A 114,312-nucleotide genomic window follows, 5' to 3' on the forward strand; every position below is an offset into this window, starting at 1 on the left:
GTCCTGAGCCAGGATCAAACTCTCCAATAAAGTTTGTTACTGGTCCAAAGCTGGCAAATCATTTCATGATAGACTCATTAACGCTTTCGCTGTTCAGTTTTCAAAGAGCATTTTTGTTTCGTCGCCCAGAGGCGACTTTCTTAATTTATCACATAACCACTTGTGAAATCAAGTGTTTTTTTAAATCTTTTTTCGGCCACTCTGCGTTAGCGTAGCAGCGACGTTTGTTAATATAGCATGGATCACAAATAGAAGTCAACACTAATTGAAAAAATTTTATCCCATTAAAATAAAACCTGTTTCTCTGTCGGCATTTTCCCCTTCTTTGCATACGATCTCTTGGATCAACAAGCGCTGAAGCATCTTATCTATCACGAGAGGAACCTCAATCTCTGCCTCTTGAATCATCGGATGATTCATCAACTCTTCCAAACGCCAAGGCCCTGATTTCGTCTCCATGAGCTCAATCAGATATCGAACAGATTCCTTTGTCCTAGATGCGATCCAAAATTCAATTGCCAGCACAAGCAGTTCAATTCGCTTCTCCAATGCTTCTGCATTAAAAGACAGCTCCTCATACAACTTATATATAGAAGGATCTATCTGTTTGACTTGTGTCCATAAAGCTGGCTGAGGATGATCTCCCGCTTCATATACAATGAGACGAGCCAAATAGTGAATCGTTTGAATGGCAGAGTGATGCGCATCCAGCATCATACCTTGCTGCAAAAACTCTTTTGTCTCGTGAAAAAAACGAAGAATTTGGGAATACTCCTTACAGATATGTTTTTTCTGGAGAGAAGATGACAAACTAGCCAGGCGCAGCTTCATTTGTTTCATATAATGCTCTTTGTCCCAAACGATTTCTGCCCTTCGAAGCATCTCGGCAAGTCGTTCGTCCAAACCGCATATGGCCCCCTTCTCCAGTTGCCACGTGCTGATTTGCTGCTCGATGATCACTTGTTCCTGAAATAGCATGCGACGGATTTTTCCATCAGCTTGGGGCTCATTTACTACGACGAAATAAAAGATTCCCTCGCGAAAGGGGACTAGCATATCCGAATCATTTAAAACAAGCACCGCTTGCACATCCAAACGCTGCTGGAGATTTTTCAGATACGTTTGCCTTAAAGTCATGCCTTGTTCCTCCCTGCCCCCTGGGTTGAACTTATGGATTCTACAAGTCTTGTCCGTTTCCTGCTTGTCAACAGACAAATCCTTTGTATGCTATACTATAGGGTAGGAGGAATGATCATGAAAAATACAGAACGCCTGAGCAAGATCAAACGCATGCGCACATGGGGCAACTGGAGCATGGTAATCGGCATTTTGCTGATGTATACAGGGTACGCATTTTTTGCAGGTTATTTGGACTTTATTCCTTTACTTGGAAGCCTCTTGAAAGGCTCTTACATTTTTATGACGCTGCTTTTGATCATCGGGTTCATTCTGACAATGGGCAGTACAGTCTTGTTTATGATTTCTGGGATGGTCTCCACGTCAGCTCCACAGGTGCAATGCCCTTCATGCCAAAAAGTCACGAAGATGTTGGGTAAAGAAGACGCCTGTATGTTTTGTGGACAACCTTTACGCCTAGAAGATGGACATCCTCAGCAAAACCAGACATAATATGATTCCTTTTCATCTATATGCAAAAAGCCACCTGCTAATTCCCGAGCATTCGGGGTGCAGGTGGCTTTCTTTCGTAAAAGCTGTGTGTCTTTTATTTCAAAGTCTCATCAATTGCTTGCCAAATCTCCGGCACCTCAAAACCACGGCGCCAAGAAGCTGCACCCGCCAAGTCGTACTTATTGACGATTTCCATACGCTTTTTCATTGAAGTTACATCTTCTATCCACATTTTATAGACGTTGCCATCCTTCGGGTCTTTATACTCCACGTAATGTTGACCTGAAGCTTCATCCATAACCGGCGTCAGTTTGCGCTCGTTGATCCAGTCCTGGGCTTTCGTCATGGAATAAGCTTTGGAGCTAACCTTCACAGTGCCATCAGCCTGCTTGGCTTCTGTCCACAAGCGTGTGTAAAAAGGTACACCCAGCAACAGTTTTTCATTAGGGACTTCTTCCAGCACTCCTTGCAAGCCTCGCTCCACCCATGGCAACGATGCGACAGATCCAGCTTTTGGACTCGCAGCCCAATGCTCGTCATACGTCATCACCGCAACATAATCGACGACCTCGGCCAAAGCTTTTCGATCCAGGAACATGGACCATTGCTTCGCGTTTGACTTGATCGTCACATCTATAGAAACGGTCAGTCCTTGCTGATGGAGATACGGCGTCAGCTCCCGTACAAACTGAACGAGTTCCTCTTTCTCTTCTAAATATACGTTCTCAAAATCGATGTTGATGCCATCGAGATCGTATAGATGAGCGTAGTACAAGAGTTGGGCAATTAACTTATCTCGCTTGTCATAGCTACTGAGAACAGATTTGGTCCAGTCAGGATTAAAGCCGTTTGTAACGAGACCCCAAACCTTGTAGCCCCTTTTATGGGCCCATTTGACGTACGCAGGATCGGCCCTGTTTAACAGATTTCCTTCTGCATCCTTCATTTCAAACCAAGTAGGTGAAACGACATTTACCCCTGGTAATGCACCAATTTTTGAAACATCCGGATTTTTACTGACGACGTGCTCCCATACGAGGTTGATCTTTCCGTCAGGCTTCCAAGCAGCGTGTTGTTGTCCGGTAGCAGTCGTGTGCTCTAGCTGGACTTTGCGCACATCTGTCATTTCAATACTTTTCTCTGAAATGAATCCGCCTACTCCCGAAGCCGTCAAAACGCGATACCAGTTTTCTTTTTTGCCAAGAACGTCAACAACCTCTCCTGACGACAGCTCTGCTACGATCGGGGTTCGGTGAGAAGAACCGGTACGGACTGCTTGTTTTTCCTCGGCAGCGATTACTTTCGCTTGCTGGATTTCGTAGCCCTCTTTTTCGACGACGAGGACACCCGTGTCTGCTTTTCGCTCAAACGAATAAGGATACAGCTTTTCCAATGGATCCAACGGGACATAGCGTGTACCGTCCACCTCTTTTACCGGAACGAGTAAATCCACAGGTTTTTTGTTCAGATAGGCAACAACTTCTCCGCTCTCCATCCGAAGCACCTTATCCTTCGTCGTTACGATAACGGAACGTGTTGGCTCATCCCAAAAAATCGCAGGATCAATGTTCTCTTTAATGAAATCAAAGGGCAGCAATATTTGCTCTGATTCCAATACATACGTGGACTCTTTTCGCGAGCCTTCGTATACAATCACATTTTTCTCACCATCATACGGCTGCACATGCTCAGTTGAGGCACGGAGCACAAAAAACCAGTAAATGCTGCCGAAGATGGCCAACAAGAGAAAGCTTAACAAAAACAACCTGCGAAAAGCCCGTCGTTTCCTTCTTCTTGGTCGCTGAACTCTACCCGACTCCCTGCTCATAATCTCCACCTGCTTCCCGGTCCATAAGCCTGTCTTCTGACTTGGGCTGTATGATTTGACTCATTATTTCGATCATAGCGTTGGTTCAATCCATTCACAACCTTTTGTATTCTGGTAATTCACGGACAAGCTCTACCAAGAAAAAGACGTACGAGAAGCCAAAAGGTTACAGATATCGACAAAAAGGGTTATGTTCTCCAAAAGCAAACACCCCCTGCATCACCGGGATTATCCGATTCAAGCAGGAGGTGCTCATCCATCAAATACATTCTTAGTGGGGATTCTTTTGACAGGAATCACAAACGCCATAAACTTCCATACGATGTCCAGTTACTTTGAAGCCGATGTCTTTGGAAGCAGCTACTTCTGCATCCCGCAAATACGGAAAGTGGAAGTCCCTGATCGCACCACAGGAGGAACAGATCGCGTGATAATGATCTTCTTCCACATTGGCATCGAATCGGCTGGACGCATCCCCGTAAGTGAGCTCTGTAACCAATCCAGCATCTTTAAAGACTCGTAGATTGTTATAAATCGTTGCAACGCTCATATTCGGGAATTTGCCTTCAAGGGCTTTATATATTTCGTCAGCCGTCGGGTGGGTCATCGTTTCCAGCAAATAGGTCAAAATTGCATGGCGCTGAGGTGTCATGCGAACCCCTGTATTCTTCAGGATTTCAACAGCTTTCTCCACACGTTGTACCATCTTGTTACACCCCACAGTCTTTCGCAAGACAAAAGAACAAGCTTCTCTAATGTCATTGATTAGAATTACTATAAATAAGTGTACGTCTAGTCGGCGAAAACTGTCAATATCCATTCATTCGATTTGAAAAGAAAGAAGTGGAAAATCAAGTTTTTACTTTGCTTTTTGCGGGCTTTTTGGTTACAGGTTTTTTGGCTTTTTTGGCTTCCGCCTGTGCAAACTTACACATGGATTGAAGTGTACAGCTGCCGCACTGTGGATTGCGCGACGAGCATACACGTCTGCCGTGCCAAATTAGCCAATGATGCGCATCCGTCCACTTCTCTTTTGGAATACGCTTCATGAGCTGACGCTCCACTTCATCCACATTGTCACTATTCGCAAGGCCTAACCGGTTTCCTACGCGGAATACATGCGTATCCACCGCGATCGCAGGAATCCCGAATGCATTGGACAAAACGACATTTGCAGTCTTTCTCCCTACTCCCGGCAATGCTTCGAGCTCGGCATGCGTTTGTGGTACTTCGCTATTGTATTTTTCGTACAAGATTCTACAGGTCTCTAAAATGTTTTTACTCTTATTCTTATACAACCCGAGCCCTTTTATATGCTCTTCCATTTCTTCCTGTGTCAAATGAAGGTAATGCTCCGGCTGGTTTAGCTGCTGGAACATGGGTGCCGTAATCTCATTCACCCTTTTATCCGTGCATTGGGCAGAAAGAATGGTCGCAATGAGAAGTTCAAACGGGGTTGTATAATTCAATTCACAGTGCGCATCCGGATAAAGCTGTTGCAAATTATCCAAGATGTCGGCAACAGGTACTTTGCGTTGTGCCATAAATATATCCCCCTTTTCCCTACATTATACCGCCTTGGTCAACATAGCGATCGATAGCACCGCAGGCTGAACCTGTTGTACAATGAGTCTGGAAGTATTTAACGGGAGGAGGTTTTCCATGAAAGTATTCCTGACTGGTGCCACTGGGTTTGTTGGACGGGGTATTCTCGAGCGCTTGCAGGCAGAAGGATATGAAACAGTTTGCCTCACCAGATCTGGTTCAACAGGTAAGCTTCCCTACAACGAAACCACCAATGCACGTATAACAGAAGCAACTGGCGATCTATTTGATAAAGTATCATTGATGAGAGCGATGCAAGGCTGCGATGCTGTTATCCACCTCGTGGGAATTATTCGCGAACAACCGGGGAAAGGCATTCTCTTTTCTCGTATCCATGTAGAGGGTACACAAAATGTACTAGAGGCTGCCAAGCAAGCTGGAATCAAGCGCTTTGTCCATATGAGTGCTCTGGGCGCACGCAAAAACGCCACGAGCGCCTATCATCGAACCAAATACGAAGCGGAGCAGCTTGTGCAAGCAAGCGGTATTCCGTACGTCATTTTCCGTCCATCTGTCATTTTTGGTCCCGGGGATGAATTCGTAAATATGCTCGCCGATCTGGTCCGATTACCTGTCACACCAGTCATTGGCGATGGCTCCTACCCTTTGCAGCCAGTTGCTCGCAAGACGGTGGCCGATGTATTCGTCCAAGCCTTGAGCAGACCCGAAGCAACCAATCAAACTTACGAAACAGGTGGACCCGAACCACTTTCCTACGGGCAAATCCTAGATACGATTGGCGAAGCTATCGGAAAGCGGAAGGTCAACAAAATTCACATTCCTCTTGCTTTCATGAAGCCTGTGGTAAATATGATGGAGAGATTCCCATTTTTCCCGATTACCAACACGCAGCTCACTATGCTGCTAGAAGGAAACGCATGCAAGGACGGAAAGCTTCTCTACGATACTTTTCACACCGAGAAAATCGACTTTCTCCCCGGAATCACCACTTACCTCCGTACAAAATAAAAAATTGAAGCCCCCTGCTTGATCCCAGGGGGCTTTTGCCTATTCGTGCAACGTTTTCTCCACTGCACTTGTCTCTTTATTAATATGACGAGCCACAACGAACAGATAATCAGACAATCTGTTAAGATACTTAACCACGGACGGGTTTACCTGCTCCTGCTGTGCCACATGGACTGCTTTGCGCTCTGCACGTCTGACGACTGTACGCGAAACATGGAAGGCAGCCGCAGCCGGATGTCCGCCAGGCAAAATAAAATTGGTGAGCGGAGGAAGCTTTGCATCTAGCATGTCAATTTGCTCTTCCAGAAAAGTAACGTCCTCTTCTGCAATGGGCCAACCTACCTTTTTGCCTTCTGGCGTTGCCAGCTCAGCCCCTACATGGAACAGCTTTGTCTGAATGACATGGAAGACATCCTGCAATTCCTTCCATTCTTCTGTCGCAGGCAACAGAGCCAGTGCCAATCCTATCTGCGAGTTGGCTTCATCGCACGTACCGTATGCCTCTACGCGGTCCGCAAACTTAGGCACGCGGACACCTGCAACCAGTGACGTCTCACCTTTATCCCCTGACTTTGTATAAATCTTCATTCCATATCCCCTCCACAGGTTCCGTTTACAAAGCTTCTGCGACCAGAATCAATTCTGAGCTATTTGCATCAAAAGGTGTCTTTGCAAAAGAACCGTATCGTTGTGTGACCTTCAAGCCGTTTAAGCGAAGCAGATGATGGAGCTCCGCGGGGAAAATATAGCGGAGAGTAAATCGGCCTTTCACCCGTTCCGTCACAACGCCTTGTGCATTCGTACGCTCATAAATGCGTGTCACTTCGGACAGTTGCTGAAAATGGTCATAACGGGTGTAATCCCACATTGCAACCTCTTCCCCCGACGGGAGTGGATAGGTGCCACGCAAGGACATTTTTTCATTTTCCTCGTAAAAATGATGAATCTTGGGCACAAACACGTTCATGATGAACTTCCCGCCTGGAGCCAGATGCTTGCGAATGCACGTCAATGCCTTCATTTGCTCTTGAACATGCAACAGATGCAAAAACGACCGAAAAGGAATCATAATCAGCGAAAATGTCTCCTCCAAGTCAAAAGCGCGCATATCCCCCTGCAATAGCTTCAAGCCGGATGTTACACCTTGTTCCTCTGCCTTTACTTGAGCCCTTGCCAGCATATCTTGGGATAGGTCTATTCCGGTAACGTCGATGCCAGCCTGCGCCATCGGAATGCTGATTCTTCCGGTGCCGCAAGCGAGATCCAGCACTTTTCCCCCTGCCAGCTTCGCTTGTTCCAGATAGAACTCAACATCACCCGCAACACCGCGTTGAGTGAGGTCATAGTAGTCAGCCCATTGATACATATTGCTCATCTGGTCCTCCTATGCTTGCATTTCTTCTGATTGAAGGTAAGCCATAACGAGCTTTGCCGTGTTATCGAGCGCTTCTTTATGTGTACGTTCATGGGAGTGGGATGCATCTACTCCCGGTCCGATCAAACCATGGACAACGTCATATCCGGCCCTCAGTGCAGCGCTTGCGTCAGAACCATAGTAGGGATAAATGTCTACTTGGTAGTTCAGACCGTGCGCTTGTGCGAGCTTGGTCAGATGGCTGCGCAATCCGTAGTGGTAAGGTCCTGTGGAATCCTTCGCACAAATGGACACGCAATACTCATCTGTCGTCTGTCCATCCCCAATCGCACCCATGTCGACAGCCAGGTACTCCACCACGTTGTCAGGGATGCTGGAGTTGCCGCCGTAGCCGATTTCTTCATTATTGCTGATAAAAAAGTGCGTGGTGTAAGGCAGCTTCACACCGGATTCACTCAGTTCTTTCAGAACCCCCAGCAGCACAGCTACGCTCGCTTTGTCGTCAATATGGCGGGACTTGATAAATCCGCTATCTGTAACTGTCACGCGCGGATCAAAGGAGACAAAATCTCCAACGGAAATCCCAAGCGCAAGGACTTCCTCTTTGCTTGTGACCTTTTCATCCAGTCGAACTTCCATGTTCGCCTCATTGCGCTCAGCTTTCCCCGCTTCTGAGCTGTAAACATGTACAGAAGCTTTGGTGGACAAAATGGTACCGGTTACAAGACGACCGCTGCTTGTCTCTACAACGCAGTGCTCCCCTTCAATCGCATTGAATGCAAAGCCGCCGATCAAGGTCAGCTTCAAGCGTCCGTTGCTCTTTATTTCTTTTACCATCGCGCCCAGCGTATCGACGTGAGCGGTCAAGAGTCTTGCCTTTTCGTTACTGGCCCCCGCTACTGTTGCAACGATTGCCCCTTTGTTTGTCCGTTTATAAGAAACGCCAAGCTTTTCTAACTCTTGTGCAACCCAGGCCATTACTTTTTCCGTATTGCCAGATGGACTTGGGATGTTCGCCAATTGGCAAAAGCATTGTACAACATATTCCGTAGATACACTCATCTGTAAGTTCCTCCATTCACTCATTGCAAAACAAACGTTAGGATTGAAGCTCTTCCTTAATAAATTGAAGCACTTCCTGCACATGCCCTTTTACCTTTACTTTTGGCCATACTTTTGCAATGTTGCCTTCTTTGTCGATGACGAACGTCGTGCGTTCTATGCCCATGTACTCTCTTCCATACATTTTTTTCAACACCCACACACCATAAGCCTCTGCCACTTGGTGATCCGGATCTGCCAGAAGTGGAAAAGGCAATTCGTGCTTCGCGATAAATTTGTCATGCGATTTCACAGAGTCCGGACTAATTCCGAGAACAACTGTATTCAGCTCAGCAAAGCCGGAATGGAAGTCACGGAAATCACATGCTTCTGTGGTACATGTCGGTGTTTGGTCCTTCGGATAAAAATATAGCACTACATTTTGACCATGAAATTGGGAAAGTGAGAGGGTCTGATTGTCGCTCGCCTGCAAAGTAAATGCAGGTGCAGCTTGTCCTACTGCCGTCAAACTTTTCCCTCCTCTCGATAATATCCTGTTTTTGCTGGTCCCATTTTACCACAATCTAGTAGTCACTTCATCCGCATACAAGTTGCGCTTTGATTCAGAAAAGGATAGAATTAAAAAAAATAAAATTTGGCCTAGTCAGTTGGATGGTGAATTCGCATGAAAGAGTTTTTTGAAGTAACAGATCCAGAAGCGCTAAAATCGCTCGCTATAGCGGAACGGGTTAAAATTTTGGAACTCTTTGAAGATTTGGAGCCCAGAACGGCCAAACAAATCGCTACAGAACTAGGCGAAAATGCAGCACGGCTACATTACCATGTGAAGGAGCTCGTGCGTGTTGGGCTGCTCGAGCAAGTGGATACCCGGGTAAAAGGCTCTATTGTGGAGAAATATTATGAGCCTGTTGCCAAGGTCATTCAGGTCAAGCTCCAATTGATGATTGAAGAAAACGCTCAACAATTAAGTGATGTCATGTTTACTCCGTTTCGTACTACGGAAAAGGACCTCATGCGAACTCTCAATCGCTTCGTCGCAAGCGACCAAGATGTTAGGAAAGAGTATCAGAATACGTTCGCTTATAATTTGACTGAATTTTATTTGAGTCAAGATGAACGTAATCAATTTGTGGAAGACATCTCTGAGCTGTTGCAAAAGTACAAAGGGTTCAAAAAGGAATCTGGCCGTCGAAAATTCAAGTTTTTCGACACCCTGTTCCCATTGACTCCAGCTGACCCAACAGATGATGCAGATGATCCTTTTGATGATTCGGATGAGTAAGTCACCTAGAAAACCATCAGATACGATGGTTTTCTTTCATTTTCTAATCAAAGGAGGACTCCAATGCGGACGATCTTGTTTGATTTCGACGGCACAGTTGCCGATACCCTCCCCTTGATCTTCACCGCTTTTCGCTCTACCTTTCAGCAGTTTTTACAAGAGCATTATACCGACGAGCAGATTGTAGCTCTCTTTGGCCCCACAGAGACAGGTATTTTGCAAAACAAGCTTCCCTCACATGCCCATGACAACGCCCTCGCTCATTTTTATCGTGTATACACAGACGAGCACTCTCGCGTACAAAACCCGGAAAATATCCGAAGCATGCTTGATGAACTTCACGCAGCAGGTATCCAAATGGGAATCGTAACAGGAAAAGGACGCAAAAGCGCTGACATTTCCCTTCGAGAATGGGGATTAGATTCGTATTTTTCCGTCGTGATCACAGGGGATGAGGTTACACAACCAAAGCCTCATCCAGAAGGTATTTTTACCGCTATGAAACAGCTAGGCGCTACGCCTGCGGAAACCATTTTCGTAGGTGATAGTGATGCTGATGTGTTGGCTGGTCGAGCCGCTGGTTTGCGAACAGTCGGTGTGGATTGGCTTTTGGTTACACAAAAGTCGGGAAAATTCGATCCCGAGCCTGACTACCACTTTACGGATGTGCAAGCTTTTACCGATTGGATACTCGGACGCTAGATGAACAAAGGGTGTGCCCTGCCGCCGAAGCGTGGACACACCCTTTGTTTGATTAATAAGCCCGACCGAACCAGACGCTATGCTGTGACTCTTTGCCGCAGCAAATGCAGACTTTCTTTTTTACAGGAGGCTCAAACGGGATGTTGCGAGAGGTGAACTTAGTTTCCTCTTTGATCTTCGATTCACAAGCATCATCCCCACACCAGCCAGCTAACACCCATCCACTCGTTTTATTGTCGCTCTCGTTTTTGGCAATATGAGCGGATAGCTGCTCCAGTGTATCAATCCCCAAATGTGAGTTTTCATCACGGAAGGCTAGTGCTTTTTGGAACATATTTTGCTGAATCTCTTCCAACAGTTGAACAACTGTCTGCGCGATACCTTCAAGTGAAACCGTCACCTTCTCCCCTGTATCACGACGAGCCAGAATTACTTGACCATTTTCCACGTCACGCGGGCCGAGCTCCAGACGCAGAGGAACCCCGCGCATTTCCCACTCATTGAACTTCCAGCCTGGTGTTTCTTCCCGAAGATCAGCACGGACACGCACTCCTGCGGCCTTGATCTCGTCAAAGAGAGGATCAAACGCCTCCATTACTTTCTCTCGCAGCTTCATCGGACCGACTGGAATCATGATAACCTGTGTCGGAGCCATGCGAGGCGGCAACACTAGACCGCGGTCATCGCCATGCACCATGATCATTGAACCAATCAGTCGCGTAGAGGTTCCCCATGATGTGGTGTGAACGTACTTGAACTGATTGTCACGATCCAAAAACTTGATTTCAAAGCCGCGCGCGAATTTATCGCCCAAATAGTGTGAGGTGCCCGCTTGCACTGCTTTGCCATCCTTCATCATCGCTTCAATGGAATACGTGTCAACAGCACCAGCAAAGCGTTCACTCGGTGTTTTTTGTCCCTTCCAAACCGGAATAGCCAGCTCCTGCTCGACGACCTCTCGATAAATCTCCAGCATTTGCATCGTTTCCTGACGAGCTTCCTCCTCTGTCGCATGCGCCGTGTGGCCTTCCTGCCAGAGAAATTCTGATGTCCGCAAGAACGGCATCGTCCGCTTTTCCCAACGAAAAACGTTTGCCCATTGGTTGATTAATACAGGTAGGTCACGGTAGCTTTGAATCCATTGGCTGTACATATGTCCGATGATCGTCTCGGAGGTTGGACGTAGCGCGAGCTTTTCCTCTAGCGGCTCTCCCCCAGCCTCTGTTACCCAAGGCAGCTCCGGATTGAAGCCCTCGATATGCTCTTTTTCTTTTTGAAAGAAGGACTCGGGGATCAGCATCGGGAAATAGGCATTGCGATGCCCTGTCTCCTTGAAGCGCTTATTCATCGCCTCTTGAATTCGCTCCCATAGTTCAAAGCCATCTGGCTTAAACACGATGCAGCCGCGTACCGGTGTGTAGTCCATCAAATCCGCCTTTTTAATGGCATCGATGTACCAACGCGAAAAATCCTCCGATTGCGGTGTAATTTCTTTTACAAACGCTTTGTCCTCTTTCATCCGTCTACGCTCCTTTTTGTTCTTACGTAAAATGCAAAAAATCCCCCATCCCAAAAAGGGACGGAGGATTAACTTCCGCGGTACCACCCTGATTGACTACAGCAGACGCCATAGTCCTCTCGATAACCCGATAACGGTGGGCATCCGGCTTAGCTCTTCACCAGCAGCTTCAGGATGGGGTGCAGGTATCCTTTACGTATCAGCCTTCCAGACTAGGGCCGACTCTCTGTCACGGGGGAATAGCTGCGGGTCCTTTCATAGCCTTTTGTGACTATCTATTACCTAAACATATTAGCGAGTCACATCGTGGTTGTCAATTGTTGGTACGCGCAGCGATTCTCGAGCCGAGCTTCACGTAGATCGGATACGCGACCACTGAAATCATAACACCTTTGAAGAGATTGAACGGGACGATTCCGTACAGAACCAATGACCAGATACTTGTCGCATTGAACATGGTCAAGAGCTGTTCAATCGGCATTTGATAAAGCACAGCGTACGCAGGCAACAGCACATAAGCATTTGCAATAGCCATGACAATCGTCATCAAAATCGTTCCCAGAGCGAGACCAGTCAGGAAGCCTTTTTTGCCTTGACCGAGACGCTGCATGTAGACAGCCGCAAAAATAAAGCTTGATCCTGCTACAACGTTTGCGAGCTCACCGATCAACAGACCGTCTGTATTTTTAAAGAGCATGTGCAGTGTATTTTTCAGAACCTCGATAATAACACCAGCTACTGGTCCGTACATGAGTCCCCCAATTAATGCGGGGAGTGTACTGAAGTCGAGCTTTAAAAAGCTTGGCATGAGCGGTACGGGAACCTCGAGATACTGCAAAATAAATGCAACGGCCGCCAGCATGGGAATCGTCACCAGCTTTTGGGTTGCACGTGTGCGCGAAGAATGCAGCGCTGTTTCTTTCATGTTTACCATCTCCTCATTTTTCTACTCCTTCTTGAGGAATGGCAACAGTCGTTGTAAGCTCACACGTCTTGTTACACAAACAGAATAAACCCTGTGGCTATAAGTTCCACAGGGCATTTGCAAGCGTATGACAAAACCGTGCGCAAATAAAAGGTACAAGAAACAAGAGGGCTGGCCTCTATGTTCTCATCCCGTTTGCACAGGCAAACAAGCACGTGTGATAAACGTACTGTCGTCATCCTTCTCCCATCCAGACTGTACTGTCGGCTCTGGAATCACACCAGATCCTGCACTCCGTCGCTACTTACAGCTCGGGAGGCTCGCGGGCTTAACATGCACAAAGCATGATCACCGCCGGTCGGGAATTTCACCCTGCCCCGAAGGAATGTGTAGTTGTATACAGCATATTATACTGCTGTTTTTTGATTTGACAATAGAGGAAACTGCCAAAGCGACACTTCTTGTTTATTTTTCCGATTTGTTTAGTAGGGATATTGGTCTTCGGCTTGGTTGTTACCTTGACCAAAAAGAAATAGACCGCCCTTGAGTTGACAGCTCTGCGGTCTATTTCACAACATAGTATTGAGCCGCCCCCTTTAGGGGAAGCGCCTATTGTACCGACCGTTCCGGTTGCCGCCGGGACGGTCTTTTTTTACCTTATGCTTTTCGATCTCGTTACATCCAATATTACCACAACGACTTCGGATTATAAATCATCAAGACCCCGCTCCCCGATACTTCGTGACTCCCCAGTTCCAGACTAACAGCCCAATCCCGAAGAAAATAACAGCCACTACCGGCGTCATTGCCGCATATGTGTACCAGACTTCCTTGCGCAAAAAGTATGCCGCCGGATAAACACCTACGAAGGCAAACGGCAGCACGTAGGTGAGCACAAAGCGTATAGCCTTGTTGTACACGTCTACCGGATAGCGCCCATATTGCTGGATGTTGTAAATCATCGGGGCAATCCCTGTCCGCGAGTCGGAAAAGAAGCTAACCGCAGCAATCGCGGTATACACGCCACCGTAAATCAATGCCCCGCTGATCGAGAGCCCGATAAAGATGAACACGTCGTACCAGTAAAACGACAAATCGAGTTGAATGGCAGCATACCCCATGATGATGATCCCGGTTATGACTCCAAAAATGCGGTCTGGCGCAATCGACTCGAGACACACCTGTGCCAGATTGTGAATCGGTCTCGTCAGGATGCGATCCATCTCGCCTCGGATAATATACCGTTCGTTGAAGTCCCAAAAACCGAAGAACATCGAGAACAACGCGTATGGAACCAAAAAGAAACCATAGATAAAGATAATCTCGTCACGCGTCCAATCCCCCATCAGCGGAACATGCGTGAACACGACAATAATAAAGATGAGATTGATCAGCTCAGAAACCAGATTGGACACAAAATCCCCGAGAAAATCCGTTCGATAGGCAAGTCTCGTCTTGAAGTACTGGCTCAGGTAGTCGGCAAAGATACTGAAAATATGTTTCATGTTTTGCATGCTCTACTCTACCCTCCTTGCACAACCAGCTTGTTGCGGGCAAGACGCCACATCACCAAGATGGGAACCAGTATGACAAACATCCAGATGACCTGAAAACCGATCAATTCCCAGGAACGTTCCGTTGTAATCGCACCTGTGAAGATCAGGCTCGGATAATAGTTGACCGCCTGAAATGGAAGATACCCCATTGCCGTTTGCGCCCATCCCGGGAAAAAGCTGATCGGCAGCACGAGACCAGACAACAGATCCACCACGACTCGCTTGGCTCGCATCATGCCATCGTTTCGGAACAAGAAGAAAGTCAGCAAGCCTGTTACCAGATTAATTTGTGTATTGATCAAAAACGCACACATCAAGCTGATCAAATACAGCCCCCATCCAGTCGCTGTCGCCGGGAAGCTGAACGGAATGATTAGGCTGATAAGGAATATCCCTGGACCCGCGAAAAAGAGAAAGCGAAAGATCCCTTCCCCAAACGCCTGCGCCGTTTTCACGGACAAGTAATTATAAGGGCGTATCATTTCGATCGCGACCTTGCCTTCTCGGACGTCCTGCGCTATTTCTGTATCGATGTTGTTAAAATAAAACGCCCGCGACATCCAAGCAATCGCAACGTAGGAAGTCATTTGTTCCACCGTAAGCCCGCCCAACTGCTGCTGGCCTCCGTAGATCGCTCCCCATAAAAAGTAGTACGCACCGATGTTAATCGCGTAAATAATGATCCCGCTGTAATAGTTCACACGATAGGCAAGCATCGTCAAAAACCTCATGCGGATGAGTTCCATATAAAGCTTACGCATGGCTGGCTACCTCTTGGTCTGAGGAATAAATGTTGCGAACGATATCCTCTGTGCTCGTCTCCTCGATTTTCACGTCACTGACTTCAAAGGATGACATGACTGTCGACAAAACAAAGGGCAGCATTTCCTGACTGCGCGCTACTTTTACACTGAGGGTAAAATCATTGATTTGCTCGATCTCACAAGGCATCTCTCCCAATGCTTGACGGAGTGCTGCTGCTGAAGTGCGTTTTTTCATTTGGAAGGATACCTCTGTGCCATTGCCCCATTTTTCCTTGAGATCATTCAGCAAGCCATCGAAGATCAGCTTCCCTTTGTCCATGACAAGCACGCGTTTACAGAGGGCCTCGATGTCTGACACATCGTGAGTCGTCAACAAGATTGTCATATTTTCCGTCTCGTTCAGATTGCGGAGAAACTCACGGATTTTTTGCTTAACGAGCACATCGAGTCCAACTGTCGGTTCATCGAGAAACAGCAGGCGCGGCTTATGAATCAACGAAGCAGCCACTTCACAGCGCATCCGCTGTCCGAGACTCAGCTTGCGCACTGGCTGACTGACGAACGGGGAAATTTCCAGCTCCTCAATCAAACGCTCCAGCCACTTTTCTCCTTCTGCTTCGTCAACCTTATAAACACTTTTCAACAGACGGAAGGACTCTAGTGGAGATAGGTCCCACCAAAGCTGAGAGCGCTGCCCGAAAACAACTCCGATGGATCGAACGTACTCTTCCCGCTGCTTGAAGGGCACATAACCGTTAATGACGATTTCGCCGTCGCTCGGGGTCAAGATACCGGTCAGCATCTTGATCGTGGTCGATTTTCCGGCACCATTTTCCCCAATCAGTGCGAACATTTCCCCTTCCTCTACTGTAAAAGAAAGGTCATCCACCGCATTTACCGTCTTGTACTCCCGACTAAACAAATCACGAAAAGCACCACCAAGGCCCGGTCTGGCCTGATGGATGCGGAAATCCTTTTGTAAATGATTTACCTGAATCATGCAAAACCGTCCTTTTTTCTTCGCTTAAATACCATTTGTAGTGTATATGAGCCAATCGATTTGTGCAAAAGGCAAACTGCACCAAACTGTTAATGAAGATAAAGGATCATGCCCGTTTTGTCGTCTGACTTTTTGAAGCGGATATAGCGGATGCATTCGGGGTCGTTGTTTTCCAGAGAGATGAGCTCGTCTGTATAACGTTGCAGCCCTTTATGTACGATCGGCAGCACCGTCTCTTCCCACTTCGGCTGTGATCCACTTAAAGCTCTCGGCATGAAAAGGCCATCCGTTATGAGAACCAATGCCTTCACGCCAATTCGATTCATGCGTCCATACTCGATAAAATCACGACAGGCAGCATCGCCATTCAACACGCCATAGCCTCCTGGTCCATTCGCCTGATAGCGGTTATGGATCAGGATGTCCATACATCGCTCGTACAGCTCTGTTCGCGTACACAATCCTTCATGAATTCCTTCTTCCCACTTCGCCAAGGCGGACTGTTCCAAATGGCTGACTTGCGTATGCGTCAGGGGTCGCACAGCGTCATCCTCATAGACGGCAAATATCATGCAATCTCCCAACTGCGCGTACTCGATATGGGCATCTCCTACACGGACGACTGCACAGGCCGCTCCCCACAATGCTTCCTTTTTCTCAAGATCGATGCCACTTTGCTGCATCTGCTCCTGAAGGGCTTCGTTTATCGTCTCCAAATAATCGTGCAAAGCTGCATCCTCCGGCATTGCTTCCAACTGGTTTTTAACGAGCTCAGCCGCGATAGCTCCGCCTGTCTGTCCTGTTGCGTTCTCATACGGGATCAGCGACGTAATGCCGTCGATAACCGCATACACATGCTTTACCTGATGAATCACGTAGGCGTCCTCATTGCTTTTGCCGCTTCCTTTCATGGAAATGCACTCAAGTTTCATGATGACCCCGCCTTTACGCATGGAGTGATTTGCTTGAAAATTGTATCATTTTTCCTTTCCTTCATCTATAGCTCTCCGTTCATATCCAGTTGTTGAACAGCTGTGGTAAGATAATGAAGGACTTTTTCCAAAAGAGGTAGTTCCAAAGGAAAAGAGGGAATATGCATGAAACGTGAACGATCCGCGCAACTGCACGAGGAAGCACTCGACGTCATTCTAGGCGGGGTAAACAGCCCTTCCCGCTCTTTCAAGGCTGTAGGCGGGGGAGCACCCGTAACGATGGAACGTGCCCAGGGCGCGTATTTCTGGGACGTGGACGGCAATCGATATATTGACTATTTAGCAGCATATGGCCCCATCATTACTGGCCATGCCCATCCACATGTGACCAAAGCGATTTGCGAAGCAGCTACCAACGGAACCCTGTACGGTACTCCTACTCCATGGGAAATTACCTTCGCAAACATGATTCGCGAAGCAATCCCTTCGATGGAGCGCATTCGATTTAATAACTCCGGTACAGAAGCAGTCATGACCTGCATTCGTGTAGCACGTGCCTATACCGGTCGTGTCAAAATCATCAAATTCGCAGGCTGCTACCACGGTCACTCTGATTTGGTACTCGTTGCTGCCGGCTCCGGTCCATCTACCTTGGGGATTCCGGACAGTGCGGGTATTCCACAAAGCATTGCCAGTGAAGTCATTACGGTACCTTTTAATAATGTCGAAGCATTCGCAAATGCTATGAGCAAATGGGGAAGCGAAACAGCTTGCGTCCTCGTTGAGCCGATTGTCGGCAACTTCGGTATCGTGGCACCTGAGCCAGGCTTCCTTGAAGAGGTTAACCGCATCACTCACGAAGCAGGCGCACTTGTCGTCTATGATGAAGTAATTACGGCATTCCGCTTCTGCTATGGCGGAGCACAAAACCTCCTTGGAGTCGAGCCTGATCTGACTGCATTGGGCAAAATTATCGGTGGCGGTCTGCCAATCGGCGCTTATGGCGGACGTCAGGAAATCATGGAGCAAGTCGCTCCACTCGGACCTGCGTATCAAGCAGGAACAATGGCCGGTAATCCTGCTTCCATCCGTGCGGGAATTGCCTGCCTGGAAGTATTGAAGCAGCCGGGCGTGTACGATGAATTCGAACGATTGGGCGCCATGCTTGCGAACGGAATCACCGAAGCAGCCAACAAACACGGCGTAACCATTCAACTCAATCGTGTAAAAGGGGCATTGGCTGTTTACTTTACGGACGAGCCTGTTCATGATTATGATGCAGCTCAGAAAGCGAATGGAGAAATTTTTGCCCGCTTCTTCCAACTGATGCTGAATGAAGGTGTATGCCTGGCACCATCCAAATATGAAGCCTGGTTCGTGACCACAGCTCATACAGAAGAAGACATTCAATACACCATCGCAGCCGTAGACCGCGCCTTTTCTCAGCTGTAAACCATTCCCACGTCCTTTCGCATCCGTCCAAGGAAATAATAAGCCTGTTCGCGATTATGTTTTCGAGGAGGATATCCCGGTGTCCAAAGGTGAAAAATCATATCCGCAGGCTCCTGAAAAGACGTTGGATTCCAAAATGAGCAGTAAAATGCTCGAAGTGACCGGCTTTCAAAACCCGCGCAAAACCGAGCATCACAAAACCCAAAATCACGACAGATGAGCATCAAAACAGACACATTCCCAATCAAAATGACGAGGAATGTGTCTGTTTTTTCGCATACAGCAACATTGTCAATAATAGTCAGAGATTGTACAATAAAATAGTGAAACTGTCACAGGACTTATTCGTATACATGAATATGGGACAGAATGAAGTAGTAAGGTTACATGTATGGCTTAGCAACATTTCGTTTTCATAGATTACAACGAGGAGTGAGTGTGGAATGTTTTTCCATCCTATGGATTTCCTGATTCTGATTGCATTCGGACTGTCGCTCTGGGCACAGTTCCGTGTGAAAGGAACTTTTAACAAATTCGCCGAAGTTCCTACCTCCTCCGGTCTTACCGGTGCAGAGGCTGCCCGCCGCATGCTCGATGCGAACGGCTTGACGAACGTTCCTGTTCAACATATCCCGGGTACATTGACTGACCACTACGACCCGACTGACCGTGTCGTACGCCTGTCTGATCCTGTATACTTCGGAAACTCGATTGCATCCCTGTCCGTTGCTTGTCACGAGGTCGGCCATGCGATTCAGCACAAGGTCTCCTACCCGATGCTGGTAGCACGTCATCGTATTTTCCCAGTAGTCAATCTGGTGTCCGGTGTGGCGCCATTGCTGCTGTTGGCTGGTTTCTTCTTTAAAATGGCTGGACTCTTGCTCATCGGGATTATCTTCTTCTCCGGAGCAGTTGCCTTCCAGCTCGTGACACTGCCTGTCGAGTTTAACGCAAGTAGCCGTGCGAAAGAACTGATGCTCAAAATGGGCTTCATCCGCAATGAAGAAGAGCGTGGAGCAAGCAAAGTACTGGGCGCAGCCGCTCTGACGTACGTAGCTGCCGCTCTGATCTCTGTTCTCGAGTTGGCGAAGTACATCATGATTTTCCGTAGCTCTGACGACTAATCTGTTAACGAAACTGCAAAGGTACAGTGCTCTCACATGGGAGGCTGTACCTTTTTTCATGAGGCTACGTTACAATAAGACGGGGGGTTTGCACATGCGAATTGGAATCATTGGATTAGGCAGTATGGGACAAATGCTGGTGAAATCACTCTGTAAAAGCGGTGTGATCCAGCCCGAGCATATCAGCGTCTTCAATCGAACAAGAGAAAAGGCTGAAAATCTGCAAGCATCACATGGCATTCTCATAGCCGAAAGTGCACAAGAGGTGTGCGACCAGGCAAAGCTGGTCTTTGTCTGCACTAAGCCACTGGATATCCTGCCTGTACTGCGTGAGTTGTCTATCCCTGAAAGTGTACATATCGTTTCAGTAGCAGCAGGTGTTAGCATCGATGATTTGGAAACCGTCCATGCTGGTGCCGTAAGCAAGGTAATTCCTACCGTCACTTCGCAAGAGCTGCACGGTGTATCGTTGTTTACATGCAGCAGTCGAACAAGTGCAGAGAATCGCAATAACCTTATCACCCTCCTGTCTTCCATTAGTCAATCACAGGAAGTGTCCGAGGTCGAGATCGAAACAGCGACGATCCTCACCAGCAGCGCACCAGGACTGATCGCAGGGATTCTTGATTCGTTCGCCCAAGCAGCCGTTCGCAAAACACCAGAGCTTGACTTAGATACAGCGAGAAGCATGCTGGTGGAAACAATGCTGGGAACCGCTCTTTTGCTCAAAAACGAACAGCTTGGCTTCAACCAGCTAATCGAGCGTGTTGCTACCAAAGGTGGCATTACCGAGGAAGGCTTGCGTGTTCTTGACAAGACGCTTCCTTCTGGATTTGACGAGTTGTTTGCAATGACAGAATCCAAGCACGCTGCTTTAAAGATACTTGTCCAACAACAAATAAAAGCATAAATCGCGGATAGGAGAACAATACGATGATCATCGGTTGGATTGGTTTGGGGAATATGGGCATCCCAATGGCTAGCAATCTGCTGGCTGCTGGCTACGACGTACGTGTCTGGAATCGTACGCCGGGAAAAGCTGCACCATTGGTGGCATTGGGTGCGAAAGAGACTGCAACTTTATCCGAGCTCGTAGCACAAAGCGATGTACTGTTCACCATGGTAAGTGACGATGATGCCGTAAAAGCAATCTATACGGGCTCAGATGGTCTCTTAAGTCTTCCCGTGCAAGGAAAGCTGGCGGTGGACATGAGCACCATTTCACCAGATACTTCCCGTTTTCTTGCCGAGCACGCCAAACAAGCTGGGCTGCGCTTTCTCGATGCGCCTGTATCTGGCAGTGTAGGACCTGCAAAAGAAGGGAAGCTCGTCATCATGGTAGGCGGCGAAGAGGCGGATTATGAGGTAGCCAAGCCTATGCTGGACAAGCTGGGCAAAGCCGCTTTTTATTTGGGACCAAACGGAGCGGGTACATCTGCGAAGCTGGCGATCAACCTGCTGCTCGGCATTACAGTACAAGGTGTGTCTGAAACTTTACTATTCGCACGATCCCTCGGCATTGGTACGGAGCAAATGCTGGACATCATTTCCGAGAGTGCCGTAGGAACACCACTCATTCGCGGAAAAGCGGCTTCCATCCTCGCTGACGACTATCCGGCTGCCTTTGCCCTAAAGCATATGGCCAAGGACCTTCGCCTTGCGAATGAAGCAGGCGTCTCTACCCCATTGGCTGAATCCGTAAATGCGACCTATCGTCATGCATTGGAAGAAGGCTTGGGCGAGCTGGATTTAATGGCGATCCTGCGTCATCTCGAGGGAAAATGAATCATACTCCCCCTACTTACCTACCGGTTGAAGTGGGGGTTTCTTATGTGTCGTCGTCTTGCCTGCCAATTCCTTGATATGACGTTCTACTGACTTAGAACTACACCCGATGTTTCTAGCTATCATTTCAATGGTCGGATAGCACTGACTCTTGTCGTTCATGATCCCAATTAGTCGCGGTAATATTTCTCTGACCGCTCCTTCACCTTATCTATCGTTCCATGTACGTACATTGTTGCAATTTATTTTTGATGAAACCGCAAGAAAACGAACATAACAAAAAACAGGTGAATCATGGTGGTAACTGACCATAATTGACCTGTTCAACCTCATGGTTCAAGTTGGAAAGAGCTTTTGGAAGTTTATCAAGTGTTCGTTAATTGTTTAGTGCTTGGTTCGTTGGTTGTATTGTACAGTCTTATTGTTGAGTTGGCCTTACAGAAAAATATGGAGACAGACCCTGCTAGAAATTTACTTGTTTCCAGTCAGTCTCACATTTTTTTTCGTATGTTATGAAACCTTCAGTCGAAAACCTTTTTTCAAGCATCCTTCTAGCTTCGTATATACTCCAATCCTTTTCTACATAAATTTCATCTTGTAAAAATAAGATAAATATAGAACTAGATGCATCGTTATTCGCCAAATATAAACCAAATAATTCGTTGTATTGAGTGCTAAAAAACAAACCTACATACTCTATTTTGAGTTTGATATTTTCCTTGCATTCAATTAATCCCTCATAACTAGCAAATAAATTAAAATCATCCAAATCGTAAATTCTATTCATTGAGATTAGCGGATTCATACCTCTTATATACAAGCCTATGACATCACCATTATCTTTCTCAAGGAAAAGGACATGGTCTAATCTCTCATTATCATCCTCATCATGCAAATAAATAATATTTGAGATTTCTTTTTGCACAAAAAGATAATCAAACTTTTTTGTAAAAGATAATATATAATTATTCATATTCATCCTCACTCTCTAATCAAATCTAATTCGGACTTTAACTTACTTGATAAACGATCTCCTTTTTTATTTAAGAAGGTCAATATTTCGTTTGCATTTCGATTAACTAAAACAACTGCATCACCCTTAACAAAAGCGTCTACAGTGTCGATTGTATTCCACTCAAAAGGTTTCGAATTAGCTTGATTTTTGGGGTCATTTACAATTGATAAAATGAACTCCTTCATCCCTTCTTTATCCCCTTTTTAACAGGAACACCTAAATCCCTTGAAGTTTCATATATATCTTGAGCATGTTTTTTTAATTTTTTATCCGAAATTTGGACTAAAATTCGGACCACCATCACCCGTCCCCTCATTATCTCGCTTATGATTTCTATTATTCCCAGTATGATTGTTATGCCCGCCACCACCATTCCCGTCCAACGAAAAGAACATCGTCCTACCTGTATTAGGAACCGGGTTGGAATATCCTTGCATAGCAGCTAAAAGACTATCAATCATCTCTTGCATTTCTTTCAACGCATCTTCAACAGTCTTCGCCTTCGTTTTGAACTTCCCATCCAGCGTTTCCATATCTTTTTTAATCGAGTCAAAAAGCCCCAATAATGGAGTTCTATTTCCGTCGCTTCCATTGCTTCCGCTTCCGTTACCATCTGGCGTACGATCCTGCTGTAGTCGCTGTCTTCATAGCGGCTCCACCCATTCCACCTGACAGTGTCCACTCGCGATTACTTCAGCACCGATGACATTTACTCTTCCCGTATTCCTACCTCGTTGGTAGCTTTCCTCCAGTGTTCTTTTTAGCTTTGCTTCTTTACCTCCATACTTGTCTTCCAAGTGATGTAGCCAATTCATTCCGACCGGAATAACGTAGTCCTGCATGACGCTCTCACCGAACGACTTCTCGCCCTGAAACACATCTCCTACATAGTTTGCCGCACTCGTAGCTTTTTGTTCTGTTGCTTTTGCTAAGTTGTTCCCCCCGGTTAACGACTTAACCTTAGCTCCCCTGATGTTGGTGACCGTCTCACCCTCATCACTCGTCTACGGCAAAGTTCCATAGCGTCGACAGGGTCTCTTCAACGACTTCACCTTCCCGATTGACTGATACTCTGCTTGTGCCTGAACAATCACCCCCAATGTTCCCTCTCTTTTTGCGCCTGTTTCGCCATTTTCCTTCCTTCCTTCCTTTGAATTCGGGCATGCAAAAAAAGCTCATTCCTACTCATGGTTCAAGTTGGAAAGAGCTTTTGAAAGTTTATCAAGTGTTTGAATTGTTTAGTGTTTGGTTTGTTGGTTGTATTGTACTATCTTGTTGTTCGAGTTGTAAACCAAGTTTACACTATTTTTTTGATGAACACGCTAAGGCTTCACCATTTTACTTCTCCTCTGGTACTTTAATAATGCCTATAATAAGCTCTTTTTCATTAAATATAAGCCCTCCGTTAATATCCTGATAAGATACCTCTTCAAACTTATCATTTAATTTCTGTTTAATTGTTTGTAAATTAGACAACTCGTTTATATATAAATATAGCTTATTAATAATTAAACTTTGAGCATCAATGTGCATTTCAATTTTATTTAAATCACCTGCTAGCCGTTCAATATTCCTTACGTTCCATATTTTTAATCCTTCTTGTTCATCCTCTTCTATTTTAACCAAGCCAAATAAACCAGCCAGTTCCTGATAATTCGGATTTCCTTCTCGGAAAATATCAATTAATTCCATTACTAATATATCCAAAGAATCTTCCCTAAATTTTTTTCTGAGTAATGCTGGTGAATCATCAAAAAGCCAAGAACCTATATCGTTAAATTCATCATTTCCTGAATCCAATACCCCTATAATACTAGGTTTACTATAAAGAAACTTCTTGTTCAATATTTATCACCGTCCTATTTTCGTTTATATTCCCCACCAATTCTTTCTGCTACCTTATCATAAAACATGTCCCATGCTTCATCCATTCGTCCCTCTTTATATAACTTATTGAAATTAACATCTGCTCTTAACTCCTCTTGTACTAATCGATACACCATTCGAACTGACTGGCCATCAACTTTCCATCCGTCTATTCCTCTTGTCATACTGAACGTTTTTCCATTGGGAGTTATTGCTCTCATCTCTAGCATATCAAAGTCTACAGCTACCATCATATCTTCCAAACTAAACGGTCCATTAGTAGGATGATTATGAGTAAACACAGCATCTTTTCCTCTGTCCCTATAATCACTAACATCTATTGCCTTCTCAGTACCAATAACTGTGTCCCCAATTAAATTACCATCCTTGTCAAAAAACTGCCCATGCTCTTTAGATTCATGTCTAATTCTGTTCTCTACCTCTTCAACCTTTTTATAATCGTACTTAGCATTACCCGTCCCCTCATTATTTCTATTATTCCCATGATTATTGTTATGCCCGCCACCACCATTCCCGTCCAACGAAATGAACATCGGCCTACCTGTATTAGGAACCAGCTTGGAATATCCTTGCATAGCAGCTACAAGACTATCAATCATCTCTTGCATTTCTTTCAACGCATCTTCAACAGTCTTCGCCTTCGTTTTGAACTTCCCATCCAGCGTTTCCATATCTTTTTTAATCGAGTCAAAAAGCCCGAATAATGGAGTTCTATTTCCGTCGCTTCCATTTCTTCCATTGCTGCCGTTACCATCTGGCGTACGATCCCTATTTGGTCCATCTGGCGTCAATTTGGCTGCTGTAGTCGCTGTCTTCATAGCGGCTCCACCCATTCCACCTGACAGTCCACTCGCGATTACCTCAGCACCTATGACATCTACTCTTCCCGTATTCCTACCTCGTTGGTAGCTTTCCTCCAGTGTTCTTTTTAGCTTTGCTTCTTTACCTCCATACTTGTCTTCTATATGGTGTAGCCAATTCACCCCGACCGGAATAACGTAGTCTTGCATGACGCTCTCTCCGACTTTTGCACCAGCCGCTTTTATATCTTGACCGATTTCACCGAACGACTTCTCGCCCTGGAACACATCTCCTACATAGTTTGCCGCACTCGTAGCTTTTTGTTCAGTTTCTTTTGCTAAGTTGTTCCCCTCGGTTAACGACTTAACCTTAGTTCCCCTGATGTTGGTGACCGTCTCACCCTCATCACTCGCTAACAATTGTACGCCCGTGTAGGCAACATCGGCAACATCTACGACAAAGTTCCATAGCGACGACAGGGTCTCTTCAACGACTTCACCTTCCCCTTTGGCTTCGGCCGCATCGTGATCTGCGAGTCGTTTATCTACCGCGCGCTGCCATCCTAAACTCTTAATATCTTGTTCAAACGGACTCAAGATTGGTGCAAACGAATGACTCTTTTCCGCATCCAGAAGAATCTGATCGCTACTCGTGTCGTTCTCTTCTACTAATGCGATCGTATCCGTAGCTGTATCGAGGTACATCCCTTCCGAACCGACCATGTAGACAGCGGCACCATTTACATTCAGTTCTCCTGACGCGTGAATGTTTACATTCGTGGTACTGTTCAGACTCACACCCCAGAGGCTACTCATCGAGATTTCCAACGCACCTTCTTTGGCGGTCATCCTCAGTTCGGTGTCTCCCATGGTGAATTCTTTTCCTTGTGGGATGCCAAACGATTTGACTCCCGGGTCCACCATTCGCTTATCGTTCTTCTCGACAAAGCTTCCCTGTGGCGCATGACGGACGGAGTTGATGACCATCGCATCGTCCTCATCGGCACCTGGGAAATACAATTTTACTTTAGAGCCGATCTCCGGCATGAGGTATAGGATTTGGTTGCCTTCCGCCCCATACGGGAACCACTGTGCCTTGCTCTTATCTTGCGTTTTATCGATAGTGAGATGGATTTTGACTTGGTTTCGTCCGATTTGAATAATTTTTCCGTCGATAGCGGCACCGATGATGGCTTTGTTATAGATCTTCATTTGTTTCACACTTTTGCGAGTTGCGCAAACATACGTCCACCTGAATAGACCATCTACCATGCTTGCTATTCGCTTGGTAATAGCGAAGGTCTGCCCCTCTCGCAACACTTCATCCCCAAGCTCTAAAACATCGTCGTGTTCAAACGTGTAGGTTCTATATGGTGCGATGGACTGGTTAACCTCGTATGGCCTGTCTTTCAGCTTGATCTGCTTTCTTCCCTCTGGTAGACCGACCCAGAAGCGCACCTTATTTGCACTCACATCTGGTACGAGGACAGCCCCTACGTGAGAGGCAATTCGTTTTAAAAACACCCAGTCCGTCTCTTCGTACTGCATGATGTATTTGCCCTGTTTGAGATCATCGAAGGCATTATCGATCATATCTCCACCAGGATATTTCGACACGAGCTCATCTACAATACTTGAGTACAATCGGCTCTCGTCTTGAAAAGAACGCATCTTCACGCCCATATCCATGGCATAGGTATGCGATACAGCTTCCACCGTCACATAGTGGACATCACGGACAACCTTGATCTCCACATGATGTAGTCGTCCGATAAATATCGACTTCTTCTGCTTTCCTACCTTCTGACACAGCTCAATTACGTCGTGGCTGCTTGCTCTATGTATAATCTCATCTTCTTTTTCTTCGGGAACAATACCTGTAAAGCGTAATTTTGCATGTTCGCCAGTTTGATGGACAAATTCCAACCGATCAAGTCGGATCGTTCCATAGGACCAGACAATCTGTATATCCTGATAGGTCATGACTCCATCCGTTCCCTGCATAAACTCCTCTCCTTCAATCACATCAATCCTGCCCATCCTTTTCAATCGTAATAATCCCTTTGACAGTACAAATCAGCTCCGACTTACTGAGTAAGGCTGGCTCGTTTTTTACCAGTACATCGTGCTTTCCTTCCGTCCACTTGTTAGCTATCATTGGTCTACATACGGTTCCTGTGTCCCTGCAAATACCAAAACATCCAATATTAGCATCGACAACGTTATCGGCAATATTCATGACCGGTTTACCACGCGCGTATACTCCGTGGCATTGCGGCAAATTCAAAAAGCTGGTGTCTGTTCCCTCACTGCATTTTACGGTTGCCCCACGTACAACATAGGAATACTCACCGTGTGCCTTCGGAGCCAGAAGTTGAAGCAAAGACAAAAGCATCTCCCTACTCCCTTTCGTTACATAATTTGCAATAACTCATACCAGTCGCATCGTTCGAATCAAGGCTCTAGCTAATGGCTGCCATACAATCACTTCGTCAGCTGCGAAATGGAAGCTACCGAGCAGCAATCTCTCCTCTAGTGCAGTAACAAACAAGATTTGATAATACTTCCCGTTCTTTATCGGTATGACGAATTCGCTACTCGCCACCTTCACTTCACTGAGCTCAATCACTTCGTTATGTACGACTTGCAAGCCCGCTTGCTTTTTTTTCAACTGAATCGTCATTGTACTCAAAAATTGCTCTACATCGTCCATCTGTATGAGGTGCGTCATATGTGTCAGACCAAGCATGACTGTGCCCTTTTCATTTTTGTAAGTCATCTGATCATGCTGGTGAGTTGTATTTCCTTTTGATTCGATCCCTCTAGGAATGAGCCACATAGACGTTGGGAGATGAATCGCCATCTGCTCGTTGAAAAATAGCTTCTCTTCGCAATAAATCGTTTGCCCTTCGTACTCAATGACACCACGCTGCACTCCTGCCAGCCATTCTTTAGGTGACATTTGTGCCATCTTCTCTTCTACTTCCTTGATTTCACGTCGTTTCTGGATGTCATTCCAGGCATCCAAGATCTTCTCATCCCAGTAAACAGTCATGACTCCCTCCGTTACGCCTGCTCTACTTTTTGCAAAACGAAGCCCGTATAGCTTCTACGCAGTAAGCTTTCTGCTGCATCGAGACTTACCACGATATACGGCTCCAAAATTCCTTCAATGGCAAAAAAATGATGCGCCTTGATCTTTTCGTGGTCTAACACAAGTCTCTTTACGGTTCCATTTAGATAAAACTCGCTATCCTGTGAAAGACAATCCAAGGTAGGTATTTGCATGACCCAGTACACGTTTTGTGAGCCAGATCGCTTGTCTATCAAATGGACACATTTCCACTGAATTCTCGGATTGTATTTCTCGATAATCGACTTCATCTGTCCTGACATCATAGGCACAGGCTTTTCCAGCCAGTCTGTGTACTCGTTGAAGCTATGTTCAGCGACATCTAAAATCGAGACAGGCGGGAGCTGTGCGAAGCTGTCTTCCTTTCGTAGACCCTGCGGTTTCACCTTTTGAGCGATTCGACTGTCATCCATGAGTTGGTAGTAATCTCTCAAGTCATCCCGCCCCCTTGATTTGATCTCGAGTGGAACCATCATCGATATGCACATCTTCGCTAAAGTCTTTAAACTCCCCGACCCTGATGCGCAAACATTTCGCCTTATTTATCTCCGAATACTCTGGGAGTTTTATGGCTTCTCGGATCGCTATCCGGATCAGATCCGTCACGATTTGACTAAAACAATCCAAACGCTTCCATACCATGTGCTCCACATCCGCTGTGTGTAGAACACCGATGTACTTTTTACGCTGCTCATCTAGAAGACGAATCAACGATGAAATCTCTTGAAAAGCCCAACTGGCGTCGTATCTGGCATAGCATTCGACAGGTTCCCAATACCACTGATCTGTATAAGCCTCGATGAGGTAGGTATAAGTATCTTCCAGAATAGATGTCCTCAGCATGGAGTAATGAATAAATCCAACAGGTGCTAGCTCCTCACGATCCTGCATGACTTTGATCCGACTTGCGATCTGTCGAAACGACTCCACAAACTCATCGACGAGCTGGGCTTGATGTTGATGGAAAAATAGCTGGACTGCCGCCACCCGTTCTGCCAAAGCAGGCAAAAACACCTGGTCGTGCAGATGCTGGAGTGCTTCTTCTTTCATCATGACCGTGTGTTCCTCCCATTAGTTCATTTTTATCTCTGTTCCCTTGATCTCGATCTTTTCATTTAATGAAATGGTGTTTCCTTTTCCAATCAGCTCGATCTTATCGGCCTTGACTCGCAGCGTTTGCCCGATCAGATACGCCTCGTTACTAGCACTAATGCTCACATTTTTATCACTCACGATCTCGATTCCGGTATTATCGCTGATTGTGATAGACATACCGCCTGCTGATATCACGATCTTATCTGGCGCCAGCATGATCTCCTTGCCGTATTTCGTGCGGAAGGTCTTCACAGCCGGATCTTTCATCCGATCGGGACCCGTACCCGCGCTCGGTCTTGAGCTACTTGGAGCGGAGGACTTTTGGGGAGCCGGAGATTCGGCATCTGGGTTATCTCGGAGCACCGAGCTGATGGCGATACCGTCCTCTTCCTTTTTGCTCGGGAAGTAGATTCGTATCTGGTCGCCTATTTCCGGCATGACATACCAACCTGTATTGTTCTCGGACGTATAGATCGTCGAATAAGGGAACCAATAAGCAGTACTCTCATCCTGTTGATCATCCATGTCTAGTTTGGCTCTGATATTATCTTTTTGAATCTGAAGAACACGCCCTTGGATAGAGGCACCTATGATCGCGTTGTTATACATTTTCTTGCGCGAGAGTCCCTTATGTGGAAAGAGCTTGTAGGTATTCGTCAGTATTCCTTCCTTCATTTCAGTGACGGCTTCTCCGACGACAAGCTTCTTGGACTTGAAGCTCACTTCATCACCGACTTCGAGGATCTGCGGGCTTTCCACTTCATATACCGTAAAATCTTGATCATCAATTCCTGGCACTCGGTTTTCCGCAGCGCTCTGATATTCCCCCACCCTCTTTTGTACCGTATAATGCGCGGCCTCTAGCTTGCCTTTGTCCTTCCCTTTGGGCAGACCGAAATAAAATTTGGGTAGATCAAAAGCCGTTGCAGGCACCAAGCCCGTATAGAATCGCGATGCCATCCGCTGGAGAAACTGCCAGTCGGTTTCTTCATATTGCATCACAAACGTATTGATCGCCTTGCCGTTCGTGACCGAATCAATAAAATCCGCTTTCCCATATGCGGACAGCACCATTTTGACTAGCGCCGCATAAGTCATCGCTGGATTTTGGAATGAGCGTTTTCTCGGTTTGACATCCAATAAGTAGCTATGTGAAACAGCCTTCACTGTTAAGTAATAAATGCCCCTGACGGATTGGATGTTTACATTCGTCACGATGCCTTGAAACCATGGCTTTGGCTGCCCCTTCTCATCCGTCAAAGCTATTTGGATATGCGTTTGTTCATTTGTTAGATTCACATAGCTGTCTTTCAGCTCATCTGGAATAATGCCCGTGATCGTTACCTTCGCGTGTTCGTTCATCTTTTTAACCACTTTTAGTGATTGCAAATGCGTGAAGTTGTAAGGTGTCACTTGAATATTTCCATAGGTTAAAACCCGATTACTCACGTAGACTACTCCCTCCGTGGATATATCCAATGTTCTATCTCTTATACCAAAATAGACCATTCTTTATAGATAAATTAATGGTAGTAGTTGTTTCCATTACCATAAATAAGCACAAAGTCCTTTTTTTATTTACAACCTAGTGCTTTTTACCCTGTTTTTGGAAATATCCAATTGCCCTACCTACTTATTGACCATTATCTTGTAACTACTAACACATAAATTACGCAGAGCTTTTATTAGATGAATGAGGAGCTCTTTTAAAAGAAAAGAAAGACCGGAATTCTCTCCGGTCTTTCAGGCTATTGTTTGTCCTTCAGCCACGCATTAAAAATCTTTGCTTCCTCTACTGCCCGTTGATCTGACAATATATCACCAGGTTTGTTGCCTTCCCCGATGATATAGCCCGCAAATGGCATTCCGACAAAAGAAAAAACATACTGAAACTGCTGAATCAATGGCAGTCCCTTCAATCTGGGCTGGTCTCCGCCAGTCGTAATGACATATGCCTGCTTTTGCCCGAGAGATTCTTTGAAGGAATAACGCTTGTCACGCAAGCTCTGCGACCAGCGATCCACATAGTTTTTCATATGACCCGACATGCCGTACCAATAGATCGGCGTAGAAAAAATCAGAAAATCATGGTCGAGCACCGCCTCTGTCACTTCATCGTAATCATCCGCGATTGCATCGAAGCCTCCCTCGTCATGCCTTTGATCGTGAATCGGGCGGATGTTTTTTTCACGCAAACGGATACTGGTGTGCGGCACGCCTTCCAGTGCCAGATTTGTCAATTGCTCCGTATTCCCTGCGTCTCTCGAGCTTCCATGCAATACGAGAATGTTCATGCGCTCACCCATCCTTACCTATTGTTCACTCCTCTTCATTGTAGGTAGAAAATCTGCCTTTCTCAAACCTTAAAATGCTTCACCAACGTTTCAAACTGTCGGATCATTTTATCCAGTTCTGTCACAGACTTCGTCAGCCTGTCCATATCGCCCAACGTCGTTTCCGCCACAGCACGTACTTCCTCGGAGCCAGCCGATGTTTCCTCGGAAAGAGCCGTTACTTCTAAAACAGCATCGACCATTTGCCTGGACAGCTTGGCCTGCTCATCCATCCGCTGTTTAATATCGTCAATCGAAGCAACGGTTTGTTGTACTCGCTCCACGGAATCACCCAACGTCTCTCCAGTCTGTCCGACGATTCGAACGCCCTCCTCGATCACGCCGTGTCCTTCCTCTGAGCGCTTCATGAACTGATTGATTTGCGACTGGATGTTATCAATGATCCCTTGAATGTCTTGCGTCGAATCGGCTGTCTGCTGAGCCAGCTTGCGAATTTCATCAGCTACCACCGCAAATCCCCTGCCTGCTTCACCCGCTCTCGCTGCTTCGATCGCCGCATTTAGCGACAAAAGATTCGTCTGATTGGAAATCGACGAGATCATGGTAGAGATCTGCCCGATTCGCTCTGATTGGACATGCAGCTCTGTCATAGACTCCATGCTCTGGTTCATCAAATTTTGTACCATATTCATTTTAGTAGACGCCTGTAAGACAGCTTCCTTCCCTTCCTGAAAAGCATCCATCATATCAAGAGAAGCCGTTCGCGTCTGCTCCGTAAATCGCTGAATATCGACTGTCAAGCTGTTCAGGTCATTGATGCCATTCGCGATTTGATCCATATTTCCGCTGGTTTCCTCGGCTCCCTTGGTAATTTCCACAATGGTCGAAGTCACTTCCGTCATGGCCGTGCTGGTCACCGAACTTGCTTGCATCAAGGACTTGGAAAACTGCTGCAGCTCCTCTCCCGAAGCCGAGAGCTGATTGATGATGGAGCGCAGATTTTCCGTCATTAGGCTGTATGCCTTGCTGAGCGTACCCAGTTCGTCCGAACGCTTCAATGCCAGCGTACAGGTAAGATCGCCTTTTGCCGTTTGATCGAGCGCTGTGACGATTGTCTGGATTGGCTTAATCAGGGAGCGTGCAAGGAAAATGCTCAGCCCTACTGCTGCTATCAGGCTAACGAGTACCGTCACCAAGCTGATGTTACGACTCTCGTAAATGCTAGCCAACACATCGCTGTAATTTTCCTCGATTACTAGCGCCCAGCCCAGCTCTTCCAAATAAGTGTAAGCTGTAATCGCTTCTTGCTCGTTATAGCTTGTATATGGTTCCATAATCAGGCCTGTCGCTTTTGTCTCGATAGCTTTGGCAGCCGGAGGAAATTGCTTCATCGAAATGTTCGGGAAAAGTTGACCCGCTTTCAGCTCTTTTTCTGCCTTTTCGATTTGTTTGGCATCACCTGATTGCTTGGCCTTTTCCACTTCTGCTTCGAGCGGCTTTACATGCGCATCCAGTTGCTCCTTGTACCAATTGCTCTCCTTGAGCTCAGATGAGCCGGCGATCAGTTGCCCGTCTTGATCGATCAAGTACGCACGACCCGACGTTCCCAAAGTAAAGCCGTTAATAAACGCTGCAATGGAATCGAGCGTCACTGCTTGCTGGACTACAGCGGACAGCTTTTTGTTTTGATCGTAGACCGGTGTAGAAAATGGCAGCTTCACCTTTCCATCCCCTGTAGACACAAAAGCGGAACCAATCACTGGCTTTTGTTCCTGAACGGCTTTGCTGAAGTAATCACGGGAGGACAAATCCTCAAGACGAAACCCCCTCGACGGATTGATGATCGCTTTGCCATCTGGTCGCAGGATCGCTGTGGTTGTCGTAGGATTAGCTTCTGCCAGCCCTTTCACCGTCTGCGCCCAGTACTCGACCTCTGGAGGCAAATTGTCCGCTGTCTCGGGAAACGGAATGTTGTTTATATTCGGCAAAGAGGCAACCTGTGCCAGCGATACATGCCTCTCTTGTGCCCATGTACGAATCTTGTCACCCGCATAATTCAGGGAATCCTCGAGCTGAGAAGATTTATTTTCCATGACCAGACGCTCAAGAAAAAAATAATTTGTCCCTGCTACTCCGCCAACGCTGAGCAGTGTAATGATCATAAAAGCTGCTAGAAACCGTGTAAACAAATTCATGGATACACCTCTTTTCCAATGCTTCAAAATAAAAAGACATGTATCGAATTCCCTACTTTTAGAAAATCAAAACAAAAATTTTAAACAATTCTTACAAAACAGTACAAACGTCCCTTATTTACACTTCTTCATTGACAATCACTTTTTTCCCTTTCATTTTCATGATGAGCGGCACCGTTACCCACAGCACGGCAATCAGCAAAAAGACAAAGGATACAGGGCGTTCGACAAAGATCATGAGATCACCGTTGGAAATGGTCAGCGCCCGACGCAAGTTATTTTCGATCATTGGTCCAAGTACAAGACCGAGAACGAGCGGTGCCATTGGATAGTCATGCTTGGACATAAAATAGCCGAATATCCCGCAAGCGATCAGCAGCAACAAATCAAACGTCGAAACCTTCACTGCATATACCCCGAAGACAGAAATCGCGACGATCATCGGAATCAGGTACTTTGGCGGTGTTTCAATAATTTTGGCAAACACCTTAACCAAAGGCATGTTCAGCAGCAACAGCATCAGATTTCCGATAAACATGCTGGCAATCAATCCCCAAGCAATAGACGGATGATCTTCAAATAACAAGGGACCCGGCTGGACATTATACATGATTAACGCCCCCATCAGGACGGCCGTGGTGCCTGTTCCCGGTATTCCCAACGTCAGAAGCGGAATCATCGCTCCTCCGGAGGCAGCATTATTGGCTGCTTCTGGTCCGGCAACACCCTCGATAGCGCCTTTACCGAACTTCTCTGGATGCTTGCTGATTTTTTTCTCCAGCAAATACGAGAGAAACGACGACAGCGTAGCTCCTGAGCCAGGTACGATTCCTTTGAAAAAGCCGAGCAGCGAGCCTCGCAAAATTGGTCCAGCGCTATCCCTCATGTCTTGTTTCGTCGGCAAAATGCGGGTTATTTTCGCAATCTCTCCGCTGTTGCTCTCTCTGTCCAGAATCGTTTTAAAAACCTCTCCCAGCGCAAAAATCCCTACAGCAACCGTGAGAAACTCCAGTCCTTGGTACAGCTCGGGCAGATCAAAGGTAAAACGAGCTACACCCGAGATCGTGTCCATCCCGACCGTCGCCATCATCAAGCCAATTGTCGTCATGAGCAAGGCCTTCGTAATCGACTTGCCTGCGAATCCGCTCAAGGCGCATAACCCGAGAATCATCAGCGAAAACTCTTCAGCCGGTCCCAGCTTTAAGGCGACCTCAGACAACGGTTTGGCTAACAGAACCAATCCGATCAGAGAAATAATCCCCGCTACAAAAGAACCGATCGCAGCAATCGCTAAGGCAGCTCCTGCTCGTCCCTGTTTTGCCATCGGATATCCATCCAGCGCTGTGACCACCGAGGATGATTCGCCCGGTGTATTGAGCAAAATCGAGGTAGTCGACCCGCCGTACATCGCTCCATAGTACACACCCGCCAGCAAAATAATCGCACTGGTCGCGGCCTCCTCAGGTGGCAAACCACCTGTCAACGATGCTGTGACTGGTATCAGAAGCGCTACACCACTGATCGGACCGATTCCTGGCAGTACGCCCACCATGGTACCGATCAAGACGCCGACAAACGCAAACAGGATGTTTTGCCATTGGAGTGCAACAGCAAATCCACTCATCAAATATTGCAAGGTATCCATCTTCCTATTACCTCCCTATAAGCCTAACCATGCAGGTAGTCCTGGCAATGTTCCCTCTAGCAGCTTCACATACACGATATAGATTCCACTGGCGAAAGCAGCGGCGATCAGTATCGTTGCCAGTGGCTTTCCTCTATCCATGGTTTGAAAGCCAACCAGTAGAAAGAAAAAGGTAGAAATGATATACCCGAGCGGCTCAAGCAACAGCACGTAGCCAATCGCTGCGATCAGAATGATAGAAAATCGCTTATAATCAAGAACTTCCTTCTCCCTACCATCCTCAGCCTTGTATCGGAAGGTTTCAAAAAACAGACGAAGACTCAATAAAATCAGGATAACTCCCAGCCCCATCGGAAAAATGTTTGGCCCGACATTGCTTCCGTAAGCGCTTTGGCTAATATATTGGCTCTGGTAGACAAATCCGGTACCCAGCGCAAGGAAAGCCAGGCAGGCATAGCGATCAAATGTTTTACTCATTGCTGTTCTTCCTCCCTGTTGAAAATCTGCTGCGAAGCGAGCGAAAGAGAGAAGAGGTCCTGCCCCTTCCCTCTGTGTCCCGCTTTATTTATGAATACCGATCGCCTTCAACAGTTCCTCGATCTGTTTATCCTGCTCGTCCAGGAATGCTTTGAAATCCTTCGAGTTCTTGTAATCTCCCTCTACGCCATCCGCCTTCAGCAATTGCTTCCATTCTTCTTTTTCACTCAATGCCTTGAAAGTTTTGTCCCAGTACGCAATCTCGGCTTCTCCCATCTCTTTTGGACCCAATACGCCGCGCCAGATCGTAAATTCCGCATCCAGACCGAGTTCCTTCATAGTAGGCACGTCACTCAAAATTCCGCCTAAACGCTCAGGTGCAGTCACAGCCAACACACGGATTTTTTTCGCTTCCAAATAAGGCAGTACCAGTGATACAGGCTTGGCAGCAGCTTGTGCATGGTTGCCGAGCAGCGCGGTGATCGATTCTCCACCACCCTCATACGCGACATACTTCACCTTTGTCGGATCAAGACCGTACTTGTAGATTGGAAGCATCGCAATCACATGGTCCATGCTGCCCGGTGAGGAACCGCCAGCGATTGTCACCTGTGTCGGGTCTGCCTTGATGTCATCCAGAAGGGACTTAAGATCCTGATACTTGGAATCAGCAGGCACGGAGATCGCTCCGTAATCTCTCGTTAACTGCGCCAGTGGAGTAGTATCCTTGTAGCCGTATGGGCTATTTCCCTCTTTTTTATGGTTGTTCAAAAGCACTGGTGGTGAGTTCACTAGCAGCTTGTACGGATTTTTGGTTTCCTTGGTGGCATATTCCGCCATGTAGACGCTGCCTCCCCCGCCAGGTCTGTTTTCGACCAGAACTGTTTCCGTTACCAATTTCGTGTCAGCCAAACCTTTTGCCAGAAGTCTTGCCGTTTTATCCAAACCACCGCCTGCCCCATTGGGAGCAACGAGCGTGATCGCTTTTTCCGGATAGTTGGATGCAGCCGCAGTCGCTTGATCTTTACCAGTCTCCTTGGCACCCCCACAGGCAGCCAAGCTGACCGTCAGTGCTGTAGACAAAACAGCCAACATCCATTTTTTCGATTTTCTTTGCATGACAATTCCTCCTACTGTTTCGTTTAGTAAAACGCTTACATTATTCTGTGAGTGGCAAAGCCCGTAAAGGGTATCTCGCCACTGCACAGACTTTCTTCATTTCCCTAATCGAAGGCTGAATAATCAGTCATTTCTCGCGTAAAACGGATATGGGCACATGTGCATAGCCCTCCATCAGCCTGCGCGCCGTTCTTCCATTGGCTGCCCGGTTCACAATCCAGTTGGTTCCATCCTGTTCCACTGTAGACTCTACATAGATCACTCCCGACGGATGCCCAATGCGAATTCCTTTCTTTTGTGTGGCGACCGCTTCATTCGGGATGGTTCCCGGGATTTTGGCCGCCGCTGCCACTGCAATAGCTCCGCTTACCGCATATGCACGGTGTAGACTCCCCATGGAAATATAGCGTGAAATCAAATCGATCTCATTCTCTTCAATCGTGCGATGATCGGAAGTGCTATACACTTGGGACGGAGCAATCATCGCAATCTTTGGCAAAGCATGTGACGATGGTGAAACAATCTCTCTGTCTTCTGGCTGAATCATCCCAATTAAAATGCCCGCCTCCACTCGAATGGCTTCTAATGTAGACATGAGTCCTTTATTGTTGTTGACCTCTGCTTGCAGCTCAGTTCCCTGCAAGCCCACATCCCCTGCTCTCACAAACACCACAACGTTGGCGCAATCGACTATCGACACTTCGAACTGACGTCCATCCTGTAAATGGATCCTATCAGTAGCATGTCCGGTTGGCAGAGTTCTTCCTGTAAAAGTACCGCCGGAGTTGAGGAAATTGATCATGATTTTTGCTGAAGAGCCGGGTACACCGTCGATGACAAAGTCTCCTTCGTACTCGATTTGCCCATCCTTCACCGGAATTTCGGCCACGATCATCTTGTTAATATTGGTGTTGTAAATCCGTACGTAGGTAACCGGCTCCTGTAACGGCACATATCCTTCCTCTGCTGCATACAAGCCAACTGCTGTGACAAAGTTACCGCATGTTACGTGGTAATCGATGACTTTTTTCTCCAGGCTGACCTGACCAAAAGTGTAGTCAATATGCGCATCAGGCTGAAGAGACGGTCCGACAATGGCGAGCTTGCTGGATAGTGAGGTGCCTCCGCCCAACCCATCGATCTGTGTGCTGTCAGGACTCCCGTACAAGCGTAAAATGACTTCATCGCGCAGCTTTGGATCTGAAGGAAGGTCCGATCTTCGTAAAAGCAATCCCTTGCTGGTGCCGCCCCTCATGATCACGGTTGGGATTTTGTGAATTTGGCCAAAATCGTACATCTGCTGCCTCCATGAATGTTTTTTTAATTCTGTGCCATTAAGGTACCACATCAATGAATATAAAAAGAAATACGAATGTTTTATCATTTTCCATAAAATTTTTGTATGATTCATTCAATTTCCACTACAATAAAGGTACAGAACAAAAGCGTGCAGGGAGAGTGAAAAAGACGTGGATGAAAAGGATTGGCTGCTTTTGAAAACACTCTACGAGCAGCAAAATATGACCAAAACAGCGGAGGTTTTGTATGTATCCCAGCCCTCGCTCAGCTATCGCATTCAGCAGCTAGAAAAAGCGTTCGGGATTACGATCATGCACCGGGGCAGGAGAGGCGTAGAGTTCACCCCGCAAGGCGAGTATTTGGTGAAGTATGCGATTGAGATGCTCCAGCAGTTGCAGCGGACAAAAGAATTTCTGTTGAGCATGGACAACAAAATATCAGGAACATTAAAAATCGGAACAGCGAGCAGCCTGGCCCGCTATAAGCTACCGCATATCTTAAAGCAATTCCATACGCAATACCCGGACGTGGAGTTCAAGGTAACATCGAGCCGCAGCTCGGAGCTGACAAATTCCGTGTACAAGCAAGACGTCCATATCGGCTTCATCCGCGGAGACTACAACTGGCCGGAGGAAAAGCATCTCATCATGACAGAAAACATCTGGATCGTATCCAAGCGGGAGATTTCGCTGCATGAGCTGCCCCAACTCCCCAGAATCATGTACAAAACTGATATTTCGCTCGAAAACTTGTTTGACAACTGGTGGAAGGAGACGTTTTCCAAGCCCCCATCGATCACGATGGAAGTGGATCACATGGAGACGTGCAAAGAGATGGTCCTGAGCGGATTCGGCTTTGCGATCATCCCGCAGATTGTGTTGACAGGCAGTGAAGACTTTTACCGGATTCAATTGCGTACGAAGCACGGCGAGCCGATCTTGCGTAAATCGTGGATGATTTATCGGAAGGAATCGATGCAAATCTCTCTATTAAAAGCGTTTGTTGATTTTATTAAAGAGATGAAGCTGATGTAAGTACTACGATAAATTCACTTTATGGAAATAGATAAAAAATACGTATACCTTCTTATAACCAAGAAGCATATCATCAAAAAAAGGCTGCCTTACCAGTAGAAAAGTCTACGGATAAGACAGCCTGTTCGTGTTTTAATTTACGGAAACCCCACTCGTATGCTCCGTCTGCTTTTTTTGCAAGCGCAACGCAAAAAGGAAAGCGATCAGTAACAATCCAGCAGATACATAATAAACAGCCCGGACTCCCTGCCATTCAGCGATAGCACCCATCACCAAGGCAGAAGCCCCAAAGACGAGTAAATCAATCGTCCCCTTTGCTGACATGACATAGGGCAGTGCTGATTCTTCCGTCTCTTGCTGCAAAAGTGTCTGCTTGCTAACATGCACCATTTCCAAAAATGGGCCCAGCGCAAAGGAAAACAACAATGCCACCAGCGCGTTCGTACTGCTGCCAAAACAAAAGGTAAAGAAACCAACGCCAATCGTACCGCAAATAATCCAGCGAAATAAATGACGACGCATCCGCTCCGCATACATCAATAGCAACGTCCCACCTGCAATGGCTCCAAGCATGTAACCGGCATTGATGTAGCCCCACCATTCTTCACCTTGTCCAAGCACATCGAGGACAAATGGCAGCATAATTGCAGCGATCCACACACCTCCAGACAAGCCGATCACGATATCCATCGCGACCAGCAGTCGCAGGACAGGTACATCGCGAATTGTTTTCCATCCAGTGAGCCAGTTTGTTGTCGCCCGAGCTGCCTGTTCTTCACGCGGCTTTTCGCTTGCCGGTGCAATGCCTGTCATCGCGATCGTTGCCACAACATAGGCACCAACCGTTCCCCACAGAACAATACCCGCTCCCAACCAAGAAACGAGCAATCCCCCTGCGGCCCAGCCAGCAAAATGAACAGTTTGATCCGAGGTAGCAAGCAAACCGTTCGCTCGCATAAGGTCTTCTCGTCCTACCAACTGCGGCACCATGGCATTGCGTGCAGGGTTTGCCCAGCCATCCATAAAGGCGATGGCAGCCCCCAATCCGAACAATAGCCAGATCTCTCCTACACCGCTGCTGACTGCTAATGAGGCCGCAGCCAAAAGTATGGTCTTCAAGCCTTGCGACAGCACGAGCATGCCCGTCAACGACAATCGCTGAAACACTAACGGAGCCAACAAGCTGCTCACAGACTGTGAAGCTACGATGACAACCGGTATAAACGCCGTGTACATGACGGAGCCAGTTGCAGCGTAGATGACCGAAATAAACGCGACAATATAAAATACATCCCCAAGGTTGGCCAATGTCTGACCCGCCCAGAGGCAAATAAAGCGTCGATGCCACATGAAGCACACCCTCCTGTCGGTTCAGGACCAGCCTATACGTCCTGATGGAATATGAAGTTATTCACACCGACTCGCCATCACAATGGAGGTGCACCTCTTTTCGCGAAAAATTACCTTTTATTCTATTCCAGAATCAGGATGCTGTACAGATTTGTTTCGGAAAAAGCTGTAGTACACCCAACCTGCGTTAATAAACAAGAAAGCACTCGTCATGTAAAAGACTCCGCTAATACTCACATAGCCTGCCAAAAAGCCGCCGATCATCGGTCCAAGCATGCTGCCGATACTGACGAAGCTGTTGTTATAGCCATAAACGCGACTGACCATATGTACAGGTGTTGCTCGTCGCAGCAAAGCATTGACGGATGGAAGCAATCCTCCTAGCGACAAGCCTAATAAAAACCGAAGCGCGACCAATTGCCATACCGTATGTACGAGACCTTGTGGAATAAAGATGATTGCCGCAGCCAAAAGCGAGAACAAGAGCACCTTTTGCGAACCAAACCGATCTCCTAGACGCCCGAGCTGTGGCGAGGCAAAGACGTTGGCTACGCCCATACATGCTTGGACAATTCCGGCCCACAACGCTACCTTTGCCCCTTCCGAACCGAGCAACTGCGATATGTAGATCGGCAACACAGGGATAATGCTAAACAATGCAAACTGGATCATTACCGTTACAAAAAAGAGCGCCGGGAGCTCTTTGGAAGAAAAGATCATCTGAAAATCTTCCCGTAGACTCGAGCGTTCCTTTTTTTCAGGTGGAACAAAATTCTCTTTCACCGTGAACGTAATGACCAAGGTAGCCAGTAATAATACACAACCGGTAATCACAAAAATCATCCGAAAGCCAATCTTCTCCGCGAGGACGCCGCCAAACAGCGGTCCCATAATGGTTCCGGCCGTAATAAAAGACTGAAGCAACCCGGTTGCATAGCCTATTCGTTCTTTTGGTACAGAGGATGCTACTAATGCGGTACTGGCAGGGATGATTCCCCCTACAAGTCCATTGAGCAGACGAAGGGCCAAAAGCTGCCACAGGCTTCCCGCAAAACCGGTCAGTGCCATGGTAATGGACATGAAAAATCCCGAGCGCAAAATCATGATCTTGCGCCCGTGCTTATCGGCCAAATTCCCCCAAATAGGCGAGACGAGGCCCGCTGTCAAAAAGTTGGCTCCAAAAATAATCCCTGCCCAAGCCGTGACTTGATGAGGATCTTCAATTCCGAAATCCTGCTGAATGTAAAGCGGTAAAAAAGGCATGATCATGCTCATCGCCACCATGACGAAAAACAACGATCCGCAGAGGACATATAAATTACGGCGCCATATCTCCATCGGATTTCCCCCAATCCCATCTGCTTATCCCAGTTGCGGGTCGGATGTACTTCCTAAATCTTGCACACTCCACAGGCCATAGTATACGCCCTTTCTCTCCAGCAATTGCTCATGCGTGCCTTCCTCAACAATTTGTCCCTCTTTCATGACAATGATTTTGTCCGCATGGGTAATCGTCGAAAGTCGATGGGCTACGATTAGGGTGGTTCTTCCTTTTGCCAATCTGGACAAAGACTCCTGAATCGTGTGCTCTGATTCCAAATCGAGTGCTGACGTCGCCTCATCCAGAATCAGAATACCCGGATCACGCAAGAAAACACGCGCAATCGCGATTCGCTGCTTTTGCCCGCCAGAGAGCTTTACGCCGCGCTCTCCCAGCTCAGTATGGTAGCCATTCGGTAATTCGCTAATAAAGTCATGGGCATTTGCCGCCTTCGCAGCTTCTTGCACAGCACTGTCATCTGCGTCAGGATTGCCCATTAAAATATTCACTTTTGCTGATTCACTAAACAAAATATTATCTTGCTGCACCATCCCGATGTGGTGGCGTAAGTTTTGCTGCTTTACATCGCGGATATCGATGCCATCAATCGTAATTTTCCCCTCTGTCACGTCCCAAAAACGCGGCAGCAAGCTAATCAGCGAAGATTTTCCTCCGCCTGACATCCCGACAATCGCAACGGTTTCCCCAGAAGAGATGCTCAGATTCACATTGTTCAAGACAAGAGGGCCTTCCTCCCGATAGCGGAAGGACACGTTCTCAAAGCGAATTTCGCCGCGAATGCGTTTGGTTGCAGGGTCGACAGGAAGCTCCCCCGCGTTTGGCTTGTCGACGATATCATACGATTCATCAATAAACTCGAACATCCGGTCCATCGAGGCAATGGCCTGAGTTAGCACCGTGCTAGAATTCACCAAGCGGCGCAAAGGCGTGTACAGACGCTCCAAATAAGCATAAAAAGCAACGAGCGTCCCTACGCTCATACTCCCGCCGATGACTTGGTAGCCAGCATAGGCAATGACCAGGAGCGGTGCGATATCCGTCACCGTATTGACCACGGCGAAAGTTCGGGCGTTCCAACGGGTATGTGCCAGGGCTTTATCCAAAAACTGATTGTTCTCCTTGGCAAATTCCTTGCTCTCCTGCTTTTCCAAAGCAAAGCTGCGGATGAGCGACATTCCGTTCACGCGTTCGTACAAATAGCCTTGCAAATGCGCCAGTGCAGCAGAACGATCCTTTGTCAATTGACGCAAGCGCTTGTAGAAAAACTTGACGGAGATACTGTACAAAGGGAAAACGATAATCGCAACAATCGTCAGCTCCACGTCCATGTAGAGCATGATCCCCAACGTCAGCGTAATCGTAATCAGGTCCAACCAGAGATTCATCAATCCAGTTTCCACGAAGCTTTTGGTGGATTCTACGTCGTTAATGACGCGAGAGATGACCTCACCCGTTTTTGTATTGTTGTAGTAGCGCATCGACAGTCGTTGTAAATGAGAAAACAATTGATTGCGGATGTCAAACAGGATACGACTGGATACCCACTGTGCATAGTATTGCCGGATGTACTCAACAGGAGCGCGAACGACGGTAAATAACAAAAGGGCCCCGAGCATCAGCCAAAATAACTGCTTCAGTTTTTCCTCTTGAGGAAGCGGACTTGGCAGCAGGTCATCAATGACGTATTTGATAAGAAGCGGCAGAGCAAGTGGGATCGCAAACTTAATAATACCAATGCATATAGTGCCCAATATTTGTTTCCAATAGGGCAGGACATAAGCCAAATAGCGGCGTATGCTCAACCATCATACCTCCTTTGCAAACAAGGAAATCCCTCCCCCGGTCATTCGGGAAAGGGATTATTCCTCATCATCTCGCACTAAAAGATAACGCTCGTACCAACGTTGGACAAAACCGTTCTGAAAAGGGCCACGTCGTGCGCTTACCCAATCCAGCACCTCTCGCAATGCTGTCTGCACTCTTTCCACAACAAATGGAGGATAGTTCATCTGTTTGCTATGCAAAAGAAACTCCTCTTCATCGAGAATTGAGTACGTCATATCAGGAAACACTTTTACGTCGAGATCATAGTCTATGTAGCTTAGCAATTGTCCCTTCATGCTGAAGGGCGAACCAATGTTGCAATAATAATAAATACCGTCATCACGAATCATGGCAATGGTATTGAACCACTGGCCTCTACCAAATGTACAAATGGCCGGTTCACGCGTACGCCATTCCCGCCCGTCTGCTTCTGTCACCTTGACCCGATCATTTCCCCCAATCACCACCGCATCACTGGTATGAATCAACGTGGATTTGTCCCATATGCGGTGCAACGAATGGTCATGTTTATAACTTTCTATGCGGATATTGGAGCCCGGAGTTGGTGACATGACTCTCCCCTTTCTTCTCTTCTCTATTTGAATGGGGACAAGCCTCCTTTAAGAAGAGAGCTTTTTGGAAAGTGTAACATATTTTTGTACTTCATAGCCAAGTGAAAGGTAAAACGGAAGGACTTCCGGATTTGATTGATTGACCATGATCAAGACGTTATTGACACCTCGTTGCTTGAAACGCTTTTCAATTGCTTCAACGAGTTCGCGACCAATACCTGAGCCTTGCATCTCTGGAAGTACAGCCAATCGGTAGAAATAGGCACGTGCTCCGTCGATCGTGCCAACCACGACCCCTACCACTCTGCCTTCAATTTCTGCAACCATTACCAGATCGCTGTCCCAAGCCAAATGCTGGGCCAAATCGTTCAATGACTCTTTGTCCGATTGGTCCAACCCCGTCTCCTGCCAAATACGTGTGATAGCCGAATAGTCACCGAGTCGAAACGGACGAATCAGCATGTGTTGCCTCCTTCGTAACCTTCTTCCTCTATTGTACAACACATGGACAACTTTGTCTTGTGTCGCAACACCACAAAGTCTCCAACTCCATACTCCATCTACCATAAATAATTATGTCAAAAGAGAAATACCGCCGTCTACAATCAATGTTTGTCCGCGAACCATCCACGCTTTGTCGGAGAGCAAGAACATCACGGCATTAGCCAAATCTTCTGGCTCCACAATGCGTCCTGCTGGCGTACGCTCTGCTGAGCTGCCGAGTAATTCTTCACGATTCGGGAAATGTTTGAGTGCATCCGTATCCACCGCTCCGCCTGATACAGCGTTTACTACAATATTATGCGGTGCGAGCTCGACTGCCAAGTAACGAGTAATCGCTTCTACAGCTGCCTTCGATACGCCAACCGCTGTATAGTTGTCGAGAACGCGAATGGACCCAAGGCTGGACAAGCTCACGATTTTTCCGCCGTTACCGCCCTTGATCATTAGTTTTGCCGCTTCTTGCGCACAGAACAACAGCGCCTTGCTGTTAATTTCCATGGTCCAGTCCCAATGGCTTTCTTCCAGCTCCATCAGTGGACGCAGTACACCCGATGCCGCATTGTTCACAAATACATCCAAGCGACCGAACTCCTGGTCGATTTCTGCGAACAGCTCTTTGATTTTTGCTACATCCCCTACATTGGCTTTGATCAGATGGACACGAGCGCCCTTTGCTTCCAGCTCTGCTGCCGCTTCTCTTGCCGCAGTGCGGTTACGCAAATAGTTCAGTACTAGGTCATAGCCTTGTTCTGCCAATTGAAGCGCAATCGCTTTTCCGATTCCTCGCGTTCCGCCAGTAACCAGTGCTACTTTTTTCGTTGTATTCATAAAAAGATTACCTCCCAACCTGACCAACTATTAATAGCAGGTACTAATAAGTAAAAATCACTTATTCATTATACAACTCCACCTGCGCTTTTTCTACCTGCGGAAAAAATCCCGGCATGACTTGATCCTCTCGACTATAGCCATACTAAGCTCGCAGTATCAGGCAAGCCACTACCACATAAGGAGGAATGGCAGGGTGTACATAGGTCGGGAATTGTCCGAATTAACCATGGTGCCACTGGCTGATTGGGAAATGAATGAGCTGCTTTATTACCATCACAGTTTTTCACAACTGGCAGCTTATCTCAGTGCAGAAGGAGCCTCTCTTCACGTCAAAGTCATCCATGAGCTTGAATCCCGTGGGCCAGTGAATGGAGACAGCGGGGGATGGGATCATTCCTCGTCACCTATTTACGATTAAGTAAAAAAACCGGCTGCTCGTGTATATAAACACGGCGCCGGGCTTATTTTTAGATACGGAATTTGCCGATCTGGTTTTGCAATTCCTCCGCGAGGTGTTCAAGAGAAACGGCTGAAGAAGCGATCTCTTCCATAGAAGCTAGCTGCTCCTCGGCAGCTGCGGATACACTTTGTGTTCCATCAGACGCTTGCAGTGTCACTTCGGAAATATGACCAATGATCTCAACCACTTGCTGTGCCCTTGTGGAGAAATCACGCGTCGCTTCAGATACCTGACCGATTTTCTCTGCCACTTCATTGACGGCTGATTGAATTTGTTCGAAGGACTGGCCAGCTTCGTTCACTTTTTCGATACCTTCCGTTACTTCACGCTTGCTCTGATCCATAACAATCACAGCATGGTTTGTCTCCGCTTGGATCGCGGTGATTAGCTGACTAATTTGCTGTGCCGAGCTTGCGGATTGCTCTGCCAGCTTGCGTACCTCATCCGCCACCACAGCAAAGCCTCGTCCATACTCCCCTGCTCGTGCCGCCTCAATTGCCGCATTTAGTGCGAGCAGATTGGTTTGGTTTGCGATGGCAGTGATCACATCCACGATGTTTCCGATCTCTTGGGAACGCGTCCCCAGATTATCCACGACTTTTGCCAGTCCGTGAATCGATTCGCTGGATGCGTTCATTTGCAACACAGCAGATTGAATGGCTTTGTTTCCGGTCACTGCCAAGTCCGACGATTCCCGAGCAGCACTGAATACGTTTTGTGTATGCTCTGCGATCTGACCAATTCTTGCCGACATTTGCTCGACTGCTGCGTTACCCTCTTGCGTATGGGAAACTTGCTGCTCGGTTCCCTCCGCCATTTCTTGCATGGTCTCTGCAATCTGTTCTGTCGCTTTGCTTGTCTGATCCGCACTTGCAGCGAGCTGCTCTGCCGATGAAGCCAGTTGCTGAACAGAATCATTCACAGAATGGAGCAAGGAACGAAGAGATGCCGCCATATGATTGAAGGCTTTGCCCAACGTACCCAACTCATCGTCACTTCGTATATCTACTTGTTGTGTCACATCGCCTTGGCTCATTTTTTCCGCTGCTTCTGTCAACATGCGCAAAGGACGGAGTAAGGAGCGCAAAATCAGGTAAATGACTCCGCCAGCTACCACCAACGCAGCAATTATAATCACGAGCATCGTGTAAAAAATCGGATTTGCTGCTTCTGCTGCTTCACTTTCATACATCACGCCAACCAGCTTCCAGCCCGTATTTTCATTCGTAGTAAACACGGCTTGGACAGGGTTTGCTTCGTGCTGAAATTGTAAGCGACCTGACTCTTCTGCATATACAGTATCTACCCAAGACTCTGCAATCTCAACACCAGACTCTCCATTTGGATTGACTAGCATTTTTCGGTTTTTATCCAAAATCGCCATATATCCTTGGGTACCGATTTTCGCTTGCTTGACCGTCGCGTCCAGAGCTGTCAGTTGAATATCAATTCCCAGAACACCGGATTTATCTGGCAAGGACATCGCCATTCCCAACACAATTTTTCCGGTTATAGCATCAATGTATGGGTCCACAATGATGCTCTTGCCTGGTTGCTTCATGGCTGCTATGTACCAATCCCTCTTTCGCGGGTCGTATCCCTCTGGAAGCTTCGAATCATTCGCAGTCAGCATGCCACCATTTTCGTCCCCAATATACACTTCACTCACTTCCGGGTTTATTGCGAGAAAACGCTTTAATTTCTTTTTCGTCTCCATTTTGGTCTCTTCTAAGATGTCATGGCGTACAATATCAGAAGCAATCCATTCCACATTCCTCGATTGCTCCATCAGTGTGTGATTCAAAAGCGCATCTATCAGCCGAACATTTTCAGAGGCAGTCGTAAGCAATTCATCTGACAACTCAGCCTTGGCACTCTGGTAAGAAAGCAACCCGAGCAAAAGCATGGGGATCACTAATATTGTGGAAAATGTAGCGATTAGCTTGGTTTTTACAGTCAGTCTGGGTGTTTTCATTCGCTAGCATCACCTTTCTACTTGTCATGATTGTCCTATATGGATACCCGCTATATGTTCATTGCAAACCTTCATTTACCCACTAAACTGCACATTCGTTTATTATTTATTATTTTTTATTATATTCAGAATATACTTTCTTCTAGAAATAGGTAAAAAATCGCTTTACAACAAGAAAAAAATGCCATATTCTAAGAGTACGTTCCACACACTACTACTACGGAAAGAAAGGAGGCAGCACCATGATGATGATAGCAATGAATCTAAATCCAGCTCTTATTGATCGTCTTGTGGGTGTTCCAACTAAATATAGCAGCGCCTCCTGGGTCGACGAATTCCAGTAGTATTCGTACTCTTCAACATTTCCATTTCGTCTATTACCGACCACGGGCGTTGTTGCTTGTGGTCTTTCTATGTCCTTCAAAACGGCATGTCCGTTTTTGTTGCCAGAAGACCGCAGGCTTTCGCCCGTGGTCTTTTTCTTTCTCATCGATTAACATTTTCCACCTTGAAAGGGGGTGATTGGTAATGGTACTGAACTTCTTGCTTTTCACAGTCAAGATTGAACGCAACAAGGAACAAGCGGAGACACTTTTCGCAGAATCTGCACGCTGTCACTATCTCGAAGAACGCGCCGAAGAACATGCTTTTCAAGCAGCACAATTTGTGAGCCGCATTTAATGGACGAAACACGATTACTTGACTACAGGAGGGATTTTGGTATGAAAAACAAACAACGGCGTCAGATGATGAGGTTTACAGGAGTCAAAGCGATAGATGGCAGCTGACTGCACCAAACTAACGGGATGGGAGGGATACACTCATGTACATTCCAATGATTTTCTTCACAATCATTATTGAGAAACGGAAATTGACACCGAAGCAAATGGAAGCGAAATACATGCAACAGCAAGCGTTGAAACGCCTCGAAGAACAAAAGCATCAGATCGTCACACAATTTCCAGAGTTTTTGATTCGATAAAAAGAAACAGTTTTTCAAAGATCATGTCTGCGGGGGCATGATCTTTTTATTTTCCACTGCTCTTCCCCTCTCTCGAAGCTTTATAATGGATTCAAAAGAGAAAAGTGGGGAGTGAACTCATGGAGTATCAAATCGTCTTTTTAGACATTGACGGAACACTTGTTAATGAGGAGAAAATCATACCATCGGATACACTCGAAGCCATTCAAGAGCTGCAAAGAAACAAGATCGAGGTCGTCTTAGCAACAGGCAGAGCTCATTATTATTTTGACGAGCTTGCCCAGCAGTGCGGCATCGACTCGTATGTCAGTTGCAATGGCGCATATGTCGTCTATCAAGGAAAAACCATTTATGATCGCCCCATCCCGACCAAAACACTCGAACAGTTGCAGCAGATTGCGACTCAGCACGACCATCCCATCGTGTTTCAAGGCAGTACGGCTGGCTTTTCTACCCATAAGCAGCATCCGTATTTGGATTGGACCTTTCAGCAATTGAAGCTTGATTCCCCCGATCATAATGCGGACTTTGCCCATTCTGAAAAAATTTATCAAGCGTTGTTGTTTACACCAGATACACACGAACGACAGTACAGAGAAGAGATTCCTGCTCTCTCGTTTATACGCTGGCATGAGTATTGTATGGATGTTTTTGCGAAAAGCGGTTCAAAAGCCATCGGTATTGAAGCGCTCCTCTCCCATATCGGGCTTGCGCCAAGCAAGGCAGTTGCTTTTGGAGACGGTCTGAATGACAAAGAAATGCTCTCTTATGTCGGGATGGGGATCGCGATGGGCAATGCGCATGAAGCTTTGCTGCCGCATGCCAATTATGTAACGCGCCGCGTCGATGAGGGCGGGATATCTCACGGCTTGCGTCACATCGGTTTGATGAAATAAAGAAAAGCTGCCGAGAAATGCTCGACAGCGTTGCTTACTTGTTATTTTTGCCCTAACAGCTCGCGAATTTTTTGATGCGCCATTGGAATGGTGTAAGCATCTAATTCCTCCCAAGCTACGTATCTTGCATGAGCGGGGAGCTCTTCCCCTTCGATCCAGTCACAGGACCATACTTGCATGTTCCATTGCAAGTGGGAGAAGACGTGCTGAACCGTACCTAGCGGCTGCATGACTTCTACATCGATTCCGAATCGTTCACGCAAACCAACTGCAAGTGCCTCCTGCTTGGCAGCATCACTTTCCTGTTCGGTTTCAACAGTAGGGAATTCCCACATGCCGGCGAGAAGCCCTTGGTCGGGGCGTTTGTTCATCAATACTTTGCCGTCGCGAATGATAATGCCTACTTGCAGATCAACAGGACGTGGAGGTTTGGCTTTGCCTTTGACCGGCAGCTCTTCTGCCACTCCCTCCTGACGCGCCATACAGTAGTCAAACACCGGACAGGTCAAGCATTGCGGAGTGCGCGGCACACAGACCATCGCTCCCAGCTCCATTAAAGCCTGATTGAAATCTCCCGCTCTTCCCTCTGGAATAACTTGGCGTACGAGATGTTCGATTTTGATTCTTGTGGCAGGCTTGGCAATGTCATCGGTTAAATACAGCAGGCGTGAAAAAACACGCATAACATTTCCATCCACAGCCGGCTCTGCCTTTTCATAGGCAATGCTAAGAATGGCACCTGCTGTATACGGACCAACACCTTTTAGTGTAGCGATCTCTTCTGGTGTATCCGGCACAACTCCTCCATAGCGAACCGTTACCTCGCGGGCTGCGGCTTGAAGATTGCGCGCGCGAGAGTAATAACCGAGTCCTTCCCACGCTTTTAAGACATCATCCTCGGGCGCTTTCGCTAAATCACTCACCGTCGGAAATTTCTCCATGAAATTCGCATAATAAGGTTTAACGGTCTCTACACGTGTTTGCTGAAGCATGATCTCCGATACCCAGATGCGATATGGGTCTTTGTTGATCCGCCAAGGCAAATCCCGCTTTTGTGAGTCGTACCAGGCCAGCAAATCCTGGGCAAAGCCAAACACATGAAATTGTTCAGGAAGTGTATATTTCAAGCTTTCTTTTTTTCTTGCCATTTCCGCTTACTCTACTCCTTTTCAACCCAGTTCCACGGGACGAAACGCCCACACATTCAGTTTCGCAGCTCCGCCGGAAATACAGTCGCAAAAGTCTTGGTCTACCAATCGGTTTGCCTTGATTTCTTCGTATACGTGAACAGTCTCGACCTCAAACGTTTCGACGAACAGACCGGGCTGATCCAAGCCCTCCATGGAGCGATACTGATGTGCACCCATCGCTTCCATTCGCTGAGCCATCGAGGTAAGCAATTGCAGGGCGTGACTCCGTTTTTCAGTATCCAGCTTGTATTCAATGAAAACCGTTAGCATGCGACATGTTCCTCCTTTAACGATTCAACGCTTTCATCATACCCTTCCCACCCCGTGCGAACAAGCACACAAATATTTTCAGAACGGGCGGGAATTAACCGGAGGCAAACGCTATAATAAACAATAAAAGTGGAAGGAAGGGAGGAAGACAACGATTCCATGGATACAGCCACACATTTTGCCATGGGCTTTGGATTGGCCGGGCTCGCCTATCTTGATCCTGTCGTAGCTTCTACTCCGTCACTTGCAGTGGCCGTCATGATTGGTACGGTCATTGGCTCGCAGGCACCTGATTTGGATGGCTTAGTCCGCCTTCGTGGTACCGCTGCTTACATTCGCAACCACCGAGGCGTTTCTCACTCGGTTCCCGCTTTGTTTCTCTGGACTGGAGCCATTTTCGTTCTCATCCAGGCCATGATGCCACAGCCCCATTGGCTGCATTTGCTCGGCTGGATATTCCTGGCCGTCTGTTTACACGTCTTCGTTGACTTGTTCAATTCCTATGGCACAAAGGGCCTGTACCCGTTTCGCGATAAATGGGTGGCGCTCAACGCCATTTTCATTTTCGATCCGTTCATTTTCGCTGCTCATCTCGTCGGCTTCATGCTATGGGCGGCAGGCGCGCATCCTGGACACGTCTTTTTATGGATATACGTGATCATTGCGGGTTACTACTACTGGCGTTATCAGGCGCAAAAACGAACGACCGAGCTGGTTCGTCAGCGAATCGGCAAAGCTGGTACCTTCACCATCATCCCTACTCTTTCCTGGACGTATTGGACCTTCGTAGCCAAGACAGACCAGCATTGGTATGTAGGTGAAGTCATTTCGGGGGACGTCGTCATCCTGGACACCTTCTCCATCAAACCGGAAAATGAGCGGATTGCGGCAGCCAAAAAAAGTTACAAGGTCCAATCCTTCCTCGCCTTTACCCATCATGTGCATGTAGAAACAAAGGAGCGTTCCTTTGGCTATGAGGTCAAATGGATTGATCTGCGCTACCGCTCCCGTTTTCAAGGGAAAAGTCACTACATGTTCGTCGCCGTGGTCTACCTCGATTTTGATCTGACCATTCGCGATTCCTTCGTCGGCTGGATCCACCGCGGAGAAGACCAGCTTACCAAAAAATTGGATTCCAAACGCTCGTAATCGACGAGACTGCCGCCCTTGCCAGTAGAGGGCGGTTATTTTTTGTCATCTGACCCGTTCATTTTTACCGAAATTGCACCTGTTCTCCTAGTCAATTACCTATTACGATCAAAATAACAACGACAGACTGGGGGACTCGACATGATACCAATTCGTTATTCCAAACGTACCATTACTGATCAGCAGCAAATTGACCAATTTTTGCAAGTGGCAAAGGTCGGCCATCTCGGCTTGTCCAATGAAATCGAGCCGTACATCCTGCCTTTGAATTTTGCTTGGTGGAATGGCTGCATTTATTTTCACGGCGCGGATTCTGGCAGAAAAATCGAAATGATCAATGGCAACAACCGCGTATGCTTCAGTGTTTGCGAGGAGTACGGCACAATCGCCTCACCTGTGCCTGCCCATATCGATACGGCTTACATGAGTGTGTTTATCGCAGGAACCATTGAGCGTGTTTCTGAACCTGAGGAGATGCGCGATGCGATGCAATCCATGATCGACAAGTACGTCCCCGGCTACTATTCAGAACCGTTGCCTTTGCAGCATGTCATCAAGTATCGTTCTTCGATGGGCAGTACAACCGCCATTTTCCGGATTACGCCTACTGCGCTGACCGCCAAAGGCAATCCTCTTTCCGAAGAGAACCAGTTCTATCCAGGCAGAAAAGTCGAGATGGATGTATAGTAACGCAAAAAGACACGCTCCTTTTCATAAGAGGCGTGTCTTTTGCTTGACTGATCTTTACTTATTATACGGAGCACTCATTCCAGTGGAAATCGCGATTCGGTTCCAGCAGTTGATTGTATTGATTGCCATAATCAAGGCAACGTACTGGTTCTCGTCAAAATGCTCGCGAACCTGCTGGTAGAGCTCTTCTGAAACACCGTTAGCTGTAATGACAGTGACCGCTTCTGTCAGAGCAAGGACGGCCCGCTCTGCCTCTGTGTAAACGGCGGATTCTCTCCATACACTGAGCAAATAAATGCGTTGCTCTGTTTCACCGAGTTTGCGTGCATCTTGCGTATGCATATCCATGCAAAAAGCGCAGCCGTTGATTTGGGAAGCACGAATTTTGATCAGCTCAATCAGTTTTTTGTCCAAGCCGCTCTCATTCACGAATTTTTCCAGCTTGAGCATGGTTTGATACGCTTCGGGATTTACTGTACGATGATTGATTCTAGCTTGCATGATTCATCTGTCCTCTCCACTCGAATTTGCTTTCAACCTCAAAGACGAGTGAAGCGGCGTTCTTGTGACGAATCATCCATTTTCTTTTTGCAAATGAGCAAGCTTATCTGGATTGACTATCATGTACAAGCGAGCAATGCGATCTTCATCTTCATTCATTGTGATCTGCATGATCATTTTCAACTGACCTTCGGAGTAGACGGCGATTCCATCTTGGCCATTCATCGAGCGAATCTGCATGGTAGCATGAGAAGCCCACTTCGGCCATACCCCCATCCAGAAGGCAACAATCCGCTCGTCTGAGAAAATGGGATGAATAGCCGCACGGACTTTCCCGCCACCATCGCTGACAAACACAGCATCTTTTGTCAAAAGGCCTATCAACGACTTCGCATCTGACTTGGAGATGGCCTGAATTAGCTGTTCTACCAAGCTCGAAGTCCGATTCGGCTGAGGGACGATCGCCTGATATCCTGCTTCAGCAAGCTTTTTTCTCGCTAGACTAAACTTCTTACGGCAGTTTACTTCGGTCATCTCAAGCATCGCGGCAATTTCGCTGTATTCGTAGTCGAGTGCCGTTCGGAGCACAAAAACGGCCCGTAGCGTCGACGGTAGATTTTCCAATAGAACAAGCAAGCCATACGAGACTGCTTCTTCGGCAATCACCGTTTGCAGGGGATCATTGGTTTCTGAAGCATCCAGCATCGGCTCCGGCAACCATTCCCCTACATACTGCTCCCGCTTCCAACGGGCTGATTTTAATAAGTCCAGACAACGATTGGTCACAGCTTTGCACAGATAGCTTTTTACATGGTGAATGTCTTGGATGTCGGTACCTGCCAATGCAAGAAAAGTATCCTGAACAATGTCCTCCGCTTCCGTTACCGAACCAGTCATCCGGTACGCAAGGGAAAACAGTAATGATTTATACTCCCGATAAACATCCTCCATGTGCACGGCCATTATTTCGTATCACCAAACTGCCAAAGGGTGTGACTGAGACTTCCATAGCGGATACTCATATGCAGACGCTTCGCTGTACGTTCATCGTCGGCAGCTCCCATGACGTATACAAGCGGAACAAAATGCTCAGTTCCATATGCGGGAACAGCTTTTTCGGCATGTGGAGCAACCTCGCGATAGTTGGCGAGATCCTCGACATTCCAGTCAGTCAATGTTGTTTGCAGCCAATCTTCGAATTGTTCCGCCCACTCAAAAGTATCACTATCAGACTCTCTCAGGTTCATATAGGAAAAGTTATGGACGGTTCCGCCACTACCGAGGATCAGAATGTCTTTTTCGCGGAGCGGACTGAGTGCTTTGCCGATCTGATATTGCTCAGTCACGGTCAGGTTCGGATTAACCGATAAGGCAACAACAGGAATATCTGCATCCGGATAAATATGACGCAAAACAACCCAGTGCCCATGGTCCAAGCCTCTTGTCGTGTTCAAAGCGACAGGAATACCAGCTTCCTGAAGAAGTCGGATTGTCTCATCCGCTACTTCACGGTCTCCTTTTGCCGGGTACTCGATTTCGTATAACGCTTGCGGGAAACCGCCAAAATCGTGAATGGTCGGGAAGGTGTCCATGGTTCCCACCATTTGATCATGTGCTTCCCAGTGTGCGGAAAATATGACGATGGCACGCGGCTTGCGCGGGAGCAGGCTAGGCAATTGGTTCAGTGCTTCTGTATAGGCATTGTTTTCTATGGCAAGTAACGGGGCACCATGTGCAATGAAAAAAGACGGCATCATATGCGTACACTCTCCTCTATACTTTCTAAACTTAGTTACTTTTAGTAAGTATTATATCTCATAATCATCACGGTTACAAGTGTATCCAGAATCGATGCCATTTCTTTCCTTTGAACAAAAAAGGCTTGCCGCTCCTAAAGAACGACAAGCCTTTTGACAGGTAAAGTTACAATTACTTCGCTGCTGCGAAACGTTTGCTAACTTCATCCCAGTTTACAACGTTCCAGAACGCGCCGATGTAGTCAGGGCGTTTGTTTTGGTAGTTCAGGTAGTATGCATGCTCCCAAACGTCCAGACCAAGGATAGGTGTTTTACCTTCCATGATTGGGCTGTCTTGGTTAGGAGTAGAGCTGATTGCTACTTTTCCGCCTTCTGCAGTCAGCCAAGCCCATCCGGAACCGAAACGAGTAGTAGCTGCTTTTGCGAATTCAGCTTTGAAGTTGTCAAAGCTTCCGAAAGCCGCGTTGATTGCGTCAGCCAGTTCACCAGTTGGTGCGCCGCCGCCATTCGGGCTCATGATTTCCCAGAACAGTGTGTGGTTAGCATGGCCTCCACCGTTGTTGCGAACAGCAGTGCGGATGGACTCAGGCAGAGCATCCAGATTGCTGATCAGCTCTTCAATGCTTTTACCTTGCAGGTCAGCGTGTGCTTCCAGAGCTGCATTCAGGTTGTTAACATAAGTAGCATGGTGGCGTCCGTGGTGGATCTCCATGGTTTGCGCGTCGATATGTGGTTCCAAAGCGTTGTGTGCATAAGGCAATGCAGGAAGTTGATGTGCCATTGTAACATTCCTCCTCAAATTATGTAGGTCAAGCTTACGACTTCATTATACTGTAACCCAAACAGTTTTTCAACAAATCGGTATGCAAAGTATATTAATCTATTTATTATTTCAAAGATTTCCATCTTGAAAACAAAACAGAGCGTGCTAGACTTGGATTATTACAAACGAAGAGAATCAGGTGATATCTAGTGGAAATGGACTTATCAACGATCGTACTTCTCGCCGTCTTTGGATTCGTTGCAGCATTCATCGACAGTACTGTTGGTGGAGGCGGACTCATCTCTCTCCCCGCCCTGCTCGGTCTAGGAATGCCCCCGTACCTTGCGCTTGGTACGAACAAATTGGCTGGCACAATTTCATCTGCTACCAGCTCCTACACCTTTATCAAGAGCGGTAAATTTGACAAGAAGCTCATGCTAATCTTATTTCCCGTCTCCCTGATCGGCGCCTATTTCGGAGCGAAAACAGTTTTGTTCGTTCCCCAGGAGTTTTTGAAGATCCTTGTCGTTATCATGATGGCACTCATTTTCGTTTACACCCTTTTCAACAAACGTTTCGGTCAAGATTCCAACTACAAAGGGCTGACCAAATTTACGCTCGGCATCGGGATTCCTTTTACCTTTTTAATCGGCTTTTACGATGGATTTTTCGGGCCCGGAACTGGTTCGTTCTTTGTTTTTCTGATGGTGCTGTTGTTTGGCTATGATTTTGTGATTGCAGCCGGCAATGGCCGAATTTTGAATCTGGCCAGTAACATTTCGGCGCTTTTTGTCTTCACAATGGAGGGCAAGGTCGTCTTCATGACTGGGCTCATCATGGGGATCGCGATGCTGCTAGGAGCTAACCTTGGTGCTAAAATGGCCATCAAAACGGGAGTACGTTATGTCCGTCCGTTGTTCTTGGTCGTATCCATTACCTTGATCGTGAAGATGGTGTATGAGTTGATTTTTACAGCTTAGTTTAAAAGGACTTCTTGTGTGTTGCTGTAGTGGTGGGGAGGAAACAGGAGAAAACGCTCAGCTTCTAGGGCCACCCCCTGGGGGACCCTCTGCACGACTCCATGCAAAAAGCGAAACCGCGTCCAAAGTAGTCCATTCACCGAAGTAATTTCAGAGGTGGACGCTTAAGACCGTGTTTCGCTTTTTGCATTCCGTCTCGGTCGGCGTCCCTAAGATCTTCGCTTATTTCTCCTGTTTCCTCTACGAGCTGTCCCGTTCTTGAACGGGTTTTAAAAGACTTATAAGCCTTAAAAGATTGAAGAATCGCATCGGTCTCGACAGAGAAGAATATTTCCAGACGTAGCGATTTGTGGAGTCCTACCCAGCGGAGAAGGAATTCGCGGGCAACAGAAACGCAACCGTGCCCATACGACGGAGCGGCTACCACTTTTGCGTTTCCCCGCGAATCCCTTCGGAGCGGGCAGTCTAAACCCACAGCAGGACGGAGCCTGGAGCCTAGACTGGAAATATTCTTCTCTCCACTACAGCCATAAGCACTTGAAAAGTCAGCCTGCAAACATCTACAGGCTGACTTTTATGTTGGGGTGCTTAGTTAACCCCAGCAGTTACAGTTTTGGCTTGATGATCACGCACCGCCTGATTACTCGCTGCCATAAACGCCTGCGCTACCGCCATCAGTACATCTCGATGCTCGGCAACTCCTTTAAAATGACTTCCGTTGGCGCTGACCGTCACGATCGCTTCGCCTGTCGCATGCTCTCCCGACGACAATGAATACAGCTCCATGTCCGTAAACTCCACGTCGAACGGCAGTGCCTGCTTGATGCCCGCTACCAATGCCTCAACAGGTCCTTCTCCGGTGCCAGAGTATGCTTGTTCTTCTCCTGTCGCATTGTTCGTAATCGTGCAGGAAGCCATACGATGTCCGGATGTGCCGGTGAGCACTTGCGCATTGACCAGTGTGAATGGCTCCAGTACCGCGTTCACGGTATGTCCTACCAGCTCAAGCAACTGATGATCCTGAACAACTTTTTGCTTGTCAGCCAGCTCTTTAAATTGGACGTACAGTGTCTCCATCTGCTCATCGGTCAGCTTTATCCCAAATTCGTTTACGCGGTGCTTGATCGCATGGCGACCGGAGTGCTTTCCGAGAATGATCATGTTGCGAGGCACCCCCAAGCTCTCCGGGTCCATGATTTCGTACGTGCTGCGCTCTTTTAAGAGACCGTCCTGATGAATCCCCGCTTCGTGCTGAAAGGCATTGCGCCCCACAATTGGTTTGTTGAAAGCAATCGGGAAGCTCATGGCACGGCTCACCTTTTGCGAAGTGGTGTAAATGTGCTCCGGTCTGATGCCAGTCTCGGCATCCAGTGCTTCTTTGCGCGTCTCAATTGCCATCACCAGCTCTTCCAAAGAGCAGTTCCCTGCCCGCTCACCGACCCCGTTGACCGTTACCTCGACTTGAGTGACCCCCGCTCGAATCGCTGCCAAACTGTTTGCAACCGCGAGTCCCAGGTCATTGTGGCAGTGGGCACTGAACTCCACCTTGTCGCTGCCACGAACGTTTTTCATGACACGAGTGAACATGGCCCCATACTCTTCTGGAAGTGCATACCCAACCGTATCGGGGATGTTGATAATGGTCGCCCCTTCTTCAATTGCCGCCTCGATCATCTCAAACAAAAACTCATCGCCTGTACGTGTCGCATCCATCGGGGAAAATTCAATCCGGTCTACAAACTGTTTTCCGTACGCAATCATCTCGCGGGCAATCTGAATCACCTGCTCCCTTGACTTGCGGAGTTGGAAGTCCAGATGAATGCTGGAGGATGACAGGAACATGTGGAGTCTGCGACGCTCGGCCGCTTGTGTAGCCCGAACAGCAGCATCGATGTCCTCTTTCACCGCGCGAGCAAAGCCACATATCTCCACGCCGTGCACCTCTTGCGAAATACGTTGCACCGCCATGAAGTCACCAGGGCTGGAAATTGGGAAGCCCGGTTCAATGACATCTACGCCGAGGTCTGCCAAGTGCTTTGCTATCACGATTTTTTGCTCAGGCGAAAGAGACGCTCCTGGCGCTTGCTCTCCGTCACGCAGTGTCGTATCAAAAATATGGATTCGTTTTGTCATGGGTAATGCCTCCTCAATTTTTTTAGTCATATTTTCCGTAATAAAAAAAGCCCGCCGTCTCCATATACAAGAGACGACAGGCTTTTGGCTGCCGCGGTACCACTCTCGTTGATCCCCTCTTTTTCAAAAGAGAATCCACCTCGCTGTCCCGATGACGTGGGACGATCCGTCAAGGTCTACTGTATATTTTCAACCTTGCCGCTCCCGGGTGAGATTCGAGCATTTCCTGACTGCGTCGCACCTACCCGCAGCTCTCTGGACAAGAAATTCGCTTTACTAGCTCCCGTTCTTCGCGTTTGTTCTATGTCGTTGTGAAAATCAAAAAGGCCTGCCGTCTCTATCGAAGAGACGACAGACCTTGTCTATCGCGGTACCACTCTCGTTGACCCCAGCTACTCGCCAGAAGTCCACCTCATGTACTGATCCTAGTCGATCAGCACAACCCGATCACGGAGGTTAACCGTCAGAACTTACTGCTCGATGCAGCGCTACATCTCGTTCAGTCCTGCCGCTCCCGGGCGAGCTTCACTGGCTTCTCTGACTGCGTTGCACCATCCCGCAGCTCTCTAAACAGATCAGTCCACTTACTGTTCCCGTTCTTCGCGTTATTGTTATTATTGTTTGAAATTTTATTCGGTTTATATCTGATTGTCAATGGAGGCTATCAATAAAAATAATTTTAATAACCCAATTAATTGATCTCTCTCACCGAGCTGCGGCCGAACTGTCTGTAATAAAGGAGAGCAAGACCCAGTATCACGAGCACTAAAGCGGAGTAAATATTGCTGTAGACGGACGCTCCTGGATAGCTATTGAACAGGTTCCAGCTCACAGCAGCTCCTCCATCAATCGTTTTGCCGTACAAGGTAGCTGCAAGTGCACCTGCAATAAAGTTCAGCATTGCCATCAGTCCCATACCGACGCCAATCTGTTCCTTTGGTAACGACTGCGAGATTGCGTTTGACATCGAAATCATCATAAACGATAGTCCGACATTGCCAAAAATCAGAAAAACGGCAATGAGAAACGGAGATACTCCCGCAAAGGAAGAGAAGAGGACAAAGCTGCTCAAAAGTAGCGCAGACGCTGTGTAAAATAAATACGAATTCCCTTTCTTATCTGCTAGAATCCCGGCCTTTTTCCCAAAAAACGCGGTCACAATTGCTCCTGGTACCATGACAAAGCCAATGAGCCCCGGTGCCAGATGATTCACATCGGCCAACAACTGTGGACTAAGAAAAGCGAACGAATAGCCACTCCCTATCATCAAAAAGGCAATGACTAGCCCGAGCGAGTAGCGTTTGCTCCGGAATAAGCCAGAGCGAATAAAAGGTTCGGCGGTCGTTCGAATTCTTACCAAGAACAGAAGGAATGAGAGAATGCATCCCAGTGCGAGCAACAAGCTTTGATTCGTAATAGACAGCAGAAGCAACGCAATCGTTATGGCGAGAAGCCCACCGCCGATCCAGTCCATTTTGACAGCTTCCCGCTCCTCCTCCTCCAAATACTTACGGAAAAAAGGCACGGCAAAAAGCGTGAACAACGGCATGCAGAACAGCCATCTCCAATCGAGTAGACTGACCAGCAAAGAGGAAAGAACAGGACCTAATGCGCTACCGATTGCCATCCCGGTCATGGAGATCCCTAGAGCTCGCCCCCTACTCTCTGGGGGAAAATAACGCACCGGAATAATGGAAGACGTCGCCGGAACAACTGCAGCTCCTGCTGCCTGCACAATTCTCCCCAAAAGCACCATGCCATAATTATGGGCGAAAAATCCGATAAAGGAGCCGATGGCAAACAGAATTAATCCGAATGTAAGCAAATGTTTGAGCTTGTAAGAATCGGCTAGCTTTCCGTACATCACGGTTCCAACCGCATAGATTAACAAGAAGGCAGACGTCACCCAGCTTACTTGGCTAAAAGATAAATGAAATTCTGTCCTGATTTGCGGTAACACGATATTGAACATCGTAGCACTCATCACCGTAATCATGAGGGTAAACACGAGTACGCGAAGAACTTTTTCAGCAGATTGTTGTTGTGGTTCGGTTTGCATATTGGAAAGACACCTCTCGTTATCACCAATTTCTTCCCGGGAAGGTGATTGTTGGCCTTGCTTGTTGTAGTTTATAATGATTTTAAAATAAACGAAAATATATCTTTTGATATGTAGTTGATATACCTGAGTATATGGAGTTGAATCAAATGGAATTGTTGCAATTGCACTATTTCCGAACAGTGGCCAAGTGGCAGCATATGACGAAAGCCGCCCAAGAGCTGCGGATTGCTCAGCCTGCTCTCAGCAAAACCATTGCTCGGTTGGAAGAAGATGTCGGGGTTCCGTTATTTGACCGCGAGCGAGGACGTATTCGGCTGAATACATTTGGGAAGGCGTATTTGGAGCGTGTAGATAAAGCACTGAACCTCTTGGAGGAAGGTCAAAAAGTCGTATCGGATCTGGCCGGAATGGAGCATGGTCGTATTCATCTGGCAACGTCGACCTTGGATCTGTTATCAGAACCGTTGGGCAAGTTTCTCGCCCTCCATCCAGATGTTCACTTCCAAATCACGCAAGCCACCATTGAAGAAATGGCAACCCTGCTGGAGTCAGGCGAAGTGGATATTTGCTTCACGCATTTGCCGATCAGGGCGCCAGAGATTTTGACTACGCCCGTATTGAAAGAAGATATTCACGTAGCTGTCCCCCGCACCCATCCCTTAGCCAAACAAACCAGTATTCGACTAAGCGAGCTGGCTGAAGAGTCCTTTATCGGTTACAGAGAGGACTTTCCCATCCAAATGCTATACGATCAGTTCTTTCAAAAAGCAGGGATTACCCCCAAATTCGCCTGTCGGGTAGATGATCCCGGCTCTATCCAAAAGCTGGTCCGCGCAGGTCTTGGCATCGCCCTCTACGGTTGTATCAGTCGGGAGGAAGACCCTTACCTTGTCATGATTCCGATCGAACACCCGATCTGCCAGCGACATTTTCAAATGATTCGGCACGAAAAAAGATATCTCTCCCTGGCAGCACGCAAATTCTGTGATTTTATCATCCAACATTTTGCTGAATCTCTTGAAAAATAAAACCCTTTCCAACAGAAAAGAGCCTGGCATCATTCGCCAGGCTCTTCCCCTACTCTTGCTTTCTTTTTTTCATACGTAAAATGATGCCGTCAATGAGCAGTCCAATCCCCGCTCCGTAAAAAGGGGCCGCAAACCGAGTTCCTTCAGCTAGCGGCAGGTCTTTCAAATACACGATAAACACTCCAACAATAAAACCGATCATCGTGTAGCGCAGCCGGGTCGCCCCCATTAAACGACACTCCCTTTCACGCTACTTCCCGAATTTATTTGGCATTTTCATGTTTTTCATCGTACGGCTCATCTGTTTAAGCTGCTTTTGGTTGAGATTCATCCCCATTGAACGGGCCATGGCTTGAAGCTGCTTTTCGTCCATTTGCATGTTGGACATTTGTTTTTTCAATAAATAAGTCCCTCCATAAAATCCACCAGCGAGACCGATTAACAATGTAACAATTGGAATTACCCAGTTGTACCAAGCCATCAATACATTACCATCCTCTATACGTAATTATGAACTCTTTTATTGTACCATAGTTGGGCTATCTTCTGTAAATTGTGATTAGAAAACTTGGAAAATGAGAACACTGCCCTCAACAACATCTTTGTTTCAAGCATATTCTAATAGCAAGAGGTGAAACAACCATGACTCCAATTGTGATTCTGGACGCTGGACACGGTGGCAGCGATCCTGGCGGAGGCAACAACGCGCAATTTACCGAGAAAGATATGAATTTGCAAATATCACTCTACCAATATAATCGCTTTTTGGCCCTAAATATTCCTGTCGCGATCACACGGACAACCGATGTGACTCTGACAAGTGAGGATCGGACTGCCCTGGTTCGAAACATCGGCGCTCGCTACTGTATATCCAACCATATTAACTCAGGTGGCGGCCGAGGCTCCGAGGTCATTTACTCGATTTATGGCCCCCCAACCTTTCCCCAATTGATCCAGGATGCCCTGGCAGCGGAAGGGATGCCGAATCGACGCATTTTTACGCGAACACTGCCAGATAATCCACGACTCGATTACTACTTCATGCACCGGGAGACTGGCAGCGTGGAGACAGTAATCGTCGAATACGGCTTTGCTGACAATGCTTTGGACGCAAATAAACTGCAACAGGATTGGCGAGATCTCGCGGAAGGGGTAGTCCGGGCATTTTGCACGTACGCTAAACTTCCCTACCAGCCCCCTACTACTCCCACTTCTACTCCAAAACCTACTGCAGCACCGACCCTTGCTCCCACCACTTCTCCTGGAAACGGAGGAGGGAATGTGCCTGACTGGAAGCAGGAAGCCGTCAACTGGCTGTATGATCAAGGCTTATTAACCGACGAACAATGGCGTCAACAGCCTGACCAACCTCTGCCACTCTGGGCACAGGCTGTCATCCTGAAGCGTTTATTCGAAAAGCTTAAAACGTAACGTCTCCCTTTAATCGTCTGCCTTAAAACGGGTAAGCGGCGTATCCGCTAAGCCCGAATAGTTTCTTTTTGCTGGCACACTCACCAATTCGTCCTCTGGGTAGCGATAGGCGGTTAACATTCCGCCGAACACACATCCTTGGTCGATGTTGATGGTGCCATTTTTTCGTTTTGGCTCTGGATGCGGATCATGTCCCCATACGATTATGGGCGAAGTCACTTTTCGTTCTTTTGCCCATTCTCTACGGATCGGGCGCCCATCCGGTCCCGTCCCTGCCACATCGCCATATCGGCAAAACGTGTACACCGCAGGCGAATCCATTCCTATGTAATCATCGCGAATCCCCGCATGAACGGCGACCGCTACTATTTTTTCATTCCGTTTGATGATCATGTGCGAAGGCGAAGAAAATAGCAATCTGCGACTCTGTTCTCGCAGCAAGGAGGCCTTCTTCGGTCCGTATTCTTGCTGATACAGCCGAATCTCCTCTTCTACCTTTTCATCTCCGTGAGCCAATGTCACTGGTCTGCCATCCAACCAGCGAGCTACTTTCCATCCGTGGTTACTATCTACCATCTCAGCCAGACCTGCCGTGACATGATGGTGAAAAAATTGCAGCATCTTGATTGAGTAAGGCCCACGACTCGTGATATCACCGAGGGAAAGGAGCTTTCGGCCGTGGGGATGGCGATATGTTCCGTCTCGGGTTTGTTCATATCCCAAGCGTTTGAGCAATTCAATAAATTCGTCGTAACAGCCGTGAACATCGCCGACGATATCCACACCATTGTCAGCCGAAAGCACCTTGGAGCGTGTTTGAGGTTTGTGTTTCATAGCCCGTCCCTCCTTTCCGTCATCTATCATTCGTTACTTACTATCTTTACCACATCTGCGAAAAAAACTCACGGCTTGTGTATAAGAAAAACGGTTTAAACAAGTAAACGCGCGAAAGAGCCCCTGTTACCCGAGGAGCTTTTTGGCGCGTTTACCTTTTCATGATGGTATGTGATTAGCCTAAGCTATGTGTATGAACGTAAATAGCCGCTTGCGTGCGATCCTCCACATTCAGCTTGGCAAGAATGTTGCTCACATGAGTCTTGACCGTTTTGATCCCGATAATCAGCTCATCTGCAATCTCCTGGTTGGACTTGCCCTGACCGATCAGCTTCAAAACCTCCAATTCACGCGGCGTCAGTTGCTCATGGGGATGGGACTCTTGACCGTGACGGAAACGGGCCATAATTTTTCCTGCTACCCTCGATTCCAAAACTGGCTCACCCGCCGCAGCAGAGCGGATTGCCTTTGCGATCTCGGCCGCACGTGAAGTCTTCAGCAAGTAGCTGAATGCCCCCGCTTCAATGACCGGATATACCTTTTCATCATCAATAAAGCTGGTCAAAACAATAACCTTACTGGAAGGACAGCTTTCACGAATACGCCGAGTCGCTTCCACACCACCGATGCCTTCCATGACCAAATCCATCAGAACGACATCCGGGCGCAGCTCTTGCGTCATCCGCACGCCTTCTTCTCCACTGCCTGCCTCTGCTACGACTTCAATATCGTCCTCTGTAGACAAATAAGCAGCCAGACCCATCCGAACCATTTCGTGATCATCTACCAGTAGTACCCGAATCACCGAGCCTTCACCCTTCCCGTTCCGTCTGTGACATTAGAGGAATACGCACCTCAATTTGCGTCCCCTTCCCAATTGCCGAGTAAATCTCCATGGAGCCTCCGACCTCTGCAACGCGCTCTTGCATACTGCGTAAACCGTAGGACGTCATTTTCTCCCCATCCGGATCAAAACCAACACCGTCATCCGTTACTCGCAGGCGAACCTGCTCTTGCAGCGTAAACAGCTTCACTGTAATCTGGGTAGCTCTGGCATGCCGCAATGTATTGGACAAGGATTCCTGCAAAATGCGGAATAAATGATCTTCAATTCCACTCGGCAAGCCTTCGACGTCTTCGATCTCCCAAGTTAGCTGCATGGTATTTTTACGCGTCAGTTCATCTAAAAGTTCCAGAACGGCTTCCTTCAATGACTTGTTTTGCAACGTAGCCGGACGAAGATGCAAGAGCAATGCCCTCATCTCCGCTTGTGCAGCTGCTGCCATCTCTTCGACCAATTCAATCTGTTGTGCTGCACGTTGAGGATTCTTTTCTACAAGCCGCTTCATCGCCGCCGTCGTCATAGCGATGGCGAACAGTTGCTGGCTAACTGCATCATGCAGTTCTCTCGCCAATCTCTGTCGCTCCTCTGTTACCGCTGCATGCTTCAATTGTTCTGCGAGAGCCGCATTGTGGTTCGACAGCCGCTGCAAGGATGCCACTTGCTCTTCCCATTGCGAAGCCAAGCGATTGATCTGCCATCCTAATTCGCCAACTTCATCGACTCCCAATTCGGGGACCCGATACGACAGCATCCCGCGCCCAAGTTTCATGGCAGCTTCCCACAGTACACTGAGTCTCTTTTTCAACAAATTCCCGATGATATAGGAAATGATTAATGCTACTAAGACACCTGCAGGCAAAGAGACAACAAAAGCAGCAAGCTGAATCAAGCCCTCTGGATCAGCAGGCAGATTGATGCCTATATATTCTTCAAGCCACCACACGAAGTTGCGGTCGCTGATTACTTCGTTGTACCACCGATGAATCCCCGGGTGATCTCTCCATAAAAAGTATAGCCAAAAGAAACAAATAAACGCGGCAGTAACTGCACTGACGGCCAGTAACATGCCATAGCGCACGTATTGCCACTGAATACTTGCCAATCGCTGTCGACGCATCCGCCAGTACCTCCTAGATGTACTTGACTTTTATATCGCCGACAAGCAGCGAGATATGCAAGTTTACTTTTTGCAATGCTTCATCATACTGATCTGAACGAATCTTAACACTACGATTGATACCTCCCTGACGGTGGCTTAGCACCTCCAGATCACCAATACTCAACCCTGCCGTTACCGATACAGGAAGATCGACAGGCACATAAATCGTCACATCGCCTACCCAGCCCTCTACGACAAGAATCGCCTCATCCCGTATCAACACTGCCCGGGAAAGATCAATCACAACATCCCCGATTCCATGCCAGACATGTAAGTGATTCAGTTCAAAACGCCCCGAGGTCAGGTGATAATCTCCAATCAGAGAACTGCGGGAATCTTTTGGCAACGTGTCGTCAGGTGATGAAGACATTCCATCGTGATGAGGAATTTTGCCACCAACATGCTTCCATTTATTCCAGTTGTCTCGCCAAGGGCGTTCCTCAGTTGAAACCTTTACGTCACTCTGAACACTCGCATCACTTGTCAAAATCGTTTCCGCAGCAGATGGAGTCTCCCTATCGCCTAAAGGTTGATTCACACGTTGATCTTGTCTGCTGCTCTTGCCCCGAATCAACTGAAACCCGAAATAAATAAACACGATTGGCACTGCAATCTGGAACAAATCATCGATCCCGACACCAAACCACATATCCATCGCGATGATGGTCCCCAGGGAGATTAGAATCCCTCCGCCAATCCTAGTTTTCTGCCCCCACAAACGAAGGCCGAAATAAATAAGCACCATCGGCCACAAATCAAACAGACCGAACGAAATGATACCCAAACTATCTAACAAAAGGCCGATTCCCGTAAAAATAATCAGGATACCAGCCAACATTTTGTGCAAACGGGACAGTTTCACAAAAGTCTCCTCTCTCACGCCCCATGCTGATCGTTTTCACTTTGACCATTACGACAGGTATAGATGAATGCAGGCGGAATGTTCAACAGGGTAAAGTCGATCTTGACCCGGGGAAAACGATCCTGCAACTCAGCTTGGAGTTGTAGCGAATATTGGAATGTAATAAATAGGCCCCCTGGCTTCAGTACAGATTGAACTTCGTCCAGAATTGCTGCCCGCAGCTCTTGTGGAAAATTGGCGAATGGCAGACCTGAGATAATGACATCTGCACCTGCAAGGTTCTGCTCCTCCAAGTAAGACCTAAGTTTAGTCGCTTCCTCCCTGACAGGAAGATCGGGAAAACGTGATTGAAGCATAGAGCGAAAATGGGAATCTCGTTCCACAAGCACGTACTGTGTGCCGGGACGCAAGCGCTGATAGATCGTTTGAGTAAATGCCCCTGTACCAGGTCCCAGCTCCAGGATCACATCGGTTGAAGCCCAATCGACGCTTTTCAACATTTGCTCACATAAAAAACGAGAGCTGGGGATTATACTACCGACGCGTCCAGGCTCAGCGATAAACCGTCGCAAAAAGACCAAGAAGTCCTGCAAGAATCGTACCTCCTAGGGGAAAAGCAGCCTGATATACACAGGCTGCCGAATTGACACAATCTATTCTACACCCAGTCCCCCAGTTCCTGTCGAATTAGGATTGTACTGGTTTAGCTACCGGTGTTTTCACTTCATTGATGGATGCTTTGATACTGGCAAGTTCTGCATCGAGATCATCCTTTTCCAGGTCAGACAAAGCGTTCTCCCAAGCGCGGTTCGTTTGGCGCCATTGTCCACTCATTTGCGCTTCTGCTTCCATGCGCATGACTTTCTCTTCCATGCGGGCGAAGCCACGGCCTGCGGACTGATTGCCGATACCGACAACTGCTTGATTCACTTGCTTTTGTGTACGAGCTACTTGTGCACGTGCCATCAGTGTGAACCTTTTCGCACGCATTTTATAGAACTCTTCCTTCAGCTCAGCCAGCTTCTCTCGCATTTGCGTAGCAGACTCGGATGCTGACAGGTAGAGAGCCTCATATTCCGCTGCACGGCCTTCATACTGCTTCTTGTCAGCGAGTGCTCGACGAGCCAACTCATCTTCTCCCTCAGTCAAGGCGAGCTTGACTTGACGATCGCGTTTTTCGATCAGAGCATTGGCTTCGTCCAATTGCTGGCGGAATTTCTTTTCCAGTGCAACCTGACGGGCAACCGCTACTTCAACTTGTCCGATTTCTACTTCCATGTCACGCATATATTGATTCAGCATTACTACCGGATCTTCCATCGAATCCAATGCATCATTTACCGAAGCTACTGTCAGGTCACGCAAACGTTTAAAGATACTCATTATTTTTTCCTCCTCATCATATCACATCATATTGTTCATCCAAAAGACTCTTGCGACACAGTGTTATTGCGGTTACCAAAACGCTTAGGACCGTTTGGTTACGTTTCTTTCCCAAGTGTCTAGCGTATCTTCCTTTAATACTTTTTGGGCCCATTCACGCTCCCAAGCAGGTGGAGCTTGTTTAGGTTCTTGGCTGGGACGCAGTAAGCGATATCCCAGATAAATCACCCCAATGGCCAGAAGTGCGTGAAATAGTAGGTCAAGCTTGCCAATCAACATCAGGAACCCGAATAGGAAGACCAGGATTCCCCAAAAGCGTGAACCGGTTTGTCCCATAATCTTTTTGGCACCGTATATCATGATCACACCGGGAATGATGAACCCGAGCAAGTCTCCGATATCGATACCCACCAGATCTAGTAGAACCAACCCACCGACTAGCAGCAGAACCAGCCCGAGTAGAACTTTGCCAGACCGTTCGCTCATTACTCGCTTACCTCCATTCGTTTTGCATGTGGTGCTTGTGGAACGTTATGCCCTTATTGTAGCCCTCGGTATAGGCTTCCCATAACGGGCGTGCGGTTGGTTTTTCCCTCCGTCCTTGGACGGAGACAATTTCCTGCCCTAATCGGACGAGCTGTCCCACATGGCAGAACCAGCCCGCGTCGAAAGGCGGCTTGCACTGTCAAACGAAAACGTTACAGCATTTGACGGCATTTCTGTGACGAATATGTGAACGAACAGATAAAAAGAAGGAAAAAAAGGACTCGCGTAGAATCTTCGTAAGAGTGCGTGTAAAAAAACATCGAAAAATAGCCGAATTCCGCTTGGCGGAAACGGGGGAACCACGTTTTTGGGGTGAATGGTTGCTACTCCTAGCAGCCTAGGGCGTCCTTTCGACCGAACCCTTCAGCTAACCTCGTAGGCTCACGAAGGGAGCAGTTTCTTTTGCGCAAGGTGGTTTTATCTTTATTTATGGCTGGATTGCTTGCTATGGGGGCAGGCGCTGCACAGGCTGCTGAGGAGAATTCTCTCAATGAAGTAGTCAGCGACTTGTACGGTACCCCTTACAAATCATCTGGCACGTCCAAAAAAGGCTTTGACTGCTCCGGTTTCACGCGCTACGTATTTGATGCGTTAGGTGTAGACCTGCCTCACAATTCTGCTTCCCAGTACGAATTAGGTACAGAGGTAGCCAGAAAAGATTTGCAGCCAGGCGATCTCGTGTTCTTCAATACGAACGGTCGCAGCATTTCTCACGTGGGTATCTACATTGGAGACGGCACATTCGTGCACTCGGAATCTGGTCGTGGAGTCGTCAACACCAAGTTGAACGATCCATACTACTGGAGCAAGCGTTATGTAGGCGCCAAGCGTCTCAGCGTTCCTGTTCTAGCAAAAGCAGAAATTCCGAAAAAGGAAAAAGCGGTGCAAGCTGCATCGTTGCCGGAAAAACCAGCTCAAAAATAGTCGTTCGGCAAAATAATAAAAGCCAGGGACACTCCGTCTCTGGCTTTTTCTGACGAAATTTAGTACCTGGTCTAAAGAGGTACCCCCATATATTCGAACAACTTAATAACTTACGGGGTTTCTTCCCCTGATCAAGTCAAACCATGTTATGATAGACAAGACCCATTCTTTGAATGGTATTCCTTATTAATAGAAGTAACTGGGGGTTGTTCCGGTGAAAGAACACATTTTAATTGTCGATGACAATCTGGAGATTATTGAACTGCTAGAAGACATTTTGGAGAACGAGGGCTTCACCGTTTCCTCCGCAGAGAGCGGAGAAGATGCACTCTCCCTGCTCAGCCAAGGAGACCGACCCAACCTGATCCTTTTGGATATTATGATGCCCAACATGAGTGGCTACGAGCTTTGTTCTCAAATTCGCCGTGAATGGGATTTGCCTATACTGTTTCTCAGTGCAAAAGGAAAAGCGGTAGATAAGGTAGTTGGCTTCGAAATCGGTGCAGACGATTACATCACGAAGCCCTTTGATACAGAAGAGCTGCTCGCTCGCATTCGTGCCCACCTGCGCCGCTATGAGCGCATTCGCAAGCATACGGAAGAGCAGCCTGAGAAGGAAACGGCCTCTTCTCCGATTACCGTTTTGAAATTCAAGGACCTAGAAATTCATAAAGAAACGTATTCCGTTTATGTATGTAATCAAAAGATTGAGCTCTCGACAAAAGAATTTCAACTGCTCACATTCCTCGCAGAAAATGCGGGCATCGTCTTTACAAGAGAGCAAATCTATGACCGCGTCTGGGGATATGGTTATGGCTCGCTCAATACAGTGACCGTCCATATCAAAAACCTCCGTGAAAAATTGGAAACAGAGCGTCAGTTCATTAAAACACAATGGGGGACAGGCTACGTATTTATCGGGGAGAAGCTTTAAATGAGCTTACGTAATAAAATTTTTCTCTCCTTCATTGCCTTGATCACACTCAACATCTTGTTGTTTAAATTTGTTTTTCAAGACATTATTGTCGCTCAACTCAAAAATGATCGGCATAATCAGTACCAGGCTGAGAAGGAAGCCGCAGAGAAGGTCATGCTCAATCAATTGCTTCTCGTCAGTAATTTCAAGGACCCCATCGAGCGTTTGGAGCTTGAAAAGCAGTTGCCAGACGACGTGATGTACCGCATGCTCGTGAAGGATGCCAATGGAAACACCATCTACAGCAAAACATCACGCGCCTATAATTTGAAAATGCCTTCTCCCTCCGCATCAAACCGTGGCGATTCTGCCAAGCAAAGTGACCTCAAAGTAGTCGCTGAGTACCATTTTCAGCAGGAGCCACCGCGTACGGGGGAGATCGTTGTTTATTTCTACACAGATGATTATGACATGATGGCTACGACAGGGGTTTCCATGATGCTTTGGTTTATTTATGGAAGCATTAGTCTGGTGGGATTGGTTCTGCTCGCTTTGTTCGTTCGCTGGATACTACGACCCGTGAACGAATTATCGCGCGTCACCCAAGAAATCCAGGAAGGGAAACGGTTAGTCACATTTACGTATCGCTCGCATGATGAGTTTGGACAACTCTTTCGATATTTTGGGGATATGGTTGATGAGCTTCGCTTAGCGGAAGAAAGACAGGCCGAAATGATTGCTTCGATCGCCCACGACTTCCGTACACCACTCACCACGATTAAAGGATATGCGTCCTATATCGGTTCCGGTCGTGTGACGGATATGACCAAAATACAGAAACAGATGAGTAAAATCGAGCTAAAAACGACGGACTTGGAAAAACTGCTGGATGAGTTGCAGGACTTCACCGCCCAAAGCTCCGAAGTCCGACTCAACATTAACCGCATTCATGTCAAAAGCTTCTTGAGAGGAATCATTGAGGACTATTTGCCGAGAATCAAAGAGGCAGGCCTCACCTTTCACTGGAAGCTGCGTATCTCCAATGAACTACACATCGAAGCGGATGAGACCAAGCTGCGTCGTGTCATGGAAAACTTGTTGAACAACGCCATTCACTACAATAAACCGGATGGCTCCATTTACCTGACTTGTGATCAGCGAGAAGGGCATGTCCTTTTTACTGTGATCGACAAGGGAGAAGGAATCGCCTCTGAAGACTTGCCGAAGATTTTCACCAAGTTTTATCGGGCGGAAAAATCACGAAATCGCAACAGTGGCGGTACAGGCTTAGGCTTAACAATTTGCAAGAGCATCGTCCGGCTTCACGGCGGAGATCTGATGGTCAACAGTGAACTGGGAATGGGAAGCAGTTTCTCCTTCACCATCCCCTTCTTCCATGGGTAGCTTTCACAAGCTACCCTTACTTTATATAGATTTATTCCTAGTTAATTATTTCTTTATATTTTACTTGTAAAATAATTTTTGTAAGCATGTTGCTTTCAGTGATAAATAACCCCCAGTTCGGTATCTGACACAATCGGCGAAACCGTAGTGATAAGATGCCTCTTTTTTTGCTCTCTATTTCCATTTTTTTCTATCTCTTCTCCAAACGCATCGGCAGTCCGTTCTTGGGTCGCAAGGTGACCAACGGCTCGGGCTCTACTGCCTGATTCGGTTCAGCCAGTCGTAGTCGATACCGCTGTGCGATCGTCGCCAATAGCAAAGCTGCCTCCATCAAAGCAAAGTTGTTCCCGATACAAACACGCGGCCCACCGCCAAAAGGAAAATACGCATAAGCTGGATTTCGTTTTAAGAGGTCACTGTCAAAACGCTCTGGAATGAATTGTTCAGGCTGCTCATAATAGCGTGGGTTACGGTGCATGACATATTGGCTCATCATCAGCGTATCGCCAGGCTTGTACGTGTGACCGCCTATCTCAACCTCTTCTACCACTTCCCGGTTAATCGTCCAGGCCGCAGGATAGAGCCTCAGCGTTTCCTGTACAATAAGATTCGTATACTTCAACTGGGGAAGATCCTCGACTGTCGGCAGCTTTTCACATAGCACCGTCGATAGCTCGTCATGCAGCTTTTTCTCCACCTCGGGATGAGTAGCCAGCAAATAGAAAATCCACGACATGGTATTCGCAGTCGTCTCATGGCCAGCTACAAAAATGGTCATGACCTCGTCGCGCACCTGCTCATCTGTCATTCCTTCCCCATCATCTTCATCACGCGCAGCTAAAAGCATCCCCAACAAGTCCTTGTGCTCTTCTCCATTGCTATTACGACGAGCTTCGATCAAGGAGTAGATCGTTTTGTCCAGCAGCTCACTCGACTCCAGGAACTCCCGATTGCTTTTGGTGGGTACGGACAACGGAATGTCGATAAAAGAGGAGCCTTTGTTTGCCACGTATTTCAAACCGACATCGATGGCATGTCCAATCTGATCGGCACCTTCCTTGACGGTTTTGCCGAACATAGTCTCCGTAATGATCGCAAGGGTTACTTTCATCATGTCTGAGTGAATATCGCGCAGCTCCCCTGTTTTCCAATCCGACATAAGATCAACTGCTTGGCGGACCATCACCCCTCCGTAGTTGGCAATACGCTCTCGATGAAAAGCTGGCTGCATAAGACGCCGTTGTCGCAGATGCTTTTTTCCTTCACTAGTGAGAATTCCATCCCCTACAACAGGTCGTGCCGCCTGTAGTCCTTTCCCTTTTCGAAAATGCGCCTGCTTGCTGACCAAAACCTCTTTGATGTGATCCGGATTCGTTAACAGGTAAACATGGCGGGAAGGACCGAAGCGAAAATGGACGACTTCTCCATGTTCTTCTGCTGCGTCGCGGATGAACTGAAGCGGCGATCGGCGAAATGCCATCAAGTTCCCTGAGATCGGAAGGCCTTTTGGGCCGGTTATCGTGATATTCATGCGTCTCCTCCTTTTTACATGCAAAATCCTACCGATAGTATCCGGCACGATAAGGAGATTATGCGAAAAAAAGCCACCCGAACTTCGGATGGCTTACGAAATCATTTTGTTTATCGTGTAACTGGTTGATCTGTGCGCAACAGACGAGAAGCAATCAGTCGCTCGCGCACCTTAATGCCAATCAGAGAAGCCAGAACTGCTTTGACAACTCCTACAACGAGGAAAGGCGTTACACCAAAAGCGATAGCTTTATCCCATGGAATGTCCATGACGTATTTGAGCTGTACAGTACCAAAGGCGAGTGTGACAAACATACCAATGATGTTGGCGATGATGGCGTTTTTCAAGGTAAATCTTGTTTTCTCCAAGTAGAGCCCGGTCACATAAGCGGTTGCAATAAACCCAAATATGTACCCGCCGGATTTGCCGACCAATATTTGCAAGCCGCCTTTTGCCTCGCTGAATACAGGCAATCCGACTGCACCGAGTAAAACGTAAATAACCAAAGCCAGTGTCCCGTATCGTCTTCCCAAAATAGTCGCCGTCAGCCCTACTGCTAACGTCTGCGCGGTAATCGGAATCAACGGCAAGGGAATAGTCACCTGCGACAATACCGCTGTCATTGCAGCAAAGATGGCAGAGAGCAATAGCCATCTCAAGCGTTCGTTTCTCATGCGTACTAGCCTCCGTTTTGTTAACTAAAAATATTATAAGGTTAACAAAATAATAATACGCATCTGCCCTTTTGTAAATCCCCGTTCTTTCCGCTTACCTTTTTGCTTGTTGATCCATGTGTAGCTGCAGCTTTTGAAGTGACTGAACTGTATGATCGATTAATTCGTTCAAGTCATCGATGTTGCCTTCATCAATTTTCCGATGAAAGTCCAGCGTCACCTGATTGGTTATTTGCTTCGGCGGCCAATCGATTCGCTGCTCCGCAAGCGTTGCCGATACTTTCTGTGTAATATAAGGCCGCTGACCCCAGATGTCATTGAGAATCGATGTGATTTCTCTCGCTTCTGCGGGCACATCTCTGTAATTTTCCATCTGCAAGTAAAAATGGATGCAAATCGTACATCCGATATGTTCTGTCAACGGCTGTTCTAGCTGCTCGGCTGCAATATCAGCTAACTGGGTACGAAGCTGCATCTCAGCACGGACAGCTACGGTATGATCATGTTGATCAGCCAGCTTGAACTCGATCTGAAACAGTCGATGGAACGTAGCCATATCCATGACATCCGAACGGCTCGTAATCGTGATTGCCCCTTCGAAGTCCCGGTCGTATACCGCACCTTCCAGCACAACCCTGATATTGTCAAAAACAAGCGGATGAAACATCTCGCGCCCTCCTTTTCCCAAACAATCGGGCCCTTTCTTTTTACAGTATATAGCATGCCTGCTTTCTACTTGTTTTGCAAGCAGACCGACTTCCCCATGGCGGTGCCTTCTGGAGAGTGGTACCATGAGAGTGATCCAACCTTTGAGGTGACAGCCATGTTTTTAATTGGAATTCTAATCGTTGTTGCAATCCTTGGTGAAATTATTCATCGTTTGAATCCATGGAAAAAGCCGGAACCAGCCTATGAGGATCTCGTCGCCCAAATTAAACAGACAGACTGGTACCAGGAGTTGTCTCGTGATCAGGCATGTCGTTACGTTCTGGACAACGATCCTCATGTCCAAGCCTACTATGCGAGTACGTATGAAGCCAAACGTCTCCTTACACAGGAAGGCTTTCAATTGGGGCTGATTGATTACGTCAAGCAGGAAGCTGCAAAGCACGCCGATAAACCGCGCTGACACGCGAAAAAGCCGTTGTTATGGAACAGCGGCTTTTTCTTTGAATAAAAAAAGGTATACCCGCCATGGCTCATGCCCTGTGGTACACCTGATTTATCCAGTATTCATGTTCGGCTTAGCGTTTTTGATGATAGTATTTGTAAGCGTCAAAGGATGCTTGCTCTTGGCAAGGTACGCATTCTGTTGCATATGATTCAGCTTGTTCGTGAATCATCTGACCACAAGCAGCACAGCATTTTGCTTCGAGATTGCGAAAGAAAGTAGTGATCGGCGTCATGATTAAAACCCCCCGTGTGTTATTATCTGTATTGTATTACAACAGCACCTGTTTTATAAAAGTTTGTTATAATACATTACGCCGATTTATCTTTCTCTCTCGCTCATTCTCTCTTCATTGCTCCTTTTTTCGCTGTATTCATACATTTTCGCAAATTCCGCATCTGTTGTAACACAAAGACCTAAATCAGCAGATTGAACAAATACGGATCATGTGTAATCTCTACATAGCGGATACTGTGCTGCTTCATCCGACTGACTAATGGCTGATAGTCATCTTTGCATTTCATTTCAATACCAACCAGCGCTGGACCATTTTCTTTGTTGTTCTTTTTCGTATACTCAAAGCGCGTGATATCATCGTGCGGCCCCAGTACTTTTTCCATAAACTCTCGCAAAGCTCCGGCACGCTGTGGGAAATTGATGACAAAATAGTGCTTCAAGCCCTCATGCAGCAGGGAGCGCTCCTTGATCTCTTGCATCCGGTCAATATCGTTGTTTCCACCGCTGATGACACACACTACGTTTTTCCCGGCGATTTGATCCCGATAGTAATCGAGAGCGGCAATCGACAAGGCACCCGCAGGTTCTACGACGATGGCATTGCTGTTATACAACTCCAAAATGGTTGTGCACACCCTGCCTTCTGGCACCAGCACGATGTCATCCAGCAGCTCCTGACAAATACTCATCGTTAGCTGCCCCACTTGCTTGACGGCTGCCCCATCGACAAACTTGTCAATTTCATCTAAGGTGACGACGTCGTTTTTCTCCAAAGCGGCTTGCATCGAAGCTGCTCCTGCCGGCTCCACACCAATGATCTGTGTGTTCGGGCTGATGCCTTTTACGTACGTTCCCACACCCGCTGCCAATCCACCTCCGCCGATACTCATAAAGACGAAATCAGCTGGTTCTTCCATGTCATTCATAATCTCCAGACCGACTGTTCCTTGTCCAGCCACCACTAATGGATCGTCAAACGGATGGACAAAGGTCCGATCTTCCTGAATGCAATACTTCATCGCCTCTGCAAATGAATCATCGAAGGTGTCACCGATCAATACAACTTCTACATAGGAGCCGCCAAACAGCTTGACCTGCGATATTTTTTGACGCGGGGTGGTCGCTGGCATAAAGATCGTGCCCTTGATTTCCAAATGGTTACACGAATAGGCTACACCCTGCGCATGGTTGCCCGCACTTGCACAGACGACACCACGCTCTCGCTCCATTGTGGAAAGATTCCGCATAAAATGATAAGCACCGCGGATTTTGAAGGAACGAACGACCTGCAAGTCTTCTCTTTTCAAATACACGTTGCAGCCGTAGCGCTCTGAAAGTACTTTGTTTTTTTGCAAGGGCGTCTTCTCCACCACGTCTTTCAATGCGTGATTGGCTACTACGATGTCTTCCACTCTGACCGTATGCATATATATGTTCCTCCTCAGTAACTTCTCTGTTGTTGTAGGGACCAGACCAAATCAAAAAGCCCCCGCCCCAAACCAGCTACGCACAAGTTGCGCACGGCTGGCTGAGACGAGGGCATCGCGGTACCACTCAGCTTCTCTGTCTTCCTCACGAAAAACAGACTTAGGAAGTTCACTATGAAACTCCCGTCCGATAACGAGGACGAATTCGTTGTCCTATACTCACTGGCTAGACAAGCTGATTTTCCAGGACAATGCTCCAAGGTGATTTTCAAAACAGGCTGGCGGCCATTCTTTCAGCACAGGGAACGGCTCTCTGCACGCTGCTTACTGTTTCTACTCTTCCTTTTCAACGCTGATACATACGAACTATTCGAATTAGTTAAACATTCTACGCCGAAACCCACAAGTTGTCAATCTTCTTGTTATTTGGCAGGAAAGTAATAGCAAAAATCCGAATGGATACACAAGCATTCGATCGGAGGTGACCTTTTTGAGAAGCTACAGCCGTGAAAAACTTCACTCCTCTAACGAGACAACTGCGCAGCAAAAAACTTTTCCGGGACAAAAGCAAGCAAATCTTCTCTCTTTGGCATCGAGAGACGCACTCCCACCTGCACAGGTCATGCAGCTCCAACAAAGCATAGGCAATCAAGCAGTCCTGCAATTGCTTCGAAAAAAAGTGATTCAGCCTAAGAAAAATGAAACAGGCATGCCAGATACGCTGAAATCTGGCTTGGAAAAACTTTCTGGAATTGATTTGTCTGATGTAAAAGTACACTATCAGTCGGATAAACCGGAGCAGATCGGGGCGCTGGCTTATGCCCAAGGTACCGATATCCACCTCGGGCCGGGGCAGGAGCATCATCTTCCCCATGAAGGCTGGCATATCGTCCAACAAATGCAGGGACGTGTAAAGCCTACGCTGCAAATGCAAGATGTGGGTGTTTCCGTCAATGATGAGGTGGGGCTGGAGTCCGAAGCCGATCAGATGGGGGCAAAAGCGTTGCAGCAGGGGGAACCTCTGTCTGATACTACCGATTATCAAGCACTTGCAGCTATTTCGCCGCCAGCCAGCAAACCGATTCAGGGGGTTTGGGCGACGGTACCAGGTTCACCTAGCAAGGTCAATCTAAAAACGTTGACGGGGGAGTTTTCTTCTTCCGGCAAACAACTCTACTTACATTCTGAAACCAGACAAAAATACGAGGAAGTTTCTAATATTGGAGGTGAACTGATCGTCCAGCCTTACGATGATTCTGTTACAACCTCCAAAATTCTCCCATTCTATCAAAACTGGACTTCTGCTCAAACGACCAATCTGTCCATAGACAGTGGATTTGGGCCAGTAGCTGCTAGGCATAATCGCAGCGCCCCCTATCTTACGTCCAAGGAAGAGGATTTTGGAGGCGCGAAACTTGGGACTACTTACAAGGATTTTATCAGGGGCTTACGAGACGGGAAAAATAACTCAAAAGACGATGCTACTCTGGCGGAAGCCCTGCTCAATGAAGATCTGAGTCTATTGGATTCCGACCTACAAAAACGAGCTGCCGCTATGTTAAGCACAACCGTCAATCTCGCGGAAGAATGGCGAAAACAAGGCGCAAGCAAAATTTATCGTTCACTCCTAAGGCAAATCATCGACGAAGAAGCCACTTTTGATGATTTCTTACGAGATTTTGAATTCATACAAAGCGCTGATGCGGGGCGCGTACAGGTAGCTCGTTATCAGGATTATTTCGATGAGGAAATGGACTACGATGATCTGACTGCTAGAGATCAAGCAATTATCGATTATATGTCTCCTAAACGTGAAGATGATTTCAGCTCGGATGATGAACAACGTGAGGAAAAAAAGCTGAAATCAAAGGAACGATTATATGCAAAACGCTACCAAGAAGATGAGGATGATGGTAACAACTAGCCACATCGTAACACAAAAAAACGGGTTCCCTTTCGAGCGATTACACTCAAAACGGTACCCGTTTTTCTATTTGCTACATCCTAAACTGCTTCGTAAATCGCTTCGTAACGCTTGCCGATTTCTTCATCTGTCAAACCAGCCTCACGCAGACGGCCGATCAGTGCATTCGCCCAAATCTCAGTGCGTTGCGCCATTTTTGCGTATTTTTTCGCTTCCTTCACTTTGCGCTTGGAGCGATCTTCACCGTTTGACTTGAGGTTGTCGAGGATGAACAGCATGTGCATTGTATCTTCCTCGTTCAGCGTCTGCCAGCTATCGTTGAGAAACGCAGTTACCTTTTTGTAGTAGCCATCAAACTCGTCAAAAGAAATCTCAGTATCCATGTTGAGATATTCTTTCATTTTTTCAAATAGATCTTGCATCTAGCGTCACAACTCCCTCATTATTCTCCGCACTATTTCATACCCGTTCAAAAAGTCGTCTTTTCAGCACCGAGAAAGTGGCGAGAACCTGAAGAAGGAGGATCCGAGTGTAGGGGAACCTACATAAGCACCGGACTTCAAAGGTGAACGCCTCTTTCGATGTCGCATCAGCCCTCAGAACTACTTCGTGATCAAAAGACGACTTTTTGAACAACCTCTATTATAACAAAAACAAAGCTGGACAGGAAGTTGCCATTATCTGACTGGCACCCGTGAATGTCTCGCATACATGCAACGTCTCTCGTAATGCTCTATAATAGGGAAATACTGAATTGCTTGAGGAGAACGGAACAGATGACAACGCATAAAAAAGAACAAGACGCCAGCATCCGTGTCGGCCAGCAAATGACGCTCACGATTAAGAGCTTGGGCATTAATGGCGAAGGGATCGGCTATTTTAAAAGAAAAATCGTTTTTGTAGAGGGTGCCCTCCCCGGCGAGGTCGTCCATGCAGAGGTGACCGAGGCAAGAGAAAAATACGCGACCGCGCGTCTTTTACGAGTTGTTGAAAAATCAGCATCTCGCACGAAGCCCCCCTGTCCAGTCTATGCGGAGTGTGGCGGATGCAGCTTGCAGCACATGGATTATGCCGCACAGCTCGCGAGCAAGCAGGAAATCGTCATCGAGTCACTGCGCAAGTATGCTCGACTGAATCAGCCACCTGTCTCCCCTACGATTGGTATGGATAACCCGTGGTCGTATCGAAATAAAGCACAGTTTCAGGTGGGCAAGGAAAACGGCAAGCTCATCGCTGGACTGTATCAAACAGGCAGCCACAAGCTCGTCAACCTGGAAGGCTGTCAGGTGCAGCATGAAGCGACAACGAAAATCGTCCAAACAGCGAAGCAAATCATCGAGGAGCTCGGAATTCCGGTCTACGACGAGAAAAAACGGACGGGCGTCATCCGCACAATCGTAGCTCGTGTCGCTTTTGCAACGGGTGAAACGCAATTAACGCTTGTAACGGCTACCCCAGAAATCCCACGGGTGAAAGAGCTTCTTTTGGAGCTGCGTACGCGGCTGCCTGAGCTTGTAGGTATCGCGCAAAACGTAAACACGCAAAAAACATCGCTTGTTTTCGGGGACAAGACAGTGTCGTTGTGGGGCAAAGCCTCCATCGCTGAAAAGCTGGGAGAGCTGTCCTTCGACTTGTCTGCTCGTGCCTTCTTCCAATTGAATCCCGAGCAGACGCAAAAACTGTACAATCAGGTAAAGGCGGCTGCTGGACTGACTGGAAAAGAACTCGTGCTCGATTTGTATTGTGGTACAGGGACGATTGGTTTGTGGCTCGCTCCTTACGCCCGCGAGGTTCGTGGAATCGAGCTGATTCCTGAGGCTGTCGAGGATGCCAATCGCAATGCAGAGCGTAACCAAGCGTCGAATGCCAGCTTTTACGTGGGTCGTGCCGAGGTCTTGATGCCGAAATGGGCCAAACAAGGGACTCGGCCGGATGTCGTCGTAGTCGATCCGCCGCGGACTGGGCTGGATGATGCGCTGATTCGTTCCTTGTTGGCTGTGCAGCCGAAGAAGATTGTGTATGTGTCTTGTAATCCTTCTACATTGGCGAAGGATGTTGGGAAGCTGATGCAGCGGTATGAGTTGAAGAGTGTGCAGCCGGTGGATATGTTCCCGCATACGGCGCATGTGGAGTCGGTGGCTTTACTGGTGAGGGACGTGTAGGCCCCAAATAAAGGATATAATCTGCGTAACAAAATAATCTACAACTACCTATGGTAAGGTTACACCTCAATAATTTGGAGGATATATGTTAAAAGAAAATATTTTAATAGATGATATTCCTGCTATTTTGTGGGGAAACGACAGCACGAAAATATTTATTGCTGTACATGGCAATATGTCCTCAAAATCAGATATTCCGATTCGTATTCTAGCCGAAAAAGTTGTTCCATTGGGCTATCAAGTGCTCAGTTTTGATTTGCCTGAACACGGCGATAGAAAAAATAGTTCTAAGCTTTGTAAAGTGCAAAACTGCGTTTCTGATTTGAAGAAGGTTTTAGAATTTGCACACACGAAATCAAATACTATCAGCCTATGGGCAAATAGTATGGGAGCATATTTTAGCTTGTTAGCTTATAAAGATGAAGTTTTAAAGCAAAGCCTATTTCTTTCTCCTGTTTTAGACATGAGCCGACTGATTCAAAATATGATGAAATGGTTTGATATTACAGAAGAACATCTGTGCAGAGAAAAAGAAATATCTACACCTATTGGTCAAATCCTATATTGGGATTATTACCAGTATGTTATCAAGAATCCAATCATCAAATGGGATTCTCCAACTTCAATTTTATATGGAAAAAAAGACGAACTGTGCGAGTATGATGTCTTATCAACATTTATCACAAAATTTAATTGTGATCTTGCTGTTTCAAATGCTTCCGAGCATTATTTTCACACAGAAGAAGATTTGAATATTTATGGAAAATGGCTCGAAAAGAATATCTTTTGATAAGAGCACGCTTAGATATTAGATAATCTAAAAATCAAGAGGCTACGTTTTTAGGTTGACTTCCATGACCTACAGACTTAGCCTCTTTTTTATCATGTCTATTCTGAAGTTCAACTCTCTTTTGCTATATTTCAGAATCTTTCTTCATCTATGCTTCCTTTAAAGTTAGTATGGAAAGGTATCTTCTACTATTGTTTTGGTATTGTTCTCCCAGTCTTCTCTTATCATTGCATACCCAACAGAATCAAATAATTGTCCGCTTTGTCTCCAGGATCTACGGTTATAAGATTCTTTTACAAATCCGCTATTAAAGAACGTTTTTCTCATCGCAAAATTATCATATCTGGTATGACCTTCGATTCTAATAATATGAGTGTAATTATTGAATACATAAGTACTTAACCAATTAAGGACATCCTTTGCTATTCCTTTGCCTCTAAACTTTTCTTTCAATCGCAAATCGAATAAACATATGGGATCTTCTAAATCAAAAACTCTTATTAAACCAATTTTTGTTTGATTATCCATGATCCAAAATGTTTGGTTCCCGTTTTCGTTATAATTTCCGTTTGCTACATTTTCTCTTATAGACTTCTCAGTAGGATTCTCCTGTCCATGAAAACTCCATGTTTCTGATGTTAAAAATTCCACTAATTCATCAACCATTTTATTTTCAAACTCTAAATATGTGTACATCGTTCTCCCCCTTGAATGGCTACCTTCAATGACGAAGTTCTGAAAGATGAGCTCATCTTTTTTCGAATTTGTATTTATAGAGATTTCGAAAAATTTATATGATTTCATTATTCTACCATATTATATAAATAGCAAAGAAGGGTGGAAAACCGCTCTTTTTTACATTAGTCTATATGAAACCTTTGTTGCTTCTAACTTGATTTTCTGCAGAATGTAACAGAAACGGAGAGGAAGAATATTGATTAAGTAGAAATCGTAGCTTTAGAAGGTTCACGAGCAGGAACTAATCATGTAAAATCGCTACAAAGTTAGATGATGAACATAGGAGGATACATGTCCTGGAGTAAATTGAAAAAACAACTGGAGAGCTTTCTCTGTCCTGCGCTAAATGGAAGGGTCGAATACCGTGCAACGGGTTACCGTTATTTACCTGATAAATCCGGAATTTGTTATATTGCCGTAGATAAAAAGAACGTACTTAATATGAGTGATACAACTAGCTCAATCAGATGGTATCAGACGGAGCAGGAAATTAAGAATGATTCAGATATCCAAATTCCTATCTACAATGAAGAAATTGAAGCAGTCAGAAAAGATACCAAGGGGATCGTTCCGGAGGATCGTCTAAAAGTAATGGCAAGAAATAGAAAAATATCAGAATATGCAAAAGAGCTTTTGTCAGCACAGGCATCATTAAGTAAATCAAATTTTATCGTTGTGGCTAATCGGTTTTTATCTACTTCTATAGAGGAAAGCATAGAGAGCAATGATATCTTATTGAATATTCTTGCCTTGGTGGACAGAAGGGTCGGAAAAAAGAGGATTTTAAATATGACCGAGAAGATGAAGTTAAAGCATCCAATTGTGCAGTATTTTTATGAATTACGACTAAGTACATTATGAACGGGAGACTCTTTTCGATTCAGGTCTTCGGCTTTTCAATTGATGGGGGCATATCGTGTCAGGGTTGTTCTCACTGATCTGAATAAAATAGGAAAGCACCCAAGCATGTATGCCTTCGTGCTTTCCTATCAAGCCTAACTATTAGGAGGGAAAGTAGCCCTTTTTAAATAATTCGTACCATTGATTCAATTCATCGCCTTCTATTACGCCCAATCTCTCCAAAATATGCCTTGAAAACTCCAATGCACCGCTTCCATTCGCAGTGATGAGATTCTCGTCCCAGATTGACTGACCCTCTACATAATGTTGATCTCCTCTGTAGTTCGGAGCTCCTTCCTTCAAATAAGCTAACGTATTGCCTGTATGTCTATGATTGTCCAAAAATCCGTGATTCCCTAAAAAAGTCGTAGCATCACAGATGGCAGCGACAGGAATATCTCTGCTCACACAGTACTCAACCATTACTTTTGCTTGCTGATTCTTTTCTTCTCTCCATCCCGTTCCGCCAGGTATGATTAACATGGCGATATCTACATTTGGATTGAATTCGTTTACGCTATAATCGGGAAGGACCGTTAAACCACCCATCGAAACTTTAGGTTCCTGATCAATGGCGATTGTCTTTACACGATATCCTGTACCAGGTTTGTTCAGCTCTGAACTGACGTAACTTGCCTCCCAATCCGCAAAACCATCCGTAATAAAAATCAACACTTCCTTCAAAGTGATTCCCTCCCTGTAAAGTCATGTACAAATGAATTGTAAAACAACTCCACTGACAGTTATGGTCAGGAAAGAAAACGGAAATCATATGAACATCTTGAAGCGATCAAGATGGAAACAAAAAACGTAATACCATCACGACAATAATGCCTGCGAGTACAGTTACCAATAAACTACGTGTTTTTATCGCAATGAAAAAGGTTGGTATGGCTGCTAAAAGTTCAACATTATTAATAGAAAGAGAAACCTTTTCACCATTTTTAAATATTTCTTGAGCTACTAGAGCAGCCATAACAGATATGGGGACATAGCTTAACCATCGTGTTGCCCACTCCGGTAATTGAAAACGACTCAGTACCATAAGAGGAAGGACTCTAGGGATGAATGTAACAAGAGCTGTTCCTACAATCATCAAAAAAACATCCAATCTTACTTCCATTTTTCCATCACCATCCCTATCGTTGAAGCCAAAATTGTCGCGACGATAACTCCCATACTGCCAGACAACATGGAACTGGTTCCCACAGCAATAACAACCGCGATTATCGCAACAACCACATCACGTTTCATTTTCTTTCGACTTAACATCGAAAGTACCAGAAGTCCAATAAACATCGCGGTCAAAGCAAAATCCAAACCTAATGTTTCAGGATTTGAAATCCATTGTCCGAAGAATGCTCCGGCTATATTGGCTGCGCACCAGTTTAGATAGGCCGTTATATTTAGACCGTGCATCCATTTTTCACTAATGTAGTTCTTTTTTGCAGCTTCGTTGATGGCAACACCAAACGACTCATCGGTAAGTAGTGACCCTACTAGCATGTTCCTAAGCGGCGAAAGATGCCGAAAATATGGTGCCAGGGCTGCACTAAGTAAAAGATGCCGCAGATTAACAAAGAAAATCGTAATAATAATGGTGGTAATCGAACTGCTTGCTGCCATCATTCCGGCAGCGATGAATTGGGCTGAGCCAGCATAAAGAATTAAACTAATCAAGGCTATCTCAGCTATACTAAGACCGGCTGTCCTTTCGATAACACCAGCAGCGAATCCAATACTTAAATAACCCAGCAACGTAGGGACACAATCCTTTACACCTTGGAGAAAAGTATCCTTATCTCTTGAATCTGCCACCGTTTCGATTTGGTCATTCGCTAGACCCATTTTATCCCTCCTTATCCTGATTTATATTCAGGGAGTTATTATGATAACTACTATGAAAAAGTGAAAGAAAATACGGTTCAAATTACTTGAACCGTTTTCCTGTAACTACGTGGAACAGGTCAGGATGGTTAATCCAGAGAGCTTCCGCTTTCTCGGAGCCAATTTCCTTAACTAATTGCGCAAACATAATGTCGTGCCTGATGTACTCCATTGCTACTAATACAAGTGCTGGGTCTTGTGTTTTTATAGCCCATGCAGCAGTATTTGGAGCGAAATTTGCTATTAATACTTCTTCATTGTCCCGGGAGACAATCGTTAAACGACCACTCATACGTTCCTCTGCTACTTTAGGAGACATGTAATCATGATGAGTGGTTGCGCCTATCTCGGTATCGGGTGCTCCAAACAGAATGGAAAATACAGGAACACCCTCTTCTACACGCTTATCTACATCCTGTTTAATAAAAGAAATCTGTGGTTGCCAAATCGATAACCATAGTTCTTCCCGGGCTTTGTTTATCATGTCGACCATTTCTGTGATGACCAGTTCATCACTACTAATGCGTCGAACTACATCTACTTGCTGTTCACTTTCTAATGCAGATAAATTTCTTTCAAGATAATCAAATGATTGCTCGAAGGAATTTCGCAATCGCGTGATTAATTCTTTAGCTGGCAAAGGAGAGTAGGTCAAAGGCTCAGATGGTACCGTATAAACTGCTCCTTTATCTAACAATTTCCCTAATACTTCATAAATCATGGAACGAGGTACACCCGATCTTTTACTAATCTCATATCCAGTTATAGGCGACTGCTTCAGAAGCCCGATATATGCTTTGCATTCATATTGTGAAAATCCCAATTTCTGAAGCTCTTTATAGATTTCATCCAAAGAAAGCCACCACTTTTCATATTAACTTTAGTCTTTCGTGATGATTATAATAACCTCTACGTTTCTTGGTAGTTATTATAATAATCACTAATAATATCGTCAATCCTTTTTGGCGTTTGTATAGTAGAGAAAACAATGAAAGAAGTGATATTCGATGGATTTAGAAACAGTCATGCAAGAGCTTGAAGCTCTCGGCAAGGAACGAACCAAGAAAATTTATCTATCCAATGGTGCTCACGAACCACTTTTTGGCGTGGCTACAGGCGCTATGAAGCCCATGGCAAGAAAAATCAAGATCAATCAACCCTTGGCTGAGCAGCTTTACGCTACCGGGAACTACGACGCTATGTACTTTGCCGGTGTGATCGCAGACCCAAAAGCAATGACCAAGGCAGATTTTGATCGGTGGATGGATTCAGCTTATTTTTATATGCTCTCCGATTATGTGGTTGCAGTAACCTTGTCTGAAGCAGATATTGCCCAAGAAGTTGCCGATCACTGGATCACGAGCGGCGAAGAGCTCAGAATGTCTGCTGGGTGGAGTTGTTACTGCTGGCTTTTGGGTAATCGCCCAGATCGTGAATTTTCCGAAAGCAAAATTGCCAACATGCTTGAAACTGTGAAAAATACGATTCACGATTCTCCCGAACGAACGAAATACGCTATGAATCATTTTATTTACACCGTGGGGACTTCTTATTTGCCACTTCACGATAAGGCGTTCGAAATCGCGAAGACAGTAGGGCCTGTAGAAGTCCAAAAAGACAAAGCAAAGAGCAAGTTCCTAAACGCTTTCGATAATATTCAAAAGGCAGTAAGTAAAGGTCAGCTCGGCTTCAAACGGAAACATGTGAGGTGTTAGTCCCGTTGGTTTCTCGTGAGGAAATCGTATGGACACGGAGTAGCCCTTTAGAGGTTGCTCCGTTTTTTCGTAGCAAGGTGTAATGCTATTTGTCATAGTCGGCGAATGTAAAGGCGATACTGGTCGTGTAGCGTTTTTTTCGAACATGCGAGATCAAACTCCTACTGGAGACGGATGTCAAAATACATCGACTGCGGGATGTAACTACTCCCCGTTGGTATATTATGGTACATAAGTTTCAAGAATAAGCTACGAGGAGATGTAATCCGTGAAGACGTTAATCGAATTCAAAAAAGTAACGAAAGAATACAAAATCGGAGAAGTGCCAATCAAGGCACTGAATGGTGTTGATTTTTCCATAGCTGAGGGAGAATTCGTCGTTATTTTGGGTGCAAGTGGTGCTGGCAAAAGTACGATTTTGAATTTGCTAGGCGGAATGGATACGGCTACCTCAGGTCAAGTATTTGTTGACGATCAAGAAATCACCAGATTCAACGAAAAAAGATTAACGCAATACCGCGGTGAGAAAGTCGGCTTTGTCTTTCAATTCTATAACTTAATTCCGAATTTAAACGCTCTCGAAAATGTTGAGTTTGCTACGGAAGTATGTAAAAACCATCTGGATGCGAAAGAGATTTTACATAAAGTTGGATTACAAAATCGTATAAAAAACTTCCCTTCTCAGCTCTCTGGTGGCGAACAACAAAGAGTTGCAATCGCGCGAGCTGTTGCCAAAAATCCTTTGCTGTTACTATGTGACGAACCAACTGGAGCATTGGATTATGTGACAGGTAAATCCGTCTTAAAGCTTCTCCAGGATTTGAACAAAGAAACGAAGAAGTGCGTCGTATTGGTCACACACAATTCCGCCATTGCTCCTATGGCTGACAAAATTATTAAGGTAAAAAGCGGAATGATTGAAAGCGTTACCATTAATCGTGAAAAGCAAAGTGTGGAAGGGATTGAGTGGTGATCATGAAGTTATTTTTAAAATTAGGAAGGGATATCAGACAATCGATCGGGCAATTTATCGCCTTTGTTTTGGTTATCGCAGTAGGAGCCTTTTTCTATGGGGGGCTAGTCACGTATAGCGATAATCTTCGTGCTTATACAGAAGGTTATTTTCAAGAACATAACATAAGTGACCTAAACGTATTTTACAATCAAATTTCCAAAAATGATGTCGCTGTTTTAAGTGAAACAGAAGGCATTAAAAAAATGGAAGGACGTTATACCTTTGATGCCAAGCAAGCCTTTGAAGGTGAAAAAACTTCTTTGAAAATTCATTCCATCCCTGTCAAAAACGAAATAAACACGATTACTATGATTGAGGGCAGAATCCCGGCAAAAAAGAATGAGATTTTATTAGATTCTCGCTATGCGAAAGAACATCTTTTCCAAGTCGGCGATGCAATCAGTATTAGCACGAATGAAAGAAATTTTACATTTACCATTAGCGGCTTGGGTGAGAATGTCGAACATGCAAAAAAGAACGAAATCCAAGACCATAAAACCTACGGAGTCGCTTATATTGCCGAAGAGACCATCCCTGAAATCTTAGGGGGCCTTTCCTATAATGAAATCATGGTCTATGCTACAGAAGGTTACGATATTGATAAATTGGGTCAATCCATTGAAGCACAATCCAAACATCTTTCTTATATAAACCAAGTCAGGAAAGAACGGACTTTCAGCTATTCGAAAATAAATGAAACGATCCAAAATAATAAATTGATGAGTATGGTTATCCCTTTCGTTCTCTTTTTGATTGTAGCTATTATCCTGTTTCTTACCATGTCGAGAATGATTGATTCGCAAAGAAACCAAGTAGGGATTATGAAGGCTTTAGGTGTCAAAAACAGAAACATCATGCTTCATTACATGGGATACCCTGTACTGGCAGGTATCATAGGCTCAATCATCGGTTGTGCGATTGCCGCTCTCGTTTTTGTTCCATTGGTAACGGCATCGAGTGCAAGAGCCTACTCTCTGCCTGGCATTACATATTCCCTTTCCTTTTATTCTTTCATTCCTCCCATTATTTTCTCCAGTGCTTTTGGTATCCTAGCGTGTTACTTAAGTGGTAGAACCCTGTTAAAAGAACGTGCGGCTCAGGCTATGCGTCCCAAACCGCCAAAGAAGATGAAAACACTATTGATAGAGAGAATTCCGGGTATTTGGAGTCATATTTCCTATAGCTACAAACTCATTTTGAGAAATATTTTCCTCAATAAACAAAAAGCTTTAGCAAGCTCAGTTGGTGTTGTTGTAAGCACCGTCTTATTGATAACGGCTTTTGGCACTCAATCTGCCTTGCAAAAAGTAGCTAGCCAAATTGAAGATGTCTATACGTATGATTTGCGAGTAGATTATGCGATGGGAACATCTCCTGATACGGTAAAATTACCCTCCGGTATAAAAAATCAATATTATTTATCCACCTTTCCTGTTGAATTCATCAACGGTGATGAAAAAGATAATGCTACTCTCGTTGTTACGGAAAAAGAAAACACTCTCATTCATTTCTTTGACGACAATGATAATCGGATCACGTTAGAAAATAATGGTGTGCTGGTACCAAAATCTTATGCCGACAAATATCAAATTTCAGCAGGAGATATCATCCATATAACGTTCAAAGCACCAGAGCTTATAAATAAATCTGTAGAAATGAAGGTTTTACATATATCTACGCAGTATTCGAACCCTTCGTTTTATATCACACCAGACTATTTAATGAGCTTTGGCATAGACTACAGTCCAACCTCGCTTTTCGTTCAAGCAAATAGCTCTGTAGATCTTAGTAGCATTCGTAACTTCTTTGAACAAGATCCTCAAGTAGAAGCCCTTGCAGATAGAAATGATCTAAAGAAAACCGCTGAATATATTTTGAAACAAAACAATTTTGTCTTTATCATGTTTATTGTTTGCGCCGTCATCCTCTCTTTTGGCGCAATCTACACAATCTCTTCCATCAACATTTACGAAAGGAATCGCGAGCTTGCAACACTTAAGGTATTAGGCTATCAAAAACATAAAATAAACAGACTTATCTTTTTTGAAAACATGATACTCACTACCTTTGCGATCCTTGTAGCTCTACCAATAAGCGGCTACGTTTATTCCATGATTGTCAAGGCACTGTCTAGTACCCATCAACAAATCCCGGATCAATTAACGCTTCCTATCCTGTTGGTTTCTGTTATGCTTGCCTACTTGCTTACGATCCTGTCCAATCTGCTACTTCGTAGAAAAATAACCAACATCAATATGATTGAATCCTTAAAAGGAGTGGACTAAAACTATTGACCAACTGCTTTACGTGCCTGTCTTACGTGTAAGGCTTTCATGGCAAATCTGGCTATTGGGTGGGTAATCTATGCCTCATCATGTACGCACTAGTTAGGAGAAGCCCCCGTAGAATAGGCCATCATCCGTTTCCATCCTGTACCTGTCTTCATACGATGACAAAAACAGGGAGGAAACGAGGAATGCCCAAAAAAGTATCGCTTTGTGAGCAGTTCTCCAGAATTATCCGGGGGCAATCTGGCTTTGCTGGCGGAAAATGCGTCTCGACCATCAATCGAAATCAAATAAAAGCGACCATTTTGGGAAAAAGATTTCGCGTAACGTCTTCTTTTTCATTTGAATCCTTGAATCCCAAAACGGGTAAGGCCCTCTGTTTAGGGAGAGCGGCATTCCTACAGAAAGAAGTCACTCCATTCATTACAGCCATTCGAAATCAAGGCATAATAGTCTCGTCTATCCGCAATGAATGGTTATTCGATCGTCCCCGCGTGATTTATGTAAATATTGAAGCAGTCGATAAACCTCTTGCTTTCGCAAGAAAAGTAAGGCGAGCATTAGATGCCATTCCTTCATGAGAATAAAAAGAAACGAGTCCTCTCTTTCACCGCAGAGAGGATTTTTTCGTCTCTAGAACATCACAACTCGATCAGCTATAATGAAAAACAACCAAAAATAGGAATTTTAGCGAAAATCAGTACGTACTCATACCTCTTACATAGGAAGGATTGATTCTCTTGTATACACAGATCATCGATATAGGCGTAAACCTGATGCACCGCTCCTTTCAACAAGACCGCGATGAGGTCGTTGCCAGAGCAGAAAAACAAGGAATTTACCCATTAATTTTGACGGGAACAAGCTTGAGAAACAGTATGGATGCCTCCCGATATGCGAGTCGCTTCAAAGGAAAGCTGTACGCTACGGCAGGGATTCATCCTCACGATGCCAAAAGCTGTGATGAATCGACGATCAAGAAATTAAGAGAACTGGCATCTCTTCCCCATGTGGTAGCGATTGGAGAGTGCGGGTTGGATTATAACCGTGACTTCTCCCCGCGTGATATTCAAAGAAAGTGGTTCATCGAACAAATTTCCCTGGCCACAGAACTTCAACTGCCGTTGTTTTTGCATGAACGCGACGCTCATCTTGACTTTGTCTCGATTCTCAAAGAGCATCGTCAAAATATCAATCGTGCGGTTGTACACTGCTTTACCGGAACCTCCAAGGAATTGGAAACCTATTTAGAAATGGACTTCCATATTGGGATTACCGGATGGATTTGTGATGAACGACGTGGGAAACATCTTCGGGAGCTTGTCAAAAAAATTCCCTTGAATCGTTTGATGATTGAAACAGATGCGCCATTTTTAACCCCTCGTGATTTGAAAGAAAAGCCTGTGGATGGTCGAAATGAACCAATGTATTTGAGACATATATTGCACGCGGTCGCACAATGTATGGAGTTGAGCCCTGAGGAAGTGGCTAGCGCTACAACCAAGACTGCAAAAGAATTTTTTAACGTATAGCTCATTTTCGCAAGAGGGTCTCGTGCCCTCTTTTTCTTTTTGTGACAAGGCAGTGAAAATAGAGCATTTCACAAAAACGTCGCTTTACGATTGTTAAAAAAAGATTTAAATTACAAATAATGGATACAATTAAAAGAAAGGTGGTTTGTTTATGCTAAAAAAAAGTATGGCTTCAAGTCTAGGTCTTCTCTTCGTTGTGCTGTCTTTCACCCTTCCTACTCAGGCTGCAGAACCAACGCTTTCGAAATCATCTGAACAAAATATTTCATCCCATGCATCACTAAAGCAATCCCTAACAGCGAGCTCTTCTTATGGAGCGAAAATGTGGATCAAGAACAATCAACTGGTCCCACAAGGCTGGGTGATTACCGACAGTACTAGTACTCAATTCGAAATTACATGCGTGATTGGAGCTACGTACAGATCAACACTATGGATCAAATACAACCAACGAATTCCCGATGGATGGGCTGTTATAGATGGCAGTGGTACTTCCCTGCAAATGATTTATACACAAGGCGCAGGTTACGGAGATAAACTGTGGGTACGAAACAATCAAATCATGCCTCAAGGATGGGTCATTACAGATAGTACGACGGATAAATTTGAAATTACGAGTATTCAAAGAGCTCCAAAGGGAGCGAAGCTATGGATCAGGTATAATCAACAGATTCCAGCAGGCTGGGTTGTTACCGATCGATTTAACACGAAAATTCAAATCACTTTTATGGGCTAGAGAGATTGCGTAAATCCCTAGCAAAAACAAAACTAGAAGTCATTAAGTAGACTTATGCTCAAGTAACCGCCAGAGTTGGAATCTCAATGGGCGGTTACTTATTTTCTTCGGGATGAAAAGAGTTTCCACTCCCCCTGCTGAGCCTATGCTTCGTCCCCAAAAACACTCTTGGCCACTGCAAGAAACGCTTTTACGGCAGGCGAAGCATCAGAAATGGAATGGCAGGCTAACGCTACATTTCTCCAGTTCGATACATTCAGATTCCCAACTCGAATATTTGGCTGTGATTTGAGAAATAATTCAGGGCCGATCGTGACCCCGAGTCCTTCTTTTACCATGTTCGCGATGGTGTTACAATCGTGTACTTCAAAACGTACACACGGCTTAAGCTTCGCTTCCTGAAAAATCTCATTCACATGGGATTGATACATTCCAGTTGGCATAATAAAAGGTTCTTCCTTTAAATCCTGAATTGAAATGTTCTCTTGTCCGTTAAATTTATGATGGACAGAAAAGGCTACAACCATTTTATCCTTCTTAATTGGAATCATTTCAAACTCGGCTTGAGACTTGTGCTCCACAACAAATCCAATGTCGACTACTCCAGTTTTTAGCCACTCCGTAATTTCCTCATAGGTACCTTCATAAAACTTAAACTCTATCTTGGGATGCCTCTTCTGAAATTTTGAAAGAATTTTTGGCAATAGACAAGCGGAAGCGCTGGCGAACGTACCGATACGTATCGTTCCTACTTCAATTTTTGATGCTAAAGCTACCTCTTGATTGATCTTTTCCATTCTATTCAAAATCTCTCGCATATGAGGCAAAGCCATCTGTCCTATTTCTGTAAGAAGGACTCCTTTTTTTCTGTCCCGAATGAACAATGAAACGCCCCATTCTGACTCCAGACTTGCGATAGCATGACTTACGGCTGATTGGGTCATATTCAACTGGTCGGCGGCTCTCGTAAAACTTCCAAGCTCCACGATTTTCGTAAAAACCTCGAAACGAGCAATTGTCATGAGTTTTTACTCATCTCCCAAATGAAAAACATCAATTTTACTCATGTTATCATTCGTTTTAGAATGAGGGCAAGATGATGAAAAAGGAGAAGAGAGTATGAATCGCATAGCCATATATTTACTAGCTCTTGGGGCATTTGTAACTGGAACCGCAGAATTTGTTGTATCCGGCATTTTGGAACTCATCTCGACTGATTTGAATGTGTCGATATCTATGGCAGGGCAATTAGTTACCGTCTTTTCCTTATCGTATGCGTTTGGGGCACTTGTACTAGTGATGTTGACTGCAAGATTTGAAAGAAAAAAAGTGTTGCTCTATTCTATGATTATTTTTATTGCGGGAAATATCCTTGCCCTTTTCAGTTTTCATTTTCATGTTCTCATGCTTTCACGTATTGTCCTTGCTATGAGTGGTGGGCTGTATATCGTCGTCGCAACCAATTTCGCTGCCAAGCTTGGGCAACCTGCTAAACGAGGAAATGCAATCGCAACCGTAATTACAGGATTTTCTGTTTCTTTAGTGTTGGGTGTCCCCATTGGAACGTTAATAGCAGCATATATGGACTGGCGCTTTGTCTACCTGATTATTGCAGTCGTCACACTCGTCAATCTTATGCTGTTAAACAAATTTATTCCCAAAGCACACGGTGACAATCCAATTCCTTTCAAACAGCAATTGCTTTTTCTCCAAGATAAGCAAGTAATCAGCGGGTTACTCACCACCGTATTTTGGATTCTCGGATACACCATGGTTTTTACTTATATTGCTCCGTTTTTAAGCACCTTGGCTGGTTTTTCGATAGAAATGATTAGCTCTGCCCTTTTGGTGCTAGGTGTATTTGCTTTCATCGGCTCTCGCTTTGGTGGGTATGCAGTGGATAAGTGGGGACCTGTCCGAACAATTTCCATTAGTTTAATCGTCCATTCAGTAGCGTTATTCGCATTAACGGCAACGGCAGCTTCGACAATAGGTGCTTTTCTTACCATTATGATTTGGGGGGCCGCTGCATGGACAACAACTCCCGCAAACCAGTCTTATTTGATTTCTTTAAAACCACAATCCTCAGAAATTGTCCTGAGCTTCCATACTGCATTAATGAATATTGGCATGACATTGGGAGCAGGTTTAGGTGGAGTGGTGATCAAGTACGCAGCCATTCAAAATTTAGGCTGGCTAGGGGGATTAATTGTGTTGTTGGCGCTATTCTTTTCCTCCTATTCGTTCAGAATAAAAAAATCTGATATGTAAGCTTGAACAAAGAAGCGTTCGTATGGAACAATTGATGCTTGGCGTCAAACAAGTGCTAACTATCCTGGCAGCCGAGAAGGACGCTCAGATTACATGGGAATATCGCATGAATACGTTGCATGAAAGGCATGTAGTGCTGGTGGACATATCAAGGTGGTCACTGAGCTGGAGAATGAACATAAGGTGATCGCAGTCGAGGATAACGGCAAAGGCATGTCCGCAGAGCATCTCCTCCACATTACAGATGCGTTTTACCGGGAAAAAGGACAACAACCAAATGGATATTTCGCAAAGACATCTGATGGATCAACTCGGGTGTCTACTTTTTTGGGAAAGTGAAAGATTGTCAGCAGCTTTTCCGTCTATACAGTGACAAGGAGGTGTAACACCAGTGGAGGATCATAGTGGCGCACGAATCGAGCAATGGTTTCACTCATACAGCCAGGATATATATCGATTTCTCGTCTATTACACGGGACGAACCGATATCGACGATCTTGTTCAGGAGACCTTTATTCGTGCCCTGAAAGCCATACACGACACAGAGGTTGAGAATCCCAAAACGTGGCTGTTTGCCATAGCACGAAACGTAGCCATCGATGAAAGGCGCAAGACAAAACTGATTAGCTGGTTGCCAGATATCTTCTTGCAGCATCTCGTTTCGCACGACAAAACACCGGAAGAGTCGCTGATGTTAAGTGAAAACAAGCGTCTGCTCTATGAAATGATCAATCAGTTAAAGTCTTCTTATCGGGACGTGCTGATACTCAGAGGGATCAAGGGATTATCGAGCAAAGAGACGGCGGAGGTTTTGGGATGGACGGAAGCCAAGGTCAATCTCACAATGCATCGAGCGATAAAGTCGATTCAAAACAAACGAAATGTTTCGATTGCGGAGGTGATGAACGATGCCATCATGTGATGAGCAGATCATTCTAGAAGAATTGAATCAATTCCCGGAGCAAATCCTTTCCCGAGAACGAAGCCAAGCAATATTAGAGGGTGTGCGAGAAGAAGGAGGTAGACTTCAAAAAGTGAACAAACGAAGAATGTACTATGGATGGATGGCAAAAGGGCTGATCACCTGCGGCCTGTTGCTCGGTTTTTTCTGGATGAAACCATTTTCTGCACCAGCAGAATCAACGAGCAGTGCAGCTTTGACTCCCGAAGAGCAAAAGTATTTTACGGCTGCCCAGCAGGCAATCACTACGGCGAGCGGCATTGAGAAGAATTTTACTTTTGCAGAGATCGAGAAAAACGAGGAGTCCTTTGTTGTACTGACAAAGGATGAAGAAGCCTGGGTATATTTTAAGGCCGATACGACAGAGGTGATTGCCGTCAAAGCAACTTTTGCCATCCAAGAATTGACGGAACCTTATCAAAAATATGTAGAGACTGCACGTGAAGCCTATAGGGTTACGAAACAACCGGTTAACTTCGAAACAACAGAATTTTATAAAAGAAAAGACATAGCTATTCTAAGCTTTGACTTGGATCAAGATCAGGATGTTGATGTTGATTTATCTACAAACAAAGTCATTGATTATACCTTGAATTACAACCCTAAGGATGCAGATCAAAAGTCTCTGGACATCGCGCAAAAAGCTTTGACGCGCTTCACCAATAAAAATGATCTCTCCTTTACCCTAGCCGTAAAATCATCAGATGAGAAAGAGGATAGGTGGACGTTTCACAACGAGCAAGAAAGATATGAGGTGGAAGTCGGAGCAAAAACAGGCCAAGTATATGATGTGCAGCATGTAACGGAACACAAGCATATTATCATCAAATCAATCGATGAAGCGATTCCCGTCACGAAGCCGCTTATTCAAGATATTTTTGGCATAGACACTACTGGGTACAAGGCTTATGGCGGCAAGGATTGGGGCGGCTATATATTGAGAAGTGACACTCCTGGGAAACCACGTTTATCCATAAAGCTTTTTGATAGGGATGTTGGAACGATTTATGGGATCGGTATAGAAAGAGACTGACTTTGAGTTTGGAGGTCACAGCAAAGGAGCAACGGGTTCTATATCGTATATGGAACCCGTTTTGTTACACGCTCATGCTTTCATATATTTTTACTTGCACGTATTTCTTCTATTCGGATTCAAAATTAGCGCATCATCTTCCAGCTCAAACAATTTATCCAACAGCGCATCCAAGCCATGCTCCAATTTATATTCCATCTCTTCTTTATACAAAGGAATCAAGAAATAGGCATGAACCTTTTTCCCATCCTTGGTGGGAATGACGCTGATCTCTTCGGATAGCTGAAACAGAACGACTCCATTTAAGCCAGTGCCATCCGCATACGGTACATAGTCCTCATAATTCGGTATCGTATGTCCGTATCCCAACCACGTATTGTACTGGTGAGGAAAACGAGCCATTTGCTTCATCAGCCTGATCGGCCAGTAGTTGTTTTCATCCTGTAGCGATTCTTGTGTCAGCTCCCAGGAAGCCGGCAAAAATATCATCACTTCTGCTCGATCGAAATTCTCTTCCATCTGCTCCTGTATTTCATCCGGGATCGTCATCGGTAAATCACTCATCCCAGTCGTATACAGAACCCAAAATGGTTCTTCTTCTGTAGGACTCATTACATTCACATCAATATGAATCATATCGGAAATAATTTCGTGAAAAACACTGCTTTCTCTTCCCGCAAATACCGTCTCAAAGTGGGCAACAATTTCTTCTACATATTCCATGGGAGCTGGAGGTTCATAATCAGCTTGTTCGTTATATGTGTAAATCGCAGTGCCGTCCCCTGACTTTTCTCCGTTGTTCGTACCGCCGAATAGCTTCTTGAAAAAATTCATCGCAAATCCTCACCTTCTCATATTTAGACGCTGGGTCCTCTCTATTGTATCGGCATGAGATACACCCAACATTTACCTTATCTTTGTAATTCTTGCAAGGGAATTTCGAATCAACTTGCACAAAAAAGAGGGGCGCTACTCTAGCGCTCCTCCCATGTCCTTCTTATTTCAGCACCATATAGTACCTGATCTCCTCTTTATCTACCTCGAATCCAACCGATTTGTATAGAGACAAAGCAGTTTCATTCGTCGTTTCCACCATGAGATACGCGGATTTCAGTTCATGCGATTTTAGATATCCCAATGCTTGTGTCAGTAAAAACTTCGCAAGCCCACGCTTTCTCCAAGGTTCCTGTACGAAAACATCCTCGACTACTCCTACGTTTTCCTCCTGCCATGCCATCAAGCTGGCAGCAATCGTGTCGTTTTGACGAATCACCATGGATGTCCAAAGCGCCTTGTTCTTGTATTCAGAAAGTCTTTCAAACCCTAAAGGAGCGTCCGGCCAAATCGTGGCTTCCAGATCCAAGTAATCTTTTTCTTCCTGTGCGCTCTCCATTTTCCAATACGAAAAGTGAAAGTTTTCATCCAGCGTTAACGCGGGGATGGGTTCTAGTAAATCACGCTTCATCTGAAACAAGCTATTCCAATGGGTATAGCCCTTTTGGATAAAAAAGCGGTTGTTTTCTACTTCGGATGAATCGTTACCGACACACAGCATCGTTTGGTATTCACTTGGCAACGTTTCTTTTACTTGCAAGGCTCTTAGAAATAGGTGCTGGTACACGTTTTCTAGCAAATCGAAGTCATTGTCTCTTTCCGGTAGCGCCTTCAGATTCAGGTAGATCGAATGCTTATTTGCTGCTGAACGTCCAGGAGGGATAATCGTAATAATACTGACTTGCCCCTTCGCCACCATCTTTCCATTTTCAAATGCACAATAGACATTACTCCAATTTGCTTCTTCACCGACCCACCAAAACGTGGCGTTTTCTTTTGAGGTAACGGCTTGATATAGCTCGCCAAGTAACGAGAAGTCTTCATTTTGAAAATTCCGAATAATCATACCGGTTGATAATTGACTCACAATAATACCCCTTTCATCCTCGGGGAATATCGCGGGTTTGCGGGCTACTTACGCGAGTTCCCTATCAAAAATTTGCCCTTTGTTAGCATGTACTCAATCACAATAAACGCCTCCTTTAACAATTGTTACCATACAAATTATCATACCGTGTCCCTCCTTGGCTATCAAACCATTTTTCTATCAGATTAGAATTCATCTTGCGAGAAAATTAAAAACCAAGTAAACTTTATCTCATTTACTGGTGGTATGAAAATTATGGAAATGATCAATTTCACAGGCGACTTCGAAAAAGTTGGGGAGAAGGAGTTTCCTTATGGACAAGAGAATCCCAGAAAGTGTTAGACCTTTCTTACACGACTATACGCAACGACTCATGGCAGAACTGCCTGATGCCATCTACGGTGTGTATTTGTATGGCTCTATTGCGCTGTCAGGCTTCGAGGAAGATAACAGCGATATTGATTTTGTAACGATCTTGCATAGTGGGTTAACGAATGCAGAAATAAAAACGCTCAAGAACATTCATTATGCTCTCCAAAACGCAAACCCACTCGCTAAAAGAATGGATGGCATGTATATCAAGCTGGATGACATCGGAAAAACCAATCCATCCCTGGAGCCTTATCCTTACGTTGACAGTGGGACATTCAAATCATCCGGCCACTATGATGTCAATCATGTGACGTGGTGGATACTCAAGCAACAGGGCATTGCCGTTATGGGGAAAAGTGTTGAAGCATTACACATCCCTACCCAGTGGTTTGATGTTGGGGAAACGATGAAATACAATGTACATGATTATTGGTCGCCGAAAGGAAAAAGCATGCGGAAATTCTTGCTCGATGGATGGGTAGACTTCGCCGTTTTCACCTTATGCCGAATCTATTACGCGCTCATCCATGAGGACATTATTCCGAAGAGAAAAGCCGTAGAACAGGCTCTGCAAGAACTCCCAAATGAATGGCATCTTTTACTGAAAGAATCCTTGCGAATACGCTACCACCCAAACGAACCATCTTTATTTTCGAACAGAATCAAGCGGGCAAAGGAAACCCAGCGCTTTATACACTATATCTGCGAGCTGTCGCCTAGTAAGACGGAATAACACCACACAAAACATGGCGCACAGATCATCCCAAGACTCCACCTTGGACCAAAGAAAGCTTGCAGCGAGCCGAAGCTCTACGGCAAAGCCGCTTTGCGTAAAGAAGGAGATTTGCTTATGAAGATCATGGAGCATTTGCACCTTGAGCATTTTAGACAAATGGAACAACTCGAGCTTCAATATTATGATGCTGAATTTATTACGCCGTACCAAGAGAGCTACAATTGGTATTTGTTTCGTCCCGATTCGGTCGTTGCGATCGAAGAGAATGGGCGCATCATCGCTTTTATGAACCTGCTTCCCGTCAAGCCTCATATCTACCTGCAAATTGCGCAAGGGACGTTTAAAGACAGCCTAATGACGACTGCGGATATTGAAGATTTAACTACTTCTCCCGAGCAAGTCTATTATTTTCTGTCCTGTGTCGTTGTCGATCAATCTTATCGGAAAAGCGCTGCCTTGCCCATGATGCTACATCATTATCTCGATGTACTGGCTCATGTCGAACAGAGTGGCTGCCGCATCCAATCAATCATCATGGATAATATTACGGAAGCCGGCAATCGTTTCGCTCAGCGCCTTAGCATGAAGCATGTATGTATCAGTGACCACGACTCTCATATACATGCCTCGGACTATGAGAGCTTCAAACAACATGTTCACGCGAGTTATCCCATGCTTTCCCGCTAAAGACTTCGCATCGACTTGATGTGAAGCCTTTTGGCGTACGCGTACGCTACGTATACAGTGCCATACATTCTCGCAGCCTCTCTTTTGCAAAAGCTCTTAATTCCGCTGGCTCCACTACCTCCATATGTCCGATTATATCCAAAATATCGCGACATGCTCTTTCATAACTGTACAAATTAACCGTCAATTGCTCGTACTCTCCGTACTGCACAGCGGAAATCACCTCCAGTCTCTCTCGCACGGCCAGCTTTTCAGGATGCAATCTGATCACGACAGGAAAATATTCGATTTCACGACAAGCCCGCTTAAACGCCGCCTCCTGATTCCTCCAATAACCTGCCAATGAAAAGCTTTCTGGAATCCCGAATGTCTTCTCCAGTACATGAACAGAAGGAATCCGCTCGCACTTGAATGTTCGAATCTCCTGCGCGTTTTCACAGAAAGCAACGAGATACCACTCCGTTTTTTTCACGACGAGACCGTAGGGACATACCGTACGTAGCGAGCTGCTCCCATCCATTTTGCGGTAGGAAATGACGACTTTGCTTGATCGCCAAACCGCTGCCCGCAAAACCTCCAGATTCGGTATGACTACTCTCTCTTCCCACCACGGCGTCTCATCGAAATAGAAACGCTTCTTCGCTTTCTCGATATCCGGCTGATAAGTCTGAGGCAGCGTCTTTTCCAATTTGAGCAAAGCAGACGTTAATTTGTGTCCTGTCTCGGTATCCTGCCCTATATGAATCCCCATCCCGGTCAAGTACAAGTGCACGACATCATCGACATACAGTTGTTTCAGATTGACCGTGTATCCTTCCATCAAATAAATTCCACCGCCAGGCCCCGAGGTTGCCGCGATCGGAATCCCTGCCTGGGACAATGCGTCAATATCCCGATAAATCGAGCGAACAGACGTCTCCAGTGCTATAGCGAGTTCTTGTGCTTTCATTTTTCCCCTTGATTCGATCAGTAGCAATATCGCAATCAATCGATGCAGTCTCATCTCCAGCCTCCACGACAAAAAACTACTCTATTTTTCAACGCGACCAAATTGATGACACAATGCTGTCAACAATACAAAGATATCATAGAGCTATCAGGATAGGAGGGATGCAAGATGAATATCGCAGTATTAGGGACCGGCTTTGGTGCGTACCATGCACATCTGCTGAAAAAAATGGATGGTGTAGATAGATTGGTAGTTTTCGGTCGAAGTAAATCGAAGCTGCAAAAGCTACAGGAAGAGCTGCATGTGGAGATTACAGAGCATGTGGACGAGATCATGCGCGATCCTACTATCGATGTCGTGGACATTTGCCTGCCTTCGCAGTTGCATCGGCAATACGCTGTAGAAGCACTCGAAACCGGAAAGCATGTATTCTGCGAAACACCAGTTTGTTATACGCTAGACGATGCACAAGCCATGAAGCATGCAAGGGACCGGTCGGGGAAAAAGCTGTTGGTGAATCAGTTCATCAAATTTGACCCGGCGTACGCCTACCTCCGTAGCGCTCATGCAGAAAACAAGTACGGACAGCTCCTCTCCCTCTCGCTTAAAAGAGAAACAGCTCCCTTATGGGGGGATTTAGGCTTGTCCTCCATTACGACGAATCTGATGATTCATGAGCTGGACTTCGTAACATGGCTGTTCGGTCGCAATGCCAGTATGAGCGCATGGGGGGCAGAATCATCGGATAAAAAACAGTCCATCGTCCACTCGCACTTTCGTTATCCTGATGCGCATGCTGAAATAGTCTCCTCCTCGCAGATGCCGACCTCCTACCCATTTACTGTCGGCTACGAAGCGTACTTTGAGAAGGCAAAGCTCGTTTTTCAGGAAGCCGATAGCCATGGTCAAACGGAATCTTTCTTATGGGAATATACATCCTCTGGCAAGAATGCCCTCGTTCTCGAACCTGTCAATCCGTATGAAGAGAGCTTGCGTCATGCCATTCAATGCTTTGCGGAACATACAGAATCGATCATCGATGTTGATCATGCAGTCGAGTCCTTCGAGCTTGCGCTTGCTTTACAGAAACAGCTTGCACGCCAACGCCAGTAAAGAACGAAACCTCCATGAAGCGTCTTTTCATGGAGGTTTGTTGCGTGCTCTTTAATTGATGACTTTGCCTGTCGTGGCTTCTATTGCCCAAGGCTGTTCGGAATCCCGGCGGATTTGGTAGGCAAGTACTGGCTCCGCCCCTTTTTCCGCTGGCAGGTTCACGAGTTCCAGTGGAGCATGCTGCACAAATTGATCAAGTGCCTCTTCCATGGAAAGCATTTTTGCCGTCTGATCAATGTGTAACCATGATAAATCCGAAAAGTTGCCCGTAAGCTCGGTAACAAGCCCGCTAGCCTGCTCGACCGACACTTTATAAGAATGATCTATGACGGGAATCCCGTTGACCTTCGGGGCAAAGGTAAACTGAATGGTGCTAGGCGACTCTTGCGATGCTTCCAATGACAACTCACGCACATCGGTTGGAAGGAATTTCTCCAAGTGGGCTATCGCGAGCGCTTTTGCCTGTTCATAGGTCGTTTCTCGGTGGTTCTTACGTCCATCTGCAGCCATCTGTGAAAACCCGAGGAATGCTCCATCATCTGTCGTCTCAACGGAGACGCCGTTGCCCTGTCCATCGTTCCAAGAGTATGAAATACCATTCGGATTTACACCGATGAATGCTTTTTGCTCTACCTTTATGTCCAACTTGCGCTCAAGCAGCTCTGCGACCTCATCAGAAGATTTCAGCACGAGTGTTTTTCCTTGTCCCGAAACAGCAACGGATTTTTTCTCTGCTTTCTCTTTGCCGATCAGCTTGCCTGTTTTCGCGTTCACATAAACATCTGATGCTACTACGTATTGAAGCCCTGGTTGTTTCTTTCCTGCATAAACGAGCCGAAGCGTACTCCCCAATTGCTGGGCTGCCCTTACTTTGTCAATCGATCCCTCACGATTGGCAGGCTGTGACGCTACGCCACTATCTTCGAGATCAGGGTAAAGAAGCAAGGTCATTTCACCTGTTTTGGGGGAGATGCGGACCATCGCGCTATTCTCCTGAAGAGGAATGCCATTGATGATTTTGCGAAAAGCCACTTCTCCTTGTGCCAAATTCGAGTGAGCATGATCCACTTCAAACTGTTTGCTTTGTGCTCCCAGCTTCTTTTGCAAATAGGCCTCTGCCTGTACTTCCAATGGTGACTTCTCACGTGTTGGTGTGGGGTGGCTCCTATCTATTGGGTTCGGTGCGGTCTCTGGTGCTAATGTCTGTGGCTGTGGATCAACACGAGTATCTGCGGCAGCTTTCTGCTTCTCCTCTGGCTTAGCCTTACTTTCAACTGGTGGGGAAGGAATAGCATTCGGTGGTGTAGCTGTTATGATAGCTGGAGGTGAGAGCGTTTTTTGCAGATCAACAGTTGGCTTCAGCGGTGAATGATAGCTCAACCACACACCCATGAATACGGCTGCTGCAAGGGAACCTGCTCCGGTGACAACTCGCTTGATCTTCGCTGCCTGCTGCATGCGATAGGCCTCACGAGTGAGCCTTTCCTTGCCCATCTGCTTCCACACTTGACGAGGTGGGGTGCTCTCCTGCCTGACTTGTTTCAGTAATTCGATTACGTGGTTTTCATCTGGCAAACTCATTGGCAATCCTCTCCTCGCAAGCGTTGCCGAGTATCTTCTGCAACGCCTTTAGTCCCCTGTGACAGTCCACTCTCACTTTTGTTTCTGGAATCGCCAAAATCTCGGCCGTTTCCTTTACGCTGTACTCCTTTATGTATCGCAAAATTACTATGATACGCTGATCGGGCTTCAGCTTTTGCAAAGCCCGTTGAATACTATGCACCTCTTCTTTTGTCTCCAGCTCCTCTTCTGGAAGGCCCTCCGTAGACTTCATGAGGGCCAACCAGTTGTCTGAGAACAAACGCTGCCACTTTTGCTTGCGGTAATGATCAATCGCAACATGCTTGGCGATGGAAAAAAGCCATGTCTTCATTGCAACCCGACCGTCATACCTCGGCAGTATTTTTAATAGTCGTGTAAATACTTCCTGCACCATGTCTTCTGCATCTTCTTGTCTGCCCGTAAAGTAGAGCAAGAAATAGTAGATGTCATCATAGTGAGCCTCGTAAATAACCCCGATTCGTTCCGCCAAATCGCCTGACAACTGGCTCCCCCCTTTCTTATTCGGTTGCTTCTCCTTCTCCATAAGTGTAGAACTCACCGGTCAGAGCATCGATCTCTTCTTTAGGAACGAGTGGCGAAATATAAACGAGCTCGGCTACGTTTTTATTTTCCTCATCCAAGGAGTAATACAGCTTCATTGGATATTTTCCGAGAAATTTCTTGGCTGCTTCCTCTTGTGTTAGGGCATTCTTGATGTCCGGCAGCTTGATCGTTTGAGCGATTCTCCAATCTAGTAAAGTCGCTTTTCCCGTGGCTGCATCTATGTGTGCCTGCCTAAGCATACCATCTACCGGATACCCTTCATGAAGCATGGTAAAGTCAAAGTTGTACAAATTTTGATCGGGTTCATATCGATTGGCGGTGACGACCATTTCTTTATCGGTGAGAGGAAGGAACTCAGACATGGCTTCCACAGCAGCCTTTAGCGCCTGCTCTTCGCTCAGCTTTTTGTCTGCCTCACTTTTCCGCTTTGTGTCCAATACTTGATAATTCGTGACCTTTCCTGTCTTGGTTTCGAAGAAGATATTGGCAATGAACTCGTCCTCCGTCGTCCACAAATAATTGCTGACTCCGGTTTTCGGGTCGCTCGCTTCCTGAAAAGTTGCGCGTCCTTTTGTGGGGTTGTATCCTGTCTTAGCTGCCAAGAAAGCCGCTGCCTCTTCTTTCGACTTGATGATCGTTTGCTTTGCTTTTGGTTGGAACTGGATGATTTTGTTGTTCGGTTTGGCCGGCAGTTCGGCTCCCATGCTCGCATTAATTTCCTCGAGAGAAGGCGTGTACAAGAACCTGTAGCTTTGCCCATCCGCACTCTGTCCGTAGTAGGGCTTCATCGCAGAAGCAAACATCGCTTCTACCTTTTCTTTTGCATGCACCTTTTTTGGATCAGCGAATTGAATTTTTCTAAGGTCCTGTTCCATTTCAACTGGCTCTGCATACCCGTCGCCTCTTGCCAGATGCTGAATTTGCCCTTCGCTATTGATGGCGAAATTCAGTGTATCATTGCGGAACGGAATCCCGTTTACCATTTTGCGAAACAAAATCGAAGAATTCCGATTGGAGGCCTCCTCGTCCAACTGATAGTCCGCCATATCCTCGCCATACCATTGCTTCATGAACTCCGTTGCCTTTTTCTTCGCATCTTCTAGGGGATAGGTGGAGGAGAAACCTCCTTTGCCTGTGATATGGCTGAAAAATTTGACTTCACCTGAATGTTGATCGACATGTATGCTCACAAAGGGAGCTTTATTCTCCTTCGTTTGATACTTTTTTACTTCAATCCGAGATGTCTCTGCGTTCATCCCCAATTCAGTGATTGGATAGTCCCTTAAATAAGGCACAACTTGAACGAGTCTCCCAACAGACTTTTCGATTTTCTTGATCAGCTTCTCATCGATTGCGCCATCGCCTTTACTCTCTTCCTGAGCTGTTACGCTCGATTCTTTTGCCGCCATAGCACTGATAGGTGCCGTGACAACCAGACTCGCTGTCATGAGTACAAATACACTTTTCGTCCATTTATTCATGTTTCATCCCTCACTCGCTCTATTTTTAGGTCACTTGTATCTCGAATGTTTACTCTCTGACCATTATTCGAATGGGGACGATTTTTGTTTCAGGATAAATGAAATTTTTCCCACAAAAAAACCGACTCCTTTTTCGGAATCGGTTGTTGCCTAGCTAAACCTTATATTTTGCAGGAGCCATCTGCGCAATTGTCGCCGGATTGCTCGTCTTTTTTCTCGTCGTTCTGCACGAATTTCAGAGCAGGAGCTGCGCTTTCTTCTTCCCATACCTGGTTCAATGCGCCTAAAAAGACTTCTCCTGGCTGCGCACCAGAGACTGCATATTTGTTATTGATGACAAAGAACGGTACACCCGTGACACCCAAATCGTTGCCTCTTTGTTTGTCCTCTTGTACTTGCTCTCTGTATTCGTCTCCTGCCAGCATGGCGAGCGTCGCTTCCTTGTCCAAGCCCACCTCAGAAGCAAGCTGTGCCAGCACCTCGTGGTCACCGAGATGGAGTGATTCGGTAAAGTACGCCTTCAGCAGGCGCTCCTTCATTTCCTTCATTTTTCCATGCGCATGAGCAAAGTGCGTCAAGCGGTGCGCATCGAATGTATTGGTCGGAATCATCGTGTCAAAATGATAGTCGAGACCGACGCCTTTTGCCATTTGGGTTACTTGGTCGTTCATCCCCTTGGCCTGTTCGAGCGGAATGCTGTACTTGGCTGCCAGTACTTCATGCATGTCCATATCGGTATCGCGTTCCATCTGCGGGTCGAGCTGGAAGCTGCGATATACGACCTCTACTTGATCCTTATGCGGAAATTGAGACAGCGCTCCTTCCAGACGGCGCTTTCCGATATAGCAAAACGGGCAGGCAAAATCAGACCAAATTTCAATTTTCATGTTCCATCCTCCTCTATTTGAACGGTGCAGATCAAAAGAACAGCAGACCGTACACTGCAAAATTCGTCGTATGCACATTATACAACAACGCACGGTACGACTATGCACTTTGGAGGCTGATAGCTACTATTTGCCCTTAACGAGTCATGCGAATGATGCGGTCACAAATCGTTTCCGCATCTGCTTTGTCATGCGTGACCAGGATCGAAGTCATCTTGGCAGCTCGCAGCATTCGCTTCAAGTCATCGCGTATTTTCGTTTTCAGCTCGGCATCCAGATTACTGAATGGCTCATCCATCAACAAGATAGCCGGTCTAGGTGCCAGTGCACGCGCAAATGCGACCCGCTGCTGCTGTCCCCCGCTCAGCTCATGTGGATATCGCTTGCCGTAGCCTTCGAGCTGTACGAGGGCCAACATCTCTTTCAAACGAACCAGACGCTCTGCTTTGGACAATCGATGCAGGCCGAACAAAATGTTTTGCTCGACAGTCAAATGCGGAAACAGCGCATAGTCCTGAAAAATCATGCCGATCCCGCGTTGCTCAGGCTCCACAAACTGCCCCTGATCAACCAACACTTTTCCATCGATCTGGATGCGACCGCTCTTCGGGGACTCCAGTCCGGCTATCAAGCGAAGCAATGTACTTTTTCCACAGCCGCTATTCCCCAGCAGCCCGACAACTTCCCCCTGCTCCATCTGTAAGGAAAAATCCCGGATGACGCTGCCATTCCCGCTTGCATAACCAAACGTCAGGTTTTTCACTTCAAAAAAAGTCATTTTGCCTGTCTCTCTCCTAACCAGTGATAGAAAATAACGGAGACGATCCCCACTGCAATGATACAGAGCGAAGGAATCGCGGCCTGATGAATTTGTTCATCGCTCGCATATTGATACGCCTTCGTTGCCAGCGTCTCGAAGTTATAGGGACGAAGGAGCAAGGTAAGCGGCAATTCCTTCACGATTTCCATGAACACCAGGATAAAACCAGTGAGCACAGCCCCTTTGATTAATGGTAAATCCACCTTGAAAAAGGTTCGTGTCATGCTCATCCCGAGCATACGTGCCGCTTCTGAATAACGGTTTCCCGTCTTCTCAAACCCCGCTTCGACTGCGTTGAATCCGACTGCAAGAAAGCGGATGATATAGGCAAACGTCAACATGAACAAGGACATGCTGAGTACCAGCTTGTTTGCCCCTAAGCCCAGCCAGCTATAAAAGGAACTCAGCTCTTTATCTACGGACATCACCACCGCCATTACACCGATGGACAAGACTGCCCCCGGAATGGAATAGCCCATGGAAATCAAGCGAGTCAGCGCCACAGCGAATATCGAGCCTCGGGAGAATCGGATGACATTCGCTACGATTACCGCGAGCAACATCAAGATGGTGATTGAGATACAGGAGATGAACAGCGTATTGTTCAAGAGCTTCCAGAAGGTCTGGTTCAACACTTCCCCATACGTCCACGTCGCCCAGACAACCAACTGCCCAACAGGGATTACAAACGAAAACGAAACAATAACCAATCCGAAGATTACGGCAGCGTACATCGGCATTCCACGCAATTTTCTGCGTGTGAGCGGCGTGCTCCTGTTCGTAGGAGAGCTGTATTTTTTTCTTTTACGCACGAGTCGTTCGACGATAAAGATCCCGATAATCAACGTCATGAGCCAGGCGGACAAACGGATGGCCGAATCTACGTCATACATGCCAAACCACGTCTTGAAAATAGCCGCTGTAAAAGACTGAATCCCAAAATGCTTCGTCACGCCAAAATCATTGAGCACTTCAAATGCCACCAGACTCGCGCCACCAACGATGGCTGCCTGCGACATAGGCAGGACGATACGAAAAAAGATATGCGCCTGGTTTTTTCCGAGCAATCTGGCATTTTCAATGAACACAGCACTCTGTTTTTCAAGAAAGGTTTTCGTAATCAAATAGACGTACGGGAACAAAAACAGGGTGAATATAAAAATAGCGCCCTTCATCGACATAATGTCAAAGTAGCGTTGATCGAGCGTCAATCCGAATGCATCGCGCAAAAACGTCTGGATGCTCCCCGTATAGCTGAGCATGGAGCCGTACGTGTATGCTGCGATATACGGAGGAATCGCCAGCGGCAGTACAAAAGCAAATGAAAAAAAGCGACGCAATGGAAAATCGTAAGCAGCGACCAGCCAAGCCAAGGTCACACCTACGATGATCGTACAGGCTCCGGTACCGAGCACGAGCCATAACGATTGCAGCGCGTAATCCAGCAGCATGTACTCTTGGATATGCTGCCAGTTTTCATTCTGTTTTTGAAAGAGTCCGAAAAAAATATAAAGAGACGGGAGAAGGGCCAAAAAGGCCCCTATCACGCTCAGCGTTACCCACCCGTTCAGTTTTCGTCTCAGGCTTCTACGCAAAAGTGCTCCCGTCATGCTTATTTCCAACCTGCTTGATTCAGCAGTTCTACCGCTTTTTTGTTATACTCGCCGAGCTTGGCAAAGTCGAGCTTTTGTGTTTTGAATTCTCCCCACTCTTTCAAAAGAGCTGGCTTGTCTGCCTCTGCATTGACAGGGAACTCGTAGCTTCCGTTTGTCAGCATCGTTTGAGCCTCTTTCCCTGTGACGAACTCAATCAATTTCACGGCATTGTCCTTGTTTTTCGCGTGCTTGGTCAAACCAATACCGCTGATGTTCAGGTGTGTGCCTGTCGTTTCTTGGTTCGGGAAGAAGACACCGATGTTTTGCGCAACTTTTACTTCCTCTGCATCTTTAGAGTTCAGCATTTGTCCAACATAGTAGGTGTTCATGATCGCAACGTCACCGACTTTGGCAACGACAGCTTTTGCCTGATCACGGTCTCCACCTTCAGGCTTGCGCGCGAAATTGTTTACCAGACCCTTTGCCCAATCCAATGCAGCCTGCTCGCCATTCAGCTCAATAAAAGAAGCAACGAGTGACTGGTTGTACAGGTTGGAAGAAGAGCGAACCAATACTTTGCCTTTCCATTTATCTGTAGCCAAATCTTCATACGTAGACAACTGCTCTGGCTTCACGCGATCCTTCGCATAGACGATCACACGCGCACGGGTAGCCATACCGATCCATTGGTTGTCAGGATCACGCAGTTCTTTCGGTACGTTTTTCTCTACTTCAGCAGATTGAATCGGTTGTAGCACGCCATTTTGTTTCGCATAGTTCAAAACACCACCGTCAACCGTGATGAACAAATCCGCTTCGGAGCTCTCTCCTTCACGCTTCAAGCGCTCAACCAGCTCTTCTGCTGTACCCTTCACTTCGTTTACCTTGATGCCTGTTTGCTTCGTGAATTCTGCGAACAGTTTGCTATCAATATCGTAATGGCGCGCTGTAAATACGTTCACGACTTGCTCTGTGGCAGCCGGCTCTTGTGCCTTTGGCGCTTCTGTTTGCGGCTGGGCAGTATTCGCGCCGTTTCCGCATGCAGCAAGTAAAGGCAATGTTAGCATCGTACTCAGCATGACCGCCAGCATCGATTTGTTTCTCATTTTGATTCTCCCTCTCTATCGCAGTGATTATTGATAATGAATATCATTGCCAATTGACAAGGCTTATTGTAACGAACAAAAATGAGAAAATGCTGTGAAAATAAAAAAACTCCCCAATTATTTTTAGTGAGATGTGGATCGGTTGAAAATCACTGACGAAGCGGCACAAAAACAGTCACAGTCGTCCCTTTCTGCTCCACACTCTGAATCGTTATGCTTCCGTTGTAACGTGCAAGCAATCGTTTGGCGATGGCAAGGCCGAGCCCATACCCGCTCTCTCCGCTGTTTCTTGCTTTGTCTACCCGATACAATCGGTCCAAGACATACGGCAAATCCTGCTCGGGTATGCCGATTCCTTCATCTAAGATTTCCATACAGGCTACATTTTCTTGCACCATGGCCCTCACGCAGATTCTCCTGCTCTCCCCGGAATATTTGACCGCATTATCCAAAAGGATCAGAAGCACTTGCTCCAGGTGCTCTTCTGATATGGAAAGGATTTCTCCAGCCAAAGGCGCAAGTTCTTGGTCGATCGTAAATGTCGGCTGAATCATGGCGAATTTCTTGATCATGTGACAGACAGCCCGATCCGGATCATGCAGCGCGACATCCTCTTCGATCTCCACATGCTCCGCTCTTGTCAAAGCGAGCAGCTCCTGCACCAGTCCTTTTAGTCTGGCGAGCTCTTGAATCGAAGTCTGCAAGGACTCCTCCAAAACAACTGGATCATTTTTGCCCCATCGCCGTAGCATTCCCAGATGCCCTTCGATAATCGCGATCGGCGTCCGGAGCTCATGCGAGGCATCTTCGACGAATTGTCTCTGCTGCAAAAAGGAACGCTCCACCTGATCCATCATTTTATTGAACATTTTCATCAAGGTCGCGATCTCATCCTGATTATCGTGAAACTGCACACGTTCATGGAACCCTTTTTGCCGGACGTTGCTCATCGTTTCATTCATCGATTGCAGGGGCTTAAGCAACTGCCGCGCAAGCAATCGACCACCCAGACCGCTTATGATCACAGCGGTCAAGCACCCAATTGCCATGACCTGAAAAAGCGCACCACTCAACTGCTCAAACTCTTTCATATTCTTCAGAATCATGACGGTCCCATTAAATTGAAAGATCGTAAGCGGACTGCTCATGATCAACAGGTCACCACGCACTTCTTGGGTTTGGGTGCGAATCCACTGAACAGGGGGAAGCGGTGGCAGTGTAATATCTTGAAAGTTTTCCGAGACAACGACAATCGGATTACCCTCTTCGTCTAAAATGCGAATCATCTGGTTTCGTTGATTGATTTTCTCCAGGAAGCTGCGCAGCTCTCCGAGGTCCTTTCCCTCAAAAGATTGCTCTTTTTCCAGTGCGTAGTTGAGGAACTCTCGCATCGTTTGTTGCACAACCTGCTGCTCTTTATTAAACATCCACTTCTCTACAAAAAAATATTGGAAGCTATTATAGCCAATGAATACGAGAAAAAGCAGAAGTGACGACCAGAGTGTCAGCTTCCATTTGATCGGGAGCTTTAAGAATCTCGATGGTCCTCTCATTTTCGCATCACATAGCCAATTCCGCGTACAGTCGAGATATAGCCGTCCTCATTGGGCGAATCGATTTTATTGCGTAAATACCGAACGTACACATCCACAACATTGGTCTCCACAGCCGCCTCGAATCCCCACACGGTATCGAGTAGCACCTCGCGAGGCAAGACTCGATTGATGTTTTTCATGAATGTCACGAGTAAATCGTACTCTCTTTTGGTCAACTCAACAGGTTGATTATTTTTGGTGACGATACGTCCCTCCATTTGGACCACCAGCCCTCGGTGAGCAAGCATGGTTCCGGGGACATTCTGCTGCTCTTCCTGACGGCGAAACACAACGCGTATGCGTGCCAACAGCTCCTCGATCGCGAATGGCTTCGGAATATAATCATCGGCACCACTGTCCAAGCCTGAGACGCGGTCCATAATACTGTCTCTGGCTGTCAGCATAATAATCGGCGTTTTTTTCACGCTGCGAATTTTTTGACAAACCGCTATACCATCAAGCCCTGGAAGCATGACGTCCAATAATATGACATCCCATTCTTCCTGCAAAGCGAGCTCGAGTCCTTTATGTCCATCATGCGCGACTGTAATCGCAAACGATTCGTAGCGCAACTCCAGTTCAATAAATCGGGCCATATTGATCTCATCTTCTATCAGCAGCACTCTTTTCACGTTTTGCCCACCCTTTTACCCATGCCGGGGAATTCCACCTGATTGTAGATGAAAATAATTATCAGCGTCAATGTTCTCCTACACAGCCCAGTAACCATACGCCCATCTCTAACATAGGATATGGCAAACTGGATAAATGTAAGGTGGTGTACCATGTACGGATATCAACCATATGAATACCCATACGAATATGACT

Annotated in this window: 122 protein-coding genes, 1 pseudogene, 2 riboswitches and 3 other annotated features (1 of these 128 only partly in view); of the genes and pseudogenes, 42 read left to right on the forward strand and 81 right to left on the reverse strand. The window is 46.3% G+C overall.

The features are described 5' to 3' along the window. The coding region (locus tag ASG16_RS31135) for a hypothetical protein (protein WP_206750645.1) at nt 1-215 on the forward strand (215 nt) is incomplete at its 5' end. A 61-nt stretch (nt 216-276) separates the two neighbouring features. Here ASG16_RS31135 and ASG16_RS10425 read toward each other — a convergent pair. Continuing rightward, on the reverse strand, nt 277-1,137 hold the full coding sequence (locus ASG16_RS10425) for a hypothetical protein (protein WP_056490136.1): 861 nt from the start codon (nt 1,135-1,137) through the stop codon (nt 277-279). 117 nt (nt 1,138-1,254) lie between these two features. Between ASG16_RS10425 and ASG16_RS10430 the strand changes: the two genes are divergently transcribed. Next, nucleotides 1,255-1,629: a YgzB family protein gene (locus tag ASG16_RS10430; protein ID WP_047073749.1), complete on the forward strand. Its 375-nt coding sequence runs from the start codon at nt 1,255-1,257 to the stop codon at nt 1,627-1,629. A gap of 94 nt (nt 1,630-1,723) precedes the next feature. Here the strand turns inward: ASG16_RS10430 and ASG16_RS10435 are convergent, their stop codons facing one another. The 3 genes from ASG16_RS10435 to nth all read right to left on the reverse strand — a co-directional run bounded on the left by ASG16_RS10435 (nt 1,724) and on the right by nth (nt 5,001). Further along, nucleotides 1,724-3,457, reverse strand: coding sequence for a glycosyl hydrolase family 18 protein (locus ASG16_RS10435; RefSeq protein ID WP_056490145.1), 1,734 nt, complete (start codon nt 3,455-3,457; stop codon nt 1,724-1,726). 271 nt (nt 3,458-3,728) lie between these two features. Then, nucleotides 3,729-4,163, reverse strand: a complete 435-nt coding sequence (gene perR / locus ASG16_RS10440; RefSeq protein WP_047073745.1) for a peroxide-responsive transcriptional repressor PerR — start codon at nt 4,161-4,163, stop codon at nt 3,729-3,731. A 145-nt stretch (nt 4,164-4,308) separates the two neighbouring features. Then, entirely contained in the window at nt 4,309-5,001 is a 693-nt protein-coding gene (gene nth, locus ASG16_RS10445; protein ID WP_056490148.1) for an endonuclease III, read from the reverse strand. A gap of 118 nt (nt 5,002-5,119) precedes the next feature. Here nth and ASG16_RS10450 point away from each other — a divergent pair, with 118 nt between their 5' ends. Continuing rightward, nucleotides 5,120-6,031 carry a complex I NDUFA9 subunit family protein gene (locus tag ASG16_RS10450; RefSeq protein WP_056490153.1) on the forward strand — a complete coding sequence of 304 codons (912 nt, stop codon included), beginning with the start codon at nt 5,120-5,122 and terminating at the stop codon, nt 6,029-6,031. 39 nt (nt 6,032-6,070) lie between these two features. Here the strand turns inward: ASG16_RS10450 and ASG16_RS10455 are convergent, their stop codons facing one another. Genes ASG16_RS10455 through bcp form a run of 4 tightly spaced genes read right to left on the reverse strand, consistent with a single transcriptional unit; the run spans nt 6,071 to nt 8,976 of the window. After that, nucleotides 6,071-6,619 (reverse strand): cob(I)yrinic acid a,c-diamide adenosyltransferase, encoded by a 549-nt coding sequence (locus ASG16_RS10455; protein WP_007728750.1) that lies wholly within the window; start codon nt 6,617-6,619, stop codon nt 6,071-6,073. Between the two features lie 25 nt (nt 6,620-6,644). Further along, nucleotides 6,645-7,406, reverse strand: a complete 762-nt coding sequence (locus ASG16_RS10460; RefSeq protein ID WP_056490156.1) for a class I SAM-dependent methyltransferase — start codon at nt 7,404-7,406, stop codon at nt 6,645-6,647. Nucleotides 7,407-7,415: 9 nt separating this feature from the next. After that, a complete protein-coding gene (locus tag ASG16_RS10465; protein WP_056490159.1) occupies nt 7,416-8,468 on the reverse strand; it encodes a M42 family metallopeptidase in 1,053 nt (350 codons plus the stop codon). Nucleotides 8,469-8,505: 37 nt separating this feature from the next. Continuing rightward, nucleotides 8,506-8,976 carry a thioredoxin-dependent thiol peroxidase gene (gene bcp, locus ASG16_RS10470; RefSeq protein ID WP_048031450.1) on the reverse strand — a complete coding sequence of 157 codons (471 nt, stop codon included), beginning with the start codon at nt 8,974-8,976 and terminating at the stop codon, nt 8,506-8,508. 156 nt (nt 8,977-9,132) lie between these two features. Between bcp and ASG16_RS10475 the strand changes: the two genes are divergently transcribed. Both ASG16_RS10475 and ASG16_RS10480 read left to right on the forward strand, forming a co-directional pair. Next, the gene (locus ASG16_RS10475) at nt 9,133-9,750 is read left to right on the forward strand and encodes a winged helix-turn-helix domain-containing protein (RefSeq protein WP_048031449.1); all 618 of its coding nucleotides are present in this window, start codon (nt 9,133-9,135) and stop codon (nt 9,748-9,750) included. A 63-nt stretch (nt 9,751-9,813) separates the two neighbouring features. After that, nucleotides 9,814-10,452 carry an HAD family hydrolase gene (locus ASG16_RS10480; RefSeq protein ID WP_056490162.1) on the forward strand — a complete coding sequence of 213 codons (639 nt, stop codon included), beginning with the start codon at nt 9,814-9,816 and terminating at the stop codon, nt 10,450-10,452. A 52-nt stretch (nt 10,453-10,504) separates the two neighbouring features. Here the strand turns inward: ASG16_RS10480 and proS are convergent, their stop codons facing one another. The 6 genes from proS to ASG16_RS10510 form a co-directional block, all read right to left on the reverse strand. After that, nucleotides 10,505-11,971 carry a proline--tRNA ligase gene (proS, locus tag ASG16_RS10485; protein WP_056490164.1) on the reverse strand — a complete coding sequence of 489 codons (1,467 nt, stop codon included), beginning with the start codon at nt 11,969-11,971 and terminating at the stop codon, nt 10,505-10,507. 313 nt (nt 11,972-12,284) lie between these two features. After that, a complete protein-coding gene (locus ASG16_RS10490; protein ID WP_056490165.1) occupies nt 12,285-12,896 on the reverse strand; it encodes an ECF transporter S component in 612 nt (203 codons plus the stop codon). A 234-nt stretch (nt 12,897-13,130) separates the two neighbouring features. Continuing rightward, nucleotides 13,131-13,285, reverse strand: a riboswitch (FMN riboswitch). Between the two features lie 327 nt (nt 13,286-13,612). Continuing rightward, nucleotides 13,613-14,410 (reverse strand): ABC transporter permease, encoded by a 798-nt coding sequence (locus ASG16_RS10495; protein WP_048031445.1) that lies wholly within the window; start codon nt 14,408-14,410, stop codon nt 13,613-13,615. A gap of 8 nt (nt 14,411-14,418) precedes the next feature. After that, nucleotides 14,419-15,213 (reverse strand): ABC transporter permease, encoded by a 795-nt coding sequence (locus tag ASG16_RS10500; protein ID WP_048031444.1) that lies wholly within the window; start codon nt 15,211-15,213, stop codon nt 14,419-14,421. After that, on the reverse strand, nt 15,206-16,216 hold the full coding sequence (locus tag ASG16_RS10505) for an ABC transporter ATP-binding protein (protein WP_048031443.1): 1,011 nt from the start codon (nt 16,214-16,216) through the stop codon (nt 15,206-15,208). Before ASG16_RS10505 ends, ASG16_RS10500 begins: the two co-directional genes overlap by 8 nt. An 89-nt stretch (nt 16,217-16,305) precedes the next feature. After that, entirely contained in the window at nt 16,306-17,148 is an 843-nt protein-coding gene (locus tag ASG16_RS10510; protein ID WP_056490796.1) for a protein phosphatase 2C domain-containing protein, read from the reverse strand. A 165-nt stretch (nt 17,149-17,313) separates the two neighbouring features. On the opposite strand from ASG16_RS10510, the gene ASG16_RS10515 reads away from it, so the two are divergent. From ASG16_RS10515 to ASG16_RS10530, 5 genes are all read left to right on the forward strand, one after another. Beyond that, nucleotides 17,314-18,600 (forward strand): glutamate-1-semialdehyde 2,1-aminomutase, encoded by a 1,287-nt coding sequence (locus ASG16_RS10515; RefSeq protein WP_056490167.1) that lies wholly within the window; start codon nt 17,314-17,316, stop codon nt 18,598-18,600. A gap of 79 nt (nt 18,601-18,679) precedes the next feature. After that, nucleotides 18,680-18,820 (forward strand): hypothetical protein, encoded by a 141-nt coding sequence (locus ASG16_RS30870; RefSeq protein ID WP_007729817.1) that lies wholly within the window; start codon nt 18,680-18,682, stop codon nt 18,818-18,820. Between the two features lie 223 nt (nt 18,821-19,043). Continuing rightward, nucleotides 19,044-19,724 (forward strand): zinc metallopeptidase, encoded by a 681-nt coding sequence (locus tag ASG16_RS10520; protein ID WP_048031441.1) that lies wholly within the window; start codon nt 19,044-19,046, stop codon nt 19,722-19,724. Nucleotides 19,725-19,818: 94 nt separating this feature from the next. Beyond that, a complete protein-coding gene (locus tag ASG16_RS10525; protein ID WP_056490168.1) occupies nt 19,819-20,634 on the forward strand; it encodes an NAD(P)-binding domain-containing protein in 816 nt (271 codons plus the stop codon). Nucleotides 20,635-20,657: 23 nt separating this feature from the next. After that, the gene (locus ASG16_RS10530; protein ID WP_056490169.1) at nt 20,658-21,509 is read left to right on the forward strand and encodes an NAD(P)-dependent oxidoreductase; all 852 of its coding nucleotides are present in this window, start codon (nt 20,658-20,660) and stop codon (nt 21,507-21,509) included. 12 nt (nt 21,510-21,521) lie between these two features. Here ASG16_RS10530 and ASG16_RS10535 read toward each other — a convergent pair whose 3' ends face one another. From ASG16_RS10535 to ASG16_RS10620, 18 genes are all read right to left on the reverse strand, one after another. Beyond that, complete coding sequence (locus ASG16_RS10535) at nt 21,522-21,671, reverse strand: helix-turn-helix domain-containing protein (protein WP_082517227.1); 150 nt, start codon at nt 21,669-21,671, stop codon at nt 21,522-21,524. A gap of 301 nt (nt 21,672-21,972) precedes the next feature. Next, nucleotides 21,973-22,482, reverse strand: coding sequence for a hypothetical protein (locus ASG16_RS10540; protein WP_056490798.1), 510 nt, complete (start codon nt 22,480-22,482; stop codon nt 21,973-21,975). A gap of 8 nt (nt 22,483-22,490) precedes the next feature. Continuing rightward, nucleotides 22,491-22,709, reverse strand: coding sequence for a hypothetical protein (locus ASG16_RS10545; RefSeq protein WP_056490170.1), 219 nt, complete (start codon nt 22,707-22,709; stop codon nt 22,491-22,493). Nucleotides 22,710-22,790: 81 nt separating this feature from the next. Continuing rightward, complete coding sequence (locus ASG16_RS10550; RefSeq protein WP_133257445.1) at nt 22,791-23,057, reverse strand: hypothetical protein; 267 nt, start codon at nt 23,055-23,057, stop codon at nt 22,791-22,793. Nucleotides 23,058-23,168: 111 nt separating this feature from the next. After that, complete coding sequence (locus ASG16_RS10555) at nt 23,169-23,402, reverse strand: hypothetical protein (protein ID WP_056490171.1); 234 nt, start codon at nt 23,400-23,402, stop codon at nt 23,169-23,171. A gap of 460 nt (nt 23,403-23,862) precedes the next feature. Beyond that, nucleotides 23,863-24,369, reverse strand: coding sequence for a hypothetical protein (locus tag ASG16_RS10560; protein ID WP_056490172.1), 507 nt, complete (start codon nt 24,367-24,369; stop codon nt 23,863-23,865). A gap of 14 nt (nt 24,370-24,383) precedes the next feature. After that, a complete protein-coding gene (locus ASG16_RS10565) occupies nt 24,384-27,215 on the reverse strand; it encodes a phage late control D family protein (protein WP_241970736.1) in 2,832 nt (943 codons plus the stop codon). 22 nt (nt 27,216-27,237) lie between these two features. Continuing rightward, complete coding sequence (locus ASG16_RS10570) at nt 27,238-27,606, reverse strand: DUF4280 domain-containing protein (protein ID WP_056490173.1); 369 nt, start codon at nt 27,604-27,606, stop codon at nt 27,238-27,240. A gap of 36 nt (nt 27,607-27,642) precedes the next feature. After that, a complete protein-coding gene (locus ASG16_RS10575) occupies nt 27,643-28,266 on the reverse strand; it encodes a hypothetical protein (RefSeq protein WP_056490174.1) in 624 nt (207 codons plus the stop codon). Nucleotides 28,267-28,277: 11 nt separating this feature from the next. Continuing rightward, the gene (locus ASG16_RS10580; RefSeq protein WP_082517228.1) at nt 28,278-28,778 is read right to left on the reverse strand and encodes an imm11 family protein; all 501 of its coding nucleotides are present in this window, start codon (nt 28,776-28,778) and stop codon (nt 28,278-28,280) included. A 1-nt stretch (nt 28,779) separates the two neighbouring features. Then, a complete protein-coding gene (locus tag ASG16_RS10585; RefSeq protein WP_056490175.1) occupies nt 28,780-29,397 on the reverse strand; it encodes a hypothetical protein in 618 nt (205 codons plus the stop codon). Between the two features lie 18 nt (nt 29,398-29,415). Then, complete coding sequence (locus tag ASG16_RS10590; protein WP_056490176.1) at nt 29,416-30,888, reverse strand: contractile injection system protein, VgrG/Pvc8 family; 1,473 nt, start codon at nt 30,886-30,888, stop codon at nt 29,416-29,418. Between the two features lie 299 nt (nt 30,889-31,187). After that, a complete protein-coding gene (locus ASG16_RS10595) occupies nt 31,188-31,733 on the reverse strand; it encodes a flavodoxin family protein (protein ID WP_082517240.1) in 546 nt (181 codons plus the stop codon). 62 nt (nt 31,734-31,795) lie between these two features. Continuing rightward, nucleotides 31,796-33,928 (reverse strand): methyl-accepting chemotaxis protein, encoded by a 2,133-nt coding sequence (locus ASG16_RS10600; protein ID WP_056490177.1) that lies wholly within the window; start codon nt 33,926-33,928, stop codon nt 31,796-31,798. Between the two features lie 118 nt (nt 33,929-34,046). Then, the gene (locus ASG16_RS10605; RefSeq protein WP_056490178.1) at nt 34,047-35,573 is read right to left on the reverse strand and encodes a tripartite tricarboxylate transporter permease; all 1,527 of its coding nucleotides are present in this window, start codon (nt 35,571-35,573) and stop codon (nt 34,047-34,049) included. Between the two features lie 15 nt (nt 35,574-35,588). Further along, complete coding sequence (locus ASG16_RS10610; RefSeq protein WP_056490179.1) at nt 35,589-36,050, reverse strand: tripartite tricarboxylate transporter TctB family protein; 462 nt, start codon at nt 36,048-36,050, stop codon at nt 35,589-35,591. An 84-nt stretch (nt 36,051-36,134) separates the two neighbouring features. Continuing rightward, on the reverse strand, nt 36,135-37,169 hold the full coding sequence (locus ASG16_RS10615) for a Bug family tripartite tricarboxylate transporter substrate binding protein (RefSeq protein WP_048031430.1): 1,035 nt from the start codon (nt 37,167-37,169) through the stop codon (nt 36,135-36,137). A gap of 127 nt (nt 37,170-37,296) precedes the next feature. Next, nucleotides 37,297-38,466 (reverse strand): 2-methylaconitate cis-trans isomerase PrpF family protein, encoded by a 1,170-nt coding sequence (locus ASG16_RS10620; protein WP_056490180.1) that lies wholly within the window; start codon nt 38,464-38,466, stop codon nt 37,297-37,299. A gap of 172 nt (nt 38,467-38,638) precedes the next feature. Here ASG16_RS10620 and ASG16_RS10625 point away from each other — a divergent pair, with 172 nt between their 5' ends. Next, on the forward strand, nt 38,639-39,502 hold the full coding sequence (locus ASG16_RS10625) for a LysR family transcriptional regulator (protein WP_056490181.1): 864 nt from the start codon (nt 38,639-38,641) through the stop codon (nt 39,500-39,502). 132 nt (nt 39,503-39,634) lie between these two features. Here the strand turns inward: ASG16_RS10625 and ASG16_RS10630 are convergent, their stop codons facing one another. From ASG16_RS10630 to fabL, 6 genes are all read right to left on the reverse strand, one after another. Further along, entirely contained in the window at nt 39,635-40,852 is a 1,218-nt protein-coding gene (locus ASG16_RS10630) for an MFS transporter (protein ID WP_056490182.1), read from the reverse strand. 117 nt (nt 40,853-40,969) lie between these two features. Continuing rightward, nucleotides 40,970-42,190: an MFS transporter gene (locus ASG16_RS10635; protein WP_056490183.1), complete on the reverse strand. Its 1,221-nt coding sequence runs from the start codon at nt 42,188-42,190 to the stop codon at nt 40,970-40,972. Between the two features lie 24 nt (nt 42,191-42,214). Continuing rightward, on the reverse strand, nt 42,215-43,996 hold the full coding sequence (locus tag ASG16_RS10640; protein ID WP_056490184.1) for an ABC transporter ATP-binding protein: 1,782 nt from the start codon (nt 43,994-43,996) through the stop codon (nt 42,215-42,217). Between the two features lie 57 nt (nt 43,997-44,053). Beyond that, a complete protein-coding gene (locus tag ASG16_RS10645; RefSeq protein WP_007729805.1) occupies nt 44,054-44,590 on the reverse strand; it encodes a DUF402 domain-containing protein in 537 nt (178 codons plus the stop codon). 48 nt (nt 44,591-44,638) lie between these two features. Next, on the reverse strand, nt 44,639-45,052 hold the full coding sequence (locus tag ASG16_RS10650; protein ID WP_016742780.1) for a GNAT family N-acetyltransferase: 414 nt from the start codon (nt 45,050-45,052) through the stop codon (nt 44,639-44,641). 111 nt (nt 45,053-45,163) lie between these two features. Then, nucleotides 45,164-45,922 (reverse strand): enoyl-[acyl-carrier-protein] reductase FabL, encoded by a 759-nt coding sequence (fabL, locus tag ASG16_RS10655; protein ID WP_012684763.1) that lies wholly within the window; start codon nt 45,920-45,922, stop codon nt 45,164-45,166. 196 nt (nt 45,923-46,118) lie between these two features. Here fabL and yfhS point away from each other — a divergent pair, with 196 nt between their 5' ends. Next, nucleotides 46,119-46,343 carry a mother cell protein YfhS gene (gene yfhS / locus ASG16_RS10660; protein WP_007729801.1) on the forward strand — a complete coding sequence of 75 codons (225 nt, stop codon included), beginning with the start codon at nt 46,119-46,121 and terminating at the stop codon, nt 46,341-46,343. Nucleotides 46,344-46,392: 49 nt separating this feature from the next. Here the strand turns inward: yfhS and ASG16_RS10665 are convergent, their stop codons facing one another. Together ASG16_RS10665 and ASG16_RS30875 are read right to left on the reverse strand one after the other, a co-directional pair. After that, a complete protein-coding gene (locus tag ASG16_RS10665) occupies nt 46,393-48,360 on the reverse strand; it encodes a methyl-accepting chemotaxis protein (RefSeq protein ID WP_056490186.1) in 1,968 nt (655 codons plus the stop codon). A 217-nt stretch (nt 48,361-48,577) separates the two neighbouring features. Next, nucleotides 48,578-48,850 (reverse strand): hypothetical protein, encoded by a 273-nt coding sequence (locus ASG16_RS30875; RefSeq protein ID WP_198674211.1) that lies wholly within the window; start codon nt 48,848-48,850, stop codon nt 48,578-48,580. Between the two features lie 38 nt (nt 48,851-48,888). Between ASG16_RS30875 and ASG16_RS30880 the strand changes: the two genes are divergently transcribed. The 3 genes from ASG16_RS30880 (at nt 48,889) to ASG16_RS10675 (ending at nt 50,238) form a co-directional block, all read left to right on the forward strand. Then, nucleotides 48,889-49,041: a hypothetical protein gene (locus ASG16_RS30880; RefSeq protein ID WP_198674212.1), complete on the forward strand. Its 153-nt coding sequence runs from the start codon at nt 48,889-48,891 to the stop codon at nt 49,039-49,041. A gap of 142 nt (nt 49,042-49,183) precedes the next feature. Next, a complete protein-coding gene (locus ASG16_RS10670; RefSeq protein WP_111914411.1) occupies nt 49,184-49,342 on the forward strand; it encodes a YrzI family protein in 159 nt (52 codons plus the stop codon). Between the two features lie 119 nt (nt 49,343-49,461). Further along, complete coding sequence (locus tag ASG16_RS10675; RefSeq protein ID WP_056490188.1) at nt 49,462-50,238, forward strand: Cof-type HAD-IIB family hydrolase; 777 nt, start codon at nt 49,462-49,464, stop codon at nt 50,236-50,238. 41 nt (nt 50,239-50,279) lie between these two features. Here ASG16_RS10675 and mutY read toward each other — a convergent pair whose 3' ends face one another. Both mutY and ASG16_RS10685 read right to left on the reverse strand, forming a co-directional pair. Then, complete coding sequence (gene mutY / locus ASG16_RS10680) at nt 50,280-51,386, reverse strand: A/G-specific adenine glycosylase (RefSeq protein ID WP_056490191.1); 1,107 nt, start codon at nt 51,384-51,386, stop codon at nt 50,280-50,282. Between the two features lie 21 nt (nt 51,387-51,407). Beyond that, nucleotides 51,408-51,698 (reverse strand): hypothetical protein, encoded by a 291-nt coding sequence (locus ASG16_RS10685; protein WP_056490193.1) that lies wholly within the window; start codon nt 51,696-51,698, stop codon nt 51,408-51,410. Nucleotides 51,699-51,857: 159 nt separating this feature from the next. Between ASG16_RS10685 and ASG16_RS10690 the strand changes: the two genes are divergently transcribed. Both ASG16_RS10690 and ASG16_RS10695 read left to right on the forward strand, forming a co-directional pair. Beyond that, complete coding sequence (locus ASG16_RS10690) at nt 51,858-52,847, forward strand: metal-dependent hydrolase (RefSeq protein ID WP_056490194.1); 990 nt, start codon at nt 51,858-51,860, stop codon at nt 52,845-52,847. Between the two features lie 141 nt (nt 52,848-52,988). Continuing rightward, on the forward strand, nt 52,989-53,534 hold the full coding sequence (locus ASG16_RS10695; RefSeq protein ID WP_056490195.1) for a pyridoxamine 5'-phosphate oxidase family protein: 546 nt from the start codon (nt 52,989-52,991) through the stop codon (nt 53,532-53,534). Nucleotides 53,535-53,591: 57 nt separating this feature from the next. Here ASG16_RS10695 and ASG16_RS10700 read toward each other — a convergent pair whose 3' ends face one another. The 4 genes from ASG16_RS10700 to ASG16_RS10715 form a co-directional block, all read right to left on the reverse strand. Next, nucleotides 53,592-54,038 carry a carboxymuconolactone decarboxylase family protein gene (locus ASG16_RS10700; protein ID WP_056490198.1) on the reverse strand — a complete coding sequence of 149 codons (447 nt, stop codon included), beginning with the start codon at nt 54,036-54,038 and terminating at the stop codon, nt 53,592-53,594. A gap of 72 nt (nt 54,039-54,110) precedes the next feature. Beyond that, the gene (gene sigJ, locus ASG16_RS10705; RefSeq protein WP_056490201.1) at nt 54,111-55,001 is read right to left on the reverse strand and encodes an RNA polymerase sigma factor SigJ; all 891 of its coding nucleotides are present in this window, start codon (nt 54,999-55,001) and stop codon (nt 54,111-54,113) included. After that, nucleotides 55,001-55,795: a dioxygenase family protein gene (locus tag ASG16_RS10710; RefSeq protein ID WP_056490204.1), complete on the reverse strand. Its 795-nt coding sequence runs from the start codon at nt 55,793-55,795 to the stop codon at nt 55,001-55,003. The genes sigJ and ASG16_RS10710 overlap by 1 nt, the downstream gene beginning before the upstream one ends. Before the next feature lie 172 nt (nt 55,796-55,967). Next, nucleotides 55,968-56,576, reverse strand: a complete 609-nt coding sequence (locus tag ASG16_RS10715) for a superoxide dismutase (protein WP_012684750.1) — start codon at nt 56,574-56,576, stop codon at nt 55,968-55,970. 191 nt (nt 56,577-56,767) lie between these two features. On the opposite strand from ASG16_RS10715, the gene ASG16_RS10720 reads away from it, so the two are divergent. Beyond that, entirely contained in the window at nt 56,768-57,538 is a 771-nt protein-coding gene (locus ASG16_RS10720) for a sulfite exporter TauE/SafE family protein (protein ID WP_047073690.1), read from the forward strand. A 588-nt stretch (nt 57,539-58,126) separates the two neighbouring features. On the opposite strand, the gene ASG16_RS10730 is transcribed toward ASG16_RS10720, so the two are convergent. Together ASG16_RS10730 and ASG16_RS10735 are read right to left on the reverse strand one after the other, a co-directional pair. Beyond that, on the reverse strand, nt 58,127-59,671 hold the full coding sequence (locus ASG16_RS10730; RefSeq protein WP_056490208.1) for a 2-isopropylmalate synthase: 1,545 nt from the start codon (nt 59,669-59,671) through the stop codon (nt 58,127-58,129). A gap of 66 nt (nt 59,672-59,737) precedes the next feature. Then, nucleotides 59,738-59,971: a binding site (T-box leader), on the reverse strand. Nucleotides 59,972-60,012: 41 nt separating this feature from the next. Beyond that, nucleotides 60,013-60,281, reverse strand: a binding site (T-box leader). A gap of 81 nt (nt 60,282-60,362) precedes the next feature. After that, on the reverse strand, nt 60,363-61,730 hold the full coding sequence (locus ASG16_RS10735) for an MFS transporter (RefSeq protein ID WP_056490214.1): 1,368 nt from the start codon (nt 61,728-61,730) through the stop codon (nt 60,363-60,365). A gap of 149 nt (nt 61,731-61,879) precedes the next feature. On the opposite strand from ASG16_RS10735, the gene ASG16_RS10740 reads away from it, so the two are divergent. After that, nucleotides 61,880-62,761, forward strand: coding sequence for a LysR family transcriptional regulator (locus ASG16_RS10740; RefSeq protein ID WP_056490216.1), 882 nt, complete (start codon nt 61,880-61,882; stop codon nt 62,759-62,761). A 49-nt stretch (nt 62,762-62,810) separates the two neighbouring features. On the opposite strand, the gene ASG16_RS10745 is transcribed toward ASG16_RS10740, so the two are convergent. Then, nucleotides 62,811-62,990, reverse strand: coding sequence for a hypothetical protein (locus ASG16_RS10745; protein ID WP_012684743.1), 180 nt, complete (start codon nt 62,988-62,990; stop codon nt 62,811-62,813). A 21-nt stretch (nt 62,991-63,011) separates the two neighbouring features. Beyond that, the gene (locus ASG16_RS10750; RefSeq protein ID WP_047073685.1) at nt 63,012-63,242 is read right to left on the reverse strand and encodes a YneF family protein; all 231 of its coding nucleotides are present in this window, start codon (nt 63,240-63,242) and stop codon (nt 63,012-63,014) included. Nucleotides 63,243-63,403: 161 nt separating this feature from the next. Between ASG16_RS10750 and ASG16_RS10755 the strand changes: the two genes are divergently transcribed. Further along, nucleotides 63,404-64,192 (forward strand): N-acetylmuramoyl-L-alanine amidase family protein, encoded by a 789-nt coding sequence (locus ASG16_RS10755; RefSeq protein ID WP_056490217.1) that lies wholly within the window; start codon nt 63,404-63,406, stop codon nt 64,190-64,192. A gap of 9 nt (nt 64,193-64,201) precedes the next feature. Here the strand turns inward: ASG16_RS10755 and prpE are convergent, their stop codons facing one another. The 7 genes from prpE to ASG16_RS10790 form a co-directional block, all read right to left on the reverse strand. Continuing rightward, on the reverse strand, nt 64,202-65,026 hold the full coding sequence (gene prpE / locus ASG16_RS10760; RefSeq protein ID WP_056490219.1) for a bis(5'-nucleosyl)-tetraphosphatase PrpE: 825 nt from the start codon (nt 65,024-65,026) through the stop codon (nt 64,202-64,204). 175 nt (nt 65,027-65,201) lie between these two features. After that, nucleotides 65,202-65,831: a response regulator gene (locus ASG16_RS10765; RefSeq protein WP_007721557.1), complete on the reverse strand. Its 630-nt coding sequence runs from the start codon at nt 65,829-65,831 to the stop codon at nt 65,202-65,204. Nucleotides 65,832-65,838: 7 nt separating this feature from the next. Next, on the reverse strand, nt 65,839-66,987 hold the full coding sequence (locus ASG16_RS10770; RefSeq protein WP_056490224.1) for a HAMP domain-containing sensor histidine kinase: 1,149 nt from the start codon (nt 66,985-66,987) through the stop codon (nt 65,839-65,841). Nucleotides 66,988-67,000: 13 nt separating this feature from the next. Next, nucleotides 67,001-67,891: a cell wall-active antibiotics response protein LiaF gene (liaF, locus tag ASG16_RS10775; protein ID WP_056490227.1), complete on the reverse strand. Its 891-nt coding sequence runs from the start codon at nt 67,889-67,891 to the stop codon at nt 67,001-67,003. Nucleotides 67,892-67,905: 14 nt separating this feature from the next. Continuing rightward, a complete protein-coding gene (locus tag ASG16_RS10780; RefSeq protein ID WP_048031408.1) occupies nt 67,906-68,484 on the reverse strand; it encodes a class I SAM-dependent methyltransferase in 579 nt (192 codons plus the stop codon). A gap of 94 nt (nt 68,485-68,578) precedes the next feature. After that, nucleotides 68,579-69,274 (reverse strand): PspA/IM30 family protein, encoded by a 696-nt coding sequence (locus tag ASG16_RS10785; protein ID WP_056490228.1) that lies wholly within the window; start codon nt 69,272-69,274, stop codon nt 68,579-68,581. An 84-nt stretch (nt 69,275-69,358) separates the two neighbouring features. Continuing rightward, entirely contained in the window at nt 69,359-69,760 is a 402-nt protein-coding gene (locus ASG16_RS10790; RefSeq protein WP_056490229.1) for a LiaF transmembrane domain-containing protein, read from the reverse strand. A 318-nt stretch (nt 69,761-70,078) separates the two neighbouring features. Beyond that, nucleotides 70,079-70,218: riboswitch (cyclic di-AMP (ydaO/yuaA leader) on the forward strand. Nucleotides 70,219-70,222: 4 nt separating this feature from the next. Between ASG16_RS10790 and ASG16_RS10795 the strand changes: the two genes are divergently transcribed. The 3 genes from ASG16_RS10795 to ASG16_RS10805 all read left to right on the forward strand — a co-directional run bounded on the left by ASG16_RS10795 (nt 70,223) and on the right by ASG16_RS10805 (nt 73,064). Continuing rightward, nucleotides 70,223-70,744: a C40 family peptidase gene (locus ASG16_RS10795; protein ID WP_056490231.1), complete on the forward strand. Its 522-nt coding sequence runs from the start codon at nt 70,223-70,225 to the stop codon at nt 70,742-70,744. Nucleotides 70,745-70,958: 214 nt separating this feature from the next. Continuing rightward, nucleotides 70,959-71,678 (forward strand): response regulator transcription factor, encoded by a 720-nt coding sequence (locus tag ASG16_RS10800; RefSeq protein ID WP_056490234.1) that lies wholly within the window; start codon nt 70,959-70,961, stop codon nt 71,676-71,678. Continuing rightward, nucleotides 71,679-73,064 carry a sensor histidine kinase gene (locus ASG16_RS10805; protein WP_048031403.1) on the forward strand — a complete coding sequence of 462 codons (1,386 nt, stop codon included), beginning with the start codon at nt 71,679-71,681 and terminating at the stop codon, nt 73,062-73,064. It abuts the gene before it with no gap. Between the two features lie 190 nt (nt 73,065-73,254). Here the strand turns inward: ASG16_RS10805 and ASG16_RS10810 are convergent, their stop codons facing one another. From ASG16_RS10810 to ASG16_RS10820, 3 genes are all read right to left on the reverse strand, one after another. After that, nucleotides 73,255-74,595 (reverse strand): cytochrome P450, encoded by a 1,341-nt coding sequence (locus tag ASG16_RS10810; RefSeq protein WP_056490236.1) that lies wholly within the window; start codon nt 74,593-74,595, stop codon nt 73,255-73,257. Nucleotides 74,596-74,705: 110 nt separating this feature from the next. After that, nucleotides 74,706-75,269 carry a biotin transporter BioY gene (locus ASG16_RS10815; RefSeq protein ID WP_056490238.1) on the reverse strand — a complete coding sequence of 188 codons (564 nt, stop codon included), beginning with the start codon at nt 75,267-75,269 and terminating at the stop codon, nt 74,706-74,708. Between the two features lie 94 nt (nt 75,270-75,363). Further along, entirely contained in the window at nt 75,364-75,936 is a 573-nt protein-coding gene (locus tag ASG16_RS10820) for a hypothetical protein (RefSeq protein WP_056490241.1), read from the reverse strand. A 96-nt stretch (nt 75,937-76,032) separates the two neighbouring features. Here ASG16_RS10820 and ASG16_RS10825 point away from each other — a divergent pair, with 96 nt between their 5' ends. Beyond that, nucleotides 76,033-76,398 (forward strand): hypothetical protein, encoded by a 366-nt coding sequence (locus ASG16_RS10825; RefSeq protein WP_241970737.1) that lies wholly within the window; start codon nt 76,033-76,035, stop codon nt 76,396-76,398. A 115-nt stretch (nt 76,399-76,513) separates the two neighbouring features. Here the strand turns inward: ASG16_RS10825 and yhfH are convergent, their stop codons facing one another. After that, complete coding sequence (yhfH, locus tag ASG16_RS10830) at nt 76,514-76,675, reverse strand: protein YhfH (protein WP_082195876.1); 162 nt, start codon at nt 76,673-76,675, stop codon at nt 76,514-76,516. A 181-nt stretch (nt 76,676-76,856) separates the two neighbouring features. Continuing rightward, entirely contained in the window at nt 76,857-78,104 is a 1,248-nt protein-coding gene (gene ilvA / locus ASG16_RS10835; protein ID WP_056490244.1) for a threonine ammonia-lyase IlvA, read from the reverse strand. A 99-nt stretch (nt 78,105-78,203) separates the two neighbouring features. Continuing rightward, nucleotides 78,204-78,463 (reverse strand) — a binding site (T-box leader). A 131-nt stretch (nt 78,464-78,594) separates the two neighbouring features. Between ilvA and ASG16_RS10840 the strand changes: the two genes are divergently transcribed. After that, nucleotides 78,595-80,028 (forward strand): eCIS core domain-containing protein, encoded by a 1,434-nt coding sequence (locus tag ASG16_RS10840; RefSeq protein ID WP_056490247.1) that lies wholly within the window; start codon nt 78,595-78,597, stop codon nt 80,026-80,028. An 80-nt stretch (nt 80,029-80,108) separates the two neighbouring features. Here ASG16_RS10840 and ASG16_RS10845 read toward each other — a convergent pair whose 3' ends face one another. Further along, complete coding sequence (locus ASG16_RS10845) at nt 80,109-80,450, reverse strand: hypothetical protein (protein ID WP_048031397.1); 342 nt, start codon at nt 80,448-80,450, stop codon at nt 80,109-80,111. A 354-nt stretch (nt 80,451-80,804) separates the two neighbouring features. Between ASG16_RS10845 and rlmD the strand changes: the two genes are divergently transcribed. Both rlmD and ASG16_RS10855 read left to right on the forward strand, forming a co-directional pair. After that, entirely contained in the window at nt 80,805-82,190 is a 1,386-nt protein-coding gene (gene rlmD / locus ASG16_RS10850; RefSeq protein WP_056490250.1) for a 23S rRNA (uracil(1939)-C(5))-methyltransferase RlmD, read from the forward strand. 85 nt (nt 82,191-82,275) lie between these two features. Beyond that, nucleotides 82,276-82,980, forward strand: a complete 705-nt coding sequence (locus tag ASG16_RS10855; RefSeq protein ID WP_056490253.1) for an alpha/beta hydrolase — start codon at nt 82,276-82,278, stop codon at nt 82,978-82,980. A gap of 165 nt (nt 82,981-83,145) precedes the next feature. Here ASG16_RS10855 and ASG16_RS10860 read toward each other — a convergent pair whose 3' ends face one another. Then, a complete protein-coding gene (locus tag ASG16_RS10860) occupies nt 83,146-83,676 on the reverse strand; it encodes a GNAT family N-acetyltransferase (protein WP_056490256.1) in 531 nt (176 codons plus the stop codon). Between the two features lie 333 nt (nt 83,677-84,009). On the opposite strand from ASG16_RS10860, the gene ASG16_RS10865 reads away from it, so the two are divergent. Next, a complete protein-coding gene (locus ASG16_RS10865) occupies nt 84,010-84,579 on the forward strand; it encodes an SF0329 family protein (RefSeq protein ID WP_056490259.1) in 570 nt (189 codons plus the stop codon). A gap of 141 nt (nt 84,580-84,720) precedes the next feature. Here the strand turns inward: ASG16_RS10865 and ASG16_RS10870 are convergent, their stop codons facing one another. From ASG16_RS10870 to ASG16_RS10885, 4 genes are all read right to left on the reverse strand, one after another. Beyond that, nucleotides 84,721-85,302 carry a type 1 glutamine amidotransferase family protein gene (locus tag ASG16_RS10870; RefSeq protein WP_056490262.1) on the reverse strand — a complete coding sequence of 194 codons (582 nt, stop codon included), beginning with the start codon at nt 85,300-85,302 and terminating at the stop codon, nt 84,721-84,723. A 106-nt stretch (nt 85,303-85,408) separates the two neighbouring features. Then, nucleotides 85,409-85,741 (reverse strand): branched-chain amino acid transport AzlD family protein, encoded by a 333-nt coding sequence (locus tag ASG16_RS10875; protein WP_056490266.1) that lies wholly within the window; start codon nt 85,739-85,741, stop codon nt 85,409-85,411. Next, the gene (locus ASG16_RS10880) at nt 85,732-86,466 is read right to left on the reverse strand and encodes an AzlC family ABC transporter permease (RefSeq protein WP_056490269.1); all 735 of its coding nucleotides are present in this window, start codon (nt 86,464-86,466) and stop codon (nt 85,732-85,734) included. Before ASG16_RS10880 ends, ASG16_RS10875 begins: the two co-directional genes overlap by 10 nt. Nucleotides 86,467-86,548: 82 nt before the next feature. Then, nucleotides 86,549-87,358, reverse strand: a complete 810-nt coding sequence (locus ASG16_RS10885) for a TrmB family transcriptional regulator (RefSeq protein ID WP_056490272.1) — start codon at nt 87,356-87,358, stop codon at nt 86,549-86,551. Between the two features lie 154 nt (nt 87,359-87,512). On the opposite strand from ASG16_RS10885, the gene ASG16_RS10890 reads away from it, so the two are divergent. The 6 genes from ASG16_RS10890 to ASG16_RS10915 all read left to right on the forward strand — a co-directional run bounded on the left by ASG16_RS10890 (nt 87,513) and on the right by ASG16_RS10915 (nt 93,791). Then, a complete protein-coding gene (locus ASG16_RS10890; RefSeq protein ID WP_056490275.1) occupies nt 87,513-88,220 on the forward strand; it encodes a DNA alkylation repair protein in 708 nt (235 codons plus the stop codon). 268 nt (nt 88,221-88,488) lie between these two features. Beyond that, a complete protein-coding gene (locus tag ASG16_RS10895) occupies nt 88,489-89,193 on the forward strand; it encodes an ABC transporter ATP-binding protein (RefSeq protein WP_056490278.1) in 705 nt (234 codons plus the stop codon). A 2-nt stretch (nt 89,194-89,195) separates the two neighbouring features. After that, on the forward strand, nt 89,196-91,520 hold the full coding sequence (locus ASG16_RS10900) for an ABC transporter permease (RefSeq protein WP_056490809.1): 2,325 nt from the start codon (nt 89,196-89,198) through the stop codon (nt 91,518-91,520). A gap of 191 nt (nt 91,521-91,711) precedes the next feature. Next, complete coding sequence (locus tag ASG16_RS10905; protein ID WP_056490281.1) at nt 91,712-92,104, forward strand: DUF1259 domain-containing protein; 393 nt, start codon at nt 91,712-91,714, stop codon at nt 92,102-92,104. Nucleotides 92,105-92,254: 150 nt separating this feature from the next. After that, a complete protein-coding gene (locus ASG16_RS10910; protein WP_082517229.1) occupies nt 92,255-93,055 on the forward strand; it encodes a TatD family hydrolase in 801 nt (266 codons plus the stop codon). Between the two features lie 151 nt (nt 93,056-93,206). Continuing rightward, on the forward strand, nt 93,207-93,791 hold the full coding sequence (locus ASG16_RS10915; protein ID WP_056490284.1) for a hypothetical protein: 585 nt from the start codon (nt 93,207-93,209) through the stop codon (nt 93,789-93,791). A 143-nt stretch (nt 93,792-93,934) separates the two neighbouring features. On the opposite strand, the gene ASG16_RS10920 is transcribed toward ASG16_RS10915, so the two are convergent. Next, on the reverse strand, nt 93,935-94,813 hold the full coding sequence (locus tag ASG16_RS10920) for a LysR family transcriptional regulator (RefSeq protein WP_056490287.1): 879 nt from the start codon (nt 94,811-94,813) through the stop codon (nt 93,935-93,937). A 97-nt stretch (nt 94,814-94,910) separates the two neighbouring features. On the opposite strand from ASG16_RS10920, the gene ASG16_RS10925 reads away from it, so the two are divergent. From ASG16_RS10925 to ASG16_RS10940, 4 genes and pseudogenes are all read left to right on the forward strand, one after another. Beyond that, nucleotides 94,911-96,062 carry an MFS transporter gene (locus tag ASG16_RS10925; protein ID WP_056490290.1) on the forward strand — a complete coding sequence of 384 codons (1,152 nt, stop codon included), beginning with the start codon at nt 94,911-94,913 and terminating at the stop codon, nt 96,060-96,062. A gap of 144 nt (nt 96,063-96,206) precedes the next feature. Then, nucleotides 96,207-96,401: pseudogene (locus ASG16_RS10930) on the forward strand (ATP-binding protein); the annotation flags it as partial. A 52-nt stretch (nt 96,402-96,453) separates the two neighbouring features. Continuing rightward, nucleotides 96,454-96,984, forward strand: a complete 531-nt coding sequence (locus tag ASG16_RS10935) for an RNA polymerase sigma factor (RefSeq protein WP_056490293.1) — start codon at nt 96,454-96,456, stop codon at nt 96,982-96,984. Continuing rightward, complete coding sequence (locus ASG16_RS10940) at nt 96,971-98,056, forward strand: hypothetical protein (RefSeq protein ID WP_048031384.1); 1,086 nt, start codon at nt 96,971-96,973, stop codon at nt 98,054-98,056. The genes ASG16_RS10935 and ASG16_RS10940 overlap by 14 nt, the downstream gene beginning before the upstream one ends. A gap of 90 nt (nt 98,057-98,146) precedes the next feature. On the opposite strand, the gene ASG16_RS10945 is transcribed toward ASG16_RS10940, so the two are convergent. After that, entirely contained in the window at nt 98,147-98,890 is a 744-nt protein-coding gene (locus ASG16_RS10945) for a suppressor of fused domain protein (RefSeq protein WP_056490296.1), read from the reverse strand. Nucleotides 98,891-99,053: 163 nt separating this feature from the next. Beyond that, entirely contained in the window at nt 99,054-99,977 is a 924-nt protein-coding gene (locus ASG16_RS10950) for a GNAT family N-acetyltransferase (protein ID WP_370444395.1), read from the reverse strand. 313 nt (nt 99,978-100,290) lie between these two features. On the opposite strand from ASG16_RS10950, the gene ASG16_RS10955 reads away from it, so the two are divergent. Beyond that, entirely contained in the window at nt 100,291-101,082 is a 792-nt protein-coding gene (locus ASG16_RS10955; protein WP_056490302.1) for an aminoglycoside adenylyltransferase domain-containing protein, read from the forward strand. Nucleotides 101,083-101,199: 117 nt separating this feature from the next. Next, nucleotides 101,200-101,772, forward strand: a complete 573-nt coding sequence (locus ASG16_RS10960) for a hypothetical protein (protein ID WP_056490304.1) — start codon at nt 101,200-101,202, stop codon at nt 101,770-101,772. A gap of 46 nt (nt 101,773-101,818) precedes the next feature. Here the strand turns inward: ASG16_RS10960 and ASG16_RS10965 are convergent, their stop codons facing one another. Next, nucleotides 101,819-102,775, reverse strand: coding sequence for a helix-turn-helix transcriptional regulator (locus ASG16_RS10965; RefSeq protein WP_056490307.1), 957 nt, complete (start codon nt 102,773-102,775; stop codon nt 101,819-101,821). Nucleotides 102,776-102,889: 114 nt separating this feature from the next. Between ASG16_RS10965 and ASG16_RS10970 the strand changes: the two genes are divergently transcribed. After that, on the forward strand, nt 102,890-103,834 hold the full coding sequence (locus tag ASG16_RS10970; protein WP_056490310.1) for a Gfo/Idh/MocA family protein: 945 nt from the start codon (nt 102,890-102,892) through the stop codon (nt 103,832-103,834). A 51-nt stretch (nt 103,835-103,885) separates the two neighbouring features. Here the strand turns inward: ASG16_RS10970 and ASG16_RS10975 are convergent, their stop codons facing one another. From ASG16_RS10975 to ASG16_RS11015, 9 genes are all read right to left on the reverse strand, one after another. Then, on the reverse strand, nt 103,886-105,415 hold the full coding sequence (locus tag ASG16_RS10975) for a YcdB/YcdC domain-containing protein (protein WP_056490312.1): 1,530 nt from the start codon (nt 105,413-105,415) through the stop codon (nt 103,886-103,888). After that, nucleotides 105,399-105,980 (reverse strand): RNA polymerase sigma factor, encoded by a 582-nt coding sequence (locus tag ASG16_RS10980; RefSeq protein WP_056490315.1) that lies wholly within the window; start codon nt 105,978-105,980, stop codon nt 105,399-105,401. Before ASG16_RS10980 ends, ASG16_RS10975 begins: the two co-directional genes overlap by 17 nt. Beyond that, nucleotides 105,955-107,481: a YcdB/YcdC domain-containing protein gene (locus tag ASG16_RS10985; protein ID WP_056490318.1), complete on the reverse strand. Its 1,527-nt coding sequence runs from the start codon at nt 107,479-107,481 to the stop codon at nt 105,955-105,957. The genes ASG16_RS10980 and ASG16_RS10985 overlap by 26 nt, the downstream gene beginning before the upstream one ends. A 161-nt stretch (nt 107,482-107,642) precedes the next feature. Then, nucleotides 107,643-108,368 (reverse strand): DsbA family oxidoreductase, encoded by a 726-nt coding sequence (locus ASG16_RS10990; RefSeq protein WP_056490321.1) that lies wholly within the window; start codon nt 108,366-108,368, stop codon nt 107,643-107,645. 136 nt (nt 108,369-108,504) lie between these two features. Continuing rightward, nucleotides 108,505-109,146 carry an ABC transporter ATP-binding protein gene (locus ASG16_RS10995; RefSeq protein ID WP_017250075.1) on the reverse strand — a complete coding sequence of 214 codons (642 nt, stop codon included), beginning with the start codon at nt 109,144-109,146 and terminating at the stop codon, nt 108,505-108,507. Continuing rightward, nucleotides 109,143-110,798: an ABC transporter permease gene (locus tag ASG16_RS11000; protein WP_056490324.1), complete on the reverse strand. Its 1,656-nt coding sequence runs from the start codon at nt 110,796-110,798 to the stop codon at nt 109,143-109,145. The genes ASG16_RS10995 and ASG16_RS11000 overlap by 4 nt, the downstream gene beginning before the upstream one ends. Nucleotides 110,799-110,800: 2 nt before the next feature. Beyond that, on the reverse strand, nt 110,801-111,889 hold the full coding sequence (locus ASG16_RS11005; protein WP_056490327.1) for a Fe(3+) ABC transporter substrate-binding protein: 1,089 nt from the start codon (nt 111,887-111,889) through the stop codon (nt 110,801-110,803). Nucleotides 111,890-112,038: 149 nt separating this feature from the next. Continuing rightward, on the reverse strand, nt 112,039-113,442 hold the full coding sequence (locus ASG16_RS11010; RefSeq protein WP_056490329.1) for a sensor histidine kinase: 1,404 nt from the start codon (nt 113,440-113,442) through the stop codon (nt 112,039-112,041). Beyond that, nucleotides 113,439-114,116, reverse strand: a complete 678-nt coding sequence (locus tag ASG16_RS11015) for a response regulator transcription factor (protein ID WP_048031369.1) — start codon at nt 114,114-114,116, stop codon at nt 113,439-113,441. The genes ASG16_RS11010 and ASG16_RS11015 overlap by 4 nt, the downstream gene beginning before the upstream one ends. 153 nt (nt 114,117-114,269) lie before the next feature. On the opposite strand from ASG16_RS11015, the gene ASG16_RS11020 reads away from it, so the two are divergent. Beyond that, nucleotides 114,270-114,312, forward strand: the beginning of a protein-coding gene (locus tag ASG16_RS11020) for a superoxide dismutase family protein (protein ID WP_056490332.1). It continues 494 nt past the right edge of the window; only the first 43 of its 537 coding nucleotides appear in the window; its start codon is at nt 114,270-114,272; its stop codon lies beyond the right edge, outside the window.

Origin of the sequence: Brevibacillus sp. Leaf182, from assembly GCF_001423865.2 — a bacterium.
GTDB classification, from domain to species: domain Bacteria; phylum Bacillota; class Bacilli; order Brevibacillales; family Brevibacillaceae; genus Brevibacillus; species Brevibacillus brevis_C.

Coding starts and splice junctions, on each gene's coding strand:
- ASG16_RS10525 (WP_056490168.1), top strand. CDS start 19,819: ATGCGAATTGGAATCATTGGATTAGGCAGTATGGGACAAATGCTGGTG.
- ASG16_RS10435 (WP_056490145.1), bottom strand. CDS start 3,457: ATGAGCAGGGAGTCGGGTAGAGTTCAGCGACCAAGAAGAAGGAAACGA.
- ASG16_RS10605 (WP_056490178.1), bottom strand. CDS start 35,573: ATGGATACCTTGCAATATTTGATGAGTGGATTTGCTGTTGCACTCCAA.
- ASG16_RS10860 (WP_056490256.1), bottom strand. CDS start 83,676: ATGTACACATATTTAGAGTTTGAAAATAAAATGGTTGATGAATTAGTG.
- ASG16_RS10865 (WP_056490259.1), top strand. CDS start 84,010: ATGTCCTGGAGTAAATTGAAAAAACAACTGGAGAGCTTTCTCTGTCCT.
- ASG16_RS10670 (WP_111914411.1), top strand. CDS start 49,184: ATGTACATTCCAATGATTTTCTTCACAATCATTATTGAGAAACGGAAA.
- ASG16_RS10715 (WP_012684750.1), bottom strand. CDS start 56,576: ATGGCACATCAACTTCCTGCATTGCCTTATGCACACAACGCTTTGGAA.
- ASG16_RS10975 (WP_056490312.1), bottom strand. CDS start 105,415: ATGAGTTTGCCAGATGAAAACCACGTAATCGAATTACTGAAACAAGTC.
- ASG16_RS10750 (WP_047073685.1), bottom strand. CDS start 63,242: ATGGCTTGGTACAACTGGGTAATTCCAATTGTTACATTGTTAATCGGT.
- ilvA (WP_056490244.1), bottom strand. CDS start 78,104: ATGCATACGGTCAGAGTGGAAGACATCGTAGTAGCCAATCACGCATTG.
- proS (WP_056490164.1), bottom strand. CDS start 11,971: ATGAAAGAGGACAAAGCGTTTGTAAAAGAAATTACACCGCAATCGGAG.
- ASG16_RS10570 (WP_056490173.1), bottom strand. CDS start 27,606: ATGCTTTTGTCTTTGCTTCAACTTCTGGCTCCGAAGGCACACGGTGAG.
- ASG16_RS10695 (WP_056490195.1), top strand. CDS start 52,989: ATGATACCAATTCGTTATTCCAAACGTACCATTACTGATCAGCAGCAA.
- ASG16_RS10595 (WP_082517240.1), bottom strand. CDS start 31,733: ATGAACATTCTCGTATTGCATGGAAGCTCGAGAGACGCAGGGAATACG.
- ASG16_RS10585 (WP_056490175.1), bottom strand. CDS start 29,397: ATGATGAAAGAAGAAGCACTCCAGCATCTGCACGACCAGGTGTTTTTG.
- ASG16_RS10520 (WP_048031441.1), top strand. CDS start 19,044: ATGTTTTTCCATCCTATGGATTTCCTGATTCTGATTGCATTCGGACTG.
- ASG16_RS10845 (WP_048031397.1), bottom strand. CDS start 80,450: ATGCAAGATCTATTTGAAAAAATGAAAGAATATCTCAACATGGATACT.
- ASG16_RS10665 (WP_056490186.1), bottom strand. CDS start 48,360: ATGAAAACACCCAGACTGACTGTAAAAACCAAGCTAATCGCTACATTT.
- ASG16_RS10495 (WP_048031445.1), bottom strand. CDS start 14,410: ATGCAAAACATGAAACATATTTTCAGTATCTTTGCCGACTACCTGAGC.
- ASG16_RS10690 (WP_056490194.1), top strand. CDS start 51,858: ATGGATACAGCCACACATTTTGCCATGGGCTTTGGATTGGCCGGGCTC.
- ASG16_RS30880 (WP_198674212.1), top strand. CDS start 48,889: ATGGTACTGAACTTCTTGCTTTTCACAGTCAAGATTGAACGCAACAAG.
- ASG16_RS11005 (WP_056490327.1), bottom strand. CDS start 111,889: ATGAGAAACAAATCGATGCTGGCGGTCATGCTGAGTACGATGCTAACA.
- ASG16_RS10540 (WP_056490798.1), bottom strand. CDS start 22,482: ATGAATAATTATATATTATCTTTTACAAAAAAGTTTGATTATCTTTTT.
- ASG16_RS10745 (WP_012684743.1), bottom strand. CDS start 62,990: ATGGGGGCGACCCGGCTGCGCTACACGATGATCGGTTTTATTGTTGGA.
- ASG16_RS10820 (WP_056490241.1), bottom strand. CDS start 75,936: ATGTTTCATCCGCTTGTTTTTGACAATATCAGGGTTGTGCTGGAAGGT.
- ASG16_RS10550 (WP_133257445.1), bottom strand. CDS start 23,057: ATGGAAACGCTGGATGGGAAGTTCAAAACGAAGGCGAAGACTGTTGAA.
- ASG16_RS10995 (WP_017250075.1), bottom strand. CDS start 109,146: ATGACTTTTTTTGAAGTGAAAAACCTGACGTTTGGTTATGCAAGCGGG.
- ASG16_RS10465 (WP_056490159.1), bottom strand. CDS start 8,468: ATGAGTGTATCTACGGAATATGTTGTACAATGCTTTTGCCAATTGGCG.
- ASG16_RS30875 (WP_198674211.1), bottom strand. CDS start 48,850: ATGAGAAAGAAAAAGACCACGGGCGAAAGCCTGCGGTCTTCTGGCAAC.
- ASG16_RS10980 (WP_056490315.1), bottom strand. CDS start 105,980: ATGGAGAAGGAGAAGCAACCGAATAAGAAAGGGGGGAGCCAGTTGTCA.
- perR (WP_047073745.1), bottom strand. CDS start 4,163: ATGGTACAACGTGTGGAGAAAGCTGTTGAAATCCTGAAGAATACAGGG.
- ASG16_RS10925 (WP_056490290.1), top strand. CDS start 94,911: ATGAATCGCATAGCCATATATTTACTAGCTCTTGGGGCATTTGTAACT.
- ASG16_RS10985 (WP_056490318.1), bottom strand. CDS start 107,481: ATGAATAAATGGACGAAAAGTGTATTTGTACTCATGACAGCGAGTCTG.
- ASG16_RS10965 (WP_056490307.1), bottom strand. CDS start 102,775: ATGAGACTGCATCGATTGATTGCGATATTGCTACTGATCGAATCAAGG.
- ASG16_RS10510 (WP_056490796.1), bottom strand. CDS start 17,148: ATGAAACTTGAGTGCATTTCCATGAAAGGAAGCGGCAAAAGCAATGAG.
- rlmD (WP_056490250.1), top strand. CDS start 80,805: ATGACAACGCATAAAAAAGAACAAGACGCCAGCATCCGTGTCGGCCAG.
- ASG16_RS10575 (WP_056490174.1), bottom strand. CDS start 28,266: ATGACTGTTTACTGGGATGAGAAGATCTTGGATGCCTGGAATGACATC.
- ASG16_RS10630 (WP_056490182.1), bottom strand. CDS start 40,852: ATGTGGCATCGACGCTTTATTTGCCTCTGGGCGGGTCAGACATTGGCC.
- ASG16_RS10805 (WP_048031403.1), top strand. CDS start 71,679: ATGAGCTTACGTAATAAAATTTTTCTCTCCTTCATTGCCTTGATCACA.
- ASG16_RS10620 (WP_056490180.1), bottom strand. CDS start 38,466: ATGTACGATTTTGGCCAAATTCACAAAATCCCAACCGTGATCATGAGG.
- ASG16_RS10970 (WP_056490310.1), top strand. CDS start 102,890: ATGAATATCGCAGTATTAGGGACCGGCTTTGGTGCGTACCATGCACAT.
- ASG16_RS10735 (WP_056490214.1), bottom strand. CDS start 61,730: ATGCAAACCGAACCACAACAACAATCTGCTGAAAAAGTTCTTCGCGTA.
- ASG16_RS10700 (WP_056490198.1), bottom strand. CDS start 54,038: ATGCAAGCTAGAATCAATCATCGTACAGTAAATCCCGAAGCGTATCAA.
- ASG16_RS10790 (WP_056490229.1), bottom strand. CDS start 69,760: ATGAGCGAACGGTCTGGCAAAGTTCTACTCGGGCTGGTTCTGCTGCTA.
- ASG16_RS11000 (WP_056490324.1), bottom strand. CDS start 110,798: ATGACGGGAGCACTTTTGCGTAGAAGCCTGAGACGAAAACTGAACGGG.
- ASG16_RS10770 (WP_056490224.1), bottom strand. CDS start 66,987: ATGCGTCGACAGCGATTGGCAAGTATTCAGTGGCAATACGTGCGCTAT.
- ASG16_RS10785 (WP_056490228.1), bottom strand. CDS start 69,274: ATGAGTATCTTTAAACGTTTGCGTGACCTGACAGTAGCTTCGGTAAAT.
- fabL (WP_012684763.1), bottom strand. CDS start 45,922: ATGAATACAACGAAAAAAGTAGCACTGGTTACTGGCGGAACGCGAGGA.
- ASG16_RS10565 (WP_241970736.1), bottom strand. CDS start 27,215: ATGCAGGGAACGGATGGAGTCATGACCTATCAGGATATACAGATTGTC.
- sigJ (WP_056490201.1), bottom strand. CDS start 55,001: ATGGCCGTGCACATGGAGGATGTTTATCGGGAGTATAAATCATTACTG.
- ASG16_RS10855 (WP_056490253.1), top strand. CDS start 82,276: ATGTTAAAAGAAAATATTTTAATAGATGATATTCCTGCTATTTTGTGG.
- ASG16_RS10905 (WP_056490281.1), top strand. CDS start 91,712: ATGCCCAAAAAAGTATCGCTTTGTGAGCAGTTCTCCAGAATTATCCGG.
- ASG16_RS10615 (WP_048031430.1), bottom strand. CDS start 37,169: ATGCAAAGAAAATCGAAAAAATGGATGTTGGCTGTTTTGTCTACAGCA.
- ASG16_RS10515 (WP_056490167.1), top strand. CDS start 17,314: ATGAAACGTGAACGATCCGCGCAACTGCACGAGGAAGCACTCGACGTC.
- ASG16_RS10890 (WP_056490275.1), top strand. CDS start 87,513: ATGGATTTAGAAACAGTCATGCAAGAGCTTGAAGCTCTCGGCAAGGAA.
- ASG16_RS10920 (WP_056490287.1), bottom strand. CDS start 94,813: ATGACAATTGCTCGTTTCGAGGTTTTTACGAAAATCGTGGAGCTTGGA.
- ASG16_RS10450 (WP_056490153.1), top strand. CDS start 5,120: ATGAAAGTATTCCTGACTGGTGCCACTGGGTTTGTTGGACGGGGTATT.
- ASG16_RS11010 (WP_056490329.1), bottom strand. CDS start 113,442: ATGAGAGGACCATCGAGATTCTTAAAGCTCCCGATCAAATGGAAGCTG.
- nth (WP_056490148.1), bottom strand. CDS start 5,001: ATGGCACAACGCAAAGTACCTGTTGCCGACATCTTGGATAATTTGCAA.
- ASG16_RS10505 (WP_048031443.1), bottom strand. CDS start 16,216: ATGATTCAGGTAAATCATTTACAAAAGGATTTCCGCATCCATCAGGCC.
- ASG16_RS10990 (WP_056490321.1), bottom strand. CDS start 108,368: ATGAAAATTGAAATTTGGTCTGATTTTGCCTGCCCGTTTTGCTATATC.
- ASG16_RS10880 (WP_056490269.1), bottom strand. CDS start 86,466: ATGGGTCTAGCGAATGACCAAATCGAAACGGTGGCAGATTCAAGAGAT.
- ASG16_RS10815 (WP_056490238.1), bottom strand. CDS start 75,269: ATGAGAAACGAACGCTTGAGATGGCTATTGCTCTCTGCCATCTTTGCT.
- ASG16_RS10685 (WP_056490193.1), bottom strand. CDS start 51,698: ATGCTAACGGTTTTCATTGAATACAAGCTGGATACTGAAAAACGGAGT.
- ASG16_RS10915 (WP_056490284.1), top strand. CDS start 93,207: ATGCTAAAAAAAAGTATGGCTTCAAGTCTAGGTCTTCTCTTCGTTGTG.
- ASG16_RS10500 (WP_048031444.1), bottom strand. CDS start 15,213: ATGCGTAAGCTTTATATGGAACTCATCCGCATGAGGTTTTTGACGATG.
- ASG16_RS10825 (WP_241970737.1), top strand. CDS start 76,033: ATGGCGGTGCCTTCTGGAGAGTGGTACCATGAGAGTGATCCAACCTTT.
- ASG16_RS10425 (WP_056490136.1), bottom strand. CDS start 1,137: ATGACTTTAAGGCAAACGTATCTGAAAAATCTCCAGCAGCGTTTGGAT.
- ASG16_RS10475 (WP_048031449.1), top strand. CDS start 9,133: ATGAAAGAGTTTTTTGAAGTAACAGATCCAGAAGCGCTAAAATCGCTC.
- ASG16_RS10530 (WP_056490169.1), top strand. CDS start 20,658: ATGATCATCGGTTGGATTGGTTTGGGGAATATGGGCATCCCAATGGCT.
- ASG16_RS10635 (WP_056490183.1), bottom strand. CDS start 42,190: ATGGAGATATGGCGCCGTAATTTATATGTCCTCTGCGGATCGTTGTTT.
- ASG16_RS10490 (WP_056490165.1), bottom strand. CDS start 12,896: ATGAAAGAAACAGCGCTGCATTCTTCGCGCACACGTGCAACCCAAAAG.
- ASG16_RS10755 (WP_056490217.1), top strand. CDS start 63,404: ATGACTCCAATTGTGATTCTGGACGCTGGACACGGTGGCAGCGATCCT.
- ASG16_RS10650 (WP_016742780.1), bottom strand. CDS start 45,052: ATGCTGATTCGTCCGTTTCGACTCGGTGACTATTCGGCTATCACACGT.
- ASG16_RS10430 (WP_047073749.1), top strand. CDS start 1,255: ATGAAAAATACAGAACGCCTGAGCAAGATCAAACGCATGCGCACATGG.
- ASG16_RS10955 (WP_056490302.1), top strand. CDS start 100,291: ATGGACAAGAGAATCCCAGAAAGTGTTAGACCTTTCTTACACGACTAT.
- ASG16_RS10480 (WP_056490162.1), top strand. CDS start 9,814: ATGCGGACGATCTTGTTTGATTTCGACGGCACAGTTGCCGATACCCTC.
- yhfH (WP_082195876.1), bottom strand. CDS start 76,675: ATGACGCCGATCACTACTTTCTTTCGCAATCTCGAAGCAAAATGCTGT.
- ASG16_RS10960 (WP_056490304.1), top strand. CDS start 101,200: ATGAAGATCATGGAGCATTTGCACCTTGAGCATTTTAGACAAATGGAA.
- ASG16_RS10610 (WP_056490179.1), bottom strand. CDS start 36,050: ATGAGTAAAACATTTGATCGCTATGCCTGCCTGGCTTTCCTTGCGCTG.
- ASG16_RS10940 (WP_048031384.1), top strand. CDS start 96,971: ATGCCATCATGTGATGAGCAGATCATTCTAGAAGAATTGAATCAATTC.
- ASG16_RS10945 (WP_056490296.1), bottom strand. CDS start 98,890: ATGAATTTTTTCAAGAAGCTATTCGGCGGTACGAACAACGGAGAAAAG.
- ASG16_RS10600 (WP_056490177.1), bottom strand. CDS start 33,928: ATGAATTTGTTTACACGGTTTCTAGCAGCTTTTATGATCATTACACTG.
- ASG16_RS10740 (WP_056490216.1), top strand. CDS start 61,880: ATGGAATTGTTGCAATTGCACTATTTCCGAACAGTGGCCAAGTGGCAG.
- ASG16_RS10645 (WP_007729805.1), bottom strand. CDS start 44,590: ATGTCACCAACTCCGGGCTCCAATATCCGCATAGAAAGTTATAAACAT.
- ASG16_RS10810 (WP_056490236.1), bottom strand. CDS start 74,595: ATGAATATCACGATAACCGGCCCAAAAGGCCTTCCGATCTCAGGGAAC.
- ASG16_RS10460 (WP_056490156.1), bottom strand. CDS start 7,406: ATGAGCAATATGTATCAATGGGCTGACTACTATGACCTCACTCAACGC.
- ASG16_RS10545 (WP_056490170.1), bottom strand. CDS start 22,709: ATGAAGGAGTTCATTTTATCAATTGTAAATGACCCCAAAAATCAAGCT.
- mutY (WP_056490191.1), bottom strand. CDS start 51,386: ATGGCAAGAAAAAAAGAAAGCTTGAAATATACACTTCCTGAACAATTT.
- ASG16_RS10730 (WP_056490208.1), bottom strand. CDS start 59,671: ATGACAAAACGAATCCATATTTTTGATACGACACTGCGTGACGGAGAG.
- ASG16_RS10900 (WP_056490809.1), top strand. CDS start 89,196: ATGAAGTTATTTTTAAAATTAGGAAGGGATATCAGACAATCGATCGGG.
- ASG16_RS10710 (WP_056490204.1), bottom strand. CDS start 55,795: ATGATGCCGTCTTTTTTCATTGCACATGGTGCCCCGTTACTTGCCATA.
- ASG16_RS10455 (WP_007728750.1), bottom strand. CDS start 6,619: ATGAAGATTTATACAAAGTCAGGGGATAAAGGTGAGACGTCACTGGTT.
- prpE (WP_056490219.1), bottom strand. CDS start 65,026: ATGAAACACAAACCTCAAACACGCTCCAAGGTGCTTTCGGCTGACAAT.
- ASG16_RS10875 (WP_056490266.1), bottom strand. CDS start 85,741: ATGGAAGTAAGATTGGATGTTTTTTTGATGATTGTAGGAACAGCTCTT.
- ASG16_RS10535 (WP_082517227.1), bottom strand. CDS start 21,671: ATGAACGACAAGAGTCAGTGCTATCCGACCATTGAAATGATAGCTAGA.
- ASG16_RS10675 (WP_056490188.1), top strand. CDS start 49,462: ATGGAGTATCAAATCGTCTTTTTAGACATTGACGGAACACTTGTTAAT.